This is a genomic window from Waddlia chondrophila WSU 86-1044 (genome assembly GCF_000092785.1).
Classification (GTDB): Bacteria; Chlamydiota; Chlamydiia; order Chlamydiales; family Waddliaceae; genus Waddlia; species Waddlia chondrophila.
Window position 1 is genome coordinate 1,727,434 of record NC_014225.1, and the last position, 115,343, is coordinate 1,842,776.

Genomic DNA, 115,343 nt, shown 5'->3' on the forward strand with positions numbered 1-115,343 from the left:
ATCAGACACTCTCTTTAAAATTTTTTCATTCTCATCAGACTCTCCTTCTAACTTAGAAACTGATTGAGAATATTCAGTTAACATGCATCTGATAAAAGCGGCTCCGACTCTGACATCATTTCCATACTCCTTCCAACCGACCTGCACACCTAAATTCAAAAATCCTCCGATCACCTCTAAAGCATTTTCTTGAATAACAAGACGATCCGGATCGATAGCTCCTTGCATTAATGAAATAAGCTCTCCAAAAATAGAATCATCTGCACTTCCATCGCTTGACATCGGAATTAGATAAATTCCTGATCCATTGATTAGATCTATTTGAGGAGACGTCATCGCAAACACCTATCAATAAATTTATTTTTACCAATCATATTCAATGTTTTTTAAGAAATTGTTAAGTTTTTGCCATTGCCAAAAAAAGCCAGCGGAGCCGGGTATTTTTTTCCCAGATCCTCTGGCAAGGGTTTTTAGAAAAGAGGTCTATCCTCTAGGATTTGGATTGCGCAGGAACGTGCCCACTTGTGCCCACACACGGGTAGGATTAATCAGGTCTTCCACTGAAGGCTTGCTCAAAATAAAAGAGACCAAGCTGTCCATGACACTTCTCCACTGCCCTTCATATTGACCATCATTTGCTGCCATTCCTTCAGTATACACACTGTTTAGCAAGAGAACCAGCTGCCTCTCCTCTTCTGTTCTAGGCTCCATTTTTCCTGCTAAAAGGTCTCTAAACTCTTTTTCGGAAATTTCTCCCGCTTCAAACTTGTACAGAGCTGCAAGAGCCACTGATAGCATCGCCGCTTTGACAACACGCGTCAAATGCTGAACATCCTGAGGGGAGAGCTGCCCTTTTTCCGCACTGTTGACCAAAAGCGCCATTAAAAAATAGTTGATTTCATTTGATTTCACTTTATCGATGACACTATTTGCAAATGCCAGCACGGCATCTTTAGAAGCTGCTTCTTGCCCTCCTTGCTGCTGATTCCCGATCGCCTCTGCATTAGAGTAGGCCACCAAGCCAACTGCAAAAAAATTGATTGCAAGCGTCACCTGCTCATGAAATGCAGGCTCCACAAGAGCCAGCACATTCTTTGCAGCATCCTGAACAGGATTTACCGTGACCATCTCTGTACTTGCCACATCTACAATATTCATATAATCGCCGATAAACGTCGATGAAATCACAAAACTTGCCGCCATAAACGGCACAGCATCAGACATCTCATCTTTATAATCCGACAAAAAATGAGATGTAGCGTCAATCAAATTGTTCCATAAATCCTTTGAATGGCCGATTTTCTCGTCTGTCCAGTTAATTTCAATATCCCGCGCAGCCGGAGGCAGTGTGCTAAGCCACTCCTGATAACCTGTTGCATTGCGAGCCTGGCTTTGCGTATCAATCGGTGTATTGCGCTCAATATACGCCAAATAAGCCGGCGACTGACGCTCAACTTTTTCGCGGTACTGTGGAGAATCGAGGTATTCCGCAATCCTCTTTTTCTGATCTTCCAAATATTCTGCATATCGATCCCATATATCGCTTCCAATTTTTGCAAATCCAGCCTCAACAGCTGATTGCACAGACTCGTTGCTGACAGACCAGGAAAACTCTCCATTTTCACCGATTTCAGGCCTTTCCAAAAAAGGAATCCCAATCGCATAATACATCATCACCGCTTCTTTCAGACTCTTCGAAATCGTCGAATCATTCATCAAGTCAATCAGATCTTTTTCCTCGGACAATTCCAAATGATCGAGCAGATGATGAAATTCTGTCTGCGAAATCCCCTGTTGGTTAACATTCATATCGCCTGTCATTTTCTACCTCTTCCTTTATTTTTAATCTCAAAATTATGATGATTCCGGCATGATTGCACTAAACTTTGGAGAGGGGTTATGATAAGGAAATGATGTTAACCCGTCCCCTAATTTATATTATATCAAATATTTTAATAAAAAACACCTTATAGACGCTGTCCTAAATAGCAGGGAGAATTTTGATGACTGGCACAAATCCAGCACATTTTGAAGGGAAAGAAGCAATTGGGCATGTCGCGGAAGCCCAAGCTAAAGGGCTGATTTCTTCTACGGAAATCCATGGAGCAGAAATCCCGGGGCATATTTCAGCAGGAGCGGATTCCGCCCGGGAAACAGCAATCGCTTTTTTTGCGATCTGGTTGATACTATTCCAAACACAGGTCGATTTTTATGTTTCAATGAAAATCCTTGCCATCTTTTCTTTGAGCTGGGCAATCTGGAAAGCCGGCCGAAGCGCTTGGCTGGCTTGGTCCAGGTTAGAGCGGATGCACAGGGTTGTCGAACAGGAACGATGGGAAATTCAACACCACCGCAAGCAGGAAAAAGAGGAGCTTACAGAACTTTATCGAGCGAAAGGATTTGAGGGAAAACTGTTAAAGGATGTGATCGAGGTGTTAATGGCAGATGATGAAAAGCTGCTGAAAGTCATGGTAGAAGAAGAGCTTTGCTTAAGCCTTGGCACCCACGAACACCCTCTCAAGCAAGCTCTTGGCGCTTTTATCGGAGCTGCGGCCGCTTCATTGGTTTGTTTAACAGGATTTTGGATCCTTCCACAGCTAGGCGTAGGGATCGGAAGCGCAGCTTCTCTTACGGTCTCCGCCGCCCTTTCCGCTTATTACGAAGGCAATCGCATGATTCCGGCAGTTTGCTGGAATCTTGGCCTAGGTGTTGCCGCTTGCGGCACAGCCTATTTCCTTTTTGATTATGTAACTTAAAAGACTGATTATGAGCACTTCCACAGAACCGTCGATTCAACCACTGATCTTTGAACAATTTTTTGAATTGGGACAGGAAGAAACCCTAAGCCCTTTCATTACTCCCAACTCCAGGGATTGGAGCGCGCATTTAACTCTGAAGAGCGCCATTCTTGCCGCTTTTCTGCTTCTAATCTCGTTTATCCTCTCTTTTTTCCCCGCTTGGGTTCCTTTTTCCCACTTAACTTTAATCGGCGTTTACTTCCTTGCCGGAATTCCCTCTCTCATCGAAGCGTTGGAAGATCTAGCCAATTTTGAAGTGAATATCGATATCTTGATGACGTTGGCGGCCTTTTCTTCCATCTTTATCGGAAGCGGCATGGAAGGGGGATTGCTGCTCGTGTTGTTTGCTCTTTCAGGATCGATGGAAGACGCCGTTCGTTCCAAAGCCACCAGCGCCATCAACAGCCTTCATAAACTTTCTCCAACGACAGCTTTTGTTGTGCAAGAAGATGGAACAGCGGTAGAAAAGTCGATCAAAGAGATCGCGGTTGGCTGTTTGATCCGCGTAAAAGCAGGGCAAATTGTCCCTCTAGACGGTCTTGTAAAAAAGGGACGCTCATCAGTCAATCTTGTACACCTGACAGGAGAAAGCATCCCTGTGCCTAAATCCATCGGGGACGAGGTGCCGGCAGGCGCTCAAAATATCGATGGCGCCATTTCGATGGAGGTGACTCGCACCAGCAACGATTCAACGCTTGCGCGGATCATCGAACTCGTCACGCAGGCGCAAGACGCCAAACCCAAGCTGCAAAGATGGTTCGACGCGCAAAGCCGTCGTTACGCGATCAGCATCATCTTACTAGCCTTTATTTTCGCAGCCTCCTTTCCCTTTCTTTTACAGATCCCCTTCCTTGGGACTGAAGGCTCTCTCTATCGAGCACTTGCATTTCTTATCGCGGCATCCCCATGCGCTTTGATCATCGCGCTTCCTATTGCCTATCTAAGTGCAATCAGCATCTGCGCACGGAATGGAATTTTGATGAAAGGGGGCGTCGCACTGGATGCTCTGGCCTCTTGCAAAGCAATCGCGTTCGATAAAACCGGGACGCTGACGACAGGCGAGTTGACATGTGAACCGATCGAAAGCATTGCTCCAAGCAGCCAGGAAAAAAGGCAGCGGGCGCTTGAGATTGCCGCAGCTCTTGAGCAAAACGCGATCCACCCCATTGCCAGATCGATTGTCTCCTATGCTGAAGAGCAAAAAATTCGTCCCGCAGAGCTTGCAGAGTTTCAATCGATTCCGGGATTCGGGCTGAAGGGAAAAGTGGAAGAAGGGGAAGTTTTTCTCGGACGGCCCGAATATCTCATCGACAAGCTGCCGGCAGACAAAAGCGGCCCTCTGAAAACGAGAATGGAAGATGTGCAGTCAAAAGGGGAAATGCTCGCTGTCTTAAGCTGCGGCAGCGACCTTTTTCTTTTCCGTTTTCATGATACGGTTCGACCGGAATTGAAAAAAACACTAGATATGCTAAAAAGCCGATGGAATCTCCTCATCGTTATGTTGACAGGCGACCACGAGAATAGCGCCCGCCGCGTGGCGGAAGAACTGGGAATCGACCAGTGGCGTGCGCACTTAAGGCCTGAAGACAAACTTAGCGCAGTTTCGGAAATTTCTCAATCCAAAGGGCTTGCTATGGTTGGCGATGGCATCAACGACGCCCCTGCCCTAGCCAGGTCAACTGTCGGCGTCTGCATGGGGCAGGTGGGAACGACAGCTGCAATGGACGCTTCCGATATCGTCTTGCTTCACGACAATATAGAGATGCTAAGCTGGCTCTACGGCAAAGCAAAAAAAACGCAGGCGATCGTCAAACAAAATTTCCTTCTGGCAACAGGAGCCATCATTTTCGCAAGTCTTCCGGCACTGTTTGGCATCGTCCCTCTTTGGATGGCTGTTATCCTGCATGAAGGAGGAACAATTTTAGTCGGACTTAACGCCTTGAGATTATTAAGGAAATAGCTATACTGAAGCGAACAGTTGAGGAATATGATGACACATCCTGGAAAACAAGCCGCAATCAATGAACAGCTTTCGCTTGCCATTCAAAATGAAACAGAGAAATTCAGAGAATACTATCTCTGGCTGGAAAAAGCGATGCCTCCAGCGTTTTTCGAAGATGTCAGTCATGAAAACATTCTCCTGATTGTCCACAACCTGATCGGCTTCAATCTTCAAGACTATTTTACCACGATCCACCTTAGAGGAGCTGCAATCGTGATCTGCTTAGACAGCGCAGACGCAGATCTAAGAATCCTAAAAAATTATGCGATGCACGGGATCAAAAACTACCAAGCTTATGTATCGACCGCTCCTCCTCCATTTCCGGGCGTCAAAGCGCATTTACGCATTGCGCAAACTTTTTTTACACAGGCAATTGAGTGCATCGAAGAATCTTTCCCGGAAAAATCTAAAGAGGAGTTAAGGGCGTTAGTCAAGCAGCGCAATCCAAACGTGACAGATTCCGAGTTTGAAAAGATCATCAATTCAATCAACATCCGCTTTCTACGCTCACTGACCATCGATAGACTGATCCTTGCCCTTGATATGTTCTTCAGGGCAAAAACGCGCGACAACTGCCAATACGAAGTCAGATACAACGAAAACTGGGAAGAAAAAGGAATCGCTTCCATGCAGGTCGTGCTAGCTTGGCGCAACACACCTAAACACAATTTCTTATACCGAATGGCGCGCATCATCCACCGATACAACCTCGTCATGAAAAAAGTAAATGCCGCCTATATCGATCCGTACAGCAAACGCAGCATCCTCGTGATGGCGCTAGGCCTGCACGGCAGCAACGGCAAAGCCGTCTGGGATGTTGCCGACATTCCAGATTTCTTAAGGGAGCTTGCGACCACTAAATACTTTGCCAGCTTCGATCCTATCGACTCCCTTCTCATCAAAACTGGCATTATCGTGGGGAAATTAGGCAACTTTCTACGCTCTGCCGTGAATTTCGCTCATCAGGCGCTAGTCCATATCGATCCAAACCTTTACACACTGGAGCATATAGAGCTCGACCTCTGCCGCCATCCTGAACTGACATCCCAAATCTGCCGGGCGTTCGAATTAAAATTCGACCCCGACTATTGCGATTATCAGAAGTATCTCGAAGTTCGGGATCAATGCCTTGTCGACATCGAAAACCTCGATACAGGGCACCCGGGAAATGACGAAAGAAGAAAAAACGTTTTGAAGCAAGCGTTGAACCTCATCCACTATTCGCTGAAAACCAACTATTATCGCTTGAACTACACAGCGGCCTCCTTTCGGCTCGATCCAAAATATCTCGACGACATCCCCTTCAACCGGAAAGAGAAATTCCCCGAACTTCCTTACGGTATTTTCTACATGAAAGGGATGCACTTTTTCGGTTTTCACATCCGTTTCAAGGACCTATCGCGCGGAGGTTTGCGCACAGTCTACACAAAGCAGCCGGAACATCTGTTTTCTGAAAGAAACACCGTCTTTTCCGAATGCTACAACCTTGCCTATACGCAGCAAAAAAAGAATAAGGACATCCCTGAAGGAGGCTCCAAAGCAATCATTTTTTTGCAGCCTTTCGAAAGAATGGAATCAGAAGCGGCAATCCTCAAAAACGAATTGGAAGAATCCGGTATCGACCCCAAAGAAATAGAGAATAAGCTGCAAAGCTTCCGCGATGAGCAGTCAACAGAATTTCTGTACCAGGCACAACGAGCATTTATCGAAAGCTTGATCACAATCGTCAACTGCGATCCGAGCGGCGAGATCCGAGCAAAAAATATCGTTGATTACTGGAAAAGACCCGAGTATATCTATTTAGGGCCCGATGAAAACATGCACGATTCCATGATCCAATGGATCTCATCTTTCAGCCAGAAGTACGACTATAAGCCAGGCAGCGCTTTCATCTCCGGAAAGCCTCAAGTAGGGATCAACCATAAAGAATATGGAGTCACCTCCCTCGGAGTCAATGTTTACATGCATAAATTGCTTCTGCACCTGGGAATTGATCCGGAAAAAGACCCTTTCACCATAAAGATTTCAGGAGGTCCTGACGGAGATGTCGCCGGCAATCAAATCCGCAACCTGCATAAGCACTACCCCAACACAGCAAAACTCGTAGCATTGACCGACGTCTCCGGCACGATTTCCGATCCCGAAGGGCTTGATTTGTCAATACTGGTCGAACTTTTCCATCAATGCAAACCCATTAAGTACTATCCTCCTGAAAAACTCCACGAAGGAGGATTCCTCGTTGACAAAGAGGCCAAAAAGCAGCAGACAGCTTTCGTTCAGCAAACACTTTGCTGGAAAATGAAAAACGGCAGTCTGATCGAAGAATGGCTTTCCGGAAGCGAGATGAACCACCTTTTCCGGAACAACGTGCATCAAACGAAAAGCGACATTTTTATTCCTGCAGGAGGTAGGCCGCGCACACTGAATCACCAAAACGTCAAAGATTTTTTGGACGCAGAAGGAAATCCCACTTCAAAAGGAATTGTAGAAGGCGCAAACCTCTACCTCACTTCCGAAGCGCGGAGGTTCCTGGAGGAAAAAGGCGTTCTCATCATCAAAGACAGCTCTGCAAACAAAACCGGCGTGATCTGCTCGTCTTTCGAAGTGCTGTGCGGACTCGTTCTACCAGATCATCTCTTCCTCAAATGGAAAAGCACGCTAATTGAGGAAATTTTAGAAAGACTGAAGCTCTGCGCTTCCAACGAAGCGGACCTTCTGCTCAATACTTTAAAAACCAACAGAGCATTTCTTACAGAGATTTCCGATAAAATCTCTGCCCGCATCAATCAATACACCTATGAGCTGCTTGACTTTCTGGAAGAGGTTCCTCTTTCCAATCATCCTTCCGACCCTTTGATCAAATATTTTCTTGATTATGCCCTTCCCTCTCTGGTCAGTGAATTTCAGGAGGAATTGCTGGAAGAGGTGCCCGATCACCATAAAAAAGCGATCATTTCCAGCCACATTGCTGCTCAATTGGTCTATAAAAAAGGACTTGACTGGCGCCCTTCTATTGTCGACATTTTACCCGTCATTCTGGAAAAACAAATCTAGCAAATAGCTTTGTTGAGTGCTAATTCCTTCTTGACCTCTTTTAAACCCCTTGTTATAATGAAAAAAGGAAAAGGTAAAAAAGTTTAAAAATGAGAGCGTCAGCCCACAAAAAAAGCAACAAAGAGCAAAGAGAGAAGCGGGTCTTGCTAGGTTTGGTGGACCACTATATCCGGACAGGAATTCCGGTCGGATCAAATACGCTTAAGGACACAGGGTTCAGCGATATCAGCTCAGCAACAATCCGCAACTATTTCTCTAACTTGGAAAAAGAGGGGTATTTGAACCAGCTGCACTCTTCTGGCGGAAGAGTTCCGACAGCTGCTGCTTATCGGCTATACTCTCATGAGTTTTACGACTCGACAGTTGTCAGCCATGAAGACGAAGCCATTCTCCATACGTTAAGTCAAAGCGAATCCAAAGAAATTGCGCTTTATTTACAACACAGTGCCGAGAATTTAAGCCAACTGGCAAATCTGGCAGTATTTCTTTCTGCTCCCCGTTTCGACCACGATTTTATCGTTAATTTTAAATTAGTCCCCATCGACTATCACCGTTTTCTTTGCGTGCTGATCAGCGACTTCGGCGTTATTCAAACAGAACTGATGCATACTGAGCGAAACTTAAGTACATTCTCCATCAAAAGAATCGAGCGTTACTTTCACTGGAGGCTAACCGGCAATGATAAACCGGAGGAGATTGAACCGGAAGAAGAGGAGATTGCCAAGAAATTCTACAATGAGCTGCTGGTGCGTTATATTGTCGGATACTCAAATTTTATTGATGAAGAGATCTACCGCACAGGATTTTCCAAGCTTCTCGCCTACCAGGATTTTCATGACACTAAAACCCTTGCCAACAGTCTCGCCCTTTTCGAAAATGCCCACAGCATGCGCCTTCTTTTACGAGAGTGCATTGCGAAAGAAAACCTCACCTACTGGATTGGAGAGGACTTGAAACCTTTTGCGACCGCCAAGACAAATTGCAGCGTACTGGCAGTCCCTTACAAAATTAATCAAAAGACAGTGGGAGCTGTTGGGGTTTTGGGACCTTTGAGAATGCCTTACAAAAAACTGTTCGGACTGCTTCGTGCATTTTCGGACAACATCAGCGAAGCGCTTACAAGAAACATCTATAAGTTCAAAATTCAATACCGGCAGCCGGAGCCTGAAGCCTCCTACTTGCAAAAAGAAGAGCACAGTTTACTGGGGCAGTCCCGCTTGATGCTGCTGGAAAATAAATCGAAGAATGAGGCCACATGATAAAAGACGACACAACAACGCCTGATGAAGAAAAAGACGTGGAGATCACTGTCGAAGAGGCTTCTGAGGAAGTTGACTACAAAAGCAAATATCTGCACCTGCTCGCCGATTCGGAAAACGCGCGCAAAAGGCTGCAGAAAGACAGAGATGAAATCGTACAGTATTCCCTAAGAAGTCTTTTACAAGATTTCCTAAGTCCGATCGACCATATGGAAAACGCCCTGAATTATACCGGCCAAGCTTCCGAAGAGGTGCAGAATTGGGCCAAGGGATTTCAGATGATCTTAGCGCAGTTCAAAGATGTTCTTGCAAGCAACAATGTGAAATCGTTTGAATCTGTTGGAAAACCGTTCGATCCGCATATTCACGATGCCGTTGAGATGAAAGAGTCCGCAGAGCATCCTCCTGGAACCGTCTTGGAAGAGACGATGAAGGGATATTTAATCGGAGACAAGACCTTGAGGCCTGCCCGCGTCGTGGTATCGAAGGTGCCCGTAGAAGAGTTAAAAGAGAAAGAAGATAAAGAGGTGAAATCATGACAGAAAAGAAGAAGAGCCAAAAAATCATTGGTATCGATTTAGGAACCACCAATTCCTGCGTTGCAGTGATGGAAGGCGGATCTCCCAAAGTGATCGCGTCTGCAGAGGGGTCTCGCACAACCCCTTCTGTTGTCGCATTCAAAGGGGATGAGCGTTTAGTCGGAATTCCTGCTAAACGGCAGGCGGTCACCAATCCGCAAAATACCATTTCTTCAGCCAAGCGTTTTATCGGGCGCAAGTATGAAGAGGTCTCATCGGAAATTCAGACAGTTCCTTACACAGTCACAAGCAATGACAATGGCGATGCCGTTTTTGAAGTGCACGATAAGGTTTTCACTCCCGAAGAGATTTCTGCTCAGATCTTGATTAAGATGAAAGAAACAGCGGAAGCTTATCTTGGCGAGGAGATCACCCAAGCGGTCATTACCGTTCCTGCTTATTTCAACGATTCCCAAAGGCAATCGACAAAAGACGCCGGAAGGATTGCAGGGCTGGATGTCAAACGGATCATTCCGGAGCCTACTGCTGCTGCGCTTGCTTACGGCATGGACAAAGAGCACTCTGATGCAAAGATTGCGGTTTTCGACCTAGGAGGCGGTACTTTCGACATTTCGATTTTGGAGATCGGCGACGGTGTTTTCGAAGTATTGGCGACGAATGGGGACATGCACCTGGGAGGAGATGACTTCGACAATGCCATCTTGAACTGGATGCTTGAAGAGTTTAAAAAAGAAAACGGCCTCGACCTGTCCAGCGACAAAATGGCCCTTCAGCGCTTAAGGGACGCTGCAGAAAAAGCAAAAATTGAGCTTTCCGGAACTCAAACAACAGAAATCAACCAGCCGTTCATCACGATGGACGCATCTGGTCCCAAGCACTTGGCGTTGACGCTGACGCGTTCTAAATTGGAATCGTTGGTTGAAGACCTTGTTCAGCGCACAAAAGGGCCTTGCTTAAAAGCGCTAGAGGATGCAGGGGTTAACCAGAACGAGATCAGCGAAGTGATCCTCGTTGGAGGGATGAGCCGCATGCCCGCCGTCCAACAAATGGTGAAGTCCATTTTCGGAAAAGAGGGTCATAAAGGGGTCAATCCGGACGAAGTTGTCGCTGTTGGAGCAGCCATCCAAGGCGGCGTTCTCACAGGCGTTGTCAAGGATGTTCTTCTCCTTGACGTTATCCCTCTGACATTGGGAATTGAGACCCTTGGAGGAGTGATGACTCCCCTTGTCGAAAGAAACACCACCATTCCCACCCAGAAAAAACAGATCTTTTCCACTGCAGCCGACAACCAGCCGGCAGTGACCATCCGTGTGCTTCAAGGTGAGAGGAAGATGGCAAATGACAACAAAGAGATCGGACGGTTTGACCTGACCGATATTCCGCCTGCGCCTCGTGGAACTCCGCAGATCGAAGTCTCATTTGAAATCGATGCGGACGGTATCTTACACGTTTCAGCAAAAGATATGGCAAGCGGCAAAGAGCAGAAAATTCGGATCGAAGCTTCTTCCGGGCTTAAGGAAGAGGATATTGAAAGAATGGTCAAAGACGCCGAACTTCACAAGGAGGAAGACGCGAAGCGTCGCCAGCAAGTGGAAACTCGGAACGAAGCCGATTCTCTGGCGTTTAGAGCGCAGAAAGCTCTTGACGAGTACAAGGACAAGCTTCCTGAAGAGGTAAGAAACGATGTGCAGAGTCATATCGATGCCTTGAAAAAAGCGCTTGAGGGAGATGATCTTGCGAAGATCAAGAGTGCAAAAGAGGCATTGGAGTCTCATATGCAAAAGATCGGCGAAGTGATGGCCCAAGCTCAGCAAGCTGCTGGGGGAGCTGGCCACACCCCTAACAGTCAAGAAAATCCGCAAGCTAATGCATCTTCTGATGAGAATATCGAAGAGGCGGAAGTGGAAATTATCGACGACGAGAATAAGTAATCGTTTTCAGGGGAGCTATTCGGCTCCCCTTTTTTGTTCGTTGGTTCACATAAACAATTGATATTATAATACTTCAGAAATTTATTTCAAATATTAGTTATCCATAATATGATGCGTAAACATTTGTTAATTATAAGAGATTGTTTACATGAGCGTCACAACAGAAGCTAAGCCAAGCACAGCCACTATCGGACAATACCTATTAGACCGCCTGCATGCTTTAGGAGTTGAGCATATCTTTGGTGTTCCAGGGGATTATATTCTGCAATTTGACAAATTGATTGAAAATCACCAGATCAACTTTATCAATGCAACCAGAGAAAATACCGCCGGATACATGGCTGATGCCTACGCAAGGCTGCGTGGTTTAGGCGTTGCATGCATCACCTACGGCGTCGGCATCAACATCACAAATGCCGTTGCTCAAGGATATGTGGAAAATTCCCCATTTGTCGTCATTTCCGGAACGGCGAGTACAGAAGAGTTTGCTTCATGCCGCTATCTCCACCATATGTTTGGCAGTCATAAAGGCCAGCTGCGCGATACAACTCAGATGGACATTTTCCAAAAAATGACCGTTGCACAAGAGCTTTTGGACAATCCTTTGACAGCCCAAACGCAGATTGATAGAGCGCTGGATCTGTGCCTGACATACAAAAAACCCGTGTATTTTGAAATTCCTCGAAACCAGGTTGAGCAAACGATCGCACTTGCTCCTGCCGCTTCTGTAACCCGTTTGGATGAAGACCATGAAGCTCTTGCAGAGGTATTAGAAGAGGTGTCTGAGTTTCTTAAAAGAAGCGAACGCCCTGTCATCTGGGTCGGTCATGAAATTCAACGGCATCAATTAAGCGGTCCCATCTTGCAGTTTGCTGAAAAATACAGGATCCCCATTGTTTCCTCGATTTTGGGAAAGACAACAATCAGCGAGTACCACCCTCTTTACATGGGGATCTACCAAGGGGTTATGAGCATTGAGGAAGTCAAAGAGTATGTAGAAAGCGCGGATGCCATTTTTGTTCTGGGAGTCGCCCTTAACGAAATAGAAACCGGCATGCAGACAGCAAACTTAAACGCAAAGCAGAAAGTCTTAGCTTCGTCAGAAAGGATTAAAGTCAACCACCACCACTATCCCCGCGTCTCCATGCATGCACTTGTCAACGGACTAGCTTCTCTTGATCTCAACCTCAGATTCCGCTCCGACTACCCCGCTTATATCGACCGCCGCCTTCCTCCTTTTAAAGCTGTCAATGATAAAAAAACATCCGTACAGCGTCTTTTTGAATGCCTTCAAGGATTTCTGAGAGCAGAGCATCTAATCGTCTGTGACTTTGGCGACTCATTGTTTGGATGCTCCGATCTCATTTTGGAACAAGATAATTTCCTCTCTAACCCCTATTTTGCCACACTTGGGTTTGGAATCCCTGCAGCTATAGGAGCAGCGCAGGCGGTCCCGCAAAAAAGAGTTGTTGGTGTCGTTGGCGACGGGGCATTTCAAATGACCTGCACCGAACTCTCTACAGCAGTGCGCTACGGGTTGGATCCTATCATCATCTTATTGAACAACCACGGGTACGCAACAGAACGCCCCATACTCGAAGGAACATACAACGATATTCTGAATTGGAGCTATTCGAAGATCCCTCAGATTTTGGGAGGAGGAAAAGGGCATTATGCAAGGACTGAAGAGGAGATGGAACATGCTTTTCAACAGGCGTTTCAGGAAAGAGGAACTTTTCATCTCATTGAAGTCGAGCTCGAACAAGATGATCTATCTCCGGCTCTACACAGATTTTCGCAAGCAATCAAAAAAAGTTCTTCTTAATTTAAACGCAAAGGCCGCTCCGAGAAAATTGGAGCGGCCCTTTAGCGATGATTAAACAACCTCCTCCAACGCGTGTTGGAAATCTGAATATTGGAACAGCTGCTTTCGAATCGGATGTTCTGCGAGAATAAAATCTCTTGCAAACTGTGCCATATAATCAACTCCCACATTTTGCGCCCGTTCAGCAATGACTCCTTTCTCAGCTTCCGTGTAATGGATCTCGCCATTGACCACTTTTGCTTGTGTCAACAACTGTATGAACTGAGGATTTTCCTCCAACTCACCTTTGTCAAAATGATTTGCACCCTGCACAGCGACTGTTTCATTTGTCACATCGTAGACGGCAATCTTACGCTTTCTTTCAGCGGCATCTTCAGCACTTGTCTGCTCATAATCATCTTGTAGGCGGCGTCTAAAATAGACGCTATCATTCTGATCAATCAGCATCATCTGAAGCTTTTTCCTGCCCTTTTTGTCTTCATCCTGAATCACCAGAACGTTGAACACCGGCTTTTGCTCCTGATCAAACGGTTTTTGCTGAGACTGCCTCCAACTTGGCGTATATTGAGCATAATAGTTATTGCTGGCAGTCAAGCCGGGTGAGAAAAAGCGGGCTCCTCTTTTTGCCCTCTTCGGCAAATGAATCCCCATCACATCGCTTACCTTGTAGGAGCAATTGGATACATACTTGACATTTCGGCCTGCGAATGCCCGGTAAGCAACGAAGACCAAACCTGCAACAAGGAGGGCACTGCCCACACTAACAATAATCGGCCAAGCAACTCCAAAAACAGCAGCAGCAGTTGCAGCTAATGCGGTTCCTGCAACAACCAATCCCGCTCTAAACAGAATTTTTGCCACAAGATTTTTAGGCTCAAGCTTAGACAAGCTGTTTGCCAAACGGCTGAAGAAAATTGACTTGCGATAAGGTTTTTCCCAACCAGGCTCAAACAATTTGATGCGCTCAGACCATCTGGAAGGAGTTCTAAGTGTCAACTGGTTCCATCGTTGCTCCTCTGCTTGGACTTCCACTTGCTGCTCAGCCTGTACCTGTACTTCCACTTGCGTGCCTGTATCAACCTTAGAAGATTTTACCCGATCAGGGAGTGTGACCCGTTCATTAGCATCAAGAGCTTTCCATTTCCTGCTGTAACGACCCAGGCGATTTTTCAAAATGCGCCGCTGCGATCGGGAAAAACCTCCCATTTTACTTGCGCGGGCCTTCGTACGCTTCAAATGATCGTCTAAAGCCTCTTCCGGACTCTTGTCTGTAGCCATCTCGGCGTAAAGGGCCCAAGGGTCGATGCTGTCATCTGTCACAAGTAAAGATTCAAACTTACTAAACAGCCTCAACGCTTTATCTACATCCGGATCCACATCGCGAATCGTGTCTTTCTGCCCCTCGCCTCTATCGCCGGTCTTCACGCCAAGCATACGATGGATTGCAGGTGAACGCAGCTCGTTATCCATTTGCTGCAGGAGCGCCTGATAGTTTTCTTTAGCTTCCTGCTTTGCAAGGCTGCCAACCCATTGATTTAAGAGATCGCCAATATTAGCCTCTTTTCCATCAAATAAAGAGCGGTAATCTTCCGGCGTCATCATCACTTCCATGCCTTGGTCAAGATGCCACTGACGCATACGCCCAGCTCCCTGCCCAGCTTTGTTTTTGTCCGTGCTGCAGCTTCCATCCTTATTATTATTGACCAGAAGCAGAGCAGAAGCTGTTTCATCTTGGACGGTATCGGATCCGAAGCAGCGAGGCTGATCGAAAATCGTTATCATCTTCGCCGGATCCATCTTTGCCACTTTTGGATCTGACAAAGTCCCGGTCGAGACTTCCATCACAACAAATTTTTCTTGATCGACATCAAAGTACTGGATCGCTTCAATTGGGGAACCGGTTTCTTTAATCTTGTTTTGCAACCGCTCAGCAACAAATGTATTGGACAATCCACGCAACAAACCTCCTGCATCGATGATGCATTTGATATGGTCTTTGTTAAGCACTGTCTCAATTGCAGAATCTAACACCTCTTTAGGATTCGATCCTCTAGCCCGGTGTATCTTACTGGGGTGATTCACCTTCTTCAAGAATAAGTGCAAGACTTGCCCTTGCGTTCCTTTCATCGGAACCCAAGCCGTATCGGGGCCGAGAGTCGCCGGATCTTGCGGCGTTGCAGACAACGACAATGAGGATCCAAACATACTGCGCAAATTCTGCGGTGTACTGACAAGCGTTTTTTCATAAAGCCTTAACTGTGGAACGATAATATTACGCACATAGTAGAAAATCGCATCTTGGTTGCGCTGAAATACAGGGAAAAGCTTGCGCATATCCTCTTCTTTCAATTGCTGCAGCGAATACCCATTACCTGCAATGATTCTAAAAGCTTCATTCGCCCTCGTGCTGGAAAGCGAGCCTGTCGTCTGAGCTTCCATCCGTTGTTCAGACTGCATCTTCTTGATCATCTTCACGACCTGCTCTTCTTTCAACCCCTTATGGAGATAAGTAAGATAGGTTTTGACCATCGTCTCATGCGGATTTTTAAACTGGGACGGACTCGTTTCGTTCTCCTTGGGAGTATTTGAACTTGCATAAGCGATCGCATATTCCTTTCCTTTGTCAAAGTGCAGAATGGACAGTCCATAACTCTCATCAACATATCCTTGCATACTGCTTTTCAAGATCAAAGACAACATTCCCTTAATTAAAGCAATCCGCTTCGCACTGGGATGCTTCCTGATCCAACGCGGAACCTCATCCGTTCTCCCACAAACAAAATTCAAAAACTCATCTCTATTATTCTCAAGAGAAAATTTTTCGGCGAAACTTTCTGCCAGCCGATCAGCAATTCGACGATACTGTTCATCAGTGATCTTTGCTTGTTTGTTCTCTGCAACCTGTGCAATTTTGCTGATCTCTAAATCTGTGACCATCAACCGCATCATCTCCTCAAGAATATCTACTTGATACGTCTCCAAAGTGGTCGATTCACCGATCGTATAGATCAATTTATTGGTGAAAGGATTTAAGTTAACGTGCGATTCATCAATTGTTGCCCATCCATAGACAGAGATTGCTCTCAAAATTCTAATAAAATAGGTGATCTCTTCACGCGCCTCCGCTTTATCTGCCTCGCTAAAATTACCTGACTTGTCCTGCTGCTTATAATCATACAAGGACATCAGGAAATGCAGCTCCAATGCTTGCAAGGTTTCAGCGCTGAAATTAATCGGCCTTCCTTCCTCAAAATTTACCTGCAGCTCTTCGTAAAGCGTTCTGAGGGTCTGCACCGTAAACTCGGAAGATCGTTGGAAATGGAAACGGTCTGCTTTGCCTCCAAAGCTGTTTTTCATCTGTGCTAAGATATCCTCAGCATTGATCTGCTCGATCGTTCGCGGATGGACATTCAACACTAGATGCTCTCCAGCCATCTCATGATCGCGGGTCGGCACATAATTTTTAGACTTGCCAAATCCAGTAGGAGCTTCCATCAAAATCTCAGGATCGGTCATTTCACCTGTCTTATCAAGGGTAAGGATCTGCTGCTCCCGGTAGAGATAGCCGTTTGCATACTCAAACCAAAGCCTTCCCATATCTTTTCTTGAAAGCAAGGTGTTTTCGCCTTTGAGATAATGCCTTTCCAACCTCATCGCTTCCAAAATATTGGTGTAGTAAATTTTGCGCTTCGCTTCAGACTTTGCTGAAAGCCCTTTCTGCACCTTCCCAATCACAAACCGAATCTGATTGAGGCGGGTTGACTTAATCAGGTAATCAGCAACTGCTTTCATTAACATCTTTGCTTCAGCATCATCAAGACCGGTCTTTTCCTGAAAAATTTTCCAGTCACCCTCAAGCGTGAGCGCCCTTAAATCATCCCAGGTTAGGTCTCCTTTCTGCCCTGCTCTATTGAGCAGAACCTTCAACTTCGCCTGTTCATTAGAATCGACTGCACGGTTAAGCTGCCAAAGCAACACTTGCTTCTGATGAGTCAAGGAAACGTTCAACATCTGTTCTTTTTCAGCTAACTCTTCGAGTAGATCTTTAAGATCTTTATCTGCCTTGAGTTCAGCATGCTCTCTTGGCTTGCGAACTTCCTTGCGATACTCGTCCAAAGCAGCTTTTTCTGCACCAAGCTTAGACTTCACAAGAGGATCATCCTCGTTATCCACATTCCAATCCGGACTTCCTTCTTCGTCCGACAGGGCGACATTAAAGTATTTACCAACTAAACCTTTGAAATAATCATTGAATACCCGATCAATTTCTTGTAACTCACTTCTGTCTACATCCAGAGCTTGTCTTGATCTGGATGTCTGGCCATTCGAGAAGATATCACGCACTTTGTAATCGTGTTTGTACAGAAACTTTTTTCCCTGCCAATATAGCTTCCAAGCTGCCGATAAGGCATTGAAAATAGGTTTGACGACATGTTCAATCACTTTCCACAGATTGCCAGGCAGAATCGAAGCGACCGTTGCCTTAAATTTCGCTTCCATCTGTTCAATAAAATTTTCTGCTTCTCCAAGCTGTTTAGTAGCCTCAATGGATTCTTTTTCAGCTTGAATACGAGCTGCTTCTGAAATTTTTAACGCTTTTCCAGCGTCTTGCAATTTAGGCGAAAGTTCCCGACACCGCGTGATCCTACTCTCAATATCGCCAATTTTTTCTTCCGTTGAGCGAACGGTTTCTTCATCTCTTTTTTTATCATCTACAGCCCACCAACCTGTATACGCATCGTTGTCCAAACGTTTTTGCGCAGCTTTTTGGGCCTTTTCTGCCAGCTGCTTGCATTTATGCAAAACTCTGATACGCTCTTTGAAAGGGAAGGCCTCCCGCCTATTTTCCGATGTACAAGCAATAAGCCATCTGAATGCTTTTCCTATCCGCTCGAATAATCCACCAGAGCGAGAAGCTTCGTAGTAAAATTCCGCGTTTTCAACCAGATCTCTTTCCTCTAGTTCGAGCTGATCGTACTCTTCCTGTTTCTGATCACAATCATTATCGGCTTGCCAAGATGCCTGTGTTTTCAGGGCTGCATTTTCCCGAGCATTTTTTAGTTTTTCTTGTCCTTCGACTCTCCACTCACGGATGATGCCGTTTAATTTTTCCAATGTTGGATAACGGCCAGGTTTCGCAAGCACCATCTGGATTAAGCGATGCTCGCCCGTATTTAAATGAGTGGCAAGATCAACTGCTTTTTGCAACTTGGCTTTCTGCTCGTCTGTTCCTGAGCGGGCCGTGTAATAAAGAATAAGAAAGTTCTCTTTCCAATAAGCCTCATTTTTGCTTAAGACATTCAAACAGTCCCCGATCTGCCCTGAAAAGGGGATTTCCAAAGAGATTCCATCTTCCCCCAATGTTTGTAAAAATAATTTTTGGATATCCTCTTCGCTAGGAATCGGTTTGATTTGATCAGCGTTTTGAAGTTGCTGCAGATTTGGCAGCGATGGCAATGTCACCTTTCTTGAGCCTAACTTCCCTTCCTGTTTGGAAAGGTCGTGGTAACGATCACCGATTCTTTTCTCCAAAATTCCCATTGAAAGAGTGGGAAGCATTCTCGTTTTAAACCAGGATTGAGCTTTGTCAATCATTTGGTTGAAGAAATTTCCAGACAAATCCTCCGAGCTTTGGACTTTATTCATTAAATCAAACTTCTCTCTCAGCTTTTTGTGAAGAATTTCAACAAATTTGCGCTCCTCTTCATCCGACAACTGAAACATAGCTGCATCGCTGCTGCTTTCCCTATATTTGTCATAAGCGGCGATATACAGCATTTCATCATTGAAAAGCTCCCAGATATTGTCCGGAATTTCTTCTACAGGCGCTTCTTCCTCAGCCGCTTTAATCTTTGGATATTTAAGGTTATTGACCTCCTTGACCAACAACATCTTGACAACAAGAGCATTGGATTCAGGATGGTTATACTTGCTCAGAATTGCCATGGCAGCATCTAATAACTTGACTTCTTCTTTTGTCAGAGCTCCGAGAGGATTCAGTTTCTCTATAAGCTTCTTGATTTTCGAAAAGTCCTTTTTCTTAGCAAGCATCATCACTTGAAGCAGCTGCAGCTCTATCGAAGAAGATGCGATATCAAAAGAGGTGATGCCATCAGACTGGACTTTGTCCACATCGAATTCATACCACTCCAATGGATCATCGCTTAAACTAAGCTGTCCATCATCCGATTTCGGAACAAGGATTTTCCTTTCACCTGATCCGTTGATCAAAGTGACGAAAGGAACTTTAGAATCCAAACTCTGAACAAGGATCGGAAGTGTTAAGGAAAAACCGGGGAAATTTTGGCAATGAACAGGAAAGAGATCAAATATCTCAATGGACAATTTAGCCCGTTCGATTTCGTTATCCTTATTTCCAACAATGTTTTCACTAAGTTGCCTTAGTTGTTCCTGTTTTCTGGCGAATTCCATTCCTTTAGAAGCTAGCTCTTCCATTTTGAAGTCAAAAGATAACCCCAGACGTTTGAATTCAGCTGTCGTCTTTCTTCCATCAGGGCTCTCCCAACATTCAATATATCGAAGATCTTGCTCAAGCAGAGCCAGGGGGGTGAAAAATTCAGAAAAATCGGACAAACTTCTCTTAACAGCCCCGTCTTTTGAACGGGTGATTTTTTCAACCTCTCCTTTGCCATCAAAGTCAATTGTATAGGCTTTTTTGCCATCTTTAAAAACAAGCAATTTGCCGCTGTCGCTAACCCAGCAAATGACATCTTCATTGAAAATTGTAGGCATTTTCTCAATGAGGTTCTGAGGAGTTGGAACATAACGGTAATTTTTTCCATCAATCAAACGTGTCATTTCAACTGTGGTTCCATTATCGTAAGAAGAAACCGTCACTTGCTCCTTCTTATTAGGGAACAGTGTATATGTCCAGTCGTTGCGCTTTTTACACATGTCGCTACTGAAAGAGTGCGGATACACACGCCTAATCATTTCATTATCAGTGATCCAGTTAGGGGTTGTCACAATAGGCTTCCCCTCGATCGTCACAAGGCCTGTATAGATGTTGATTTCATATTTGTCGCAACTAAAATTTCCTTCTCCATGATTTTTCCAGATCGCATGCTCATCTAGATCAGCTTCAGAATCCGCGATCTTAATAGCATAAGTGAGATTTTCGTAAGAGAGATCTTCTTTTAATAAATGTTGATATTTCAGCAACGCAGCCCTTTCCGTCGCTTCATCCTGTCGAGAGACAAAAACCGACTCCGACTGTAAATTTCGACTCACACGCAAACTTAAGAGATCCCTAATGATTGCCTCTTGATCGACAACTTTGTCGTCAGCATGAAAGAGCACTAAAGTGCGGTACGCCTTCAATTGCGCAGCCCTATCCTTAGAAAAACTTGGAATGAGCTCGTTAAGAATAACATCTCTAAAATCGGAAAAACCTCTACCATCGCCATTGATTTCACAGGCTGCATGCTTAAACTGCTCTCCCAATCTAATCATCGCTAAGCACGTATCAATATCATGAAGTTCTTTATAGTGGGTGACAGCAGCACGAATGAATGCATTAATTTTATGCGTCAGTTCTGGATTATCGCGAAGCTGAGTATGAATTCTGTCCGGCCGGAAAAGCAAGACACGCACATACTCTTGAATGGCAGGATTTTTGATCAGATCCATGTTCTTCCCTAAAAATCCGATGATACGGCTGACAGTATCATAAGGGTCGATAGCCAGCATTCGTAATTCTCTTGACAAACCGATATCCAGCCCAAAAAACTCCGCTCTGGAGACCATTGCCTCATTCTGCGTCATCTTCCGCTCACGTTCTTCTTCAATCAGAGTGGCTAAGCTGCGTTCATCCATCCAATTATTCGACTGAAAAGCTGGAGATCTTCGCAGATTTCTTTTGAAATCCTGAGGACAATCCCTCAAAATTTCTGAATCAACCCCTCTTGGGTTGTTTCCATCAAGACCGGTAAAGGCCACTTTAGCAGTGATGGAGGTTCGTTTATTTTGTGCATCTAAAGGCAATGGACTCCAGTTAGCAATGAATTGGAATTTGATCCCTTTGTCCTTTAAATCAAAGCCGACAGAGTCTTCTAAGATGAGATATCTGTTTCTCAACATCGCCTGAATCACAGCATCCATTTCTTTTGGAATCAACCGACGGCCTTCCTGATCAAACAGCAAACAAGCCAACTGGTCGACAACAGAATCAGTTGGGAAGTGCCCAGGATGTACAGGTTCTACAGGTTTGCGAAGAAATCCTAGACGACGTTCGATCTCTGAAAGTGCTTGGTTTAAAGGATACAGCGCATCTTCCATATTCTCTTCAGCATGATGCAACCGTTCAGCAACAGCATAGGGATCATTAAAGTTAGACTTTAATTCATCGAAAAGGTTGTGTTCTTCCTGACTTATTTCCCCTGCAAAAACGTATCCTTGTCTAAGAACCTGAAGATTTCTTAATCTTCCAAGCTTAGTTCGAAAATTTCGTGAAGCAATCGCATCGAGATTTCTGTCGTGCCTTTCCTTCGTCCTTTCGATTTCTCCTTTTTTATCTCTTTTCTGCCGTTCAAAATTTGCTTTATCAGTTTGGTAACGTGTTAAATCTCTTTCATATCGTTCTATATTATTTTCATGCTCTTCATCATATCTTTCGTTTTTGTCTTTAATAATCTGGAGAACACCTTCTCTAACGCCATTAACTTCAAGCATTTTCTCAAGATACAGCTGGTCCTGGGTCTTACCTTTCGATTCGTTGCTCAGCTTCATTTGAAAGGGCTGGACATAATGTTCTGCATGTTCAGAAAAAGAAAAAAGCGCTTGAGTATCGCTGATCAGATCGCTCTTCTCCATGGAACGGGTGAGTTCTTCAATGTTCCATTTTTTATCGAAATAACGCATGAAAGGGTGTATCTGTTTTCTTAATCCATGATGTTTAACAACAAAGTGAATAGAACGCATTTCCATAAGGAAAGGCAAGTAGCTAAATGCTCCTTCTTCAACTCCATACTTGGGGCTTTTGGAAGCAAGCTTAAGCTGCAGCGCCTGCAGCATCAACATCATCAGTGTCGTCTCTGGAGAATGTCCTTGAAAGGACTCGCGGAAGCGAGGTTTGCATCTTGTTTCAAGAGTTGCAAACGACTGAATCAAAATGGAGAACTCCTCCATGATTTGAAAGCATTCCTCCGCCTGCTGTTCCGTCAATGTTCCCCAGAAACCGTGATCCCCTCGTTCCGGTGCAGGCAGCATAGCAATGGCGTTTCCTAAGGAATGATCAAACTGATCGAAAACTGCCCGTCTTTCCGCTTCACTGGCAGGTTGGGAGAAAATCGAAGTTCCTGACCTGTACGAAAGCATCGGATCCTTTTTGAGTTTGCGATACTGATCTTGAAGCAACTTTAAATTCTTTCTTAAAGAATCAATTTGCTTTTGTTTGTCCCCGACATCTTCTGAAAAGTTTAGAGTACCATTAAGCTCAGCCAAACCTCTTATCATGTTTTCAGCAGGGGTTTCCTTTGCCTGTTCCTGTGATTGCGGTAAATTCAAGTCATCATCAAAACCTATCATGTGCATTTTTGGAGGAAGATGAATTGGGCCGAGATCCTCCTCATCTTTAAATTTCGGCTCGATTCTCTCCCACAAGAGAGCTCTTGCCAACACCTCCTGGTCTTCCAAAGAACTCACTTCTTCCATCTGTACGGGACGTGATAAAATACCTTTTAATTGTTGAATAGAGGCAAAAAAGGCCTCTAATTGTTCTTCAGTAATCGCTTTTTTTTCTTTCAATTTCCCGGCAGAACGCACGAGATTCGTGAGCAGATCCTTCAAAAAAATCTTCTCTTCTTCGGAGACATTATTCCATGCGCTGTCGTCTTCAATTTTTTTAACATAAGCGAAAAACAGCTGCGTCTGAAGAAGAAATTTGATTTTTTTATAGCGTTTGACAGCTTCTGTGCAGTCTTTGTCAAAGCCGAAAAATGGATCCAAAGACATGTAGTAGAGAAGAGCGGAAATCGATTGAAAGGAAGGATCTTTATCTTGACTATCAAAATATCTATACACTTTTCTATAGAAAGCATTTTCCGTATCACTTGCCTTCAGCCGCTTACCATCAACATATTTGGGAAGAGACTGGAAAATCATCTTCCTGCTGTTTTCAGATTCAATGACGGAATTTTTGATTAACGCCTCAAAAAACTCCAGGTCACCTAGCCGCTCTTTATTTTTAGCTTCAAAGGAAATGAATTGCTGAGTCTTGAACGTTTCCGTTCTTTTTCCTGTTAAAGGATCAAGAGAAACTTGCCTGACAAGATCTTGCCGCTCCCGATCATCCTGAGATTCAAGATTCATTGCTGATTCAAGCCCCGTAAGATAAGGGGAATGGATTCCATTGACTTCGATAATAGAAAAGCCGTGATCTTTATCTACTCTGACGACTTGAGAATATTTTCCTTCTCCATTCATGACAGGGAAATAGACAACCTTATCAGCTTCCAGCCGATCTTTCAATTGGGCGGCAAAATCGGAAATCTGCTCTTCCAAGTTCCCTTCATCTGAGGTCCTGATTCGGTTTAACTCTTCAGCAATTTCTCTGGAACTTTGAAGCCCGATATGAAGGCGATCAAGCTCTTTTTTATCAATTCCCCATTCGTTGAGCAAGTCATCATTATCTGATAACAATTTGAGAAAATCCGACATAAAAATTAGAGGATCCTGGCCAATAGGAGCGATGTCGCGTTCTTTCAACACGCCTCCAAACGGACCTCCGCCTCCAAAGCGAAGCAGCCCACTCAATCCCAAATCGGCAAGTTTTTTTTCAGCCACTTCATCCCCTAAAGGATGTCCTTTTTTCAACCATGAATGTTCTTCAATAGAATGCTCTAGATGCTCCTGTTCCTCCAGCATTTTCTTCTGAAGCACATTAGCGACAGGATTGGTGCCGGAAGCTTTAAAACCAAGAATAGAACGGATGTCGAAGCTGGGAGTTTCAGGGGTTAAACTAGACATGATAATATAGACCTCTAATATTCAAAATTAAAACAAGAGTATAACTGAAAAAGTTAAAGCTTGTATTAAGAGAGTTGTTAAGAAATCGTAAAGAACGCAGAAGGAATCATTGAGAAACTGGTTCTTCCAGAATTCTTAGCGTTTTTTTCGTCGCATCCAACTCTGCCATGGCATTAAGAGGCAAAGTCGCCTGATCATTCACATGGCCTGAAGGAAACCCCATCAATACCGGATATCTCACATGGGCAAAATAATCTCTAAAAACATGCTCTAAAGAGAGGGATTTATCCGGACGTTTGCCGCTGCAACCTCGCCAGCTGCAGAGAATGACGCCTGCCGGTTGTTCAAGCAAGCCGGCCAATTTTAACTGGCTCAGCATGCGATCAATTCGATAAGGCTGCTCTTCAACCTCTTCCAAAACAAGAATTTTCCCCGAAGTGTCAAGCTCCCAAGGGGTACCAACCAACGAAGAGACAAGCGACAGAGTGCCTCCAACTAGGCGCCCTCTAGCAATTCCTGGGCTTAACGTCATCACATTTTGGTCTTTTGCAGGGTAATTATTGGGCATGGAGATTAGGTAGCCTCCCGGAGAAAGGCGATCGGAAGTGATCAGCTTCCAAAGCTCAGCCTCGTTGTAAGGATGATCTGATTTCCAATCTTTCCCAAAAACGCTATTCAAGTTCGGACCAAGAAACGTGATGAGTCCGGTCTCTTTATTAATCGCTGCGTGGAGAGCTGTGATATCGCTCATGCCAATAAAAATTTTTGGATTATTCCTAATGACCCGAAAATCAATACGATCAAGAATTCGCGTGCATCCGAATCCCCCGCGCCAACACCAGATAGCCTTCACTTCCGGATCGATCCACGCTTCCATAAGAGCTTGCGCACGTTCTTCATCAGTGCCGGCTAGATACCCGTAACGAGTCATTAAATTGGGAGCAATTTTCACTTTATACCCCTTTTGCATCAACATCTTGATCCCGCGGGCAACAGTGTCCTGGTTTTCTTCAGGACAAGATGCGGGAGCAATGATCGCAATCGTGTCCCCCTGTTTCAGCTTGGGAGGAGCAACGGCTGACCAAATAGGAAAACAAAGCAAACAACAGATTAGTGTAGAGAAAAGTTTCATTGCCAAATTAAGATAACAAGGGCAGAATTGCAAAAGCAACTTAAAATTAGCCGGATCTGAAAAATAAAATAAGCGACTACAGCCAAACGCCAATGACCGCAAGCAAAGCCACTAAGACAAGCAAGATGCTCAATAAAAGAATCAACGGTATAGGAGCGCCGGCTTTTGTATTTTTTGAGACGATCGCCCCGACATGCACGTAGCGCTGAGCGCCCAAAATGAATGATAAAACACTGAACAACAACAGCGACATAGAAATGGCACGAATCACAGGATCGGGAATCACCCCTCCCAAAAACCGCTCGACTCCAAGCCCGGTCGCTAAAGCCGTCAATCCCGTCCGCACCCAAGCGGCATATGTTCTCTCATTGGCTAAAACGGTGTTGTGATCAGCTTCTAAAGACATAAATCCTTGAATTAAAAAAAAGTTATAAATTTTACTATAGACAAAAACTGAATTTTAATCACTATGAAATCATGATCGGTATATTTAGGGAGGGATAAACATGCAGACTCAAGCTTCAAAATATTGGCGGTCTTGTTGCACCGCTGCAACCGTTTCTCTCATCCTATTCTCAGGATGTGAAAAAAAAGATGAAGAAAAGCATTCAGTCAATGAAGATGAAATAAAAAAAATTTCAGAAACAATGGGTCACTATGTCATCGAAAATCTCAATGCGCAAAGCTTAACACTGGATACGGAAAGTTTTATTAAAGGGATCGAAGGAGCCAAAGCGGGTCAAGAACCTCCCTTGTCGAAGCAAAAATTTCTGGAGCTGCTAGCAAATTACCGAAAAAAAGCTTTCGAAATGAAAAGCTCGGAAAATCTCAAAATGGCTGAAGACTACCTGGGAGACAATAGCAACTCTCCAAATATCGTTGTTCTAGAAAAAGGAAAGCTGCACTATCAACGATTAAAGCCCGGCAATGGAGAAACTGTTTCGGAAACGAGCACTCCTCTTATCCAATACGAAGGCAGGCTTATCGACGGCCAAGTTTTCGACAGTACAGGAAAACGGGGAAAACCAGCCGAACTGCCTTTAAAATCAACGATTCCTGGATTCAGAAAAGGGATCGTAGGCATGAAAGAAGGAGAGAAACGGCGTTTATTTATCCATCCTGATTTAGGCTATGGGGAAAATAGCCGGCTGCCGCCAAACGCGCTGCTGATTTTTGATGTAGAAGTGATCAAAGCAGACGCAGCTAAAAAAGAAGCAAAGGCTCCACAAAAAGAAACCAGCATGAGCTGGCTCAAACGCTGGGCAGTGCCAAATTAGAATTTGGTATAAATTCAGCACTTCAATAAAATCGACCGTTCAACCCCATAGTTAAAGGTAGCTATCTATGACTCAATCCATCACACGTTCTATCATCCGCTCTTTTCTCTCCGCCCTCTTCAGCGTGCTGGGATTTCTTGCCGGCGTCTTTCTTATTATTGCACTTCTAGGAGCTATGCTCAAAGATAAAAAGGATGGGCTGGAAGCTAAATCCTATTACTCTCCGACAATCGTTGCCAATGCCGATAAGGAAAGAACCGCGGCTTCCGATAACGCTCCTGTGATTTTAAAACTTTCAATCTCCGGATTGATCGGAACCGAATCGCTGAACATGAATACTGTCAGCCAAATTTTGCAAGAGTCGCGCGAAGGATTGTTTAAAAACGATAGAGTCAAAGCCGTGTTGGTTCAGATCAGCAGTCCCGGGGGAACTGTTGTTGATTCCGATGGCATCTACCGAGCACTGAAGCAATACAAAAAAGATTACAATGTTCCCATCTATGGATTTGTCGATGGCCTTTGCGCTTCGGGAGGAATGTATATCGCCTCCGCCTGTGATAAGGTGTACGCTACCGACGTCAGCCTAATCGGCAGCGTCGGCGTTCTTTCTCCCGCGTTTTTCAATTTTACCGAACTCATGGAAAAAGTCGGCGTCGACGCCAAAGTGCTTTCTGCAGGAAAAGGAAAGGACGCCCTCAACCCGCTCCGCCCCTGGAAAGAAGGGGAAGCCGATTCTCTTAAAGCGATCATCGACAGTTATTACAATCAGTTTGTCGATATCGTTGTTGAAAACCGTCCGGACATCAAGCGCACGCATTTGATCAACGATTATGGAGCGCATGTTTATCTGGCTTCCAAAGCACAGGAACTCGGCTATATCGACGGATCGGGCTTCACTTACGAAGAAACAATGAAACTTCTCGCCAAAGAGATGGGGATTGAAGACGACTATTACCAAGTTGTCCGTATGGAAAGAAAATTCGATCTTTCAGACTATTTTAACAACGGGACCATGCTTTTCAACGGTAGAGTGAAACACCAAATCGATCTCTCCCCAAGCTTTGATCTCAATTTAATGAATCAATACCTCTATTTGTATATGCCCTAGGCTATGATGAAAAGACTGTTTATCATCGACGCGTCAGGCTACCTGTACCGCTCCTACCATGCCATACAGAATTTGACAAACGCTCAAGGAGAGTCGACAAATGCCCTTTACGGATTTATCCGCTCTCTCTTGAAATTGATCAAAGATTTCGAACCGAAGCACATGGTTGCCGTTTTTGACGGTCCTAAGGGCACAGAGAGAAGAAAAACCCTTTACCCAAACTACAAGGCCAACCGCAAGGCGATGCCGGAAGATTTGCGTTATCAAATCGAGTGGGCCCAGGAATTTTGCGATCTTCTAGGCATCCCGAAATTGGTTGTTCCTCAAGTTGAAGCAGATGATACGATGGGATCTGTTGCCAAATGGGCGGAGCAAAAAGGAACAGAAGTGTACCTGTGCACAAGCGATAAAGATCTCTGCCAGCTTGTCAGTGAGAAGATCTTTGTTCTTAATACCCACAAAAACAACCTAATTATGGGATCCAAAGAGGTGAAGGAATCGTTTGGTGTTTCCCCCTCTCAAATGATCGATTACCTGGCAATTGTGGGAGATGCTTCCGATAACGTTCCGGGAATCCCGGGGTTTGGAGCAAAAACTGCGGCCAAAGTGTTGGAAGAAATCGGCACTCTCGACCATCTTCTCTCCCATCCGGAAAAACTGAAAGGAAAAAAACAAGAAGCAGTCAGGACATCTGCTGGCACAGCAAAATTGAGTCAAAAGCTGGTGACCATCGACACTTCAATCGATTTTCCTAAAGAGGGCGAATTCTTTGAAATGGCTTTGCCAAAACTCAAAGAGCTGCAGCAATTTTATACCGATAAAAATTTTAATACCCTTTCTCGCGAGCTTAAGCATGAATCGGAAAATGAAGAGCAGCTAGACTATGCCCTAATCGATGACGAGAGTTCGTTGGATCAGCTGATTGAAGTGCTGCAGAAAGAAAAAGAGATCTGCTTCGACACAGAAACGACTCACTGGCATCCTTTAAAGGCAGAGCTAGTCGGCATTGGCTTTTGCATCAAGCAAGGCGCTGCCTGGTATATCCCGATGAACGGAAAGCTTGGGCTGGAAAAAGCGCTGAAAAAGCTCGCTCCTTTATTTGAAAACAGCAGGATCGGCTTTTACGCCCATCACTTAAAATATGATCTTCATATCCTGAAAAATTACGGAATCTCCCTTGCGAATATCTCCTTCGACACCATTTTAGCATCCTATATCCTAACTCCTCATCTCAGACAGCACTCCCTGGATGCCCTGACGTTAGAACACTTTGGCAAAACGAAAATTCCCACTAGCGATTTAATCGGTAAAGGGAAGAATCAAATCACAATGCTTGAAGTTCCGATTGAAAAAGTTTGCGCCTACTGCTGTGAAGATGTCGACTATACGTATCGATTGAAACAAATTTTTGCCTCTGAGTTGAAAAAACGGAAATTGGAACCTCTGCTCTTCGATTTGGAACTTCCCCTTCTCAAAGTACTTAGCAAAATGGAAAGAGAAGGAATTTTTCTGGATGCTCCTATTCTGAAAACATTGGAGAAAGCGGTTAACACTGATTTACAACGACTTGAAAACGAGATACATGCGATTGCCGACGAGCCGTTCAACCTCAAATCGCCGAAGCAACTAAGCGGGATTCTTTTTGAGAAGATGAAAATCCCTCCTCCGAAAAAAACGGCGACAGGGTACTCAACGTCTGCAGAAGTATTAGAAACACTGCAAAACGAATACGCTATCGCGAAGAAAATGCTTGAGTTTCGTTCATTGGAAAAATTGCGCTCCTCCTATATTGAAACGCTTCCTAAAGAGATTAATCCGAAAACCGGCCGGATCCACCCAACCTTCAACCAATCTGTTGCTGCAACTGGAAGGCTCTCTTGTCAAGATCCCAATTTACAACAGATCCCTATCCGCACTCCTCTTGGCAGAGAGGTACGCAAAGCGTTTCGTCCGGAAAAGCAGGGGTGGAGTTATCTGTCAGCCGACTATTCTCAGATCGAGCTTAGGCTTTTAGCGCATTTCAGTGAAGATCCTACGCTCATTTCAGCTTTTGAAAATAACGAAGACATCCACACCCACACCGCGGCAACAGTGTTGAATATCCCTCTTGAACAAGTGACAAAAGAACAAAGAAGGCAAGCAAAAGCCGTCAATTTCGGCATTCTTTATGGTCAGCAAGCATGGGGACTTTCGAAAGAGCTGGGGATCTCCCTCGAAGAAGCAAGCGCTTTTATCAAGACGTATTTTCAGCGTTATCAAAGAGTGAAAGACTTTGTCGAGTCCTGTAAAGAGAAAACACGAAAAACCGGCCGGGCAATGACGATCATCGGCCGCGAACGCCCTATTCCTGAGATCGATAGTAAAAATCCACAGATTCGAGGGGCAGCCGAGAGGCTTGCTGTGAACACTCCTCTCCAAGGAACAGCTGCGGATTTGATCAAGAAAGCCATGATTGTCATTGATGAAAAACTGATGAGAGGGCAACATTTGGGCTTTATGATATTGCAGATCCATGATGAGCTCATCTTTGAAATCCCCGATTTCGAGATCACAGCGATAGAACAATTAGTGATCAGCAGCATGGAGGGAGTTTATCAATTGCGGGTTCCTCTGACAGTAGACGTCTCTATTGGCAAAAATTGGAAAGAATGTTAAGATTGAAGAAAGTAGCCGTTACGGGCGGCATCTCGAGTGGTAAATCACTAATATGTCAGTACTTCAGCGAATTCGGCGCTTATGTGATCGATGCTGATAAGATCGTCCATCAATTACTCAATCCTGATACAGAAATAGGACAAAAAGTGGTCGCTCTTTTGGGTGAGCGCATATTAGACAAACAAACGATCAGCCGCTCCAGAGTTGCCAAGCTTGTATTTCTTAACCCAAGGTTATTAAAGTCTTTAGAGAACCTCCTGCATCCTCTAGTGTATGAAGAGATTAACCGCATCTACAAAAAAGTCGCACATGAGAAAAATCCTCCCCCTCTTTTTGTGGCGGAAGTTCCCTTGCTATTTGAAAGCGGCGGAGAAGCCTACTTTGATCAAACGATTGCAGTTGTCTCTATTCAGGAAAAATGTTGGGAAAGATATCGGGCTTCAACGGGAAACGAAAGGGAAGACTTTAATCGGAGGACAGCCTGCCAATTGCCGCAGCATGTAAAAGCGGAAAAAGCAGATATCGTCATCCATAACGAGGGATCGATAGAATCCCTGAAAAAGCAAACAAAAACAATCTATGAATCACTTAGGCAGTGTACTTAAAAAATGCCTATTAGAATAGGAGATTTCCGTTGAATGGAATCGGAAAAAAATAGCCCAAACGTGGCTTCAGCAGTACCAGAAGAAAAAAAACCTCTTCAAAAAAATGGCAATGAACAGGAACGAAAAGCGGCGCGCACGACAAAAATTTCCGATATTCAACGAATGAATATCGATCAGCTGAACCAATTGGGCAAACAGCTGGGCATCAAGCATACAGGCTCGCTGACTAAGTCTCAAATGGTGTTTGAGATTGTCAAATCGATCTCTGAAAATCCTAACGAGATCCTTTATGGAGAAGGGGTTTTGGAGATCTTGCCGGACGGATTCGGATTCCTCCGTTCGACGAACTATAATTATCTTCCTTCGGCAGAAGATATTTATGTCTCTCCGGCGCAGATTAGGCGCTTCGATCTCAAAAAAGGGGATACTGTCAAAGGAACGATCCGCCCTCCCAAAGAAAAAGAGAAATTTTTCGCTCTTTTAAGAGTCGATACAATCAACGACCAGACGCCTGACCAAGCTCGGGAACGGATCCACTTTGAAAATCTAACCCCGCTTTATCCCGATGAACGGCTTGTGATGGAAACTGCATCTGAAAAGCTGTCGACTCGCGTCCTCGACTTGGCTGCTCCAATCGGTAAAGGGCAGCGCGGCCTCATTGTCGCCCCTCCTCGTACGGGAAAGACGATTATTCTGCAGAACATTGCCAATGCGATTGCAACGAATAACAAAGAGATCACACTGATCGTTCTGCTGATTGACGAAAGACCGGAAGAAGTCACCGACATGCAGAGAATTGTCAAAGGGGAAGTGATCTCTTCAACTTTTGACGAACCTCCCGAGCGTCACGTCCAGGTTGCCGAAATGGCGATCGAAAAAGCGCGCCGTCTGGTCGAGCATGGCCGCGATGTCGTCATTCTTCTTGATTCGATCACTCGTCTGGCTCGTGCATACAACACGGTTCAGCCCCATTCAGGCAAAATTCTAACCGGTGGTATCGATGCAAACGCTCTGCATAAACCGAAGCGTTTCTTCGGTGCAGCACGAAACATTGAACAGGGCGGTTCTTTAACGATTATTGCAACAGCGTTAATTGAAACAGGATCACGGATGGACGAAGTGATCTTCGAAGAATTCAAAGGCACAGGCAATATGGAGCTTGTCCTTGACAGACGCCTTGCTGACCGCCGGCTCTACCCTGCGATCGACCTAATCAAAAGCGGTACACGCAAAGAAGAACTGCTCTACCATCCAAGCGAACTGGAAAAAATCTATCTACTGCGTCAAGCAGTGGCAGATTTGACTTCTGTCGATGCGATGAACTTGCTCCTTGGACGCTTAAAGAAAACCAAGCAAAATGTCGAATTTTTGTTATCAATGAAAGATTAAAAGAGGAATTCAAGAGTGCCGATCTTCCGCACGCTGTTTATTTTGGCTGCCTTAACCATAGGTTTCTGGACATTATGGGAACATCACTCAACGTTTCGTGAAATTGTGCAAACGTATGTGGAAAATGGCGAATTTTTAACACTTGAAGCACGTTATTCCGCCGATCAGATCATGCAAGCGCATGAAAAAGAGTTGATTCCCGATGCTCAATACTCTTATCAAGACCCTGCGCTTAAGTTCTATCCCTATCTATTGATGGAAGTGAAATATACACAGCAGGGAAGAACTCGCGAAGGGGTGATTTTGTGGAGCATGGTGGATGGAGAAATGGTTCTTGACACCGATAGCTGGGAAAAAACGCATGGGTTCGAAGATGCCATCAACGCAGGAGCTAACCGTTCCGATTTTGTCCTAATCAACACATTAGCCAAATATCGAGGTTCGCTCTCTTCAGCACGTCTTCAAAAAGAGCTGAATCTTGATGATCAGGCATTTAATCAGCTGATCGAAAATAGCCGCAAGAAATACTTGATTATCATCCGCGGCAATGAAGTGGCTCTGCACTTTCAAAATCCCAATTTTTTAGTTCCCCCGCAAACACGGATCAACCAATGGCTGGTGACAAAGCCCTATCACCATGCAATAAGAGTGGGAAAGCGCTACTCGCAAAAGCAGATTGAAAAAGTGGCTAAAGCTGCTTTTGGCTACGATTTTACCGTTCGCAGCGCAAAAGAGGTCTTCCTGCCAGTCTACAGCATTGAAGTGCTGAATCCCGACGGTTCAATACTGACAAGTTATTGGAATGCGTTGAACGGACATCGAATAGACAATAAGTATCTCTCCCTTTCACCATAAGGTGAGGATTAGACGCTTTTTAAAGTGTTTTTTAAGTGTTCAACACCTTCGCCTGTCAAAGCCGAAAGCTCAAAAAGAAAAGCTGCATCAATGCGATGCGTTTTGTGAAAATGTTCCAAATGCAGCTGCGCTTCTTCGGAATCGATCTTATTCAACACAACGTAATAAGGCCGATCCAAAAGGGCCGGATTGTATTTGCCGATTTCTTGCCGAAGAACTTGGAAATCCTCCGAAGGGTTTCTTCCATCAATTCCGGAAGCATCCAGCACAAAAATCAGAAACTTAGTGCGCTCAATATGACGCAAAAATTCAAATCCTAGTCCACGATCCAGATGAGCGTCTTTAATGATGCCCGGAATATCTGCAATAAACAAACGGGTGTAATCATTTTTTTCAATGTATCCAAGATTGGGAGCCAACGTTGTAAAAGGATAGGGAGCAATTTTCACTTTTACTTTTGCCAGACTGGAAATTAATGTCGACTTGCCTGCGTTCGGGAAACCAACTAAACCGACATCGGCAATCAGCTTCAACTCCAATTCAACTGCAATCTCTTCGCCAGGTTTGCCTGGTGTGCACTGATTAGGAGCTCGATTTGTTGAGGTTTTAAAAGTGGCATTGCCGCGTCCCCCACGCCCTCCTTTGCACGCTTCCCACCTTTGTTTAGGCTCGGTCAGATCGCAGAGAATTTCACCGGTTTTTGCGTCTTTGACTAGAGTTCCGCAAGGAACTTTTAAAATTAAATCTTTTCCACTTTTTCCTTGCATACGATTCGGGCCGCCTTGCTGCCCGTTCTCTGCTCGAAAGTGGAAGCGTTGACGAAACCATTCCAACGAAAGCAGCTGTTCATCCGCTTGGATGATCACAGAGCCTCCACGACCGCCGTTGCCTCCGGCAGGACCGCCTTTGGGGATGTATTTTTCCCGACGCCAGGCAACAACTCCGTTGCCCCCTTTTCCGGCAGCCAGTTCTATGGAAACGCGATCAGTAAACATAAATAAAAATGCCACGCAAAAAACAAAACAACATCGAAAAAATTTCAAATTGCTTTATTATACAGCGTGGCGATAAAGAAAATAAAAAAGTTGAAATTCAGTTACGCCTTAACGGAGACAACAGTCTTGTTCGTCTTACGGAAATCGACAACTCCGTCGCAAAGAGCAAACAAAGTATCATCGTTTCCTCTCTTGACATTCGTTCCCGGATGCCATTTGGTTCCGCGCTGGCGAACGATAATTGTTCCGGCCTTAATCACTTCCCCATGAGTTCTTTTTACGCCCAGACGTTTGGAAATGGAATCGCGTCCGTTGCGGGAAGATCCTTGTCCTTTCTTATGAGCCATTATTTATCCTCTTCTTTTTTCTTCTTAGGCACAGCTTTTTTGGGAGCAGCCTTCTTTTCTTCGACTTTTCCAGATGAAGCGATATCCGTGATTTTTACGCGGGTGTAGTGCTGCCTGTGCCCCCAATGCTTTTGGGTATGGCCGCGAGGCCTGTACTTCAAGCTGCTGACTTTCGGACCAGCGGAAGTTCCAACCACTTCTCCTTTAACGAGGTAACCTGCGACAACAGGTTCGCCGATTAAAGCTTCAGTTCCGTCGTTAACAAAAAGAACTTCGCTAAATTCCACAGCGGACCCCTGATCTACATGAAGCAATTCCACATCAATCACATCGTCTTTTGCAACGCGATACTGTTTTCCACCTGACTTAATGATGGCGTACATGATTTATCTCCAATAGCGCTATTTTTATTTTTTCAACTATAGAATATCTGAAGAGGTCAATGAAATCAATGGAAATCTGAAGAATTGACAGATTGGTTGAAGAGGAACATAATGAGAACTAATATCGAGGATAGATTCATGCAAATTGTTCTTTTACAAAACCGATTGACAGACGGTGAAGTGGCAGAACTTATCGACGAGTTTCCTCAGTTTCTTTTTTTAGCCGCATACGAGATCCCCTTCAACCAGCTAAGCAAAGAGGAGTGGGAAAGAGTAGAAATCATTTACGGCAACCGATTATCAAAAGAGAATTTGCAATTTGCCCATCAATTGCGATGGATCCATTCACCTGTTCCCAACTTAAACCCTCTGTGTCTAGACCAATTAGAGAAAAAAGGCAATGTCATTGTAACTGTCACCCGCGAAGAAAACGCTTATCAAATTGGCGAATATGTCATGTGCGGGATACTGGCATTTGCAAAAAATTTATTTCATTGGATGAAAGCGGGCGAATCCCCTTCTCTTCTGTGGAATAGCAAATGGCGTGAATCGATGTGGACGCTTAAAAATAAAATCTTCATCCAAATCGGCTTAGGAAAAGTTGGCACTGAAATTGCTCGCCGAGCCCGGCAACTGGAGATGAAAGTCTGGGGAGTGCAAGAAAAGCGGTCTTTTCATCCCTATTGCCACAAAGTTTTTGATATGGAGGAGCTGAACGCGATCCTTCCCGAGGGAGATGTCGTCTGTGCAGCGCTTCCAAGACCTCAGCAAAAGAGAACTTTATTTGGAAAACAGGAAATTAAGTTAATGAAGGAAGGTTCAATCTTTGTCATGATTGGATCTAAATCTTTAATTGACGAAGGATCCCTTGTAAACGAAAAAGACGCAAATAAATTTCGGGGAATTCTCATTGACGCATTCTATCAGGTGCCGATTCCTCCCACTTCCAAGCTATGGAAATTGCCAAATGCTGTGATCACGCCTGAAGTCGCGCCTCGTCCTAAGTCGGAAGGTAAAGAAGCATACAGTCTTTTCCGTTACAATCTCAGGCAATATACCCACGGAAATTTCTCCGATATGCGTAATGCCGTCGGCACGAAAAAAACTTTGATTACGTAAACACTCTAACCTGTGATTGCGTCCTAATCTGTGGCCAAGCGCTACAGATTAGGACGCAATCACAGGTCTAACCGATCATGTTAACACGAACATTTACTACTGGAACTGCAACTTTCAAAGCTCATTTCATCATCAGAAGAGGAGCAGCCAATTAACTTGGTATCAGAGATCCGATAGTGTTTTTCCGCAAAGCTTTGGTCTCTCGTGTAATAAACACAAGTTTCCGAAATAATGACACTTAAGAACGGTTCACCCTCTCTTTCCACAAGGTTAAATAACACCCCTTGAATGTTAAATTCATTTGAAAGCTCCAGTATTTCAGTTTCAGATTCAAGCGATCCACTACCTTCCTCTTCACAGATCGATTTCATTCCGCCAATAACAAAAAATTGAATGGAATGATCCAAACACCCTTGACCTTTAAGCTTATCTGTTAATTGCTCAAGACACAACCTGGGAGACTGTATGGATAAATGCGCCAGCCCTAGAAAGCACTCCCCTTCTTCCGTCCAGCCTCTTGCACAAATCCCAAGACACGGCCCAAGTCCAACAGTCGACAAATATTTTTCCTCTTTAACTGAAACCACTTCAAAATAATCCATTTCAACAACAAGAATGTCTTTAATATCGGGATAGCCAGAAATTAACTCGCGGCATTGGTAAAGATGACTATATTGTTTTCTTGCCAGATCATACCGAGCTTCTGCTAGATTGCGAGGCTGTTCATGTGTTTGCAAAATTTCCATAGGACCCTGGAAGCGCCCTAAAAGATCATCTGTATAACCAAGATCCCAAAAATCGAGATCTATTGAATCGCTATCCGAAAAAATCGCATGATCAAGTGGAAACATAAGAAGACTAACCTTATTAATTATAATATTAAACTATATTAAACATAATGAAAATTATTTGTAAATAAAAATCTATTTTCTGTAATTTTGAGAAAAGTACAAAATTTTTGAATAGATTTTCAGAAGAAGATATGTATAATCAGAGCTTTCATCGAATCAAATTGGAGGCGTTCTCATGAAAATTGAACACTTTTTTCAACTTTTCTCAGGGACGAGCCTCACATACGACGACCTCATCCTCCTTCCGCAATTTGTTGATTTTTCCATTGAAGAGATTAACCTCTCTACGCGATTGACTCGAGAGATCTTTCTGAATTCACCTATCGTCAGCTCTCCTATGGACACTGTGACAGAATCTGAGCTGGCGATCGCCATCGCTCTTCAAGGGGGGATTGGCATGATCCACTACAATATGACACCTGAAGAGCAAAGACAAGAAGCCCTTAAGGTGAAGAGATTTAAAAATGGATTTATTTCTGAACCGATCACACTCCCTCCTGAAGCTTCAATTAAAGAGGTGATCAAAATCAGGCAGGAACAAGGCTACTCGACAATTCCGATCACTGAAGACGGCTCCCCACGCAGCCGTCTTCTTGGAATGATTTCAAAATACGATTACTCATCTCTGACACCCGATTATCAAAAGAACCTGGTCAAAGAAAGAATGGTTCCCGTTAACCACCTGCCATGCGCAACATTTGAAGAACTTTGCGATAAAGACGGCCACTTCGACCTCCGCCATGCAAATGAAAAACTTTTAGAAGCACACAGCGCAGCCCTTCCGATCATCGACAAAGATGGAAAGCTGCTTTACCTAATCACCCGCTCCGATGTGGATAAACATCAAAATTTTCCTAATGCTGCCTTAGACGCTGCCAATAGCCTGCTTGTCGGCGCGGCTGTCGAAACATGGAAATCCAAAGCAGAAGCAAGAATTGAAATTCTTTCCAATGTCGTCGATGTGATTATCTTTGACACCTCTCAAGGGTACACCCAGTACGAGATCGACCTGATCAGGTGGACAAAGCATCATCACCCCCATCTGCAAGTCATCGGAGGAAATGTCGTCACAGAAGAGGCGTGCGAAGCGCTCATCAAAGCGGGGGCAGATGCTATCAGAGTAGGAATGGGATCCGGATCAATCTGTACAACACAAGAGGTGGGAGGAATTGGCAGGGGACAAGCAACTGCTGTCTATGCTTGCGCAAGCACCTGCCGCAAGCATGGAGTGCCGGTCATTGCCGACGGGGGAATTTCGAAAAGTTCAGATATCGTCAAAGCTCTGGCACTGGGCGCAGAAACAGTGATGCTTGGCTCTCTTTTAGCCTCGACGGATGAAGCACCTGGACGCAGCCAAATCAAGGACGGCATCCGTTTAAAGGAATACCGAGGCATGGGATCAAGCCAAGCAATGGAAAAGGGAAGTTCAGTACGCTATGGCACTCATCAAAGCAAAATCCGCATGCCTGAAGGAGTTGCTGGACTCGTTCCTTCGCGCGGATCCATCTCTGAATGGATCCCCTGTCTACTGCAAGGAGTAAAACAGGGATTTCATAAACTGGGATTCGCAGCAATCACCGATCTGGAGGGTAAAATCCAGATTGAAAAGCGATCGGAAGAGGCGAAGCGTGAAGGGCAGGTTCACCACCTCTATGAATATCACCTGGACTCTCAACCACAGCTTGAAAAAACCAAGGAAACATCTTTAAATCCTAAAAAATATTTTACAATAACGCATTCATAAGATGGCATGACCTTATCCGAAAAAAAATCTTTTGATAGAGAAGACAATGGTTTAAAGTGATTTTATACGATTGTCAACGACCTAGAGGACCAATCATGAGCTGCGACCTTCTTCCCATCCGAAGAGTTTTAATCAGCGTTACAGACAAATCGGGCTTGAAAAAGCTCATCAAAGGTTTGCAAGATCATACGAAGCAGTTGGAGATCATCGCTTCGGAAGGAACAGCTGCCGCTTTGAGCGAAAAAAATATTCCTTTTACACCACTAAGGGACTATACAGGTTTCCCAGAGTGTTTTGGCGGCAGGGTAAAAACACTGCATCCACGTATTGCCGGAGGAATCTTGTTTAGAAAAGGGCAAGATGAACAGGAAGCTGAGCAATTAGGGATCGGCCCGATCGATCTTGTCGTCTGCAATCTAGACGACTTTCAAAAAGCAAGCTTAAGAGCCAACCCCTCCACAGCGCAATTATTAGAGTCCATGGATATTGGCGGATCCACCTTAATTAGAAGCGCATGCAAAAACTATAGTAACGTAGCAGTCATTGTCGATCCGAAGGATTACCCTTCATTTGTCCATGAATTAAAAATCAACAGTGGAAGCGTTTCTTTAGAGACTCGAGAGAAATTGGCAGTTAAAGGGATCAATGCCTGTGCAGATTATGAGGCTCTTTTAGCCAAAGTCCTGACCAAGCGGATTGCAAAAAAGGATACGCAAAAACCCCGTTTGACGAGAGGAAAAAAACTTCCCTATGGAGAGAATTCCAGCCAGAAAACTTGGATCTACCAATTTGAGGAGCAGGAAGGACTTGCAAAAGCGGAAATTCTTTGCGGCAAGGAACTTTCCTACAACAATTACGAAGATGCTGCAGTCGCTTACTACGCAGTGCAAGAGCTTTTACGCTTAAAAGCTGCATGCGGTGTAGCAATCATCAAACATGGAAGCTTATGCGCCTATGCGACGGGAAACACATTGAACGAAGCTTTTGAAATGGCATGGGAAGGGGATTCAAAGTCCGCTTATGGGAGTGTCATCGCGATCACATCCCCGATTACTGATGAATTGCGCAATGGTATTAAGAACAAATTTGTCGAGGTATTGATCGCTCCCGATTTTTCCCCTTCTTTTGTTGAATGGGCATCGAAAAATAAAAAGCGCCTTCGCATGGTCAAAATCCCCAACCATTTGAAAAGCCCTTTTTCTTCTCAAAACTTCGACGGCAAAATACTCGCTCAAATGAGTAAAAAAATATTGATCCCGGAAAATTTTGATAGTTTTTTTACTAAAGGCGAAAACAATCAAGGCATTGTGACCAAAGCGACTCCTTCTAAAGAGCTATACCCTCTTTTTGCATTTGGGATTTCAGCTGTCAACTACGCCAAATCCAATGCCGTGGCGATTGTCAGAGAGGCCAAGCCTGGCTGTTATCAATTGATTGCGATGGGAGCCGGACAGCCCAACCGCGTCGACAGCCTGGAAAGGTTAGCTATTCCCAAGGCAATTGAAAACTTGCAGTATGAGCACGGCTTTAATCCTGAGTATGATCCAAAAGTGGATTTGGGAAAATGCGTGATCGCAAGCGATGGCTTTTTCCCTTTTGACGACAGTATCCGATTTGCAACATCAGCTGGAATCAAATATTGCATTCAGCCTGGCGGATCGAAACGGGATAAAGAGGTGATCGAAGCAGCAGATAAGGAAGGCATGTGCATGGTGATGACAGGGGCGCGATATTTTTCCCGCTGATCCTCTACTCGCCTTAAATATTAGGCTTTCCTTTTTCCCACCCTTGAGCAATCCACTCTTCCATATGTTTCATCACAGAATTGACAATTTCTAACATTTGCACCCAGGATTGCTCATCATCCTCAGCTTTATCGAGATCTTCCTTGTTAAATTTAGAACGATCCTCTGCCTCTTCATCAACTTCCAACGTTAATTCGTGAGGGCCTGATCCATCATCCGGCTCAACGGATACAGTCATTTCTCCATCATCCACTTCGCTAAATCTAACCGTTGAAGGTCCAACATCCTCTAAATCTGTCCTTAGATATTGATGACCGTCTTCATCAATTCCCCCTTCGCGAGTCACGCCTTCAGGGTCGGTAACAGTAATTCTGATCGATCCGTCATCTCCTCTATCGACGTGTCCCCGGCAACTGCCGACTTCAGCCTCCTGGTTATTGGCTGCGATCACAGCAGAAGCCATCACGCTTCCCCCTATAGCTACATCCGAACCTGTCATTCCCCCTCTATCTACCGTTGCTTGCAAAGTACGCTGCTCTCCGTCTTGAGGCGAAGGCCTGGGGATCTCGCGATCATCAGCAATCATATGTATTTCCTCTTCCTCACTTAACTCTTCCAGTTCCGGCAAAGCGTTCACTTTATCTTTTGCATCGGCGATTTTCGCCTCATCTTTCGCATCCTCTGAGCTTTCTATAAAACGGTGCGGATCAACTCCGCCAAGTCCGCCTTCGTTAGCGACCGTCATGCTCTACCTCCTTTTTTAAGTATTTCACCCATTTGTTCAGATCAGCGTGTTCCTTGCTTCCACTCATCAGCTTTTCTCCATGTGCTAAACACCGCTTAGCTTCTGAAAGATCCCCTTGTTCCAAATAGCATTCTGCTGCATGGATATAGGGTTCCGGTCTATTTGGTTTTAAGGAATTGGCAATCGAAAATGCGTCAAGAGCGATATCCAGCTGCTCTTTTTCCATTTTTTTAGCCATCCCATATCCAAACCACATGCCATACTCCTTTGCATTCAGTGAAACAAGGGTAAAAAACGCAACCGCCGCCTCTGTATATCTTTTCTTTTCGAACAGCCCTTTCGCGATCTCATACAAAACATTCATCTGTTCTTCCGATAGTCCAATCGCTTCAAACCAAGGTTTGCCTTCTCCATTCTCAAACTGATTGGCTTCAGTGAACTCCAAAATTTTTTCCAAAGGCAGATGCAGCGTCTTGATAATGGACTCCCTCTCAGGATGTTGTTTTTCCTTTAACTCCTTGAATAAGACTTCCCATCCTTCCGAAGAGCGGCTGCGGAAATCATCAAACATCCGTTTATATTCAACCTTCAACCTTGCCAATTTGATCTCAGGACTTTCCAAATCTCCATCTTTAGGAACGTAGGTTTCCTGAAAATTTTTTTCGGCAAGCCTTTCCGCACACTCATCCACTGTGAGTTTGACCAACTCCAATCCCTCAGCAACAGTAGACACACCTCCCCCAGACTCAATAATTTCTTTAGACTCTCTTTCCATGTTCTCGTTAACTTCAAGTTCAGCAGGCTCCAGCGGTTCTTCAATAGGCTCTTTTTCTACTTTCTCTTCTGTCATTAGTACTTCTTCTTTAAGAATCGGAACAGGCGCTTCAACCTCCTCCTCTTCAGAAAAAGGCTCTTCGACCGGTTCTGCCTCCTTTTCAAGAAAAACCTTTTTATTCCATTTACTGACAAGATCGCTCTTGATTGCTGAGGCTGACAGGGAAATGCCGTCAATAGAGCTGTGGGAAAGATAAGCAAAAGGATCATCGGAAAAATGGGAAATTTCGATAAGAATTTTAATCGTACGGGAAACATCATCGTAAAGGGAACTCAAGACATTGCGAAGGTTTTTCGCACGTTCTGCGATCTTTTCTGCTTCATCTTCTAGATTCCATCCTAATGACCCTGCGTACAGCAGGATGCGCACCTTTTCCAAATGCTTCGGCTCAATTCCTTCTAGAACCCCCTGTATCTGCTCGTAAAGATCGCCTTGATCGGTTAAGCCAACAACCACTGAAAGCCCTCTTTCCAATGCTTTGAGAAGCCAAACGTTGATTTCCCTATCTGAAACGTCTAAATGCCTTCTACTCATCCGATCACCCAAAATGACAAATGACGCCCCACGCTCTCTCAACATGGAAAAATGGACCTCTTGGGTAAAAGCCCCTGTTTTAGCAAAAGATAAATTCCAGGCACCGCAACTCACTTGAGGAAAAGAGGAAATTTCGGAGGTTAAGGAAAAAGGCAAAGCGAAAAGCCACTCTGTTTGTCCGGAGCGGCCTGCTGCCTCGGCAAGCTTCTTCAATCCTTTAATCGTTCGGTCAACATCATCATAGGTGTGACAAAAAATCAAACATTCCTCTTTTTGCACACTCTTTGTAAGAAAACGGGAAACATCGATCGTCGTTTCCTTCTTTTCAATAACTTCCTTCTCGTTTTTCTGGACAACCCCTTTCGGCTTCACTGTCAATATTTCCATTGGAAGCCTTTCCTCGGGCACTTTTCGCTTAAGAGAAAGGATACCGGGGCTGATACAGACACCGTCAATCCGGTCGATCATGCATTTTTCCAACAATTCCGGAGTAAACTTTGGAATGGAATATAAGATCTTGATCTGCTTGGCTAAAGCCGCTCCACAAACATCCTCCAACGCCAAGCGACATCTCGACAAAGCATCTCGAATTTCACTTAATTCCAATCGTTTAGGAAAACCCAACTGCGGCTGGCAAACAAAAGTGACGCTTTCACGCTGCTCATCGCTTAAATCGGATAAGTAACACTGAAGCCTTTCTCTTAAACACTCATGATCTTCGTACTCGCGCAGCTCCAGAATAACAGGAAGACCAGCCAAAATGGACATTTTGACTTTATCCCTGATAACCTCTGCATTGCTGCCGCCTGCCTGTTCGCCGACAAACACAAATTGTGCGTGTTTCTCTTTCAAAATCTGCCCCTCAACAGCTTTCTCAAAGTGCGAAGATCCGTTATAAGGCTGGGCGGAACTCCCAAAGGTGATCTCAGGAAAATTCCCTCTTTCCTCAATTGAAATCTGATCAAGATCCATCAAAGCTAAATAAGGGTCGATCTGTAATCGATTCCTCTCCTTATTTTTTAATCCTTCAACCTTCTTAATCACTTCTTTCAAATCATCATAAGGCTTACAAGAGATAAGGCAGATAAAACTTTTATCCATATAAAACTTAATGTTTAAAAAATTCCCATATATATAAATTATATATACGCATTACTTTAAACATCAAGAAATATTTTATCCGATTAATCAACGGTCTAAGAGCGTGTCGTCAAAAGACAAGGCAAACTGGCATCAGTTGGCGAGTCTGAAACCTGTGATTGTGCCCTAATCTCGTTTATCAAGCGATCAACTCAATAGAATAAAAAAAATAATTTTCAAACAAAATCCTACTTCAGTCCTTGCTCGAATATTCCTTGGCATCCTGCTCACGATACTACTGAAAACTGTTTCTATTTTGTTTCTTTCAGACCGCAGCTTTTTCTCTATTTTCGGCTTGTGTTGACGTTTTAGATCTTTCCTTCGTTTTGGAATCAATGAGATGTGCTTTTCTAAAAAAAGTTGTTCCTCAAAATGATCATTCGTGTAGGCCTTGCGCCTTTAGGTAGATCTAAATCCATGCTCATCAAAGGTTTGAGCAACCTCATCACATACACAAAAAATTGTAATTACTTGATTTATCATACTTTCTCCTTTTTAAAGAGAAAGCATGATAGAGAATGCGGCCAATCATCTACAGCTGAAGGTCATCTTTCGATAAATTTCTCCTCCATCTGTAGCGCTTGGACGCAATCACAGGTTGAATCAAAGGCACAGCGTCCAATACACTATCTGAATTAAAAGAGGGAGCAAAACATCATGCAAAATTTAACCCAATCCACTTCGATATTTCATGAAATGTCTGGATCAGACTCCATCCTAATTCTGGATTTCGGATCGCAATATACGCAGCTAATTGCCAGACGGATCAGAGAACTCGGTGTCTATACCGAAATCCTGCCTCCTGAAACCCCTTTTAGCGCTTTATTGTCCATGAAGCCTAAAGGGCTAATCCTCTCCGGCAGCCCAAGTTCCACACATGGACAGCCACTGATATGCGATCCAGAAATTGCAAACTCTCCTATCCCTGTGCTGGGAATTTGCTATGGAATGCAGCTTCTCAATAGGCTGCATAAAGGAACTGTCATCCCCTCTCGAAACGGAGAATACGGAAAACAACCTATTTCCCTCCATTCCTGCGAAGGGATCTTTAAGGGGTTGGATTCCCACCAAATGGCTTGGATGAGCCATGGAGACAGCATCAACCGCCTTGCCGATCCGCTCATTGCTACCGCTCAAAGCGAAAACGGCCACATCGCAGCGATGCAGCACACCTCCCTTCCACAATATGGAGTACAGTTCCACCCCGAAGTGACCCACACAGAAAACGGAAAGGAAATCTTGCACAATTTCATTCAGATTTGCCAATGCAAACAAACCTGGTCTTTGAAAAATCATATCGAATCGGCAAAAGAGGAGATTAGGAAGCAGGTAGGCAACGGTACAGTGATCAGCCTAGTTAGCGGAGGAGTCGATTCAACCGCAGCAACTTTTCTTTGTTTTGAAGCTCTTGGATCTGAAAAGGTGATCCCTTTGCATATCGATACCGGTCTAATGCGAGCGGGAGAATCAAAAGAAGTGTGCGCATTACTCCGCTCACACGGTATGCGGCATCTTGATTTTGTCGATGCCTCTGATGAGTTCCTGGACGCTCTTAAAGGAGTGGAGAATCCGGAAAAAAAACGGACGATCATCGGCAACCTCTTCATAGAAATTTTAGAAAGGGAAATCGCAAAAATTGAGAACAAAGGCACCTGCACATTTTTATGCCAAGGCACCCTTTATACCGATTTAATCGAAAGCGGACAAGGAGTGGGCAAACATGCGGATGTGATCAAGACCCACCACAATGTCAATCCACCAGTTGTCCAAAGAAAAAGAGAGCAAGGCTTAATCGTTGAGCCAAACAACAAAATCTTCAAGGATGAGGTGAGAATATTGTGTGAACAGATGGGAGTTCCTTCCTCACTGGCCTGGCGCCACCCTTTCCCCGGTCCCGGGCTGGCGATCCGCATTTTAGGCGAGGTGACCAAAAGTCAGCTTGAATGCTTGAGGGCAGCTGATGCCATCTATTTGGAAGAGATTGTCAAAGCGGGTCTTTACGATGAGATCTGGCAAGCATTTGCCTGCTTGTTACCTGTATCCACTGTCGGCGTGATGGGTGATAAACGCACTATCGGACAAGTGATTGCATTAAGAGCTGTCAGCAGCATTGATGGAATGACTGCGGATTTTTTCCCTCTTCCAATGGAACTTCTCAGCAAAATCAGTACGCGGATCATCAACGAAGTGCCAGAAGTTAATAGAGTGGTCTACGACATAACTTCCAAACCTCCTGGAACCATTGAGTGGGAGTGACAAAAAGACCGATAATCGCTATCATTAACTCCTAAAAAAAGGCATCCCCATTAAAGACAACAACTTCCAACATTTTATCGAAGCAGGCAAGCGTGCCAAAGAAGTGCGCGCTTATGGAAAATCTTTGATTGTCAAAGGAGCTTCTTACAAAGACGTCACCGCTAAAATCCGCCAAAAGATCAAAGAACTGGATGCCATTCCCGCTTTTCCTCCTCAGATAGCCCTTAACGAAACTGCAGCCCATTTCCTTCCATCTCCCGATGAAGAGATCATTTTTAAAGACGAACTGATCAAGCTCGATATTGGCGTCTGCTACAAAGGAGCGATCGGTGATTGCGCCGTTACCATCGACCTTGGAGGAAAACATCAAAAGCTTATCAATGCTGTTGAAGCAGCTCTACTTGCAGCAGAAAAGATCATTGAAGTCGGATTGCCAATTCAGGAAATTGGTCGAGTCATTGAAGAAACCATTCACTCCTTTGGATTAAAGCCGATTGAAAACTTGACGGGACACGGTCTGGGAAATTATTGCGTGCACAAGGCTCCAATGATCCCGAATTGTTTCCATCCAATGAGGGAAAAAATTGAGCCTGGAATGACCTTTGCCATCGAGCCATTTGCAACCGACGGATTCGGTGCAGTTTACGAGAAAGGACGGCCGGAAATTTTCTCTCTGACACAACACCGCTATCCATTGAACCCTCAAGCTAAAGCATTCATCCGACAGATCAAGGAAATGCAAGGCCTTCCTTTTGAGCTTGCAGATTTAAGAGGGGAAGGAAAAGAGAAGGTTGTCAACTATCTATTAAGGAAGCGGATATTAACCGGTTATCCGCCGTTAGTTGAGGAAGGAAACGGAATGGTCGCTCAGGCCGAAAATTCTGTTCTCGTAGATCTCGACGGCTCAGTCACGATCACTACCCGTTAGGTTAGATCTAGGGCGAGCTAAACATGCATCTTGCAGCCTCTTTTACCTTGAGAAAATCATTTTTAGACTCGCCAAGCCTCGTCTTCCAAATGATCGGATAATCCAAAACAAAAAAAAACCGAAGACATGTTCATCAGTGATCGTGTCTTCGGTGGTGTGGCCAGAGCCAGAATCGAACTGGCGACACAAGGATTTTCAGTCCTCTGCTCTACCGACTGAGCTATCTGGCCAAGTAAAGTGAATAAGATAGAGTAAAAGACAATTAACTGCAAGCAAGTTTAACAAATTTTGAATCAACCCATCGACAGCCACATACAACTGAAACAGTGCGGCAAGAGTAAAAAAAAGCTGCAAAAGCAGCTTTTACTCCGATTGCAGCAACTACCAAGCCTCATCTGAAAATTTAATTTTGAAACATGATCGGTATAGCTCTCTTAAGGGTTCAAAAGCAGCTCTGCTACCTTTTTTCCTGTATCGCTCAACTCATAAAGCTCTCCCTGAAGCACATGGCCCTCCTCTTTAGTCCTGACGGCAGAAATCAACCCTTTCTCTCTGAGCTTCTCAATATCCCCATAACCCATTTCAATAAACTCAAACGGCTTGTTATCCCTCAATATTTCAATCATCCCTTTAATGTTGAACAGAATTTGCGCCCCTTCTTCCGAAGCTTCTCTGATCATTTTTTTTTGGTTCGCAGACAAGTTCTGCAAAATATCTTCAAAATTTTTCATACGATCCTGTGAACCTATCCCAAGCTCAGCAAGAGCTTGGGATTTAAAAAACATCTCTTTAATAAGCTTTCGTTACTGTGATTTGATCACGGCCTTTAAACATTTTTCCGTCTTTGGTTTTTCCCTTCAATGTCAGCTCTTGAACCCCTTCTTTGAGATTTAAATCCGATATGGAAAATCCAGCAACTAAATCCTCTATTCCATCATTGTTCTGATCGAAAACCATAAATTTCTCAGCTCCATCCACATTGCCTATGGATAAAGAGCTTGGATCGATATGATTAACGTCAAAATCCTCAGACCCTAAGATTGCAATCTCAAGGACACCGCTTTCCAAGTCCTCCTTATCTGTCAAATCAAGGCTGTCTTTTTCGATATCTATCTCAACAGCCAAAGGCTCATCTGTTTTATTCCAGCCAGCTTTGTCGTCCCACTTATGCTCTTTTCCTTTTTCCAAATCAGAATCGCCTGCATCATACACCGCAGCAACACCAAGCGCTGCAACAGACATTAGTAAAATCAAACCTGCTTTAAATAAGTAACTAACCATCCTCTCCTCCTTCTTTTTATATCTCTAAAAAATTTTAAATTAATAAATTTTTGAATTAAAAAATCGAAGCGCGATAAAACAACTTCCCTCTGCCCTCAAACCTATTATGCATTTTTCAATTTTTTTTTACATATTTTTCATAAAATATTAATTTTTAATATTTTATGAAATTTAATCATCTGCAATTCCCTTATTGAAAAGCGGTTTATCCACTCTAATCATATCTCTCATGATCGAAACAGCTTCCTGCATTTGAAAATCTAAATTTTCAGGAAGCTCTTCATTTTTCTGGAGAGGATCCCAGTCAAGCTCCCCCTTTAAAAATTTTTGATAGACAGCATTTTGCGCTAACCTCTTGCGGCTATTTGCCTGAAAAAAATTAAGATGGGAACTCCAGGAAGTCTTTTTCTTTTGCAGCGAGGGCATGTAATAGCGTAAATACCAAGGTTTAAGTCCTGGATCGACATCAGCGAGCTGGTCTTGAAAAGAGCTGGGTATCGTATCGGAAGCGATCGGATATTCCAAATATTCTTCGCCAATCAACTCTTTGCTGTAATAGCTTGGAACAATAATATCAGCTTTGACCCCGGAAACTTGGGGAGTTTTCCCCGAAACAGTATAGTATTTTCCAACCGTCACCTTAAAATGGGAGGCGCTTGAACCGTCAGTGACGGTTTGACTTTGGATAGTTCCCTTGCCATAAGTTTGTTCATCTCCAACAACTAAGGCTACGCCATAATCCTGAAGAGCTTGAGCGACAATTTCCGCCGCCGACGCTGTCGCTTTGGATGTCAGAATAATCATGGGGCCGTCAAAGGAAACTTTCCCATCCATATCCCGATAAAAACGCTCTTCACCATTGGAGTATTTGGAAACGACGACAACGCCATTGGTAATGAATAAACCGGCAACTTTGACTGCCTGGTTTAGAAACCCTCCACTATTTTCTCTTAGGTCGATGATCAACCCTTCCAACTTCCCTTGTTTTTCCAAATCCTTGATCGCCCGGCGCATATCTTTTTCACTTGTCACTCCATGATCGCCCTGGTAAAAGGAGTCCATGCTGATTTTTCCAATAATCCCGTCTCCATACGGCTCATACTCAGCTTTGACGCGCCCCTCTTCAACTGTTATCAATTCCCTTGGCAAGTTCGCTTTGATCAATATATCCTTTCCATCAACAGTGCGTTTTAGTTCGATAGATACCGAAGATCCTTTCTGCTCTCTCAATTTGCCTACCAACTCTTCCAATGAGACATATTCAACATTGTTTCCATTAATGTTCACAATTCTGTCACCAACTTGAATCACTCCACTTTTCATCGCAGGCCCGTCCTTAATCATGCGAGTGATGACAATCCCCTCCGGCTTCTGTTGCAAAACGACACCGATCCCTTTAAAGCCTTTTTCCAATCGAATTTTCATATCCAATGCCTCGTTCTGATCGAGAAAAGAGGTATGTGAATCTAAGCTTCCGGCCAGCGCCTTCAAAACATGCATCGCAAAAAGATTTTCTTGTTCCAGGCTATTGAGTTTCTTTCCTTGGCTATCAACGTATAAATATTGATTTTCCCAATGCTCAGTAGTCTCCATAAAAGACTGTAGGATCCGTTCCCGATTTTTCATCACAGTTTTGTCTCCATAACGAAGCCGTTCAACGTTGATATAGTTAACCAATTGTTCTTTGATACGATTTTTCAATTCGCTGGAATTTTTAGGAAACGAGGATTTTTCTTCCTGAAAATTCAGCCGTGACTTATTACTGCTGCTTTGAAACAAAGCATCTCCATTTTTTAGAATTTCTTTCCGATATTCCCTTGTCCTATGAATCCCGTTTTGAATCAGCTGATCAATCTCTTCAAATTTATCTAGCTGCCCTTTTCTATACTGGCTGATGATGCGCTTCATCTGAATTGGAGAAACATTGACTGCTTTATCCACTTCCTCTTGAAGCAAATACACCCTATTCGGATCGAACTGATCGATGTAAAGCTGAAAGGCTTTGGTAAAGATCTCCCCTGATACCTGGTGATAGTCGACATGCTGGGATAAAATTTTCTCCATCACCTCATGTACGTCCTTTTTGGTCAACAGCTCTTCTTGCTCTGAAAAAACGCTGACCGGAATCAAAACTGCTACCAGAAAATATAAAAATCGCTTCATCATTCCATTCCTTACTTATGAATCCATCCCTATTATAATTATAATTATTTAAAACAAAAAATTCAAAAATACTGAATTTGAGTTGGTTCAGCATATTGTATAAATTGGTTGCCAAGAGTATTCTGTTTTTTATGAATCAGAGTTCGGAAAATACTTTTTCACTAGACATTTTTGAAGGGCCATTAGCTTTCCTGCTGCACTTAATCCAAAAAAGCGAAATCAACATTCACGATGTTCCGATTTACGAAATCACCAAACAATACCACGAAAGAATTCAGGAGTGGACTTCCTTATCGGTGGACAGTGGAGCAGAATTTATCGGCACAACTACCCAGCTATTGTTGATGAAAAGCAAAAAACTTCTTCCCAAGCATGACGCAATTGAGGAAGAAGAGGAAGACCTTGACCCGCACTTTGAGATTATTCATCAATTGTTGGAATATTGCTATTTTAAAGAAGCTGCAAAAGATCTGGCAACTCGAGAGGAAAAACAAAGCACTTATTTTCACCGAGGAGTCCACAACCTTCCAGAAGTAAAGAAGCGGCTTGGCATCGAGCATCTCTCCATGGAGGACCTTGAAGCTCTTTTTGAAATAGCGCTGCAAAAGAGCAATCCGCAAAACAAAAACATCGCAGAAGAGGAGTGGCGCGTTGCCGACAAAATCAGCGCTCTCCGCACTTTATTGAAAATTCAAGCAAAGGTTCCATTCCGTCAGCTTTTCTCGGAAAAGCAGTCTAAACCAGAGTTAATTGTCAATTTTTTGGCCCTCTTGGAATTGATGAAAACGGGTGAGTGCTTCGTTTCAAAAGAGGGGCTTTCCAATCAAATCTATATCTATAAAGGGTCGTATGACACACAAGATAACGGGAGTGCCTGAAGAAGTCGTAGAAGCAGAGACGCACGCATTTGCTAAGCGTATCATTGAAAGCTTGTTATTTTCTTCTAACGAACCCGTCCCTTTGCGCAAATTAAAAGAAATTTTACAGACGGTATACCCTTATTCCACAGAACAAGTGAAAGAATTGATATACGCTCTTAGAGAGGATTACGCAGAACAAAACAGAGCCTTTCAAGTGGAAGAAATTGCAAAAGGATACCTATTAAGAACCTGTGCAGACTATCACCCTTATATTCATAGGCTGTTAAAACACACTCGCCCGGATAAACTCTCTCAAGCAGCACTGGAAGTACTGGCAATCATTGCCTACCGTCAGCCGATCACTCGTCCTCAAATCGACGAGATCCGCGGAGTGGACTCTTCCGGAATCATTCATACACTCTTAGACAGGCTACTGATTGAGCAAAGCGGGAAATTGGAAGTTCCCGGCAGGCCAACCTTGTATTGTGTCACCTCCCATTTCCTTCAACATTTTGGCCTAAAAGACAGAGAAGAGTTCCTTAGAGCGTGTAGGCAATTTAAATGAGAACATCTTGCGCCATCTTTTTTCCATAGAGAATGCTTTCAGACTCAGCAACTGATACCAGTTTACTTCGTCTTCCAAGCAATTCTCCTAGAGAAAAATCTACCGCAATCTGCATCTCATTTAAATTGCCTACACGCTCTTATACTGTTTTTTTCCAGAATGAAGGGATCAAAATTGTAATTAAAGCAAAGAATTCAAGCCTGCCAGCAATCATTAAAAAGCAGGAAAGAATCATCCCGAAATTAGAAAGAAACGCACAAGATTGCATGGGTCCATATGCCCTGAAGGAGAATCCGGTGTTATTGATCGAGCACCCCACAAAGGTAAGCGCACTTTCGGGATCTAATCCATCCAAAATAAAAAGCAATGTTGCCATAACTGATATCGAAATAATTAATACAAAAAAAACCAATGATTTAATAGATACTTCTTGACTAATTTTTCGATGCTTTATCCGCATGATTTTAATCGTTTCCGGCCTAAAAATAGATTCTACTTTGAATTGAGTGATTTTGAATAAAATATAATTTCTAAGAATTTTTATCCCTCCGCATGTAGAACCTGACATCCCGCCGACATACATCAGAACCAACATCAGCACTTGAACTCGATAAGGCCAAAGATCAAAGTTAACAGTCGAAAAGCCTGTGGATGAATTGGCCGAGACAATTTGAAAAGTCGCAAATCTAGCAGCATCTTTAACACTATTGATATTGACAAATTCCCCTGTCAACAGTTGTTGATCTGTATTTAAAATCGAAAAAGTAGAAAATAAACATGACAATAAAATAACTAAAAAATAGATGATAATTTCCACATCGAAAATTTTATATATTTTCTTTCTTATGATATTGAACCAAATAGCAAAATTCAAGCTTCCAACGATCATAAACAGGATCACAACCCATTCTGTGATCGGATTTTTAAATGCTCCTATGCTTGCATTTTTTACACTGAATCCACCTGTTGATAACGTTGAAAAGGAAATTGTGATCGCATCAAACCAAGTAACATCTGGATTAGTCAACCTTAATAAAACAGTCTGCAACACTGTAAAAAACAAATAGACCTTCCATAAAATTGAAGCGGTTTCCCTCAACCTAGTCGCTAACGAAATTTCTGTCGGCCCGGGAATTTCTGAAGACATCAATTGCTTGCCTCCAATTCCCAAGGAGGGCAATACAGCAATGAATAACACAATAATCCCCACTCCACCTAGCCATTGAGTTAATGACCTCCAAAATAAAACGGCTTTGCTAACCGCTTCAATTCCTTCGGCTATAATTTGTCCCTCTTTATTTCTAACAGGTGGAACTGTTCCGAAAAATTCATAGACTACAGGTGTTTCGCCTTCTATGATGAGCTGAATTTTTTTCTCCTGCCCATGATTGTTATATTCCTTTCCAACCAACACACTCGCTCCCGTTGTTGTAAATCCTGAGACACTTTCAAAATAGGCTTGAATCGGATTTGAAAGAGTGTCGCTAAAGATAAACGGAAGAGAAGAAATGCCTGGAGTCAATATCCAAATAAGAGCAACGGTTAAGATACTCTCTCTCCTGTGTAAATGACCTTGCGATTCACGACCAAAAAAATACAGGACTGCGGAAAAGAGCAAACAACAAATATACGATAAAAAAAACGCTTTTACAGAATGAGGCTGGGGGTGTTCCTGAAAACCAATAAAATATTTGAAATAAATGGATAAAAAAAAGGGAATTAGCAGGATGAATGAAAAAAAGAAAAAATATTTCCCTAAAATTTAAAAATATTTTTAAAATTCATAAACCCGGACGCTTCATCAAGAGAACAGTTAGAAACAACGCGATGATCACGCAAACGACAACGCCTCCTGTCGAAAAAGCAAGGCCTAAAACCGAAAGGAAATGTCTCGAAAGAGCAACTCCAACAAAAGCAGAAAAGATTCCAATAGCAGCCGATAGGAGAAGCATGGATCTAAGATGATTTGTCAATAATTGCGCAATCAGCGACGGACCCGTCATCAACGCCAGGACCATCAAAACTCCAACAGCCCTAAACCCTCCAATCGCTGTTGCAGACACTTGAGTCATCAAAAGATAGTTTAAAAAAACCGGTGAGAACCCCAATGTTTTCGAGAGTCCGCTGTCAAATGTTGTGATTGCATATTCTTTATAAAAAAGACCAATCAATGCAATATTTAGAAAAAGCACCGCCAAAACAAGCTTCAAATCCTGCAAGCGCAAAGCGTCAGCATTGCCCATCACAATCTCAGTCCCGATATGTGCATTACGCGTAAGAAGTGTTACGAGAATGATCCCCAAAGCAAACAGACTGGTAAACACAATGCCAATACTGGCGTCTTCTTGAAGACCTGCCGACTTTGTCAAAAATTCAGTTAGAAATGTTGTGACAATTCCCATCAAAAGAGAAGCTGCCAAAAGCGCGCGAATGGAAAGATGGAGATGAGCATATCCGTCCGACCCCGGCAACATGTAAACGGAAAAAAAATAAACGACAACAATCCCCAATAAAATTGTGTGGGACAAAGCATTAGCCAGCATCGTCATTTTGCGAAGCACCAGATAGCAGCCCAATAAAGATGAGGAAACCGCAACGCCAGCTAAAACAAACACTTGGATTTCATCCGAAACCAGCTCTTGGATGCCAAGCTGACCAGTAAAAAAAAGCCGCATCCTCATTGCAAAAACTGCAATAAAACTTAAAAAGTTCTGTCCCATATAGGGATTGATTGCATGCATAACAGTTTAAGCCTCTTTAACAGTTGAAGGGGGAATCGGCTGTCTGTGAGGATCTATTTTCGGATCTTCTAAAAGTTTCGTCAATTCTTTTTCAAGCTCTGGCGTAAGGATATGTTCCATCTCCTCGGCACTGCGGTGAACCCGCTCAGAGCCAACTCCTAAATAGTCGGCCAAATACACCTCCCATAATCGATGCAAGCGGACAATGTGCGCAGCGCGGTGGATTCCGTCCGTCGTCAGCCTGTATCTATTTCCACGCTGCTCCACCCATCCTTGTTTGGAAAGCCTGTAGAAAACAAAACGTAAAGACAAATAAGAAACTGTTTGATAACATCTGATATCGTTCACGGAGTACCAGAGGCCTTTTCCCATTCTCCACATGGTTTTCATGACATTCTCAACCAAACAAAGGTAACGGAAATAAGCAATGCGCGCCAACCTAATGACAAGCCCCCGTTCAGGCGCAAAAAGAAGAGAGATTGCACAGATCACTGTTGCCACCAATACAATCATCGGCCCTGTTGGAATAGACAACCTGTCCTTAGGGAAGAGAGTCTGAAGATGGTTAGTCACTTCAACTGACAAGATGTTGCCCAACAATCCGCTGACGATGCCAAATAAACCGGAAATCAACAAAAGATAAATCAAGCGATGCGTATACTGGCGCGCAGCAACGGCTGGCGCAATCAGCATAGCAGACATCAATACGACACCAACAGAACGGATCCCAACAACAATAGCTATGGTCAAGAGAAAAAAGACAATCGCATCAAGCGCTTTTACATTCAGTCCAAGACTTTTGGCATAGTCCCTGTCGAAAGTCAGTACCTTAAGTTCTTTGTAGAGCAATAAAATTAATGAAATCACCAACACAGACAATATTCCATAGAGGGCAATATGGATATCAGTCATCGTTGCTGCCTGGCCGTAAAGATAATTAATGCTCTGCTTATAGAGAGAAGTGTGTGAAAATTGCACACGTGAAGCCAGTGTAATTCCGACGCCCACAAACGCCGACAAGATGAAACACATGGCGGAATCAGACTTGATTTTATGAGATCTTTCCAAATAGTGAATGCAATACAATGCTGCTAATGACGTAGCAAATGCTCCGACCATTCCCATCAATGGCACAAGAAACCATTGTTCATCGCCGTTAAGCGCTAAAGAACCGAGCAGAGCCCCAAAAATCACGCCGGGATAAGAGGCATGGGAAAGCGCTTCTCCTAACAAAGATTGCTTTTTCAAATAGGCGATCACACCGACCCAAGCAGCAGACAAGCACATCAACATGGACCCAATCGTTGGCGCTCTTAAAATCGGATCGGTGAAATACAAAAGAAAGCCTTGAATCAACGCTAAAGACCCTGCTGTTTAGATTTTGAAATTTTCAACGCCTCATCAAATAATGCGTAGCTCTTCCCGTAGCAAGCATTTAAATTTTCACGAGTAAACACCTCTTCTGTGCGCCCCGAAGCAACTAGGCGGATATTCAACATAATGACCCAATCGAAATAGTTGTCAACGCTATCCAGCTCATGATGCACGACACAAACCGTTTTTCCCTGATCCCTAAGTTTATGCAAAATGTCCATGATCACCTGCCTTGTCCCCAAATCAATGCCAACAAAAGGCTCATCCATCAAATAGATGTCTGCTTCCTGAATGAGCGCACGCGCCAAAAAAACTCTCTGCTGTTGGCCGCCGGACAACTGGCTGATTTGGCGATGGGCGAACAGTTCCATTCCAACCATTTCCAAATACTCGTGCACGGCAGCATAATCTGCCTGTCTAGGCCAGCGAAAAAGTCCAAGATGCCCATATCTTCCCATGAGAACCAGATCTCTAACAGTGATGGGAAAATCCCAATCGACGGTTTCTTTCTGCGGGACATACGCGATACGTTTTCTGGCTTTTTCCAAAGGCTGGTTGAAAAATTCCACTTTTCCACTGATCGGACGTATCAACCCAAGAGCTGTTTTAATCAGAGTCGTTTTTCCGGCGCCATTAGGCCCGATAATACCGGCGACAACCCCAGCTGGAACCTGCAAGGAAACATCCCAAAGAGCAGAGACATCTCCATAGTTGACTGACAGCTGATGCGTAGTAAGCGCGCCGGATTTATCCTTCATTATCTTCACCGTTCTTATTGAGGTATTTTGCAATCAAACGCACATTGTGGACCAACATTTTCAAATAAGTATCGCCGGAAGATCCGGGAGGCCCCATCGCATCTCCATAAAGAGGGCCGGGAGCAATTTCAAGATTTAATCCTTCTTCGTTTCCAGCGTCTTTTAATTTACGAATCGATGCCCTGCTAACGTTTGACTCTGGAAAAATGACGCGAATCTTATACTTTTTCATATGATCGAGGATCAACCGAATGTCAGCTGCGCTCAACTGGCTTTCCGGTGCTAGCCCTTCTGGAGCAGCAAACCTCTTTTGCCAACTGCCATCTTCAATTTCCCGATCTGCCGCTAAATAAGCGCGTGCAAAGTAGTTGAAAGCGTCGTGGCTTGTCACTAAATATCTTTTTTTCGAAGGAACTTCCTGCATCAAATGCTGCAACTCAAAGTGAGCGTCGATCAACTCGCGATAAAGCGCTTCTCCCCGGCTTTGATAGTCTTTAGCATGCTCTGGATCGTTTTCACTTAGAACTTCGACAATTTTAATAATCGTTTGAGCCCATAAGCTCGCATCCATCCAAATATGCGGATCGACCGTTCCATTATACGTCAAAATTAAAGAAGGATCATGCGCTAAAATCCAATCGCCGAGCCCGTATGCTTTAGGATGACTTTCCAGGGATTGCCGAAGGCTCGGTGAATGTTCCAGTCCAAGGCCATTGTAGAAAACAATATCTGCATACGCCAGTTTTTCATCATCCCCTTTGACAAGTTGATAGGAATGCGGATCCAACTCCCCCTTCACCAAAGTCAGCGTATCAACCCTGTCTCCACCCACTTGTTTCACAAGATCTTCGATCATCCCAATCGTACTCAAGATCTTAATCTTTCCATTCGGCTTCAACCAAATGCTCAATTCGCTAGGCTGAGTTGAGCATCCAAGGCATAAACAAAGCAATAATAAAATGATCTTCTTCATATAAATCTTAAGTCCTCAAAATTGTAAATACCCATTGAACAACCGCTTGTGAAATCGATTCGGATTGCATAGCGTCCTACGCTTGCAATTTTAACAGCTCTTACCTGCTCATCGACAAATTTTGCATTCGTCTTTCTTTCTCCAGTTGATCCATCTACACAATTTGCACAAGGGCACATTTTTTGCAGATCGCTCAACCGGTAATCAATCACCTTTCCATCAGTCCATTCAATGGAGAAATGATAATTGTCCTTTTGCCTAATCTCTTTAATTTGTAAAGCGGTCATGTTCCCATCTCCTTCCAACGCAATTCAAAACGTCCAATGCCCGGAGATTCCATCCCTTCCAGCTCCTCCTGAACGCGGCGGGAAACATCAAGAAATGCACGAGCTGCGCAAGCCTCTCCATCTCCATCAAAGATCGATTCCCCAAGATCGGACTTTCGGCAAAGGAGGGGATCGATGGGGACAGAGCCTAAAAACGGCAAGCCGCTTTCTCTTGCAAGCCTCTCTCCACCGCCTCTTCCAAAGGGATAAACCATCTGATCGTTCACCTGCATGCCGCTCATATTTTCGACGACCCCTAAAAGAGGAATATTTACCTGATCGAACAGATGGATCGATTTTTTCACATCCATCAACGCAATCTCCTGAGGCGTCGTGACCATGACAGCTCCCGTGATCTCTGCTTGCTGGCAGAGCGTCAACTGAATATCTCCTGTTCCTGGGGGAAAATCGATGATCAAATAATCCAGCTCGCCCCAGTCGACTTGATGAATAAATTGAGAGATCACCCCATTGGCAATAGGGGCGCGAATGACTGCCGCTTCGTTTTCCTGTCTGAAATAGGCCATCGACATTACACGAATTCCTCTGCTCAACGCTGGAGACAGCCTATCCCCCTTTTGACCCGGCATGCGATCTTCAGGCAGCATTTTCCTTATGGAAGGCCCATACACATCCGTATCCATCAATCCAATTCGGAGCCCTTTGTTCTTCAGCGCCAAAGCCAGATTAACCGCTACAGTGGATTTGCCAACGCCTCCCTTTCCCGAAGCAATAGCGATCGTTCGGGAAATTTTTCTTATGTTGCTTTTTTCCTCTTTTTTATCGTACATCGGCAATGGCATCATCGTCCTCCAACATCAACAAAGAACTGTCCAGTTTACACAGAAAAATGTTTATTCTGAAGAGATATACCGAAAAACAGAGAAAAAAAAGATTCTCAAAATGGATTTTATTTATTTTGTAAACGACTTCTTAGAATATTTTTTGCAAAAAAATCACAAAGATGTTTAAATCCTGCTTCTGTGTCTTTTGTAAATTGATAACATTTTCTGATGCAACTAACTATTAAACGTTGCTCAATTTTTTACCAAAGACATAGTAAAGGGAATATAAATTAGAACTTAGGCTACAACTCAATTTTTGGGTTCATCTTAGTCAAAGTGATAGAGCTTTTGAGTTCACTTTTTAGATAGTGTCGCCTATGAATAGAATGTTACATCTTAATTTAAAGAAAAAAATTTTCAACCCTCCCATAACATTCTCCTCATAGGCGATACTATCTCTTTAAGAATGAATAAACACGGTAATATTGAAGGAAGGTCAAAATGATACAAGATAAGCACCAAACAAATGGTCATGAGCTCGAAAACTTAATCGACTCTGCAATTAAAAAAGTAGGTGGAAAAAAAGAAAACGACATTTGTCGATACCTGCCGACAGGATCGGGAGGCTACATCCATCACTTCACCATGCGTAAAATGAAACATGAAAACCCAAAAAAACTTGTCACCATGATCAGGCAGCACATCCTCAATGAGGAAAAACCGACTGCTGTACCGCCAAAACCCAGAGCGGCAAGAGGTTCAAGGAAAAGACGTGATCAATTTTTGTTTACCAAAGAAGATATTGAACGGATGCTCAACATGGCTCGTCTAGCAGGAGACAAGGAGATGATCCGCAAACTTACCCCGCGTAAAGACCTCAAACAGATCAAGCGGGAATTAATCTCTTCTATTCGCCACAATCAAATTGATCACGAACTGTGGAACTGCTACGTGGAAACTGTCACGACAGCAGAGGCAATTTCAAGCAACAGCCAATAAACAACCCAATCATGCGGTTTGAAGGTGCAAACCTTCAAACCGCATCCCGATTCTTGGAATTGATTCGGTATATTTTCAGATGAATTTCTTCTTGATTTCTTCTATTTGTATCAGTAAAATTTCCCCTCCAATACTAAATACTGTTGCCATTTTGCCGCTTTGTTTGGAGGACGATTTTTTTTAGCGGTAAAAAACCGCTAAAAAAAATCGAATTTCAAAGCGTTCAAAATGGCAACAGTCGATTAATCGAATCGACTTAAGGTTTAGTCAATGGAGGATCCTTATAAAGAGCATAGCGAACCGCCCGAAATCAATCACACGTTCGCATTGCCTGGATCATGATAGAAACACGACAAAAATAACGAGGTTTAACTATGTCGAAAGAAACCCAAAAAGAATTTGGGAAGCTTCGGATGTTTTTTTGGCCCGTACATAGCTACGAGCTCAAAAAGCTTCTTCCGATGTTTCTCATGTTCTTCTGTATTTCCTTTAATTATACGATTTTAAGAGATACGAAAGATACACTGATCGTTACCTCTTCGGGAGCGGAAACCATTCCATTCCTGAAAGTATGGGGGGTCGTTCCCTCAGCGGTCGTATTTATGCTCATCTATGCAAAATTGAGCAACACATTAAGCAAGTCCGCGCTGTTCTACGTAACAATTACACCCTTTCTCGCGTTTTTTGGGCTTTTTGCGTTGGTCCTCTATCCAAATAAAGAGTTGCTCCATCCTACAGAATTGGCCGACTCTCTTCAAGCAGTCCTTCCACTTGGTTTCAGCGGTCTGATTGGCTGCCTTAGAAATTGGACCTACTCGGTTTTCTACATCCTGGCCGAACTATGGGGGAGCGCTGTTCTATCCTTGATGTTTTGGGGATTCGCAAACGACATTATGCGCGTCACCGAAGCAAAAAGATTTTACAACCTGCTCGGACTCGGCGCAAACGTCGCCCTACTTGCCTCGGGAACAGCCATTATCCACTTTTCCGACATCCGCAAACACTTGCCTGCCGATGTTGACGCATGGCAAATCTCCCTCAACTTCCTAATGGGAATGGTTGTGCTTGCCGGTATAGTGATTATCGGTATTTACTGGTGGATGCAGAAAAACGTCTTAACCGATCCTGCATTCTACGATCCATCAGATGTTAAGAAGAAAAAAGAGAAACCAAAGATGTCAATTACAGAAAGCTTCAAGTACTTGCTGAGCTCAAAATACATCTTATGCATTGCGATTCTCGTCATCGCTTACGGTATTTCCATCAACTTAGTTGAGGTAACCTGGAAAAACCAGCTTAAGCTTCAGTATCCGAACCCAAATGATTACAGTGCCTTCATGGGAGGATTCTCTCGCTGGACAGGGCTGGTAACCATCTGCATGATGTTTGTCGGCGGATACATTATTCGAACAAAAGGATGGGGTTTTGCAGCTGCAATCACTCCTGTTGTCCTATTATTGACAGGCATCGCATTTTTCACATTTGTCCTCTTCCGCGAGAACCTGTCTACCTACATCGCTGCGTTAGGTACAACGCCTCTATTTCTTGCTGTTGTGATCGGCATGATCCAAAACATCATGAGCAAATCGAGCAAATACTCCCTATTCGATCCGACAAAGGAAATGGCTTATATTCCTCTTGACCAGGAATCCAAAGTCAAGGGCAAAGCTGCGATCGACGTTGTCGGCGCCCGCCTTGGAAAATCAGGGGGGTCTTTGATCCAGCAGGGACTATTAGTCGCTTTTGGCACTATCTCTGCAATCACTCCATATGTTGCAATTGCAACAATTGCTGTAATTATCGGATGGTTGTTTGCCGTACGTTCCTTAAACAAACAATTTGTCGCTTTGACAAGCGATGCGCCTACTGAGGAACCAAAAACTCCGGAAAAAACTTCTACAGCAGCTGCTGCTGCAAGTTAATTTTTCCAAAGTTTAAGGCTACGTTCTCAAACCGGCTGCTTCTAAAGTAAAGAGGCAGCCGGTTTTTTTTGCCCCCTAAAAATCCACTAAAAAATATCAATATGGCGTCTTTCCGCTTTATTCGATTTTTGATATGATCTCCTTATTCAATTTTAGAAATTCAAAGGGAAATTCAATGGAAAAGCAAAAACGTTGGCAATTCTACTTGATAGCAGCAGTTATTTTACTGACGCTCATCAACATCCTACCCACAGTCTTCTACTACATGAAGCCACTAAAAGCTCCTGTAAACGCCAATTTGGCACGCACAGTCGCCTTTGATGCTGTCCAAAGGGTCAATAAACTGGAAGAAGACTCGAAAGCCTGGCTGAATTCTTTCAGCAAAAATCTGGGAATTAAACCCGTCTCCATCCAACTGCAAAACGACGATCCGGGTTTAATCGAAGTGACTTTCAAAAATTCTCATGAAGCCAAATTGTTCCAGCACTATCTGCCAAAAGCAGGTTCGCTGATTCCATTCGTTCCCGCACAATTGAGACTCTATGAACAAGGCGCAACTACCGACAACACCGTTTTGGTTGCCAGACAGATTAATGTCCACCTAGATCCCGCCAAGATTGATAACTATTTTCACTACTTTCCGAAAATGGAAAATGGAAAAATCTCCGAAACGTATAAAGAGCATGTCTACGACCGCGCTTCAAGGCTCGGAACAGCTTTTACAGGAGAGAGCCGCACAGGATTGCAGCTGAAAGCGATCACCAATCACTCAAGCAGCGATAACAACGGCGCGATCCTTGGCCTAGCTAACGCAATCGTTGACTACGCCCGCACATTTGGAGTGGAACATCCGGTCACCAAAAGATTCTACGCCAGCTTTACTCAGGTAAATCAAGCTGACAAGGATCAATTGATCCAGAAACTGCAGTCCCGCGTTAGCGCTGCGAAAACAGACCTGCAATCTGAAGTCAAGGCACTAACCAATCTGAAAGAGGTTCAAGAGAAGGAAAACAAGAGTCTGGAACCTTCACAAACACAACGCCTCAACCAGCTCAATAGTCAAATCGCAACTCTTGATCAAGCTTCCGAATTGATTAAACAACACGCTGCCGTGTTCAAATCCGGAAAAGCTCCAATGACAGTTGAAAGCATTGAAAAGCAGCTCCAAAATTCCTGGTCTTCAATCGATCCGAAAAAATCCTTGCAAAAGCTGAATTTCGACGGGCGAAATCCCTACTTTGAACAAATGGTGATTGACTGGAACAATGACACCATCTCTTTCAATCTTTATCAGGACGTTCAGGAAATTCGGCTCTCTCAAAAAAATACTGAAGCTGCAGCGATCAAAACTGACAAGATGAACCAGGCAGTGATCAACAATATCGCTGAAGCTGCCCGTCAATCGGATGAAACAGTTAATCCTGCAGGAAATGAATTTGCCGTCAAATTAACAGACCTAACCAATACTGAGAGCTTTCTCTCGTTTGATTTAGGCAAACTGTCCGGAAAGTTGAGCGAACAGATCACACAGCAGCTCATCTCCGACTGGCTGCCTGAGCATGCTGATCTCAGTCGAAAGGTATTTCCAGTCATCGGATACGACACATATCAAACCCTTACTCCTCAGGAGCAGAAACTAGGGATTGTCGTGTACGCACCGGCAGCAAACAAAGAAATGGCTTCTAAAGGATTTAAGAACACCTCGATTTATGTCATTGCCAGAGGATTGGATGCCATTATCCAAAAATACAGAGAAAACACAAGCGCACCAGGCGCCAAAGAACTCTCCTATGATTTGGAAAAGCTGCAATCTTTGTTGAAAAAAAGGGGGTTTATCGCTTATCCAGGGTCCTCTTTTGGAATCGACAAAGAATTCAGTCAAGATTTGATCTTCGAATTGGATGACTTCTATTCCAATCTTTTCAATGCAACAAGAGAAGACTTCTATGTCAAAGGCAGCAAAAAAACAGCCCTTCTGGACTTCACAAATGTAGAGCAAAGGATCATTGCGACCAATAAAATCGAAGATAGCATCCAGGAGGACCTCTTAAAATGGAGGGACGAGTACAATGCGGCTCAGGCTGATATCGACAGAACACACCGCTATGACGTTCCACCTCCGACAAAGAATGCGTTCTGGGAAAATTTCAAGCTTTCATTGAGAAAATATTTCCGTGGCGACGAACGTAAAATTCTGAAGTGGGGCCTCGATCTCTCAGGAGGTAAAACCGTGCGTATCGGGTTGCGCGACCAGAGCGGACGGATAGTCACCAATCCGGAAGATCTCAAGCAAGCGGTTAATGAGCTCTATACACGCATCAATAAAATGGGTGTTGCCGAGAGAACAATCCGCATTGAGAACAACAACATCATTCTCGACTTCCCCGGCTCCCAAGCGTTTTCCGCTTCCGAACTGGTCAAAGCATCGGCAATGTATTTTCACATCGTGAACGAGAAATTTTCTCAATTCAACTCTTCTCTGCGTGAAGAGGTCAATCAGTTTCTACAGAATGTCTGGAACGAAGCTGTCGTCACAAATAGAAAAGATGCGCAAAGTATCAATGAGATCGCTTGGGAACAAATGGGCGGCAATCTCCAAACAGGAGAAGTTGGCGAACCTCGCAGCGAAGTAGCCAGGACTCTTTATGAAAACGGATTGCGCATCGCCAATCCTCGTACAACGGTCAAAAGCGCGGCATTTGACGACACCCACTCTTCAATCGCAATGCTGAGAGGAGACGATTACTCAGAATGGAACGGACAGACCCATCCGCTGTTAGTTGTCTTTTCAAACTTTGCCCTTGAAGGTTCCAGCCTGGAAAATGTCAATGTCGGCTACGATCCGTCCGAAGGAAATATCTTGAGTTTCGGAGTCAAACGCTCTTACGATGCCAGCCATCCAAGAGCGGGATCAAGCCCTCGCGACGACTTTTACAGCTGGACATCGCAGTTTTCCGAAGATAAGATTGCTGGAACAGCAAAAGAAGCCTACTCACAAGGCCGAGGCTGGCGAATGGCTGTGATCCTGAACGACCATGTAATCACAAGCCCCAACTTGCGCGCAGCTCTTCGAGATGCTGCAACAATTAGCGGACGTTTTTCTCAAAGGGAGATCAACCAGCTAGCAGCTGATTTAAAGGCAGGATCTTTGAGCTTTACGCCAAAAATCCTCTCCGAACAAAACATCAGCGCAGAACTTGGTAAAGAAGAGCGCACAAGAGGAATTTTAGCTGCCTGCATCGGGCTTGTCCTTGTCGGAGCGACCATGATCGGCTACTACCGTTTTGCCGGTGTTGTCGCAACCTGTGCGGTCCTATTCAACTTGCTAATCATGTGGGGAGTCTTGCAAAATCTTGGTGCAGCTCTAACCTTGCCAGGGATTGCAGGTATCGTCCTTACAATCGGTATGGCCGTCGACGCCAACGTTCTCGTCTTTGAAAGGGTGCGGGAAGAGTTTGCGGTTTCAGGTCGAATCGCATCCGCTATCCAAGCCGGATACCGTAAAGCGTTCAGTGCAATCGTCGACTCAAACATTACAACCATCATCGCAGCCTTGATCTTAATCCAGTTCGACTCTGGACCGATCAAAGGTTTCGCTGTCACGTTGATCATCGGTCTTGTCTCCTCCATGTTCACAGCCTTGTTCATGACTCGTTATTTCTTTGCTGGCTGGGTGAAAAATCCGAAAAATAAGAAATTGAACATGGCAAATTTGTTCGGTGGCACCAATATCGATTTCCTCAGCTACACAAAGTCTGCGATGATCATTTCGGCTGCGATCATTCTGGTCGGCGGCTATCTTTTCTGGACCCAGAAAAACACGATGTTCGGCATGGACTTCACAGGCGGATATTCCCTCAATGTAGAAATGGAAGACACTCTAGGTGAAGAAGAAGGCATTTACAAGGAAAAAGCCAGCGCAGCCATGCTTGCAAACGGCGCGCACGCAAATAGCTTTCAAATCCGCCAGCTAAGCCGCCCCAACCAATTGAGAATTCAATTGAGCTTAGGGATGGAGGAAAAAGGAAGCCCGTTTTACGGAATGCCTGAAGCAACACAAGACGATGAAACCACCTACGATTATGAGAAAGATCCAAGAATCACGTGGGTTGTCAAAGCGTTGGAATCAGAAGGGCTCAACATCCAGCAATCCGATCTCGTCAATCTGGATAAGCAGTGGTCGATGATGAGCGGTCAATTTTCAGAAACGATGCGAAACAACGCATTTCTGGCATTGACGTTCGCACTGATCAGCATTCTCCTCTATATTACGGTCCGCTTCGAATTCAAATACGCAATTGGAGCGGTGATCGGCCTGGTTCATGATGTTTTAATCACAATGGGAATCTACGCTATCTTCCACGCAATAGGTTTCCCCGTGCAAATCGACCTTGTGGTCGTTGGAGCGATCATGACGATCATCGGATACTCGTTGAATGATACCATTATCATCTTCGATAGGATCCGCGAAGATCTGAAAATTTTGAGAAAGCTCTCATTTGCAGAAGTGATCAATCACGCATTGAACGTTACGTTGAGCCGCACAATCATGACATCAGGCACAACCCTTGTGGTTCTGTTGTCGTTAGTGCTCCTCGGCGGACATTCGATCTTTGATTTCTCGTTGGTGATGACTATTGGAGTGATCATCGGAACACTTTCTTCATTATTTATTGCCGGACCGGTTATGCTATTCTTCCATAATCGAGAAGAGAAGATTAAAAACAGTCAAACTTCTCTAAAGAAAGCTTGACAAGCTGCCGGTTAAAGTTAAAATAAGAAACACGCATAAAACCCTGGTTTGGTGAGATCTAAGACCAAACCAGGGATCGATTTTGGAGTTAATCATGATATCCTGGAATTTCGAACCTGATAATCCCATGTGGGTGTATCCGAAAATGGACAAAAGGTGGCAGGATGACATCATTAAAGAGTTCAAAATCCACCCCGTTACAGCTCAGCTCTTTGTTTCCAGAGATTTTACAACAGTTGACCAGATCCACCAGTATTTGTACGCAAAGCTCCCCGATCTCCACGATCCTTCTCTTCTCCAAGGGATGGACAAAGCGGTCGAACGCATCGTTAAAGCAATCGAAAACGAAGAGAACATTCTCATTTACGGCGACAACGATGTCGACGGAATGACCGGTACCGCCCTACTCACCGACTACTTAAGAAAAGTCGGGGCAAACGTTTATTTTTACATTTCTACACCGGGAACACTTCGCCAAAACTTGATCATCGAAGCGATCGAATTTGCGACAAAAAATCAATGCAAATTGTTGATCACGGTTGACTGCGGAGTTACTGCAGCTACCGAGATTGCCAAGGTGGTTGAGAAAGGGATTGATGTCATCATCACAGATCATCATGAACCGACCGATCAAATTCCTCACTGCATTGCGACATTGAACCCCAAACTGCTCAATAACTCCTATCCTAACAGAGACTTGACCGGAGTAGGCGTGACGTTCAAGTTGGTACACGCATTAACCAACTATTTAGTTAAACAAGGAAAAATCGATTCCAAAAAAATCGATCTCAAACGTTATTTGGATCTCGTTGCCCTTGGAACTGTTGCGGATATGGGACAGCTTCTGGGAGAAAACAGAATCTTGGTGCGCTATGGACTGGAACAACTAAAACGAACCAAAAGAATCGGTCTTGCCAAGCTGATTTCCGTGTGTGACATGGAGCCGAAACAAGTTTCAACATTTACTATCGCCTCAAAAATCGCCCCCCGTTTAAACAGCTTGGGAAGAATTGCAGATCCGGTCAAAGGGGTTGAACTTCTTCTAATTCGCAATGCAAAACAAGCAGAAACGATGGCTCAAGAACTTGATCTCAATAACCTTGAAAGGCAGAGAATTGAAAAAACAATGACGGCCGATGTCGATCAAATCATCTCCTTGCACCCCGACATCTTGCAAAAAAAAGCGGTCGTCATCCACTCAGACAAATGGCATCCTGGCGTCATCGCAATTCTTTGTACACGCATTTCTAAACACTACAACCGTCCAACTGTCATGATCGCAATAGAAAATGGAATCGGCAAAGGGTCGTTGCGCTCGATTCATGAGTTCCCCCTTCTCTCCGTACTCAGAGACTGTTCGGATCTCCTTGTTAATTATGGAGGCCATGACTATGCTGCCGGATTGACAATCAAAGAAGAAAATATTCCCGAGTTCAAGCGCCGCTTTATTGAAGCCGCCAATCGAAAGCTCTCTACCCACGATGTGGTGACAAAACTCAACCTAGATTCTGAAGTTCAATTTTCCGATCTCACTTTCGATCTGATGGAATCTGTGAAACTGCTGGAGCCTTTCGGCAACGAAAACCCGCAGCCATTAATGTATACGCGAGCCAAACAAGCATGGCCTCCAAAAATCGTCGGAAAAACCCATTTAAAACTCTACCTAGAACAAGGAGATAGAATGCTGGAAGGGATCGCCTATGGCAAGGCCCACTTAAGTCCGCTTCTCCGAAAAAAGAACATTATCTTGGAGGTGGCCTTCACTCCTCAAGTGAATAACTTCTTAGGACCAAGCATTCAGCTTTTAATCAGAGATTTCAGGATTATTGAAGAGAGTCAGCCCAATATACCAAATTAACTTCAAGAATCGGTTTTTGACGTCATCGTTAGCCTTTGATTTTGAGACCCACTTGCATCACTCAACCTATTCAGGTTGAGCTACTTCAGCGCCGGCTTCGCCTGGCTCAAATTCAAGGCAACTCTTTGTCAAAATTCCAATTTTTGAAGCTGGTTCGGTATAACGTTGAAAAGTCAAGATAAGGACAAATCTTAAAGTCAATCTGTCCCCATCTGATGATTGCACGACCTAGACTGCTCGTCTGCGGCCGCCTTTTTTACTGAGATGTTCTTCTTTATATTTATTCACATCTTCAACATGAATGACCCAAGCAGCTCCTCTACGGTGAGCTTTAAGCATCCCTACACGTGTCGCGTAATAAATTTTTTGTGCTGGAACCTTCAGCATTTCAGCAACCTGATTAACTGAATAGTAACCTCTACCATTATCAAAAAGCAGCTCGCCTTCATGCATTGACTTGGTACGAGAGTACTTGTTCTTGCGATACTCATCAAGATCTTTCACGTCGATCGTCCAACGCGTCGTTTCTTTTTTTGCTTTAAGTTTCTTAAGTTTAATGGCTACGTAAATGGCTTGCCGTGTAACGCCGTTGATCCGAGCAGCTTCTGTGATCGAAACAACTTTCGGCTCCTCGCACATTTCCTTAATATTGGACATTTTTATAAACCTCCGTGTCTATTTTCAATAAATCTTAATCAATCGCTAATTATTAAATAAGCGATCTATATTAACTTTGTGAAGGATCTATTTTAACAAAATAAAAATATAAATCAAGCATTTTTTGTGTAAAAAATACTTTTTTTCAATTTTTTTTTCTCACATTTAGACAAAGGTTATGGATGAAAACCTTCATTTCTTGTATGCTTATGCTTTATCTTATTGATTTTGAGATAGGTTCATCATGCGTAAATTTCTGTTTCTCGCTTTGACTCTCAACCTGGTATTCCACTCAATCGATGCCAAGCTTCCGGAAATCGACTCGCCAAAAGTGTTGGAAAAAGTGAACGAAATCATTAAAAGCCACGCTTCGCACACCAAACTAACTCCTGAAATCATGAAAAGAGTGATTTCAAACTACATCGACGAGCTTGACCTCAACAAAATCTACTTCATCGAATCAGACATCGACCCTTGGATCCATCCTTCCGAAACTCTTTTGGAAACAACACTGCAACAGTTCAACAACGGAGACTTTTCTCTGTTCTTTAAAATCCGCGACCAGATGCTCAAAGCCATTTCAAGAAGAAAACTGTTGGATATGCAGGTCACAGCTTCCGAGCTTCCGGAAGAGGTCGATCCCAAAGAATTCAAAGACATGGATTGGGTCAAATCTGAAGAAGAGCTTGTGATCCGTTTGGGAAGGATCAAAGCGCTACAGATCGAAACTTCACGCAAGCTCAACGAAGAATTAAGAGAGAAGTCGCTGCAACGGATAGAAAAGCATCAAGCAAAAAAAGAGGAAGAGATCGCCAATCCAGACCCCAAGCATAGTGAACAGTTTGTCCTCTCCTCTATTTTAAAAGCAACTGCGTCCGCCCTCGATACGCACACCGTCTACTTCACTCCGGGCGAGGCTACCCAGTTCATGATTAATGTGCAGCAACGCTTATTCGGAATCGGAGCACAGCTCAGAGACGATTTGAACGGCTTTACCATCGTAAAGATCATCGAAGGAGGGCCTGCTTCTGAAAGTAAACAACTTAAAGTCAAAGACCGCATTGTTGCTGTCGACGATGAGCCTGTTGTAGGAATGGACATCCTCAGCGCCGTAGAATTGATCCGCGGCAAGGAAGGCACTCCTGTAAAACTAACGGTCATCCGAGAAGAAGGCGACGACGAAAACAAAAAAAAGGAAGAGCTCAACATCACAATTATCCGGGGCGAAGTTGTGCTCAAAGAAACGCGATTTGAAACAGCTTACGAACCGTTTGGAGACGGTGTGATCGCGTATCTGAAGCTTTATTCCTTTTATCAAGATCCGGAGAGTTCATCGGCTTCCGATCTAGCAAAAGAGATTGAAAAACTTAAAGAAAATCATCGGGTCAAAGGGATCATCCTTGATCTTCGGGACAACTCCGGAGGGCTGCTCTCCCAAGCTGTTAGTGTTACAGGGTTATTCATTACTAAAGGTGTTGTCGTAGGGGTCAAAGACAACACAGGAAACGTCCAATATCTTAGAGACTTAGACGGTAAAATGATGTGGGATGGCCCTTTAGCTGTGCTTGTCAACAGAGCAAGCGCTTCGGCATCTGAAATCGTTGCGCAAACACTTCAAGACTATGGAAGAGCCATTATTATTGGCGATGACCATACCTATGGAAAAGGCTCCTTTCAAACATTTACTCTAAATGTCGGCCAAGAAAAGCCAGTCAATCCTGAAGGTGAATACAAGGTCACTAGAGGCATCTACTACACAGTCTCTGGAAAAACACCTCAATTAACAGGCGTCCTTTCAGATATCGTTCTTCCAGGACCTTTATCGGAAATTGAAATCGGAGAGCAATATGCGAAGTATCCTTTGGAAAACGATTCGATCAAACCGAATTTCGACGATGACTTATCAGATATTCCCTACTCACAAAGAAGCAGAATCCGTTTGCTATATAAGCATGATCTTCAGAAAAAGCTCGATACTTACACTGCTTATCTGCCCTTTCTCAAATCCAACTCTGCCTACCGTATCGAGAACAACAAAAACTACCAAGCCCTTCTGAAAGAGATCAAAAAAGAAAACCTTCTCGAAGATGAGTCAAAAGAGCAATTCGGCCAAAACGATTTACAGCTGACCGAAGCTTACAACATCATGAAAGACCTAATCATTTTGATGGATACATGCAAGGAAGACGCTATCTAGATCTAAGAGCGTGCAGGCGATTTTAGAGTGCTTCCTTGCCAAAATTCCCATTTTTGCAGTACCATTAATCTATTTTCTAAATCAAATGCAAATCATAAGGTACTATGTCCGTTCGAGTCCGTATTGCTCCTTCTCCAACAGGTGATCCTCATGTAGGTACAGCCTACATTGCCGTTTTCAACTCTATCTTCGCCCGTCATCATAACGGAACATTCATCCTTCGCATTGAAGATACGGACCGCACAAGAAGCAGGCCCGAGTATGAACAAAACATTTACGAAGCTCTAAGCTGGTCCGGTATTGAATGGGATGAAGGCCCAAATATTGGAGGCGCTTATGGCCCTTACCGGCAATCAGAAAGACTTCCCATCTATAAGGAATATGCTGATAAGCTTGTCGAGAAGGGACATGCTTACAAGTGTTTCTGTACAGCTGAAGAGCTAGCAGAAATGCGCCAAGTCCTGGCAAAAAAAGGGGGCCGTCAAGGTTACGACCGCCGTTGCCGCAATTTAAGTCCTGAAGAGATTAAAGAAAAAGAAGCCGCTGGAAAACCCTCTGTAATTAGGCTGAAAGTCCCTCTGAAAGGCGAATGTGTATTTACAGACCGGATCAAAGGACGGATTGCATTCCCCTGGGCAGACATTGATGACCAGGTGCTGATGAAGACAGATGGATTTCCAACGTATCATCTAGCAAATGTTGTCGACGATTATCTCATGAAAATCTCCCATGTGATCCGTGGCGATGAGTGGATCAGCTCCACTCCTAAACACATCCTCCTTTACAAATATTTTGAGTGGGAGGTTCCTGAATTTCTTCACATGCCGCTTCTTCTGGGAGTAGATGGAAAAAAACTCTCTAAGCGAAAAAACCCTACATCGATCTTTTTCTACAGAGACAGCGGATACTTACCCGAAGCTTTTAAGAATTTCCTCACCTTAATGGGATACAGCATGACGGGCGACCGGGAGATCTATCCTTTTGAAGAGATCGTTCAAGAGTTCGACGCTTCGCGCATCGGTGTTTCAGGAGCTGTATTCGATATCAAGAAACTGGACTGGCTGAATCAGCAATATATCATTAACTGCATCCCTCAAGAGAAGCTGTGGGACAGATTAAAAGAATGGCGATTCAACGATGCTTTTATGGAACGCTTAATTCCTCTTTGCTACTCCCGTATTAAAACATTCGGGGATTTCATGGAACTCTTTGATTTCCTATTCATCAACAACCTGGAATACAAAGAGCAAGATTTTACCCAGAAAGGGCTTTCCAAATTACAAGGAGCCTTTATCCTTCAAGGAATGATCTGGGTGTTGGAATCATCAAGCGGATGGTCTGCGCAGGAGATCCAGCAAGCATCTAAAGATGTTGCGGAACGGTTCGGCATCAACCACAAAAAAGGGGTCATGCCGATCCTTTTCACTTCGATCATGGGAAAAATCCAAGGCCCTCCACTCTTCGACTCTGCCGAAATTTTAGGTAAAGACGTCGTTCGTGCGAGATTTTTACGCTCTATAGAATTTTTAGGAGGAATCTCCAATAAGAAAGGGGCAGAGCTAAAAAAAGCCTGGGATAAAGAGAATGCGAAAGAGATCTTTTCCGAAGCGGGCTTCATTCAAAATTGAGGGTGTAAACAGTAGGAATTTCGGACTGACTTTGCCTGGAATCGATCACTAATAATTTTTTTTCCTGATCGTAATCCCAGGGAATGACTTTGCCGTTGCGCCTAATTTCCATCACGCTTTTTTCGGAGTACATCAACATAGGAGATGTCACAATAGAAGAGATATGCATCGATTCCTGTTCGATCGTTATCTCTTGAATGGGTCCGTTGGGAACATAGAAAGCATAGCATCCAATCAATGCCACTCCATTTCGCACTGGAGCGAAAGTGAGAATATCTGCTTCGTTTTGCTTCACAGCAACCGAAAATTCTTCATTTTTTTCAAAAACACCCAAATAGCCATTTGTATGGCTATAGACAGCAAATCGATCGCCAGAAATCCCTTCGATTAAAGAGGCTGAAACATCTTCTTGAAGCGGTTTTTTCTTTCGGGTGAAATTAAATAACGCCAACAGGCCCGACTCCCCTTTAAAAGAAAACGCACAGTATAGCGCATGCGTCGTTAGAGGATTTAAAAAAAAGGAGGAGCTGCACAAAGTCAGCGGATAATCTGCCTGAATCAACCTACCAGAAGGAAGCACGCACTTTTTTAAAAGTTCTATTTTTGTCTTTCCTGGAGGATCTCCGATCACATGAGCTGTCGAAGAAAGAGCATGTAAAATAGCCAATAAATGGCTGTAAGGAAAATCCGTTATCCAGCTACTAAAAAAATTTTGCATCCAACACGCGTTAACAAGCAGGCTGCGGATCATTTTTTTTACTCCTGCAAGCGTTTGCGCTGTTTCTAAGTCATCATCTGTTGCAGCAATTCCTGAGATTAGACTTTCATTATTCAAACACTCGCTATTTAAATGAGAAGCTTCAAAAAACAAGCCGGAAGACGCTTGTATTGCAGATTGAAGATGCGAATAGATCCGCGTCATCAGCCCTGGATTTCCGATGAAGCCGGCAGCATCTACCTGTCTTTTAACCTTAACAAAAGCGATCCCCTCCTCGCTCAATGATTTGTAGTAATCGTGATAGAACTGAAATGTTTTCCCCAAATCATACCCCAAATACCCTTTTTCATTTTCCTTTGTTGATAATTGGTATTTTCCTACCAAAGAATCGGAAATGCCTCCTCCGCATCCAAAAATGGAGTGGGCAACTCCGACGTGATGCACTCCAGCGCGCTGCAATTCCTGCACAAGCCCCGACAACCCCATTGGGAACCTTTCAGCATCTGCTTCAAAGCAAGACAAAACCTTCTTGCCTCCACGTCTCTCAACCCTCTGCCATCCTTCATCGATCAAAACATATCCCGGCTGAATCCCTTCTTGCCTCAAAGCCCAGACAGCTCCAAGAATCTTATCATGGGTTGGAATCCTCCCAAAGCTTGCACCAGACTCCCAGCCCAGCGTTTTCAACCAATGAGGGATAGGCGGTTTTTCTTCTCCAAACTTGCCCGCCCGCAAGGCCTTCTTTACCCCCATCCTTATCGCCAATCCAACAGTTTGATGAAGATCTGAGCCATGCACGCCAATGAGGACGGGAACCGGCTCAGCGCTTACGCCGCGCAAACAAAGCAAGCAGTCCTTTCCATCCCCTTCAAGCGAAGCTGCAACACCTGAGTGCGAAAGGCAACAAAGAACGTTATATCCACTCCTGCATTTTACAATGGTTAGAAAATTGGAAGTGATCTCGTGAAAACAAGTAAAATAATCAAGACATGCTCCTCTGCTTCCATTGCCAATGGAGACAATGGTTAAATTGTCAGCGCTCTCAAGTTTTAAAGGAATGCGCAAACTTCCGGAAAATAAAGGAGACGTCACAATGACCAGCTGCGAGCTGGCCAAATGACGGTCGAGATCAACAACCGTATCAGCTTGAAGAGTTTTCATCATTTCAATCTATCAAAGTTGAAATTTTATTTATATTGAAATTTAACAATTAAACTGTTACAATAGAGCGACATGGAATCGTTAATTCTCTTTGCAACTGAACATGCGGAAGCCGCTCACTGGTTTTTCGCTCTTCTAATCTTATTAGGAGGGCTAAATGTGCCGATCAGTGAAGATGTTGTCATGATCAGCGCCGGTGCTTTAGCAAGTACCCTTTCTCCTGAAATAGCGGCCTATCAATATTCCGCTCTATTCTTTGTCTGCTGGTTCGCTTCCTGGGAAACTTATTGGATAGGCAGGCTGCTTGGGCCCAGGCTGTACGATATCCGCTGGTTCAGCCGGATTTTGACTCCTAAAAAAATTGAGAAGCTGCATCACTACTACGAACGGTTTGGTATTTGGACATTTATCATTGGCCGCTTTATCCCGGGTGGTGTGCGTAATGGATTATTTATGACTGCCGGCCTTGGCAGGATGCCTTTTAAGAAATTCATCACCAGAGATTTGCCTGCTTGCTTTCTCTCCACCCTCTTTCTATTTGCTCTTGGTTATTTCTTTGGGCAGCATTCTCAGGAAGTGATCGCAACTTTTCATGCTTACCACCGCTCAATTCTGTTTTTTATCGCAGCAACCCTTTTCATTTATGCTATATTGCGTTACCTCCGGTCTAAGCAAATCATAATAGATGATTTTTATCGACATTTGCAGTAATATGGAGAGGTAGTTAAAACGTAATGCGCAAAAAAGCTGCTGATGTTGACAGTTCCTAATTTTATTTCTGCTCTACGCTTGCCTTTGGCATTGGTCTTCATTAAACAGGATCTTTTATATCGATCAATCGCCCTGATTTTAGCGATGATTACAGATGGTCTTGATGGATTTTTGGCTCGACGCTATAAGCAATCCAGTGCTTTTGGAACCGTTTTAGATCCCATTATGGATAGATTTTTCGTCTTTTTCCTAATCGGCATCTTTATGAATGAAGGGAGCTTAGGGATATGGGAAGTTAGCACAATGGTTTGCCGAGATTTTGCTGTTTTGCTGTTTGGCTTCTACCTAGTGTTTTCCGGAAAGTTAAGTTCTTACCGTTTTCGAGCAATCTGGTGTGGGAAAGTCACAACGTGTGTTCAATTTTTGGTCTTTTTTGGCTTGACTCTTGGACTTGCCATTCCTTCTATCGTTTACCTTTTATTTATTGTCTTAGGCTGCCTTGCCTTAGTGGAGCTATACCTTAGCAAAGAAAGCCATCCAGAAACTTCCTTTTAAGCGCTCAAAGAACCTATCCGTATATTGCTTTCGGCTCTATTTTTCGATCGCTTCGCAAGTAAAGGAGATATTTTCAAATGTTGTGTTTGGAATCCTTAAACGCACCCTAATTTAAAAATTCTTTTAAGCTACTTTTTCTTTTTCCAGAACCTCTTCTCCATCTTTAAAGACCACTCCGTTGATTACTTTTTCAATCATTTCACAACCTTTGAGTTTTCTCCATTTTTTCTCGGCTGTAGTAGCCAGCTTGAATACCATTGTCAAAGTGGCAGCCACTGAACCGCAGCCTTTGGTTTGCCTTGTCCGGTGTCTTATTGTTGCAAAAGTCGATTCAATCGGGTTAGTTGTCCTGACGTGCTGCCAATGGATCGCCGGAAAATTGTAGAAGGTAAACAGTTGCGCCTTATCCTTCTCAAGACAAGCACAGGCTTTGGGGTATTTGTCTCGGTATGTTTTTAAAAACACCTCAAACGCCGCCAGTCCATCTTCTTTGGTAGGGGCCATATAAATTTCATGAATGGCCTTTTTCGCATTCACTTGAATACTTTTGGGCATTTTATCCAGCACATTGGCCGTCTTATGCACCCAACACCGCTGCTGCTTTGTCTTCGGAAAAACTTCCTCTATTGCCGACCAAAATCCAAGCGCACCATCTCCTATCGCAAGCTCAGGAGCTGTACACAGCCCGCGCCGCTTCAAACTCTCCAATACCTCTGTCCAGGAAATTTTGCTCTCTCTATAACCATTGTGGATCGCCACAAGTTCCTTTTTACCATTAGGAAGAGCGCCAAGAATCACGAGAAAGCAAATTCGGTCATCTCCAAGACGAACATTGAAATAGATCCCATCTACCCAGATGTAAGCGTAGCGCTTTCCTTCAAGAGAGCGCTTGTTCCAGTCTTTGTATTCCTGCTCCCAAGATTGTTTTAAACGAGTGATGTTAGCTGCGGATAATCCTTTCGCATCCTTGCCCATGATCGCTTCAAGTGCATCCTGGAAATTGCTTGTAGAAATCCCCCTGAGGTAAAGAGCTGGAATCACCGCATCAAGAGATGGCACCCTCCTTAGATATTTCGGAAGAATTGCGCTTGAGTACCCTTCAGAGCTCTCTTCTCTGTTTCGAATTCTAGGTTGCTTCACTGATATCGGTCCGATTCCTGTTTGTACTTCTCTTTCAGGGAGGTAGCCGTTGCGGACAAATTGTTTTCTTCCCTCGAAATCCCTCCTGCCTTTCATCGATTCCAGGTATTCATTGACTTCATTTTCAATAGCCTGTTGAAGCAACAGGCGAGCTCCTTCCCTCAATGTTTGTTCCAGCAAGCTGTTCATTTCACTTGTTGCGTGAAATTTATCCAAAGAAATGACATCATTCTTCATGAGCGTATCTCCTATAATTTTTTTTGATTCTAAAATTTCATAGGGTACGCTCTTTTTATCTCAAACACAACTTTTGATCATATCTCTCTGAAGGTTCCGAAATGTTATTTACTCCTTACATTTCTTTCAGGACACGTCCGATAATAATGGTTATGTTAAAAAAACAATAAAATTATTTTTATTCCAGTGAATTTAACAATCTTACTATACTTCTACCTACAGCCCAAGATAGATTCACAGGTACCGCATTACCAATCTGCTTATATTGATTTATCATAGACCCCGAGAATTCCCAATCATCTGGAAATGTTTGGATTCTAGCATACTCTCTAACTGTTAGAGGCCTAGTCTCTTCAGGATGGCATCTTTCAGTCTGTTTTTGGGAAGGAGAACATGTTAAAGTCAAGCTTGGTTCATTCCAAGACAACCTTCTTGCCATTCCTGTTTTTCCACCACCCAAATAAAAACTATTCTGCATATATTCTTTTTGTAATTCTTCGGAAAGATCTTTCCAATATCCCCCTTGAGGAACATGGCTCAAGATTTCCTTTTTTCTTTGTGGATATAATTGTCCGTTTGACGTAGGAACATCTGAATCGTAGAGACTACCCTGTTTTAAAGCGTCCTTTAAAGTTAATACTTTTTTAAAAGGAGAAGGCCATTTGAATTTTGCTTTTTTTACCAAATCATTTCTGACTCCAACAATAAAAAGACGCTCTCTTTTTTGAGGAACTTGATAAAATATAGATTTAAGAACTTTCATATCTAAAATTGTATATCCAATATCTTCAATAACAGATTTTATAACACTAATCGTATTCCCGTTATCGTGATTTAGTAAGCCTCTAACATTTTCACCAAGAAAAACTTTTGGCTTTGTCTCTTTAATAACCCTTGCAAAATCAAAAAAAAGAGTGCCTCTTGCATCTTCAAATCCCTTTTTTTGACCCGCATATGAAAATGCCTGACAAGGAAACCCTCCCGATAAAAAATCTATCCCTTTGAACTGTCGGAAATCAATAGATTTGATATCTCCTTCGATAACATTCCAACTAGGTCTGTTTTTTCTTAAAGTCATACAAGATGATTTATCAATTTCATTTAATGCTTGTGCACAAAGACCGGCCTTTTCTAAACCAAGCGCTAATCCACCAGCTCCAGCAAATAACTCTACCGATAAAAAGTCTCTTTTGGGAACTGTTTTTGTTTCACTTTCCCATGAAGAATCTAACATTAATTTTATAGGCTCAAAACTCTTTAAATCCTTTAGATTATAGACACCATTATCGGAATTACCGACCGATACAATCACACCTTCTTTTTTCCATTTCTTTAAAGTTCTCTTTGAAACAGAAAGAATGTCTGCGAGTAACTCCTCTTTCACTAAAAAATCATCACAAAGAGAACTCATCAAACCCCTCATATTTTTTAAAAGAAAGCATATAAAGACTTTTCAAAATATCATGATCAACAGCTTTAAGCTCTTCCATCACTGTATTGTTTAAACTTCTTTCTTTCACTTCACAAACCACATCATCTAACACAGAAGGCAAAACAGAACATAGATTTTTGAAAGATTGGGGATCATTTGTCACAAGCCCATAAAATTTATCAATCGACATTCTTCTTATTCTTGGATCAGAAAGTATGCTTCCATCATTGGAAATCTTCCATACTATATCTTGACTTTCCTTAGCAATAACTTCAACCAAGTAACAGACCGAATCTGGACACGACAAAATTTTATTTTGCATTCTGATATAGGTGCTTTTTGCCGAAGATGAATTCATGGTGTTGTGTTTGTTTTTCATCTCTACAAACACCTTCTTTTCTTCATTAATTACATCAAACCCTTTTTCGGGAACCTTCCATCCTTGGTGTAGATATTTAAATATATTTTGATGAAAATATCCGATTTGATTCGTATTACTTTTGTCTAGTTGACGGAAAACTTCATCTTCCACCACAGACTCAATTGATCTTTGATATATTTTTGAATCAAATGTTAATTTGATTGGATCTACAAGACTCTTATTAAAAGATTTAAGATCTATATCAAACCTGTAATTTAAAACAGTTTTCTTTACGTGATCATAGAGGTCTGAATCTCTAATAAATCCCAGCCCATACTGCATAGTTGTCTCACCACTAAATATCAATCAGATATGTTTTAGTATAGATGTGTCTCTAAACTTTATCAACAACCTAAAATAACAGAGAGATATGATCAAAAGTTGTGTTTGAGATAAAGAGAGCGTACCCTATGAAATTTTAGAATCAAAAAGATTTATAGGAGATACGCTCATGAAGAATGATGTCATTTCTTTGGATAAATTTCACGCAACAAGTGAAATGAACAGCTTGCTGGAACAAACATTGAGGGAAGGAGCTCGCCTGTTGCTTCAACAGGCTATTGAAAATGAAGTCAATGAATACCTGGAATCGATGAAAGGCAGGAGGGATTTCGAGGGAAGAAAACAATTTGTCCGCAACGGCTACCTCCCTGAAAGAGAAGTACAAACAGGAATCGGACCGATATCAGTGAAGCAACCTAGAATTCGAAACAGAGAAGAGAGCTCTGAAGGGTACTCAAGCGCAATTCTTCCGAAATATCTAAGGAGGGTGCCATCTCTTGATGCGGTGATTCCAGCTCTTTACCTCAGGGGGATTTCTACAAGCAATTTCCAGGATGCACTTGAAGCGATCATGGGCAAGGATGCGAAAGGATTATCCGCAGCTAACATCACTCGTTTAAAACAATCTTGGGAGCAGGAATACAAAGACTGGAACAAGCGCTCTCTTGAAGGAAAGCGCTACGCTTACATCTGGGTAGATGGGATCTATTTCAATGTTCGTCTTGGAGATGACCGAATTTGCTTTCTCGTGATTCTTGGCGCTCTTCCTAATGGTAAAAAGGAACTTGTGGCGATCCACAATGGTTATAGAGAGAGCAAAATTTCCTGGACAGAGGTATTGGAGAGTTTGAAGCGGCGCGGGCTGTGTACAGCTCCTGAGCTTGCGATAGGAGATGGTGCGCTTGGATTTTGGTCGGCAATAGAGGAAGTTTTTCCGAAGACAAAGCAGCAGCGGTGTTGGGTGCATAAAACGGCTGACCTGCTCCCCTGAAATCGGTCCATATAAAATTAGAGGTTTGTGTAAACTATTAACCACAAAAAGGAACACAAGCCATGAAAAAAAGATTTTCGGAAGAACAAATAATAAATGTTCTCAATGAAGTAAAAGCAGGTCTTAAAGTCGAAGAAGCCTGTCGCAAATACGGAATTTCAAATGCTACTTACTACAACTGGAAAGCTAAATTTGACGGTATGGTTGCTTCAGATGCAAAAAAGCTTCGCTCTCTTGAAGCAGAAAACAACAAGCTAAAGCGATTGGTTGCTGAGCAAGCTCTCGACATCGTAGCTTTGAAGGATGTTGTTTCGCGAAAGTGGTAACCCCGCGAGCCAAGAAGGCATGCGTGCAAATTCTTGTAAAACAACACAAGAGAAGTGAGCGGCGCGCATGTCAGCTTGTTGGGGTTCATCGATCGGTTGTACGATACAGCTCAAGAAAACAAGATGAAACCGCTCTTATAACCAAGATAAAACAAATCGCTTACGAGAAACGGCGGTTTGGATATCGTCGCATACATATGATACTCAAACGCGAAGGCGTGAAAGTCAATCATAAAAAGGTGTACCGTATTTACCGTGCCTGTGGATTAAAGGTCCTGAAGAGAGGGGGAAGAAAACGCGCTATTGGCTCAAGAAGAGCTCAAGATAAACCTTTCGCTCGCAATCAACAGTGGGCTCTTGATTTTGTCCATGATGCTCTAGCTAATGGCAGGAGAATCAGGCTCCTGACTGTGATTGATACCTACACCAGAGAATGCCTTCGGATATTTGTGGACACATCTATAAATGGGAGGAAGGTAACAGAGATATTAAGCGAAATTATGGTTGCAAATGGAAAGCCAAAGGTAGTCCTTAGTGATAACGGAACAGAGTTTACCTCGAATACCGTGCTAAAATGGTCGTCTGATCAGGGAATAGATTGGCAATACATAGAGCCAGGGAAACCATATCAAAATGGTAACATAGAGAGTTTTAACGGCAAGCTTCGAGATGAATGTTTGAATGAAAATTGGTTTTTAAATTTATCAGATGCAAGGAGAATTGTCGGAAAGTGGGCTAATGAATACAATTTATATCGTCCACATAGTGCACTTGGAGGACTGACGCCTCACGAGCTGGCTAGCCAGCTCAGTGAGTGTTTGAACTCTAGTGAAAAAATGCTACAGTTAACAGGAACCTCTAGTTGAAACTGGACCTAATTATGGGGCAAGGTCATATAATTGAGATCACCATAATACGAAACTGTTTTTCCTATCCAAGCACCAATAGAAACTCCGATAATAGGCACAAAGACAGTTGCGTGATGGTCAATGTGGCAAACAGTTACTGCTATATTAGCCGCAAGAGAGATGACTGGAGGTAGCTTGACCCCTGTTAGCTGCTCTAACAAGCCGTGAGCACAGGAAGAGGATAAGTGCCCTTGATTGCATAAAGTTCTATCTTGAATATAGCTATAAACTCCAATACAAACACCGGCAAAGAAAAAAGGAACGAATAATTCCAAATTCACATAAGCCGAAAAAATACCAAGAGCTATAGCGCTGATTTTTTCTATAACATTTATTAAAAAATCAAATTTTGTTTTTTCTTGATGATAGCAGCCTTCCACTTTTGTATGAGGATGCGAATGTGAAACACTAGGGGTAAAACTCATTAAAATTTTCCTTTTTATTTGCAATCTTTGCATGCAAAGATCGGACTCAGATCGATTTTATCACCGTTTTCTGCTTTCAGATTTAAGACAAAAACAGCTTGAACAATAAAAAACGCAACAAATAAGATTTTCAGATACGATTTCATGCGATAACTCCTTGAAATTTTTTAGAAACACCGCCATCATAATGCAAATGCAAATTCATTTGCAATAACAACTTATACAAAGGAGACTTAAATGAAACGGATGACGAAGCAAAGAATGGCTATTTTACAGTGTCTTTCAAAGGCAGGAAGACCTTTATGCGTTAAGGAGATTTTGACTTACGCAACTCGTGAAATCCCTCAAATCAATCTATCCACTGTGTATAGAACCATAAAAATCCTTATTAAAGAGGAAAAGATTGATTTGATAGAACTTCCTGGTGAGAAATCTTGTTATGAGATACGTCAAAAAAATCATCACCACTATTTTTTATGTAATAGCTGCGATAAAACCTATTTTATCAACAATTGCCCTAAAGGGCTTTTAGAAATCGTTCCAAGAGGCTTCCATTTACTAGGCCATTCAATTACGTTAAATGGACTTTGCAAAGAGTGTCACTCTAGTTCTTTATAAGGAAATTTTTTGAAATAAATTTTCCTTACAGAGCACTAGGCGACTACCGGCTCTTCTTTAACAAGATCTGAAGCTTTCTCAGGCTCCCCTTGATGCGTCAGTTCCTGAAACTGGCGTCCTAAAGATCTTACGGCACCAATCCAAAAAGCGATCATTGCCATCAAAATGGCTGCTACATAAGGAGCGCTAGTGCTAAGGCTGCCAAACACCATTAACATCCCCTGATGAACAAGCGAGCCTCCAGACTTTCCAAAACGGGATCCGACACCATCAATTGCTGCCTTTCCTTTAAGCTTTACTTCATGGTCTAGCGGAATAAATGACATCTCTTTCGTCGCATCAAACACCGAATATTTAGCAGCTTTGCTCAAACAGTTTTGCAAAGCACCAAACATCACCACAAGCATTGCAGGAGACATGCCCAATGCCGCCAGCCACGCACCGCCTAAATTGTCTCCGAACAATAAAAAGCCAAAGAAGCCAAGGCTCGTGACTAACATAATCGCAGGTGTGATCAATGCGGTGGAGGTCCATCCAAACTTACCAATAATCCTGGGCAAGAAAAGCGCCGTTACGGTCGAAACCATCCCAAATGCGGTGGTCAAATTATTCATAAAACGATAATAGTCAGACGGAGAGGAATAAACTTCTCGAAGTTGATTCTTCCAAACGACTTCAACCATATTAATGACCAAGTTGTAGCCAACAACCATCATCGCAATGCAGACAAGATATCTAGAATTTGAAAGGAAAGAAAAACTCTCTCTGACCGACATCTTTTTCTTTTTCTTAAGCTCGAATCGAGTGAAATGGAGATCGTCGAACTGCGGATCGTCCAAGACTCTTTTATTCATCCAACGAAAGATCAACATAGTGATGATTCCAGTGCAAATAATGACAAAGATAGAGATCATCAATGTCTGTTCAAATGCGTTTGAACCGAAAGGAAGGCTCTCATTATAAACTCCGCCTACTGAAAGCGAGTTTGCAGCCTGTCCTGCAAAAGCGGCAGCGATATTCGAGCCAATAGCCAATACTGCATAAAACCGTTTCGCTTCATGAACTTTGGTAACTTCATTTGCAAATCCCCAAAAAAGCACTGTCAATACAATGCTATTCCACAGTTCAGCTAACACATAAAATAGGGAAAACGTCCAATAGCGGAACATTGAGACCAACCCGGCAAACCCTCGGGGCAAAGCTGCCTGTATAGCGTCTGCTGTTGCGTGCGGATGGAAAAAATCGCTATTGGGATAAATCACGAACGCAAAAAGCGCGTAAAAAGCTAAAAATCCCGAAATCATTAAGTAGAATACGCGTTCCTGACTATAGCGGTTATTCAACTTAGCAAATAGGAGAGTCAACACCACAGCCATCGGGAGAACCGCCCACACTTTAATGAAAGGGAGCACTTCTGCATTAGAAGCTGTCACAACCACAGAATCTTTAATGCAACGCAGGATGCTGGCATTGAAGCAAATGAGAAACATCATGCAAAGCATAGGAAAAATTTTGCGCGTTTCATGAGAACGGATAGGCCAAAGAAATGAGCGTACCGCCCCAAATTCTTGGGTTAATGTCTTGGATTCCAAATGAGTTACAACCTTAATTAAGTATTAGAGAAAACTATTTGTATTTCCCTCTACGTTAAAAGAAAATATAATAGCATAAACTTCTTTTCATTTCTAGTAAGAAATTCAATTAAGAAATCGGTTAAATTGCCTGTTGTTCAGCTAAAACAGCGTCGCCAGACACAAGCCTGTCCCCTGCATTTTCTTCAAGCCTGGATACGGTCTGTATGCTTTTATCGGATGTCAATGCGTTAAACTCTATCCCGAGAAACTTGACTGCTACCGACCAACATGAAATGATGACCAGCAAAACAGCAGCGACATAAGGGGCGGAAGCAGAAAACGTCACAAAATAAAGCAGCAAGCTTTGGTGGATCATCGATCCGCCCGATTTGCCTAACCGGTTGCACACGCCGTCAATCGCCGCTTTTCCTTTTACTTTATATTCATCACTCAAAGGAACAAATGCCATCTCCTTCGTTGCATCAAATACAGTGTATTTCGCTCCTCGGCATAAGATATTTTGCACAGAACCGGCTAAAACAACTAATGCCAGCGGACTCATGCCAAACAAAGCCCAAGCGACCCCTTCCAAATTGTCTTTGAAGAAAAACAATCCAAAAAAGAGAATGCTTGTGACCAGCAATGTCAAAGGCGTCAACATCGCAGTGGTTGTCCAACCGAATTTTCTGAGGGAATTTCCGGAAACAAAAAGCGCTGCAATTGTAGCAACAATGCCGATGATCGTTGAAACCTGGTTGATATAGAGATTATAATCATTTGGAGAGGGATAAAGCTCTCTTAATTGACTTTTCCAAACAACCTCGACCAAGTTAATCACGATATTGTAAGAAACGACAATAACAGTAATGTAGATCAAATACTTTGAGTTCAGCAAGAACCTGAAATTCTCACGCAAAGACATTTTCTTTTTCTTTTTCAGCTCAAATTTTGCTGATGAATCTGCTTCTTCGTTGAGAACTTTCTTATTCAAATAACGAAAAACGATAAGTGTTAACACACCCGAAATCAGGACTAATGAAATCAGGGAAAACATCGACTGTTCCCATGCATTTGTCCCCAAAGGAAGATGGGGATTAAATGCTTTTTTGGAAAGCAAGACGGAAACCTGGCCGGCAACGATGCCCGACAAGTTCGCTCCAAATCCAAAAAGTCCGTAGAATCTCTTGGCTTCATGGAGTTTTGTCACCTGATTGGCAAATCCCCAAAAAAGAACAAATAAGATGATATTTCCCCAAAGCTCGGACATCACGTAAAAAATTGTAAACGTCCAGTTGCGGAACATGGCAATTAATCCCATACAACCCTGAGGAAGAATCAACTGTAAACGGTCCGCAAAGGCGTTCGGGTGCAAAATTTCCCTATTTGGATACAAAATGAACGCAAAAAGGAAAAAATAGATTAAGAAAATCGACATCATGACATAAAACACCCGCTCCCGCGTCAATCGATTGGTGAGACGGGTGAAAAGAAGGGTCATGAGGACAGCTCCCGGAAACATCACCCAGACCTTAATAAACGGAATCACTTCCGCCCCTGACGATTTAGCAGTGACCACGAGGGTATCTTTCATTGTCCTGAGAACATTGTAATTGAATGCAATGAGAAAAAACATAAGAAGCATCGGAATGAGCTTCTGCATTTCATGCCGATAAATCGGCCAGATTAGGCGTCTAAACGCTCCAAACTCCTGACAGCCTGACGAATCTTCAGACATAAATTCCTTGCTTTTGCAAAATTCCACGTTCGGGAAGCTACGATCATAATGTATTGTTGAATTACTTTCAAGCTGGAAAAATTAAAGGCCAAAAGCTTTAGCAGGTGTTTTAAAAGAGTATCCTCTAGGGAATGTTTTTTAAAACTTCGAGACCAGGAAGAGTGCCGAATTCTAAATATTCCAAAGAAGCACCTCCTCCAGTAGAAAGGTGAGTAAATTGATGGGCCAAATTCAGCGAACGAATGGCGGCTACAGAGTCTCCTCCCCCTACAATTTTGGTTCCCTTCACTTTCGCAATCGCTTCGGCAATTGCCTTAGTCCCTTTCGCGAACTCTTGGTGTTCAAAAATTCCCATGGGACCATTCCAAAAAATTGTTTTTCCATTGGCTAATTCGGAGGAATAAATCTCGATTGTTCGAGGACCGATATCCACACCTTTGTACCCTTTGGGAATACCGGACTGATTATCAACGATTTTGGGAAATTGGTCTTGATCAATATCAGTGACAATCACATGGTCGACAGGAAAAAGAATTCTGACGCCAGCCTTTTCATAGGTTTCCATAATTGCTTTCGCTGTATCCAGACAATCCGTTTCAAAAAGAGAATCTCCAATGTTCACGTGCTTAGCTTTAAGAAACGTAAACGCCATTGCTCCTCCGATCAAGAGGGAGTCGACCTTGCTCGCCAATGCTTTGATGACGCCAATCTTTGAAGAGATCTTCGCCCCTCCGATCACTGCAAAAAAAGGACGCTTAGGCTTGCTAATCTCATTTCCTAAAAACTCGATCTCTTTTTCCAGTAAAAATCCGGGCGCCGCCCGACCTTTGAAGAAAGGAACAATGAAATAAGTGGAAGCGTGCTTGCGATGGGCTGTTCCAAAAGCATCGTTCACATAAATCTCGCCTAATTTAGCAAGGGCATTGACAAATTCGGGATGTTCTGTGGGATTTTCTTCTCCAGGGTGAAACCGCAAGTTCTCAAGCAAAAGCGACTCCCCTGGCCGAAGCTTGTTAATCAATGCTTCCACTTGATTCCCAATACAGTCCGGAGCCATGATGACCGGTTTCCCCAACATCTCAGCGAGGCGCCTTGCACAAACGGAAAGAGACATGGAAAGATCCTGCCTGCCTTTAGGACGTCCAAGATGGCTCATTAAAATGGGGTTGCCGCCCTGTTCAAGAATATAACGAATTGTCGGCAAAGACGCTACAATGCGCGTATCATCGGTAATTCTGCCCTTCTTATCGAGAGGAACATTAAAATCAACTCGGACGAGAATTTTTTTTCCCTTTAACGGAAGCTCTTTTAAAGCGATGGTCATAAATCTATCCGTCTATTCACTGATGAAAAATGAGTCAATTCCTGTCTTTTGTCAATGGATTTTTTTCCTAGATAGAAACTCTTGGTGTATCCGGGAATCTTCTGTCAATTCAGGATGGAAAGTTGCTCCCAAATGGCGTCCCTGCCTGACAAGCACAGGCTCTTCCCCACAAGAAGCAAGCACATCAACCTCGTTGCCTATCGACTGAATTCTGGGCGCGCGAATGAACACTCCCTGAAAAGCGGAAAACAGATCTGAATCCAGCGGCTGGCTGAAGGAATAAACCTGCGGACCGTAGCCATTGCGCTTGATCTCGACATCCAAAATATCCAATTCGTTCGCCATCAGAATCAACCCAGCGCATGTGCCGAAAATTGGAGAGCCTTCGGCAAAACGTTTTAACGCGGGAATCATCTCCATCCTTTTCAGATGAATGCGCATGGTCGTAGACTCTCCTCCAGGGATGACCAAGCCAGAACATCCATTCAGATCGGAAGGCCGCTTGACAAAACGGACGGCCTCACCTAATTTCTCAAGCATCTCCGCATGCTTTTCAAAAGCGCCCTGAAGAGCCAAGATTCCGATCATGAACTCACCAGCCTCGATTTGCCATCAACTCATCATGACGCAGTTTGCGTATATCCACCCCTTTCATTCCACTCAATAAACCGGAGGACACTTCTAATAACATTTTCGGATCATCGTAATAAGTGGCAGCCGCGACAATCGCTTGTGCACGGTTTTTGGGATCTTCAGATTTAAAAATTCCCGAACCGACAAAAACAGTTTCCGCTCCCAACTGCATCATCAACGCAGCATCGGCAGGCGTCGCAATTCCCCCCGCAGAAAAATTCGGCACAGGCAATTTTCCCGTTTCCGCAACCATTTTAACCAAGTGATAGGGAGCTCCCATCTCTTTCGCCTCAGTCATTAATTCGGCAGTATCTTTTGCTGCGAGCGCACGCATCTGCTGATTGATCGTCCGCATATGCCTCACGGCCTCGACCACGTTGCCTGTTCCAGGCTCTCCTTTAGTACGGATCATGGCAGCGCCTTCTCCAATCCTTCTCAAGGCTTCTCCAAGATTACAAGCGCCGCAAACGAAAGGAACTTTAAACCCATGCTTATCAATGTGGTAGTTTTCATCCGCAGGCGTCAGCACTTCGCTCTCGTCAATAAAATCAACCTCAAGAGCCTCTAGAATCTGCGCTTCAACAAAATGCCCAATACGACACTTTGCCATCACGGGAATAGACACAGCTTCCCGAATCTGTTTGATGAAAAGAGGGTTTGTCATTCGGGCAACGCCTCCCTCTTGCCTGATATCGGAAGGGATCTTCTCCAAAGCCATCACAGCGACAGCTCCAGCCTCTTCAGCAATTTTCGCTTGCTCAGCATTGGTGACGTCCATAATTACGCCTCCTTTGAGCATTTCGGCCAACCCCACTTTGACCTCGAAAGAGTTTTGTATTTTTTCCTCTGCCATCTGTTTTCTCCTGTTTACAACCGCTAATTATAAGTCTTGAAAGGGATTTGACGCTTGAGAAAATAAATTCCCCTGTTTCCGCCTTTTCAACTCAGAACGTATAGAAAAAAGAAGATCCTGGTCAAAATCCTGATGCGCCGCCCACCTGAGATACTGCACCGGAATTTCCTTAAACGGGCGTCCCTTGTGCTTTCCCAACGGCATTTCTTTCAACATGATCGGCTTGGCAAGAATTTTATTTAATTGTTTTAGGCTTGAATACCCCTTCAAAAGCTGCTTAAAAACTTCGATATTCACCATCACATCGCTCATCGCTCTGTGTGCGATCTCTGACTCGATATTAAAATGCTTTCTCAAGTGTTCCAAGGAATTGATCGGACTTTCCCCATACAAACGGGCCATGCGCAAGGTGTCAATGAAAGGATTATCCCTAAGGTTTTTTGAAATTCCTGCTCGGTCGCAACTATGAGAGATCGCTTCAATATCGAACTGGATGCCATGACCCACAATAATGTGTGAGCCGACAAAATCTAAAACTTTGGGAAGCACCTCCTTAACCTTAGGTTTTCCGGCCACCATTTTTTGAGTGATGTGATGAATGGCAATGGAAGTTTCAGGGATATCGCGCTCCGGGTCGATCAACGTTTCGAACGCGTCAAGCTTTTCCTCAAGGGTGAAAGCAACGCAAGCCACCTCAATCACGCGATCCTCTTTAGGATCCAAACCCGTCGTTTCACAATCCAGGCAGACAAATTGTTGTTTTTCCAAGCAGCTCATAAGGTTTCCTCAATCAGTTTCATCAATGTGTTCCTGCCTCGATTTTTGGGAACCGAGTAAAGAAGATACGAGAATTTTTCAAAGCCAAACGCTTCCAAAATTTTTTTGGTATTTTGATGTTTTTCGCTTTGATTCAGCTTGTCAGATTTTGTCAATACCAGAATCGTCGGTACTTGTTCATTCAACAGCCACTGAACAAGAGCTAAGTCTTCTTCATTTGGCGTACGTCTGATATCAAACAAAAAGAGGACAAGCTTCAATTCTTTACGATTCTCAAGATAAGATTGAACCATCGGTCCCCACTGCTTTTTGACATGCAAGGGGACATCGGCAAAACCATAGCCTGGAAAATCAACAAATGCGCAAAAATTTTCAATGGAAAAAAAATTCAAAGCCGCAGTCTTACCGGGCTTTGAGGAGGCCTTCACTAATCCTTTGCGTTGAAACAAATGGTTCAACAGACTGGATTTTCCCACATTCGATCGGCCAAGAACAGCGATCTCGGGAAGAGGGTTTCCCTGATCGTCTAACAACCGGGGATAGTCGCTTCCGGAAACTGAAGTTTTGACAAATACCGCTTCTCTATAATTCATTGCAAGATCCGCACTTCCCTTTTCGATTGATCAACATGGCAGATCTCTACACGAATCGTTTTTGGCGGAAGATGCCCTTCAATCCTTTCCGACCACTCTAGACAGCAGATTCCTTCTCCGTTCAAATACTCATCGAGTCCCATCCGGATAAATTCCTGAACATCTTTCAAGCGATAGAGATCAAAATGATAGATCGGAAGCTGTCCCTCGTAAATATTCAAATAAACAAAAGTGGGGCTGTTGACCTCATCAGGATCAATTCCTCCTGCTCCTCTTGCCAACCCCTTGATAAAAGTGGTCTTACCAGCGCCTAAATCTCCGAAAAAGCAGACGACAGACCGGTTCGGCAACTGTTTTCCCAGCTGAAAACCGAGCTCTTCAGTTTCTTCCGGAGACCGGCAAATGACAACTTCTGAATTTAGGCTAACCATGATTCTACAACCGGCAAAAACTCCGGCACTTCCGCCATCGCCTCTACAAAGCCGGTAATTTTATCTTCAACAAGCTGCTGTTGAATAAATTCGAGAAAACTCTCTTCAATCGAGAACTTGTTTTGGTTTTGAACCTCGACAAGCGTCAATTTTTTCAAATAATTTTTTCTAAAATCTTTAATGACGGCTTCTTTGCTATTAAACAACTTGCCGCTGAGGACTGAGGAATAGACAGTTTTTGTAATCGGATCTTTTCTCTGTTCCTTGTTCATGTAATTCTTGATCACTTCGGGATCTTCCGAAACAAAGAACCTTTTGACTCTCAACCCGCCTGAACGCTCCGTATTTTCCGGACACTTGGAAACCCAATCATAGATCGCATCCTGAGGATTGGGATGCGTATTATCGCCAAAAACTTTCCCTGTAAAAGGGCAAATATAAATTTTAGCCGTTTGTTCATTGACACTTGTTTCCCCGAAAGTGATTTTAATCTCGGTTTGATGCCAGATCTTCTCCTCTTCTTCAAGACGGCGAATCGCAGCCTCGGCACTCTGATAGATCATCTTTTCCTTAGGAAAGAGCACCGGTTGAAGGTTAAATTTATTTTCTATATAAAAGAGATAGGTATTGACTAGGGGAGCCGGACGATTCTCTTCCAGGAATTTATCTAACAGCGACTTTGCCTCTTCGGAAATGATCACTTTTGTCATCTGTGCCTCTGAAAATAGTAAGACTTAAAACAGGTTTTGATAAAAAATCATACTTTGCGATGTGATTAATAATCAAGAGGTTTTTTAATTATGAAAACGCTCAACAAGGAAAGAAACTCACAATTGAAAATCAAGGAAATACCGATTCCCGGATATGAAAAGGTGATCGAGGCGAAAAACGCCGAATCAGGACTGCATTGCTTCATTGCCATCCATGACACGACACTCGGCCCTTCTCTTGGCGGAGCCCGCATCTATCCCTATAGCAAGTGGGAAGACGCCCTCGAAGATGTTCTCAGATTATCGAAGGGAATGACTTACAAATCGGCAGTTGTTGAAAACGGTTTTGGCGGCGGCAAAAGCGTCATTATCGCCGACCCTAAAAAGAACAAGACAGACGCCCTGCTTGAGTCGTTTGGACAAGTCATCGACACTTTAAAAGGAAAATACATTGTCGCTGAAGACGTTGGTTCAAGCGTCGAGGATATGATTGTGATTAGACGGCAGACACCTTACGTTGCCGCCCTTCCAACGGAAAAAAGCAGCGGAGATCCAAGCCGGTTCACAGCTTGGGGCGTGCTTCGAGGAATGCAGGCTGTAGCAATGAAACTATGGAAGTCCCCGTCGCTTAAGAATAAAAGCATTGCCATCCAAGGCTTAGGGCATGTGGGCAGCGGACTGGCTAATCTTCTGTTTTGGGAAGGGGCCAAGCTCTTTTTTTCCGATATCGATGAGGAACGCCTCAAAACATTTACAAGAAAGTTCGGTGCCGGCATCATTGCTTCCGGGGATTTTTACACCTTTCCTTGCGACATTCTCTCTCCTTGCGCTCTTGGAGGAACATTAAATGAGGAAACGATCCCCAACCTGAAATGCCAGGCGGTTGCCGGCTCTGCAAACAATCAGCTTTTTGAAAAAAAAGACGGCAGAAGAATTAAAGACCGGGGGATCTTATATGCTCCGGATTTTGTGATCAATGCCGGCGGCATCATTAATGCTGCAGCGGAATTTGACGAAGGGGGATACGATCCTAACCGCTCACGCGAGCGGGTCGATAAAATTTACGACACCCTGATCGAAATTTTTGTGCGTTCAGAAGTTGAGGATCTCCCTCCCAGCCAGTGCGCCATCGATCTTGCCAAACACAAATTGATGCGCAAAATCGGCAAACGTGAACAGCCTATTGAATTTCAAAGATAAACCTGTTATTCTCTTTTGGCATGCACAAAACATTGATTCAAATTTTTTATTCTGCGTTTATCTCTGCTTTCCCGCAATTGAAAGAGAAAAGCGTGGAAATCGACATCGCCCAAAGCAAGCAAGAAAAATTCGGCCACTACCAATGCAATACCGCCATGCGGCTGACCAAACAGCTGCATATGCCTCCCCGTGAAATTGCTCAACGGATCGTTGAGTCGGTCGACAAAGGAGACGCAATCGAGAAACTAGAGATCGCCGGCCCTGGATTTATCAATATTTTTCTTTCTCCCGCCTACATAGAAAAAAAAGTGCAGACGATGGCGGCATCCCCCAGACTAGACATCGCGCTCCCCGAAAAGACAGAAAAGGTGATTGTCGAGTTTTCATCTCCAAATACTGCAAAAGAGCTGCACGTCGGTCATCTCAGATCGACAATCATCGGAGACTGTCTGGCAAGAGTTTTTGAATTCCTCGGCCACGATGTTCTTCGACTGAACCATGTGGGCGATTGGGGGACCGCTTTCGGGATGTTGATTGCCTACCTTAAGTTAAGCCACCCCGAAATTCTAACGGGAGAAGAAGAAACCGACCTCCCTCATCTTGTTTCCTGGTATAAGGCTTCAAAAAAACAATTTGACGAAGACCCTGGATTCAAAAAAATTTCACAGCTTGAAGTGGTTTCTTTACAGGGAGGCGAGTCTGATTCATTGAAAGCGTGGGAGATCATCTGCGAAATTTCCAGACGCTCCTACCAGGAGATTTACAACCTGCTTGACGTCGCAATCGAAGAACGGGGCGAATCTTATTACAATCCCGTTCTCCCCGAGTTAATTGAAGAGCTTGACCAAAAAGAATTGATCGAGATTTCAGAGGGTGCCAAGTGCATTTTCATCCCTGAATTCTGCAACCGGGAAGGAAGTCCGATGCCCTTAATGGTTCAGAAATCGGACGGCGGTTTTGGCTACGACACAACCGATATGGCAGCGATGAAGCAACGTGTGCAGGAGGAAAAGGCCGACAGGATCATCATTGTCACTGACGCTGGCCAAGCCTTGCACTTTAAACTTGTCTATGCAGCATCTGTCAAAGCGGGCTACTTGGATCCGGATAAAGTAAGATTCGACCATGTGACATTTGGGCTTGTCCTTGGAGCTGACGGCAAGAAGTTCCGCACCCGCTCAGGCGAGGTTGAAAGACTGATAGACCTGATCTACACAGCAATTGACAAAGCGCGGGAAATCATGGCGGAACGAAATCCCGACATGCCGCAAGAGCAGCGGGAAAAAATCGCCCGTGCACTTGGGATCGGCGCAATCAAATACGCCGACCTCTCCTGCCACCGCACCGGCGATTACACATTCAGTTACGACCGCATGCTGCGCTTCGAAGGGAACACTGCTGCGTTTCTCATGTATGCGTATGTCAGAATCGCAGGGATTAAGCGCAAAATCGGAGCGGATATCGACGCTTTGCAAGCAGCCATTTCTCTCAAACACCCCTCCGAAATGGCTCTCGGCCTGCATTTAGCACAATTCAACGAAGCGCTTCAGCAAGTCGCCGAGGATCTGCTCCCGAACCGCTTAAGCGACTACCTCTATACATTGGCCGAGAAATTCAACGCCTTTTACAGAGACTGCCAAGTAGAGGGCGCCCCTGAGCAAAACTCCCGTCTTCTTCTTTGCGAAGCCACCGCTCGTATACTGAAGCAAGGCTTGCATTTATTAGGCGTAGAAACTGTAGAGAAAATGTAACTTTATAAATTTTTCTTCAGAAGAAGAGCGTTGCTCACTACAGACAACGAACTCAACGACATCGCAAGAGCTGCCACCATCGGATTCAGAAGCCCCATAGCTGCCAACGGAATCCCTATGCAATTATAGAAAAACGCAAAAAACAAATTCTGTTTAATTTTTTTAAACGTCTCCTTTGACAAATGAATCATTTCAGGCACTAAACGCAAGTCTTCCCTCATTAAGCTAACTCCTGCAGCCTCAATCGCGATGTCGCTTCCTGTTCCCATTGCAATCCCGACATCAGCTGCCGCAAGCGCCGGAGCGTCATTGATGCCGTCGCCCACCATTCCGACGATATGGCCCTGTTTTTTCAACTCGTTGATTTTCAAAGCCTTCTGATCGGGAAGAATATCGCCGTAAAATTCCCAAATGCCCGCTTCTTTCGCAATCGCTTCCGCAGTCTTTTGGTGATCTCCTGTGATCATCACGGGGGCGACACCCAATGCTGAAATTTTTTCGATCGCTTCTGCTGCATGCTCTCTTAAAACATCTTGAAAAGCGAGGCAGCCCAAAGCTTGCTTCCCTCTCCAAACGACTGCAATCGTATTGCCGTTGCTTTCGCATTTAACCTCGACTCCTGAATCCGCGGCAAAAGATAGTGATCCTAGGGTATACTTAACCCCTTCGATCTCCCCTTGCAGCCCCTTTCCCGGAATCGCTTCGAAACGCTTAACTTCGCATTTTTTCACTCCTTTCTCTTTTGCAAAAGCTCTTACAGCTTCTCCTAAAGGGTGTTCAGAGGCTTCTTCCAATGCATTGGCAATTTCAAGAAGCCTCTTCGGATCTTCGCTGATCACATCAATAACCCGCGGCTGTCCCTTCGTTAACGTCCCCGTTTTATCAAAAGCGATCCGCTTCATCTTCTGTGCAACTTCTAACGCCTCTGCATCTCGAAACAAAATCCCTTTTTTTGCTCCCTCTCCACTGGCGACCATAATGACAGTTGGCGTCGCCAACCCCAAAGCGCAAGGACATGCAATCACCAAGACAGCCACAGCATGAATAACAGCTTCATGAATTGCACCGCTCCAAAACATCCATCCGGCAAATGTCGCCAGGCTAATTGCCAGAACGGCAGGGACAAACACCTCGGAAACCTGGTCTGCCAGCCGCTGGATGGGAGCGCGCGAGTTTTGGGCATGCTCAACAAGCTGCACAATGCCAGCCAAAACTGTCTCAGAACCTACTTTAGTTGCACACACTTTTAACGTTCCATTACCGTTTTGCGTCGCAGCGTACACAAGATCATGCTCTTTTTTTTCTACAGGCATGCTTTCGCCGGTCAGCATGGACTCATTCACGGAAGAACTACCCTCAATCACCTCGCCGTCAACAGGAACGTTTTCCCCTGGACGCACTTGAAAAATATCTTCGGGCACAATCTCTTTGACCGATATTTCGATCCATTCCCCATCTCTTTTAACCCGAGCAGTCTTCGGCTGAAGATCCAGAAGCTTCTCAATAGCTTCCGACGCGCGCCCTTTGCTCACAGCTTCTAGCCACTGCCCCATTAACACAAGAGTGATGATCATAGCGCTGCTTTCAAAATAGAGATGTTGATCTGCACCAGTTAATAGGACAACCAAACTGAAACTATAGGCTGCAGTTGTTCCCAAAGCGATCAGAACATCCATATTTGCACTGCCGACTTTCAAAGAATAATAAGAACTGCGGTAAAACCGGCTTCCTAACCCAAATTGCACGATTGTGGCCAATAAACATTGGATCCAACCAGGAAGATGGAACATGAACATCTGCAAAAAAAGAGGAAAAGAAAAGAGGGCCGAAAGAACGAATCGTTTAAACGCCGCCTTCGGCTCAGAAAAATGGTGATGATGACCTTCTCCGGAAAGAGAAGCTTGATATCCCGCTCGGCTTACAGCTTCCAATATCCGAGCTGTTTCCACCTCCTCATCCAGGACAACAGAGGCTGTCGAATTTGCAAAATTGACTCTAGCTTCTTTAACTCCTTCAACAGAGCTTAGCGCTTTTTCTATTCCACTTGCACAAGAAACACAAGACATCCCCTGAATATTCAATTTCAGAGTATTTTTATGATGATTTTTCATAAACTGATCACTTCCAAAATCCTTTCCAAGTCATCCAGACTATAATAATCAATGAGAATTTTTCCTCTTTTTCCACTTGAAGCAATCGTTACCTTGGTTCCCAGCCTCTGCTGAAGCTTTTCCTCGAGATCGCTCAAGTAAACAGTATTCTCATTCAACGTTCTCATTTTCTTTTTGACCGGCTTGACATTCAGCTTGGCTGCAGCCTCTTCTGTTTCCCTGACAGAAAGTCCATCCTCGACAACCATGCGATGCAGATACAATTGCTCTTCGAAACCGCTGACCGAAAGGATTGCCTTAGCATGTCCCATCGAGATCTCTCCGAACTGTAAGCTTTCTTGAATTTTATGAGGAAGAGAGAGCAGTCGCAAATAATTTGTGACAGTCGAACGCTTCTTCCCCACTTTATCCGCTAACTCGTCTTGTTGCAGCCCAAACTCAACAATTAACCGCCTGAGAGCCTGCGCAATATCCAACGGGTTGAGATCGACTCTTTGGATATTTTCAATCAAAGCAGCCTCAGCAGAGACATTGCCCGGCTTTTGACTGACTAATACATGAATGGTTGTCAATCCTGCGATTTCCGCTGCACGGAAGCGTCTTTCTCCAGCAATCAGCTCATACCCCCCATTTTCCATCTTCCTGACTACCGGCGGCTGCAAAACGCCAACAGATTGAATCGACTGTGCAAGTTCCTCCAACTCTTCCCTGTTAAACTGTTTTCGCGGCTGATAGGGATTCTCGCGAATCTGACTCAGCTCAACTTCCACAACTTCTTGCGACACTGTTTTACCCTTTACAATTATTTGGAACTGCTTATCATTGATATCATTCACATTTTTCGCAAATATAAAGAATCAAAGCTAATGAACAAAACAAAAACATCTTCAAATCAAACAAAAGAGCCTATTGACTGGGTTGATCAAATACAACAGCATCCCGCTTTTGAATGGATGATGCAAAATCTCAAGTACATCCCTTATTTGTTCATCGCCCTGCTAATTATGATAATCGCAGGATACCAACTCATTTCCGGCAGCGCAGCGAAGACTGAAGCAAACTACCAACTCGCCGAAGGATACTGGGCAAAGATCCAAAGGAGCATTGGTCAAGAGGCGATCGACGCCAAGCAAGAAGACGCTCTTCTTCAGTTGTGCAAAATCGTCGACAAACATCCTGAATTGAGGGCAAAATATGACGGTATGATTGCGCAATTGCTCATTGCTAAAGGACTCTCAGAAGAAGCATCTGTCTACACTGAAAGAGTAGAAAAACGCACTGCCAGTACGCAAAATCCTGTATTCAAAGAGTTTTCTAACATTTCTCTTCTGATTGCCCAAGGTAATCATCAAGAGGCGCTGCAGCGTTCGCTTTCCCTTAAAGAGACACTGCTTAAAAAAGAGGAGCCGCCGCTTCTGCTCCCCTACACATTGATCCGCATTGCGATGCTTTATCAAGGGATGGGAGAAAAAAATTTGGAAGCGCTTGCTTGGGATGAATGGCAGCAATACGCTCAAGAAAAATCTTTGCAAAAGCCTGACACTCAAACGCTTAAAACGATTTCCGCTCTCTTTTCTGAAGGAGATTTTTCTTTAGATCAATATATTGCGGAACGTTCTTTGGAGAAAAATTGAATAATCTTTGCTTGATAACAATATAAATCTATTGTTAAAAGGCTGTTTGGCGATATTATCATCGCTGCATTGGTTGTTTTAGTTGTAAAATGGCCATAAAAACCTCTCGAAATCGTGGAACGATGGAGCACAAAAGGAGGTGACGCGAGGATTTGCATGCTCGAAACCACACATTCAGAGAGTTGGAAATTTGAATTAGAAATAAAGCTCTACCTGCTAGCAAGCCGATAGAGATTGGAAACATTGAGAAGAACAAGGGTCAGATAACTTTTGGTTGCCTTTGGCCTATTGTTCGGTAAATTTCCCGAGTTCTCCGGATTTCTGAACATTAGCCGGTAGAAACGGGAAAGTAGAGGCCGAATAGTTAAAGCCTCTCGACCAGAATACAACTTGGAGGAGTTTGTTTTCGATAGAGAGAATCAAAAGCTGACAGATGTTCTTCAGCAAACTACCCTATGGGGTAAGTGGAGAATACACTGTGAGTCCGAAACCTTGCTCACTAGCTGTTGATGAGATGAAAGAAGAGGGGTTATTGGAAGAAGTTGAAATCAACTTTGAGCCTCAACTCAAGATCTTAGTCAACAAGCGTTGGAAAGCAGATTCTGATTCAATCACGGATTCAGCACCCGTGAGTATTAGAGGAAGAATGACAATTTCCTTTTAGAATGATGAGGAAATTCCAACACTCTAGGCGGCAATCCAAAGATTGCCGCCTTTTTTATCCTATTAAAATAGTATGGATGTGCTATATAATATAACAATTGATTGATAAATTAACCGTAATTCCGAAATCTGCAAAATACAAGATAAATCCCCTCTGTACATGAAAACCTGCTTTCTGTTAATCATGGGAATTACGGAATAGAAACGGAGCTAAAAGAGGAAAATGAGCAAATCTCTCATTATCGTAGAGTCTCCCGCAAAAATGAAAACACTGAAAAAGTTTTTGGGCGATGCCTACATACTGGAATCTTCGGTTGGGCATATCCGCGATCTCCCTGAGAAAGAGTTCGGTATTGACATTGAAAACGAATTTGAGCCGAAGTATGTCACCATGCCGGAAAAAGAAAAGGTGATCAACAGCTTGAAAAAAGCTGCCAAAAACGTCGACACCGTCTACCTCTCTCCCGACCCGGATAGGGAAGGAGAAGCGATAGCCTGGCACATCATGAACATCCTTCCTAAGGGAACCGTCTATAAACGCATCTCTTTTAACTCCATTACTAAGGACGCCGTATTAAAAGCTTTACAGTTTCCCCGCGATATTGATATGGCTTTGGTCGACGCTCAACAAGCACGCAGACTTTTGGATAGGATCGTCGGCTATAAAATTTCTCCCATCCTTAACCGGCGCATTCAAAGAGGAAGGGACGGAGGTGTATCGGCGGGACGCGTTCAGTCCGTTGCATTAAAATTGGTCGTTGACCGCGAGGCCGAGATTGAAGCGTTTATTCCTGTTGAATATTGGAATTTGGCAGCCATCTTAAAGGCTGCGAGGGATTCCCGCTCCTTTAAGGCCAATCTCTATTCTGTTGACGGCCAACGAGTGGAAAAAGAAGCCGTAGAAGGAAAAAACTTCTTTTTGATTCCAAACAAAGAAACCGCAGACCAGGTGATTGAACGGATGCAGTCAGGGCCGTTCACAGTCCAAACTGTCGTCAAAAAAGAGAAAAAACGCAATCCTGTTCCCCCCTTCATCACCTCTACTCTACAACAAGAAGCCAGCCGGCACCACGGATACTCTTCAGCCAAAACCATGAACATCGCTCAGTCGCTCTATGAAGGGATAGATCTCGGTAACGAAGGTGCAGAAGGTTTAATCACCTACATGCGTACCGACTCGGTCAGAGTTGCACCGGAAGCATTGGATGAGGTCAGAAAGCACATTAAAGAAGTCTACGGTAAAGATTTTCTGCCGGAATCGGCAAAAATGTACACGACAAAAAAAGCAGCCCAGGATGCGCACGAAGCCATTCGTCCAACAAACCTCGCACACACTCCGGAGCATGTCAAATCCTATTTGACCCGAGAACAATACATGCTTTACAAGTTGATCTGGCAAAGATTTGTCGCATCGCAAATGAATCCAGCCATCTATGATACCGTATCGGCAGATATTTCTGCCGGATCCGAAATTATCATTAGGGCAACAGGTTCCGTCATTAAATTCCAAGGATTTCTGGCAGTCTATGAAGAGATGGAAGATGATGTGGAAACAGCAGAAGACGGCAAAATTCTCCCTCCATTGGAGGAGGGCATGGAATTGACCTTATTGGAATTGACCTCAGACCAGGCATTTACCCGTCCACCTCCCAGATTTACTGAGGCGTCTTTAGTAAAAGAGCTGGAAAAATCAGGAATCGGCAGACCCTCCACCTACGCTTCCATTATGAATAAGATCCAGGGTAGAGAATATACAATCAAAGAGAACAGCAGACTCAAACCTACCGAATTGGGACGAGTGATTGCGCAGATGCTCGAGACAAATTTTCCTGAGATCATGAATATCGGCTTCACCGCGCAAATGGAAGACGATTTAGAATTGATCGCTTCCAATGAGAAAGATTGGAAAAAATTGATTAAAGATTTCTGGGAAAGTTTTTATCCAACGCTTGAGGAAGCGGAAAAAAACGCGTTTGTGCCAAAGATCCTTACCGATATTGACTGTCCGGAGTGCGGCTCCAAGCTCCAGAAAGTGTGGTTCAAATCGAAGTACTTTTACGGCTGTTCCAGCTATCCTGACTGCTCCTATTCAGCGCCTGCGGAAGAAATTCTTTTTAACAAGGAAGATTATGCCGAAGGCTTCAATTGGGAGCAGAAATGCCCGCTTTGCCAATCTGAAATGAAAGTACGGCATGGGCGATTCGGGGCATTTTTAGGCTGCACGAAATACCCTGAATGCCGTGGAATCATCAATATCCCCAAAAAAGGGGAAGAGATCATTAATCCGGAAGACCTTCCGCCCTGCCCTGCCACTGACTGTACAGGCCAGATTGTCGCAAGGAAATCGCGCTTTGGAAAAACATTTTTCTCCTGTTCAAGCTTTCCTGATTGCGACGTCATCGTCAACGATCTTACGCAACTTCAATCCAAGTATGTCGATCATCCAAGAACGCCTTACGTGAAAAAAACGAAAAAAGGAAAACGGGGCCGGCCAACCAAAGCGGATAAAGAAAAAGGGAAAAAGACGCAGGCTAAGAAAAAACGCAACGTCGCTCCAAGCGCTTTATCTCCAGAGCTTGCGGAAATTGTCGGCTCTCATGAGGCAACCCGCGGAGACGCTTTGAAAAGTGTTTGGGCTTATATCAAGTCCAACAAACTGCAAGATCCTGAAAATAAACGGGTAATCAAACCTGATGAGAAGTTGGGCAAAGTATTTGGAAACATGGAGCCTGTCGACATGTTTAAAATTGCCGGAATTCTCAGCCAGCATATTGGCAAGAAAGATTAGAAAATATTTAGGGAAGGCGAGGCAAACTGGTATCAGTTAGCGATTCTGAAAGAAGCTCTAACGGGGAAAGGGGTGTGATAAGATGGCAATATTAAACTAATCTTCGAGCCCAAAACCTAACCGGTTGGTGTGCAAAATCTGCCAGTTGCCGTTTTCGTTGACATAGATCATTTTGTATTTTCTTTTTACCGGATTTTTTCCTGGAACAATGATCGTTGCAACTCCTTCTTCTACAGCTTTTTCTTCTATTGGAAATCGGATCGTTTTCTCATCAACATGAATCTTTGCTTGATTGTTGTTGGAAAAAATTTTCTTAAATTCGGAGCGAATCCCTTTCCGACCGTTTACAAGCTCCTCTGTATATGGATTTTTATAGACAGCCCGTTCCGACCATTGATCTACAATCGTATCGAGATCCCGTGCATTGACGGCGTCAATATACATTTTGCTTTTCCCTTCAATCACTTCCACTTCTTTCTGCATTTTAGGAGCCACTGACTCTTCTTTGCGATCGCAAGAAGAAGCAAATAAAAGCGCACCTAGAACAGCACAAATCGATAAATATTTAGCAAACATAGAAAAACCTCCGAAAATCGCCGAATATGCCGATCTGAATTCATCTCAGTCTACCTCTTTTAAACCAAAAGAGATATTTAAAGAAAAGATAAATTCTGCCAGCCGGATCCTAGGGATTTATAGAGAGCGATCAGTTGAATTTCCGTCTCAACATAGGAAGTCGCCCATTCCCTTTCTGCCTGGATCGCCCTTCGTTTCCTTTCCAACAACCTCAAAGTATCAGACAACCCCATTTCATAAAGTCTTTCTCCATGAGCAAACAACTGATCAGCGCGCATCCACCCTTTTTCTCTATTCTGCGTGCTCTCTCGAGATTTTAGAAAGCTGGCAATCGTACTTTCCGATTCTTCCAAAGCCCTTAAAACAGCCTGCTCATAAGCCATCAATGATTCCATACGAATAAACTGAAACCTTTTCACATTAGCTTTTAGACTTCCCCCGTGAAAAAAGGGAGTGATCAAATTCCCTCCATATCCCCAACTTTCCCCATTACCCCTTGTGTTCCCCAAGTGAAGATTTTGGAAACCATAGTTTCCTGTTAACGTGAATTTAGGGAAAAGATCCGCAACAGCCACTCCGACATCTGCAGTCGCTTTAGCGATCTGTCGTTCAGCAAAACGGATGTCTGGCCTCCTTCTAAGAAGGTCTGAAGGAAAGCCCACAGGGATCACGCTTATCATCTGCGGGAGTTCCGCAGCAGAAGAAAGCTCTTTCACCAAAGCTTCCGGAGGTTTTCCTAACAGAATGGAAAGATGATAAATAAGAGAAAGAATTTCCCCTTCCAACATTGGAACTTCGGCAGCCAATTGTTCATAGTCTTTTTCGCTATCCAATAAGAAAAACTCTGAATCAAGCCCCTGATCCAAACGTTTCTGATACTCTTCAACGATCTCTTTCAGAACATCCCTCTCCTTCCGCACCAATTCTAAGCACTTTTGCCTTTCGCGAAGTTTAAGATAAGTTCGGGAAAATTCTGCTGTAAGAGAAACGATCAGATCGTGATAAGACGCTCTTTCCATTTGGATAGATGCTGTCGCCGATTCCACTTCCCTTTGTCTTCTGCCAAATAGATCAATTTCCCAAAAAGCATCGAAGTCGGAAATAAATGTCTGCTGTTTAATATTTAAGGGAATGCCTACCGATCCACTCGAAAAATCTCCCGGCTGAAGAATGCCTCCGGCAGGTTTTGCACTGTTGTAAGCAATTCGTCCATCGATAAACGGCAACAGCTTTGCAGCAGAAATGTCGCGCAATGCAAATGCCTCGCAGATTTTTATAGAAGCACGTTTGAGATCGTAATTGTCATGGAGAAGCTGTTCCAAATATGTATTCAAAAGACAGTCATCAAAAAGCTCTCCCACTTCTAGTAGGCTGCCACAGGAAAGAGTGGAGAGAGAATCACTCTGCCAGTTTTCGGAAATTTCAACCTCGGGAACCGAGTGGCGTGGGCCCACTCTGCATCCGGCAGCTGCAAGAAGGATAAAGATGACGTACCTAATTCGCATTTTTTAACCAATTTTCCTTTTGAAAAACCATGAAGCTGTACCAAGGGTTCCAAGGGCAATTAACAGCATGGGCCAGGTATTATGAAAGACAGTTCCCGCCGAAATATCTTTCAGACAAATCCCTCTGACAATAATCAGAAAATACTTCAAAGGATTGAGCATCGCAAGGATTTGCAACCCTTGAGTCATATTTTCCACAGGTGTTGCAAATCCTGAGGTGATCACCAAAGGCGAAACGCAGAGGAAAACGCCCAAAGCGCTTTGTTGCTGTGTCTGTGACAGAGAAGAAATAAAAAGGCCGATTCCGACAATGGCAAATACAAAAATGGCCATGCTTGGATAGAACATCAGCAGACTTCCTCTAATAGGCAAATCTAGGAAAAGAAATCCCGCCAACAGCATAACACTTCCTTCAACCACTCCGATCATAAGAGCTGGTATCGCTTTTCCCAAAAGAATCATTCTATGATCCAGAGGAGAAACCAGCAGCTGTTCAAACGTTCCCATTTCCTTTTCTCGAGAAATGGAAAGAGCTGTCACGCTTAGACTTGTCAACATGGACAAAGTCCCTATCAACCCTGTGATCGTAAACCATGTGTAATTAAGATTCGCGTTATACCAATTTCGGGGCTTAAGTTCGCTCAAGGGTAAAGGCATCCCTTTTCTTTTAGCAAGAAAAGCATTATATGCTTGGGCAATATTGGAAATATAGCCCCCTGCGATCTGTGAAGCGTTCGATTTCCTGCCGTCAGCAATCAATAAAATTTCTCCCGTTTCATCCGATAAAATTTTCCGCGAAAAATTCGCATCGATTTGTATAGCTGCCAGTACCTTCTCTGCATCAACAGCCTCTTTCAATTCCTGATCGCTGTCAAAATAAATGATCTGCGTAAATTCCGGAGAACCTGACAGCCGATAGATAAACTCCCGGGAATACTGGCCTTCATCGCGATTCAAAATTCCCAATGAAATATTATGGACATCCAGTGTCGCAGCAAAAGTAAACACAAAAAACTGAATGATTGGCGGGGTAATTAAAGCCATGCGGCTTCTTTTATCCTGCCAGACCGCGATCAATTCCTTGATGATCAAAGCGTGTAATTTTCTCAACACAATCTAATCCAGCCTCTTGCGATTCTTTTTTCTCATGAGGAAGAAGATGAATAGAGTAAACACATTCATGATCAGAATATTCGGCAAAAGAATGCTCCAAATATCGCCGACAAGAAACTGTGTTTTCAAACTGTCCACAAAATATTTTGCAGGAACAAAATGAGTCAAAACTCTCAAATAGAGGGGCATGCTCGCAATATCAAAAATAAATCCTGATAAGATGAATGCGGGCAAGTAAGTGCTTACAATAGCGATTTGAGAAGCAGCGAATTGATCGCGCACAGAAATTGAGATAAAAAGCCCCATTCCAAGAGCGAAAAGAAGATAGCTGACAGAAGTTAAAACTAGACCGAAATAAGAGCCTCTAAATGGAATGCCGTATAGGTAATGAGCGACAAAAAAGCACAAGGCCATCGATGCAATGCCCAACATAAAGTAGGTCGCCAATTTGCTCAATACAATCTCTGACATGCTGACTGGCGTTGACATTAACGCTTCCATCGTTCCCCGCTCCCACTCTCTGGCAATCACTAGAGAGGTCAGAAAAGCTCCCGTCACTGTAATGATAATGACAATAGATCCCGGAATAAGAAAGTAATTACTTCGAAGTTCCTCGTTATACCATATTCTGGGAACAACGTTGATCAATGCTTTGCGTCCAATCCCATTTTCCAAAGCTTGGTTCTGCTGCCACGTGAGCCACACTCCCCTAACATAATTTTGTACAAACTGCGCTGTATTCGGCTCGCTTCCTTCGGCAATCACTTGGATAGGGGCAGTTTGATTTCGATTATTGATGTATTGGGAGAAATAAGAAGGGATCACGACAACACCATCGAATCTTCCAGAAGTTAGCAGTTTTTCTGCTTCTTTCCGATCTTTGACAACGTTTGTTTTTAAATACCGTGTAGTCATCAAGGAACGGACAAATCCTCTAGCCAATGGGCCCGAGTCTTCTGAAACAACGCCCAGTCTAATGTTGTCCATGTCCAAAGAAACTCCGAATCCGTATAAAAAAAGGAGAATAAGAGGAAAAACGACGGCAGTCATCAAGCTGCTTGGATCTTTATAGATCTGGGAAATTTCTTTTTTCACCAGCGCTTTAACTCTTCTCAAGTTCATTCAACGCTCCTCGCGTTCTGAGCAAAAATACAGAAAAGCATCAATTAAGCCAGGCTTTTCGGAGATCTCTTTGGGCACACGTTTTTTCAATCCTTCAGGAGTATCCACAATGCGAAGGGAACCTTTGTAGATCAAACCAATTCGGTCGCAAAACTCCGCCTCGTCCATCAAATGTGTAGAAACCAGAATAGAGACTCCTGCATCGGCAAGCAGATTGATTTGATGCCAAAACTCTCTTCGTGTTAGAGGATCGACACCAGAAGTTGGCTCATCAAGGAATAAGATTTGAGGCTTATGCATCAAAGCGCATGAAAAGGCCAACCTCTGTTTATAGCCAAGCGGCAAATCCACAGTTAAGACATCCAGGTATTCTTCCAGATTAAAAACAGCAATCATCTCTTCCCGCGTTTTTTTTCTGTTTTTAACAGGATAAATCCCTGAAAAGAAGCGTAAATTTTGAGCAACAGTCATGTTATTGTAGAGAGAGAATTTCTGCGCCATGTAGCCGATAAGCCCTCTAGCCTCATCAGGTGTTTGTCTTAGCGATTTACCTCCAACCAGAGCTTCTCCATCTGTCGCAGGAAGAATTCCGCACAACATTTTAAACGTCGTGGATTTTCCTGCTCCGTTGGGTCCTAAGAGGCCAAAAATCTCCCCTTTCTTTACAGAGAAAGAGATGCAATTCACTGCTTTAAAATCACCGAAGCTGCGAGACAGATCCACAGCCTGAATCATCAGGTCCGTTTCCATTTCAGCTTGAGGGCTTTTAGTCAACTTAAGTGCCGGTCTTTTAGGGATTCCTCCAAGGATGGAGATGAAAGCATCTTCATAATAAGGATCTCTTGGAAGAAGTTTCGCTTTTTCATTCAATCCATATCTTTCTGGATTTTGATCGGGATTTGCGGCATTGAACGTCACGCGAATTTTGCTTCCTTCGATAATTGTATCGACGATTCCGTTTTTACCAATCAAACTATCCAGAACAGTCCGTTTAACATCTCCAACACCTTCAAAATAAAACGTTTTTCCTTTCATTGTCTCTTTCAACGAACTGGGTGTTCCCCTATAAAGTACTTGGCCTTCATTAAGAAGAAAGGTGTAGTGGCATTTTTCCGCTTCTTCCAGATAGGAAGTGCTGGCAATAATCGTCATTCCCTGGTTATTGAGCTCAGCGATCATTTCCCATAAATCATTTTGAGATTTAGGGTCTACCCCTGTCGTTGGTTCGTCCAGAAGAAGCAGCGCCGGTTTTCTTAGAAGGATAGAGATCAGTCCAAGTTTTTGCTTCATTCCGCCGGAGAGATTGCCTGCAAGGCGCTCTGTAAAAGAAGCCAATCCGGAAAATTCCATCAACTTAGCGAAAACAGGATCATTTTCGTTGATCTCTTGCAGATCCTTATATAGGGATAGATTTTGCGAAACAGTAAGATCTTCGTATAGCCCGAACTTTTGAGGAAGGTAGCCCAAACTTTCCTGGATTTTTTCCGGTTCTTTTTCCGTATCGAAATCCCATACCAGGCACTGTCCGGAATCGATCTGCATCAATCCTGCAAGGATTCTTAGAAGCGTTGTTTTGCCGGCACCATCGGGGCCGACGATTCCGGAAATCTTTCCTTTAGGAAAGTCAGCGCAGAGGTTATTCAGAGCGATCCTTTTTCCCTTATCGAAAGTTTTGGTAAGGTTTTGAATCACGACAGCGGACATCGAACTTAGCTTTTTAATTTCACAGTCACTGGCATCCCTTGGCGCAATCCTTTGTCCGGATTCTTGATGATGACACGCAGTTGATAAACCAGATTTGTTCTAAGATCAGGCGTTTCGACATTTTTGGGAGTAAATTCCGCGATAGGAGAAATAAAGCCGATACGGCCTTCGTAAACAGGATTTTCTGGAGTATCGGTATAGACTTCAGCAGCCATACCCGGATAAATTCTTCCCAAATCCGGTTCTGAAATATAAGTTCTTGCCCAGATTGGAGTATTAACCGCAACAGAATAAACCGGCTCTCCTATGGACAAAACCGTTCCTGGCTCTCGGATACGCGTATAGACAACCCCGTCAGAAGGGCAGACAAGCCTTGTATCTTGCAAACGTATTCGGGAGTTTTCCATGGAAGCAGCAGCTTCTAAAAGATTTGCGGTCAGAATTTTTTGATTGTAATAGGCGTTTTGGTAATCTTCTTGTGAAACAGTTTTTTCTTGGACAAGAGGACTCCTACGTTTAAGCTGTGTTTCAGCATAAGCAAGGCTCTCTCTGATTGAAGTAAATTTCGCTTCGCTTTCCAGAAAACTTTGTTTGTAAGGGGCATCATCAAGTTCAGCTAAGAGATCGCCTTCATGGACCACGTCTCCTTCTTCGTAGAGCATTGTTTTCAGTTTTCCCGAGACGCGAAATCCCAGATCAACTTGCCTGATATCGATATTACCATAGAGCGTGAGGGAGTTTTCCTCGTGATTTTTTTCCCATAGTGCGTAACCGATTACAGCAGCCAGTGCCAAAATTGCGATGATGATCGTTAAAGGGAGCCATTGAGTCTTTTTCATAAGAGATGAGAAGGCAAATTCAATTTTCGTTCTTAAAAGCGTGCAGGCAATCTGCATCTTATTTAGCTCTAATCCTTATAAATCAAAAGGCATATTTAAAGAAAATCTAAATTCGATCAAGAATACGTCATCAATGAACTTTATCCGCCTATAGTCGTAGAACACAGAAAACTAAAACACGTGATAAACGAGATTAGGTCTCAATCATAAGCAAAAAAAAAGCCCCTCAGAATCTCTTCTGAAGGGCGAAAGAAAAATTGGCAGCGACCTACTCTCCCACACTCTTGTGTGCAGTACCATCGGCGATGAAGGGCTTAACTACTGAGTTCGGAATGGGTTCAGGTGTACCCCCTTCTCTATAACCACCAATAAATAATCCGTATCAAGTGCTTAATCACTAAAATAAATCGATGCTTGAGTCACTCTTCCAAAAAAAAACAAAAGTTAAGTCAATGGACTAATTAGTACTGGTTAGCTAAATACATTACTGCACTTACACACCCAGCCTATCAACCACGTCGTCTACATGGCGTCTCATTGGGATACCTTATCTTGAGGGAGGCTTGGCGTTTAGATGCTTTCAACGCTTATCCTTTCCGAACTTAGCTACCCTGCTATGCCCTTGGCAGAACAACAGGAACACCATCGGTTCGTCCATTCCGGTCCTCTCGTACTAGGAACAGCTCCTCTCAAGTATCCTACGCCCACAACAGATAGGGACCAAACTGTCTCACGACGTTTTGAACCCAGCTCGCGTACCGCTTTAATTGGCGAACAGCCAAACCCTTGGGACCTTCTCCAGCCCCAGGATGCGATGAGCCGACATCGAGGTGCCAAACCGCCACGTCGATATGAACTCTTGGTGGCGATAAGCCTGTTATCCCCGGAGTACCTTTTATCCGTTGAGCGACGGCGATTCCACTTTCCACCGCCGGATCACTAAGCCCAACTTTCGTTTCTGTTCGACTTGTAGGTCTCACAGTTAACCAACCTTATACCTTTACGCTCCACTCGCGATTGCCAACCGCGATGAGGTTAGCTTTGGACTCCTCCGTTACCTTTTAGGAGGATACCGCCCCAGTAAAACTGCCCGTCTGACAATGTCCGTCTCCCAGATTCATGGGATCACGTTAGACTCCCGGCCTAACGAGACCGGTATTTCAAGGACGACTCCAGCTGCCCTGACGAGCAACTTTCAAAGTCTCCCGGCTATCCTACACACGTTAAGTCAGAAGCCAATATCAGAGTACAGTAAAGGTTCACGGGGTCTTTCCGTCTTGTTGCGGGTAAACAGCATCTTCACTGCTACTACAATTTCACCGAGTCCCTCGTTGAGACAGCGCCCAGATCGTTACACCATTCGTGCAGGTCGGAACTTACCCGACAAGGAATTTCGCTACCTTAGGACCGTTATAGTTACGGCCGCCATTCACCAGGGCTTAACTTCAATGCTTCGCAAAAGCTAACATCTCCGTTTGACCTTTTGGCATTGGGCAGGCGTCACACCATATACTTCCCCTTAACGGGTTTGCATAGTGCTGTGTTTTTGCTAAACAGTCGCCTGGGCCTCTTCTCTGCGACCGGGTCATGCTCTAAAAGCTAGTTTCGTCACATCCCCCGGCTCCTCTTCTCCCGAAGTTACAAGGATAATTTGCCGAGTTCCTTAACGAGGGTTATCTCGCGCGCCTTAGAATACTCATCCCATCCACCTGTGTCGGTTTTGGTACGGTCACCATCAACAGTTAGAGCTTATTTCTTGGAAGCTTTATCCACATCTTCGGTTCCTCCTAAGATTCCCCTTGGTCACCGCCTGAAATTACGCTGGTGGATTTGCCTGCCAGCCTCTCTCACAGTGCCACGGACTTTTCCAATTGTCCGCATGCTTCTATCACTTCGTCAGCCCATTACTATAGTCTTAGGTGGTGCAGGAATATTTAACCTGCTTGCCATCGCCTACGCCTCTCAGCCTCAGCTTAGGGACCGACTAACCCAGGGAAGACGAGCTTTACCCTGGAAACCTTGGATTTTCGGCGAGGGGGATTTTCACCCCCTTTATCGTTACTCATGCCATGCATTCTCACTAGTTAGCGCTCCAGCGCTCCTTACGGTACACCTTCGGCGCACTAACTACGCTCTCCTACCACTCATACTTCTCAGTATGAATCCGTACCTTCGGCTCTGTGTTTTAGTCCCGTCTATTATCGGCGCAAAGCCTCTCGATTGGTGAGCTGTTACGCACTCTTTAAATGGTGGCTGCCTCTAAGCCAACATACCAACTGTCTAAGAAACTTCACTTCCTTACTCACTTAACACAGAATTTGGGGCCTTAGATGACGGTCTGGGCTGTTCCCCTCTCGACTACGAAGCTTATCCCCCGCAGTCTATCTCCCGAGACAATATGCGGTATTCGGAGTTTGGTTCCCGTCGGTAGGCCGGTAGGCCCCCTATTGGATCCAGTGCTCTACCCCCGCACATCTTAAGTCTCAAGGCTAACCCTAAAGTTATTTCGGAGAGAACAAGATATCTCCAAGTTTGATTGGCCTTTCACCCCTATCCACAGTTCATCCAAACACTTTGCAACGTATACTGGTTCGGTCCTCCACAAGGTGTTACCCTTGCTTCAACCTGACCATGGATAGATCACTTGGTTTCGTGTCTAATTCATGTGACTAAAACTCGCGCTATTCACACTCGCTTTCGCTTCGGCTTCAGAACGTTCGTCCCTTAACCTCGCCACATAAATTAACTCGCTGGCTCATCATGCAAAAGGCACGCCGTCAGCCATTAGCACTTAGTGCTCATAGGCCTCCGACCGCTTGTAAGCTGCTGGTTTCAGGTTCTATTTCACTCCCCTCACAGGGGTTCTTTTCGCCTTTCCCTCACGGTACTGGTTCACTATCGGTCATCAACGAGTATTTAGCCTTGGAGAGTGGTCTCCCCAGATTCAGACCGGGTTTCACGTGTCCGGCCCTACTCAGGTGCCAATCCTGTCGGATCTTGCTTTCGTCTACGGGACTATCACCCTGTGTCATCCAACTTTCCAGATGTGTTCGACTAACAATCTCCAATCCTTTGACTGGTCCTACAACCCCAAAAACTACGTCTTTGGTTTGGGCTCTTCCCATTTCGCTCGCCGCTACTCAGGGAATCTCTTTGATTTCTTTTCCTCTACCTACTTAGATGTCTCAGTTCGGCAGGTCTCGCCTCTATACCCTATTTATTCAGGTAAAGATAATGGGGTGTTAATCCCATTGGGTTGCCCCATTCGGAATCCCCCGGGTCTTCGCTTCTTTCCAGCTCACCGAGGATTATCGCAGGTACGCGCGTCCTTCATCGCCTGTTGATGCCAAGGCATCCACCAGCAGCTCTTAGTAACTTAACATAAAATTTAACCGTTTTTCTTAAGGATTTGTTTCCTCAAGCGTCGATTTAGTTCAGTGATTACTGATTACTACTTTACTTGATACTTATCATTCAAACTTTCAAGATAACAAAACACTGCCTTGACAGTGTAAAGGAAGCAATATAGACCGCTTGTCTCAACCTCTTGCGAAGATCTCTCTTCGCGAATGTCTTTAAAGGAGGTGATCCAGCCGCACCTTCCGGTACGGCTACCTTGTTACGACTTCATCCCAGTCATCAGCCTCACCTTCGGCACCTCTTCCCTTGCGGTTAAGTCAGCGACTTCGGGTGAAACCAACTCCCATGATGTGACGGGCGGTGTGTACAAGACCCGGGAACGTATTCACGGCGTTATTGCTGACACGCCATTACTAGCAATTCCAACTTCATGGAGCCGAGTTGCAGACTCCAATCCGAACTGGGACAGGCTTTGTAGGATTTGCTTGACCTCGCGGTTTCGCTGCCTTCTGTACCTGCCATTGTAGCACGTGTGTAGCCCTGGACATAAGGGCCATGCGGACTTGACGTCATCCTCACCTTCCTCCTGGTTAACCCAGGCAGTCTCGTTAGAGTTCCCATCCTAAATGCTGGCAACTAACGATAAGGGTTGCGCTCGTTGCGGGACTTAACCCAACACCTCACGGCACGAGCTGACGACAGCCATGCAGCACCTGTATATATGTCCCGAAGGAATACTCTATCTCTAGAGCCGTCATATATATGTCAAGCCCAGGTAAGGTTCTTCGCGTTGCATCGAATTAAACCACATGCTCCACTGCTTGTGCGGGTCCCCGTCAATTCTTTTGAGTTTTACCCTTGCGGGCGTACTCCCCAGGCGGCATACTTAACGCGTTAGCTACGGCACAGCCAGGGTTGAGTCCGGCTACACCAAGTATGCATCGTTTACGGCTAGGACTACCAGGGTATCTAATCCTGTTCGCTCCCCTAGCTTTCGGGCATCAGCGTCAGGTCAAAGCTAGAAAACCGCCTTCGCCACTGGTGTTCTTCCACATATCTACGCATTTCACCGCTACATGTGGAATTCCGTTTTCTCCGCCTTGCCTCTAGAAATATAGTTTCAAACGCAGTTCCGGGGTTGAGCCCCGGGATTTCACGGCTGACTTATATTCCAGCCTACGCCCCCTTTACGCCCAATAAATCCGATTAATGCTCGCACCCTCCGTATTACCGCAGCTGCTGGCACGGAGTTAGCCGGTGCTTCTTTACAAGGTACGCTCAAATCCAGATGATATTAGCATCCTTCTCTTGTTCCCATGCGAAAGAACTTTACGACCCAAGGGCCTTCTTCATTCACACGGCGTCGCTTCGTCAGGCTTTCGCCCATTGCGAAAGATTCTCGACTGCAGCCTCCCGTAGGAGTCTGGGCAGTGTCTCAGTCCCAGTGTTGGCGGTCAATCTCTCAACTCGCCTAGACGTCTTAGCCTTGGTGAGCCTTTACCTCACCAACTAGCTGATATCCCATGGGCCCCTCTTTAACCGTAAGGTCGGTCGCCCAATCCCCCACTTTAATGCTAAAAAGATCCTCTCTAGCACCATATCCGGTATTAGCGGTCGTTTCCAACCGTTATCCCAGAGTTAAAGGTAGATTACCCATGTATTACTAACCCTTCCGCCACTAAGTGCACTCAAGAGCACACTTCGTTCGACTTGCATGCCTCATCCACGCCGTCAGCATTCAATCTGAACCAGGATCAAATTCTCAAAGAAAAAATAACTCTTCGAAAACTCGATAATTAAATTTGATAAAAGGACGAAACTTAAAACGTTAAACGCTTCAAGCTTCACAAGCTTTTTTTTGGCCTATATTACTTCATCTACTCTGTCAAAACAACTATCGAAGGTCTCTGCCTTCGTCATCTTCAACTTTTAACTCTTTCGCTCTGTTGAAGATGGCACCATTATGTGAAATCCTCATATATTTTCACAACCCTTTTTTTCTCCCTTTTGAAAAAAAATCAATTTCGCTAGGGTTTATACCTATGTTTAAACCTAAAGCGCGTCCATTTCCTCCAGGGACCTTTGTCCCAACCCCTCTAAGAGTTGTCTCGATTATTCACCTCTGTATTGCCTTCTCGGCTTTACTTTTCGATTTGGGATATCCATTCATGGGAAAACTGTTTGAAGATAAACGACTCAACAGCATTTACGAATCAGTGATCGCAGAATCCGCCCTATACCAACAACTTTCTTTTGAAAAACAAACTGAAATCCAGGCAGCGCATCAAGCGTTATTGAATCGTATGCATCAGCCGTTTTCCACGAAATTCGATCACGCAATGCGCATTCTTTTGATTGAGCTGCCTCCGTTCCAAAAGGCATGGATTTTTTTCTCGATCATCATACCGATCTTAATCCTCATGAAGATTGACGGGGCTCATCGAGCTGCCTGGATCCTCCCGATTATTACGCTTGTTTTCATCGCCAATCAATTTACCTTTCCAACTGTTCCTGAAAAATGGAAAGAAAATGCTTTATTTCCAACTGAGCAAATGCTTTTGGATCAATATTTAGGCGAACCACTAGCTAACAGTATTTCCGATCAAAGAGAGCAGCTTCTTAAGGGGTGGCACCTCTACCTAATCAAAGAATGGAGCAAAGAGGAGCCTTCGCAAACGGAAAGCGATTTCAAACGGCAGCTTTCCAAAGGTCTTTTTGCATTTAATCTTGCCCGCATCGATGCGATTCAGCAGGATTCTCTCTTCCCCTCCTATTTAAGGAATAAAGAACCTTTTCTTTTGGTGATGTTTCTTCTTTGGAATCTCTTTTTCGCCTGGTTTGCCAATCGAAGGAAGTGGTTTATCCTCTAATTGGTGATACGCTCTAGATCCCTCTAAATAAATAGAAGCAAACTCCCATAATGACTGCGGGATAGATCGCTGCACTGAAAAGAGAAACAGCTGAAATACCGTTATCAAAATATTTTCCTAAAATTGCCTGTCCAGAAGGGTTCGGGGCATTAGCGATCACAGTCAATCCCCCGCCAGTTACCGCTCCGGCAACAACAGCATACTTCATTCCATCGGTAAATGATGGAATCAACGTAGCGAGAAACGTGATTTCTGCATTATCGTTAAATGACGTGAGAAATGCGGAGACCAACAGCAACATGCCTTCCGAAGCATTGCTCAAAACCGGAGCGATCCACCACCCCTGAAGGTTCCCATGCACAACAAGCCCTGCCAGGAAAAAACCCACCAATATGGCCGGTTTAAGATCAAGCCGCCGTTGATAAGAAGATGTAGCTTGAGAAAAGCCTAAAAACAGCAAAAAAGTACCGATGAAAATGGAAGGATAATGATTATGGACCACTGTCCACGCCAAGAAAAATAAATGCACAAGGCTGATCCAAAAAGGGATTTTCATCTCGTCTTTTTTCTCTTTCTCTTCCCAAACGTGGCGGAGTTTGCTATTTTCCTCCAGTCTCTTGAACTCATGCCTGAACACTAAATAGTAAGTTAAATTACAAATCAAAATTCCCATAA

At 43.9% G+C, this 115,343-nt stretch carries 83 protein-coding genes, 1 tRNA gene, 3 rRNA genes and 1 pseudogene (2 of these 88 only partly in view); 37 read left to right on the forward strand and 51 right to left on the reverse strand.

Annotation, left to right across the window (positions count from 1 at the left end):
- Together WCW_RS07865 and WCW_RS07870 are read right to left on the reverse strand one after the other, a co-directional pair.
- Positions 1-336, reverse strand: partial view of a hypothetical protein gene (locus WCW_RS07865; protein ID WP_013182682.1) — the 5' end (the start) only. Its footprint begins 708 nt before the window's first position; only the first 336 of its 1,044 coding nucleotides appear in the window; its start codon is at positions 334-336; the stop codon falls past the left edge of the window.
- Between the two features lie 147 nt (positions 337-483).
- Positions 484-1,821 (reverse strand): hypothetical protein, encoded by a 1,338-nt coding sequence (locus WCW_RS07870; RefSeq protein WP_013182683.1) that lies wholly within the window; start codon positions 1,819-1,821, stop codon positions 484-486.
- A gap of 182 nt (positions 1,822-2,003) precedes the next feature.
- On the opposite strand from WCW_RS07870, the gene WCW_RS07875 reads away from it, so the two are divergent.
- The 7 genes from WCW_RS07875 (at position 2,004) to WCW_RS07905 (ending at position 13,408) form a co-directional block, all read left to right on the forward strand.
- Positions 2,004-2,756 (forward strand): VIT1/CCC1 transporter family protein, encoded by a 753-nt coding sequence (locus WCW_RS07875; RefSeq protein WP_013182684.1) that lies wholly within the window; start codon positions 2,004-2,006, stop codon positions 2,754-2,756.
- Between the two features lie 10 nt (positions 2,757-2,766).
- Positions 2,767-4,758: a heavy metal translocating P-type ATPase gene (locus WCW_RS07880; protein WP_013182685.1), complete on the forward strand. Its 1,992-nt coding sequence runs from the start codon at positions 2,767-2,769 to the stop codon at positions 4,756-4,758.
- Between the two features lie 27 nt (positions 4,759-4,785).
- Positions 4,786-7,854: an NAD-glutamate dehydrogenase domain-containing protein gene (locus tag WCW_RS07885; protein ID WP_227738807.1), complete on the forward strand. Its 3,069-nt coding sequence runs from the start codon at positions 4,786-4,788 to the stop codon at positions 7,852-7,854.
- A gap of 89 nt (positions 7,855-7,943) precedes the next feature.
- Entirely contained in the window at positions 7,944-9,113 is a 1,170-nt protein-coding gene (gene hrcA, locus WCW_RS07890; RefSeq protein WP_013182687.1) for a heat-inducible transcriptional repressor HrcA, read from the forward strand.
- Complete coding sequence (locus WCW_RS07895; protein ID WP_013182688.1) at positions 9,110-9,652, forward strand: nucleotide exchange factor GrpE; 543 nt, start codon at positions 9,110-9,112, stop codon at positions 9,650-9,652. The genes hrcA and WCW_RS07895 overlap by 4 nt, the downstream gene beginning before the upstream one ends.
- Positions 9,649-11,583 carry a molecular chaperone DnaK gene (gene dnaK, locus WCW_RS07900; protein WP_013182689.1) on the forward strand — a complete coding sequence of 645 codons (1,935 nt, stop codon included), beginning with the start codon at positions 9,649-9,651 and terminating at the stop codon, positions 11,581-11,583. Before WCW_RS07895 ends, dnaK begins: the two co-directional genes overlap by 4 nt.
- 148 nt (positions 11,584-11,731) lie before the next feature.
- On the forward strand, positions 11,732-13,408 hold the full coding sequence (locus tag WCW_RS07905) for an alpha-keto acid decarboxylase family protein (RefSeq protein WP_013182690.1): 1,677 nt from the start codon (positions 11,732-11,734) through the stop codon (positions 13,406-13,408).
- A gap of 51 nt (positions 13,409-13,459) precedes the next feature.
- Here the strand turns inward: WCW_RS07905 and WCW_RS07910 are convergent, their stop codons facing one another.
- The 3 genes from WCW_RS07910 to WCW_RS07920 form a co-directional block, all read right to left on the reverse strand.
- Positions 13,460-24,394, reverse strand: coding sequence for a coiled-coil domain-containing protein (locus WCW_RS07910; RefSeq protein ID WP_013182691.1), 10,935 nt, complete (start codon positions 24,392-24,394; stop codon positions 13,460-13,462).
- Positions 24,395-24,500: 106 nt separating this feature from the next.
- Positions 24,501-25,526 (reverse strand): S66 peptidase family protein, encoded by a 1,026-nt coding sequence (locus tag WCW_RS07915; protein WP_013182692.1) that lies wholly within the window; start codon positions 25,524-25,526, stop codon positions 24,501-24,503.
- Positions 25,527-25,602: 76 nt separating this feature from the next.
- Entirely contained in the window at positions 25,603-25,932 is a 330-nt protein-coding gene (locus WCW_RS07920; RefSeq protein ID WP_013182693.1) for a YidH family protein, read from the reverse strand.
- A 100-nt stretch (positions 25,933-26,032) separates the two neighbouring features.
- Between WCW_RS07920 and WCW_RS07925 the strand changes: the two genes are divergently transcribed.
- The 6 genes from WCW_RS07925 to WCW_RS07950 all read left to right on the forward strand — a co-directional run bounded on the left by WCW_RS07925 (position 26,033) and on the right by WCW_RS07950 (position 33,415).
- Positions 26,033-26,803, forward strand: coding sequence for an FKBP-type peptidyl-prolyl cis-trans isomerase (locus WCW_RS07925; protein WP_013182694.1), 771 nt, complete (start codon positions 26,033-26,035; stop codon positions 26,801-26,803).
- A 67-nt stretch (positions 26,804-26,870) separates the two neighbouring features.
- A complete protein-coding gene (locus tag WCW_RS07930; RefSeq protein WP_013182695.1) occupies positions 26,871-27,911 on the forward strand; it encodes a S49 family peptidase in 1,041 nt (346 codons plus the stop codon).
- Positions 27,912-27,914: 3 nt separating this feature from the next.
- Positions 27,915-30,566: a DNA polymerase I gene (gene polA, locus WCW_RS07935; RefSeq protein ID WP_013182696.1), complete on the forward strand. Its 2,652-nt coding sequence runs from the start codon at positions 27,915-27,917 to the stop codon at positions 30,564-30,566.
- Complete coding sequence (gene coaE, locus WCW_RS07940) at positions 30,560-31,171, forward strand: dephospho-CoA kinase (protein WP_013182697.1); 612 nt, start codon at positions 30,560-30,562, stop codon at positions 31,169-31,171. Before polA ends, coaE begins: the two co-directional genes overlap by 7 nt.
- A gap of 162 nt (positions 31,172-31,333) precedes the next feature.
- Positions 31,334-32,560: a transcription termination factor Rho gene (gene rho / locus WCW_RS07945; RefSeq protein ID WP_211259911.1), complete on the forward strand. Its 1,227-nt coding sequence runs from the start codon at positions 31,334-31,336 to the stop codon at positions 32,558-32,560.
- A gap of 15 nt (positions 32,561-32,575) precedes the next feature.
- Positions 32,576-33,415, forward strand: a complete 840-nt coding sequence (locus WCW_RS07950) for a hypothetical protein (RefSeq protein ID WP_013182699.1) — start codon at positions 32,576-32,578, stop codon at positions 33,413-33,415.
- A gap of 8 nt (positions 33,416-33,423) precedes the next feature.
- Here the strand turns inward: WCW_RS07950 and obgE are convergent, their stop codons facing one another.
- From obgE to rplU, 3 genes are all read right to left on the reverse strand, one after another.
- Positions 33,424-34,410, reverse strand: coding sequence for a GTPase ObgE (gene obgE, locus WCW_RS07955; protein WP_013182700.1), 987 nt, complete (start codon positions 34,408-34,410; stop codon positions 33,424-33,426).
- 101 nt (positions 34,411-34,511) lie between these two features.
- Positions 34,512-34,757: a 50S ribosomal protein L27 gene (gene rpmA, locus WCW_RS07960; protein ID WP_013182701.1), complete on the reverse strand. Its 246-nt coding sequence runs from the start codon at positions 34,755-34,757 to the stop codon at positions 34,512-34,514.
- Positions 34,757-35,140 carry a 50S ribosomal protein L21 gene (gene rplU / locus WCW_RS07965; protein ID WP_013182702.1) on the reverse strand — a complete coding sequence of 128 codons (384 nt, stop codon included), beginning with the start codon at positions 35,138-35,140 and terminating at the stop codon, positions 34,757-34,759. The genes rpmA and rplU overlap by 1 nt, the downstream gene beginning before the upstream one ends.
- 138 nt (positions 35,141-35,278) lie before the next feature.
- Between rplU and WCW_RS07970 the strand changes: the two genes are divergently transcribed.
- On the forward strand, positions 35,279-36,259 hold the full coding sequence (locus WCW_RS07970) for a D-2-hydroxyacid dehydrogenase (protein ID WP_041941591.1): 981 nt from the start codon (positions 35,279-35,281) through the stop codon (positions 36,257-36,259).
- 80 nt (positions 36,260-36,339) lie between these two features.
- Here the strand turns inward: WCW_RS07970 and xopAK are convergent, their stop codons facing one another.
- A complete protein-coding gene (gene xopAK / locus WCW_RS07975; protein ID WP_013182704.1) occupies positions 36,340-37,110 on the reverse strand; it encodes a XopAK family type III secretion system effector in 771 nt (256 codons plus the stop codon).
- A 175-nt stretch (positions 37,111-37,285) separates the two neighbouring features.
- Between xopAK and guaB the strand changes: the two genes are divergently transcribed.
- Positions 37,286-38,854, forward strand: coding sequence for an IMP dehydrogenase (gene guaB, locus WCW_RS07980; protein WP_013182705.1), 1,569 nt, complete (start codon positions 37,286-37,288; stop codon positions 38,852-38,854).
- A gap of 95 nt (positions 38,855-38,949) precedes the next feature.
- Positions 38,950-40,599: a bifunctional phosphoribosylaminoimidazolecarboxamide formyltransferase/IMP cyclohydrolase gene (gene purH / locus WCW_RS07985; protein WP_013182706.1), complete on the forward strand. Its 1,650-nt coding sequence runs from the start codon at positions 38,950-38,952 to the stop codon at positions 40,597-40,599.
- Positions 40,600-40,612: 13 nt separating this feature from the next.
- On the opposite strand, the gene WCW_RS07990 is transcribed toward purH, so the two are convergent.
- Positions 40,613-41,344, reverse strand: coding sequence for a hypothetical protein (locus WCW_RS07990; RefSeq protein ID WP_013182707.1), 732 nt, complete (start codon positions 41,342-41,344; stop codon positions 40,613-40,615).
- Positions 41,331-43,814 carry a triose-phosphate isomerase gene (locus WCW_RS07995; RefSeq protein ID WP_013182708.1) on the reverse strand — a complete coding sequence of 828 codons (2,484 nt, stop codon included), beginning with the start codon at positions 43,812-43,814 and terminating at the stop codon, positions 41,331-41,333. The genes WCW_RS07990 and WCW_RS07995 overlap by 14 nt, the downstream gene beginning before the upstream one ends.
- A gap of 696 nt (positions 43,815-44,510) precedes the next feature.
- Between WCW_RS07995 and guaA the strand changes: the two genes are divergently transcribed.
- Together guaA and map are read left to right on the forward strand one after the other, a co-directional pair.
- A complete protein-coding gene (gene guaA, locus WCW_RS08000; protein ID WP_013182709.1) occupies positions 44,511-46,109 on the forward strand; it encodes a glutamine-hydrolyzing GMP synthase in 1,599 nt (532 codons plus the stop codon).
- 49 nt (positions 46,110-46,158) lie between these two features.
- Entirely contained in the window at positions 46,159-47,037 is an 879-nt protein-coding gene (gene map, locus WCW_RS08005) for a type II methionyl aminopeptidase (protein ID WP_079891176.1), read from the forward strand.
- 157 nt (positions 47,038-47,194) lie between these two features.
- Here map and WCW_RS08010 read toward each other — a convergent pair.
- The 4 genes from WCW_RS08010 to tsp (WCW_RS08025) form a co-directional block, all read right to left on the reverse strand.
- A tRNA-Phe gene (locus WCW_RS08010) sits at positions 47,195-47,267 on the reverse strand.
- Positions 47,268-47,471: 204 nt separating this feature from the next.
- Positions 47,472-47,768: a hypothetical protein gene (locus tag WCW_RS08015; protein ID WP_013182713.1), complete on the reverse strand. Its 297-nt coding sequence runs from the start codon at positions 47,766-47,768 to the stop codon at positions 47,472-47,474.
- 58 nt (positions 47,769-47,826) lie between these two features.
- Positions 47,827-48,318 carry a hypothetical protein gene (locus WCW_RS08020; protein WP_013182714.1) on the reverse strand — a complete coding sequence of 164 codons (492 nt, stop codon included), beginning with the start codon at positions 48,316-48,318 and terminating at the stop codon, positions 47,827-47,829.
- A gap of 171 nt (positions 48,319-48,489) precedes the next feature.
- Positions 48,490-50,481, reverse strand: a complete 1,992-nt coding sequence (gene tsp, locus WCW_RS08025) for a tail-specific protease Tsp (RefSeq protein ID WP_041941594.1) — start codon at positions 50,479-50,481, stop codon at positions 48,490-48,492.
- Between the two features lie 131 nt (positions 50,482-50,612).
- On the opposite strand from tsp (WCW_RS08025), the gene WCW_RS08030 reads away from it, so the two are divergent.
- Complete coding sequence (locus WCW_RS08030) at positions 50,613-51,359, forward strand: segregation and condensation protein A (RefSeq protein WP_013182716.1); 747 nt, start codon at positions 50,613-50,615, stop codon at positions 51,357-51,359.
- Complete coding sequence (gene scpB, locus WCW_RS08035; protein ID WP_013182717.1) at positions 51,331-51,906, forward strand: SMC-Scp complex subunit ScpB; 576 nt, start codon at positions 51,331-51,333, stop codon at positions 51,904-51,906. The genes WCW_RS08030 and scpB overlap by 29 nt, the downstream gene beginning before the upstream one ends.
- A gap of 139 nt (positions 51,907-52,045) precedes the next feature.
- Here scpB and WCW_RS10440 read toward each other — a convergent pair whose 3' ends face one another.
- The 7 genes from WCW_RS10440 to WCW_RS08070 all read right to left on the reverse strand — a co-directional run bounded on the left by WCW_RS10440 (position 52,046) and on the right by WCW_RS08070 (position 58,884).
- Complete coding sequence (locus tag WCW_RS10440; RefSeq protein WP_143876373.1) at positions 52,046-53,428, reverse strand: TrkH family potassium uptake protein; 1,383 nt, start codon at positions 53,426-53,428, stop codon at positions 52,046-52,048.
- A 259-nt stretch (positions 53,429-53,687) separates the two neighbouring features.
- A complete protein-coding gene (locus WCW_RS08045; RefSeq protein ID WP_013182719.1) occupies positions 53,688-54,647 on the reverse strand; it encodes a metal ABC transporter permease in 960 nt (319 codons plus the stop codon).
- Positions 54,648-54,653: 6 nt separating this feature from the next.
- Positions 54,654-56,003, reverse strand: a complete 1,350-nt coding sequence (locus WCW_RS08050; RefSeq protein ID WP_227738808.1) for a metal ABC transporter permease — start codon at positions 56,001-56,003, stop codon at positions 54,654-54,656.
- A gap of 2 nt (positions 56,004-56,005) precedes the next feature.
- Positions 56,006-56,779, reverse strand: coding sequence for a metal ABC transporter ATP-binding protein (locus WCW_RS08055; RefSeq protein ID WP_013182721.1), 774 nt, complete (start codon positions 56,777-56,779; stop codon positions 56,006-56,008).
- A complete protein-coding gene (locus tag WCW_RS08060; RefSeq protein WP_013182722.1) occupies positions 56,769-57,752 on the reverse strand; it encodes a metal ABC transporter solute-binding protein, Zn/Mn family in 984 nt (327 codons plus the stop codon). Before WCW_RS08060 ends, WCW_RS08055 begins: the two co-directional genes overlap by 11 nt.
- A complete protein-coding gene (locus tag WCW_RS08065; RefSeq protein ID WP_013182723.1) occupies positions 57,749-58,039 on the reverse strand; it encodes a DUF971 domain-containing protein in 291 nt (96 codons plus the stop codon). The genes WCW_RS08060 and WCW_RS08065 overlap by 4 nt, the downstream gene beginning before the upstream one ends.
- Entirely contained in the window at positions 58,036-58,884 is an 849-nt protein-coding gene (locus tag WCW_RS08070; RefSeq protein WP_275450104.1) for an Mrp/NBP35 family ATP-binding protein, read from the reverse strand. The genes WCW_RS08065 and WCW_RS08070 overlap by 4 nt, the downstream gene beginning before the upstream one ends.
- Before the next feature lie 480 nt (positions 58,885-59,364).
- On the opposite strand from WCW_RS08070, the gene WCW_RS08075 reads away from it, so the two are divergent.
- From WCW_RS08075 to recJ, 4 genes are all read left to right on the forward strand, one after another.
- The gene (locus WCW_RS08075) at positions 59,365-59,862 is read left to right on the forward strand and encodes a hypothetical protein (protein ID WP_013182725.1); all 498 of its coding nucleotides are present in this window, start codon (positions 59,365-59,367) and stop codon (positions 59,860-59,862) included.
- Between the two features lie 374 nt (positions 59,863-60,236).
- Positions 60,237-61,784, forward strand: coding sequence for an NTP/NDP exchange transporter (locus tag WCW_RS08080; RefSeq protein ID WP_041941596.1), 1,548 nt, complete (start codon positions 60,237-60,239; stop codon positions 61,782-61,784).
- A gap of 175 nt (positions 61,785-61,959) precedes the next feature.
- On the forward strand, positions 61,960-66,537 hold the full coding sequence (secD, locus tag WCW_RS08085; protein ID WP_013182729.1) for a protein translocase subunit SecD: 4,578 nt from the start codon (positions 61,960-61,962) through the stop codon (positions 66,535-66,537).
- Between the two features lie 94 nt (positions 66,538-66,631).
- Positions 66,632-68,395 carry a single-stranded-DNA-specific exonuclease RecJ gene (gene recJ, locus WCW_RS08090; protein WP_013182730.1) on the forward strand — a complete coding sequence of 588 codons (1,764 nt, stop codon included), beginning with the start codon at positions 66,632-66,634 and terminating at the stop codon, positions 68,393-68,395.
- Between the two features lie 66 nt (positions 68,396-68,461).
- Here the strand turns inward: recJ and WCW_RS10300 are convergent, their stop codons facing one another.
- Both WCW_RS10300 and WCW_RS08095 read right to left on the reverse strand, forming a co-directional pair.
- Positions 68,462-68,620, reverse strand: a complete 159-nt coding sequence (locus WCW_RS10300; RefSeq protein WP_013182731.1) for a hypothetical protein — start codon at positions 68,618-68,620, stop codon at positions 68,462-68,464.
- 3 nt (positions 68,621-68,623) lie between these two features.
- Positions 68,624-69,052, reverse strand: a complete 429-nt coding sequence (locus WCW_RS08095) for a helix-turn-helix domain-containing protein (RefSeq protein ID WP_013182732.1) — start codon at positions 69,050-69,052, stop codon at positions 68,624-68,626.
- A gap of 244 nt (positions 69,053-69,296) precedes the next feature.
- On the opposite strand from WCW_RS08095, the gene tsp (WCW_RS08100) reads away from it, so the two are divergent.
- Both tsp (WCW_RS08100) and gltX read left to right on the forward strand, forming a co-directional pair.
- Positions 69,297-71,249 carry a tail-specific protease Tsp gene (gene tsp / locus WCW_RS08100; protein ID WP_013182733.1) on the forward strand — a complete coding sequence of 651 codons (1,953 nt, stop codon included), beginning with the start codon at positions 69,297-69,299 and terminating at the stop codon, positions 71,247-71,249.
- A gap of 104 nt (positions 71,250-71,353) precedes the next feature.
- Positions 71,354-72,877 (forward strand): glutamate--tRNA ligase, encoded by a 1,524-nt coding sequence (gene gltX / locus WCW_RS08105; RefSeq protein ID WP_013182734.1) that lies wholly within the window; start codon positions 71,354-71,356, stop codon positions 72,875-72,877.
- On the opposite strand, the gene WCW_RS08110 is transcribed toward gltX, so the two are convergent.
- Complete coding sequence (locus WCW_RS08110; protein ID WP_013182735.1) at positions 72,864-74,759, reverse strand: Sip1-related alpha-galactosidase; 1,896 nt, start codon at positions 74,757-74,759, stop codon at positions 72,864-72,866. The two genes, gltX and WCW_RS08110, sit on opposite strands and share 14 nt — an antisense overlap.
- A gap of 69 nt (positions 74,760-74,828) precedes the next feature.
- On the opposite strand from WCW_RS08110, the gene WCW_RS08115 reads away from it, so the two are divergent.
- Both WCW_RS08115 and WCW_RS08120 read left to right on the forward strand, forming a co-directional pair.
- Positions 74,829-75,467, forward strand: coding sequence for a DedA family protein (locus WCW_RS08115; protein WP_013182736.1), 639 nt, complete (start codon positions 74,829-74,831; stop codon positions 75,465-75,467).
- A 42-nt stretch (positions 75,468-75,509) separates the two neighbouring features.
- Positions 75,510-76,022, forward strand: a complete 513-nt coding sequence (locus tag WCW_RS08120; RefSeq protein ID WP_013182737.1) for a CDP-alcohol phosphatidyltransferase family protein — start codon at positions 75,510-75,512, stop codon at positions 76,020-76,022.
- Positions 76,023-76,145: 123 nt separating this feature from the next.
- On the opposite strand, the gene WCW_RS08125 is transcribed toward WCW_RS08120, so the two are convergent.
- From WCW_RS08125 to WCW_RS08135, 3 genes are all read right to left on the reverse strand, one after another.
- Positions 76,146-77,399 (reverse strand): IS256 family transposase, encoded by a 1,254-nt coding sequence (locus WCW_RS08125; RefSeq protein WP_013182738.1) that lies wholly within the window; start codon positions 77,397-77,399, stop codon positions 76,146-76,148.
- A 178-nt stretch (positions 77,400-77,577) separates the two neighbouring features.
- The gene (locus tag WCW_RS08130; protein ID WP_013182739.1) at positions 77,578-78,810 is read right to left on the reverse strand and encodes a DNA cytosine methyltransferase; all 1,233 of its coding nucleotides are present in this window, start codon (positions 78,808-78,810) and stop codon (positions 77,578-77,580) included.
- Positions 78,794-79,534: an Eco47II family restriction endonuclease gene (locus tag WCW_RS08135; protein ID WP_013182740.1), complete on the reverse strand. Its 741-nt coding sequence runs from the start codon at positions 79,532-79,534 to the stop codon at positions 78,794-78,796. The genes WCW_RS08130 and WCW_RS08135 overlap by 17 nt, the downstream gene beginning before the upstream one ends.
- Before the next feature lie 169 nt (positions 79,535-79,703).
- Between WCW_RS08135 and WCW_RS08140 the strand changes: the two are divergent.
- Positions 79,704-80,519 (forward strand): annotated as a pseudogene (locus WCW_RS08140) (IS256 family transposase); the annotation flags it as partial.
- Positions 80,520-80,587: 68 nt separating this feature from the next.
- A protein-coding gene (locus WCW_RS08150) for an IS3 family transposase (protein WP_143876344.1) occupies positions 80,588-81,717 on the forward strand; the annotation gives its coding sequence in 2 pieces (ribosomal slippage) (positions 80,588-80,846 and positions 80,846-81,717; 1,131 coding nt in all).
- 8 nt (positions 81,718-81,725) lie between these two features.
- On the opposite strand, the gene WCW_RS08155 is transcribed toward WCW_RS08150, so the two are convergent.
- Positions 81,726-82,184 carry a hypothetical protein gene (locus WCW_RS08155; protein WP_013182743.1) on the reverse strand — a complete coding sequence of 153 codons (459 nt, stop codon included), beginning with the start codon at positions 82,182-82,184 and terminating at the stop codon, positions 81,726-81,728.
- A 14-nt stretch (positions 82,185-82,198) separates the two neighbouring features.
- Positions 82,199-82,330, reverse strand: a complete 132-nt coding sequence (locus tag WCW_RS10480; protein ID WP_013182744.1) for a hypothetical protein — start codon at positions 82,328-82,330, stop codon at positions 82,199-82,201.
- 91 nt (positions 82,331-82,421) lie between these two features.
- On the opposite strand from WCW_RS10480, the gene WCW_RS08160 reads away from it, so the two are divergent.
- Positions 82,422-82,802, forward strand: a complete 381-nt coding sequence (locus tag WCW_RS08160) for a Fur family transcriptional regulator (RefSeq protein ID WP_013182745.1) — start codon at positions 82,422-82,424, stop codon at positions 82,800-82,802.
- A 35-nt stretch (positions 82,803-82,837) separates the two neighbouring features.
- Here the strand turns inward: WCW_RS08160 and WCW_RS08165 are convergent, their stop codons facing one another.
- From WCW_RS08165 to WCW_RS08205, 9 genes are all read right to left on the reverse strand, one after another.
- Positions 82,838-84,394 (reverse strand): Npt1/Npt2 family nucleotide transporter, encoded by a 1,557-nt coding sequence (locus tag WCW_RS08165; RefSeq protein ID WP_041941597.1) that lies wholly within the window; start codon positions 84,392-84,394, stop codon positions 82,838-82,840.
- 121 nt (positions 84,395-84,515) lie between these two features.
- Positions 84,516-86,111, reverse strand: coding sequence for an Npt1/Npt2 family nucleotide transporter (locus WCW_RS08170; RefSeq protein ID WP_013182747.1), 1,596 nt, complete (start codon positions 86,109-86,111; stop codon positions 84,516-84,518).
- Positions 86,112-86,235: 124 nt separating this feature from the next.
- The gene (locus WCW_RS08175; RefSeq protein ID WP_013182748.1) at positions 86,236-87,435 is read right to left on the reverse strand and encodes a phosphoglycerate kinase; all 1,200 of its coding nucleotides are present in this window, start codon (positions 87,433-87,435) and stop codon (positions 86,236-86,238) included.
- Positions 87,436-87,486: 51 nt separating this feature from the next.
- Positions 87,487-88,023 (reverse strand): pyridoxal 5'-phosphate synthase glutaminase subunit PdxT, encoded by a 537-nt coding sequence (gene pdxT, locus WCW_RS08180; RefSeq protein ID WP_013182749.1) that lies wholly within the window; start codon positions 88,021-88,023, stop codon positions 87,487-87,489.
- A 4-nt stretch (positions 88,024-88,027) separates the two neighbouring features.
- A complete protein-coding gene (pdxS, locus tag WCW_RS08185; RefSeq protein WP_013182750.1) occupies positions 88,028-88,921 on the reverse strand; it encodes a pyridoxal 5'-phosphate synthase lyase subunit PdxS in 894 nt (297 codons plus the stop codon).
- Positions 88,922-88,948: 27 nt separating this feature from the next.
- Positions 88,949-89,698, reverse strand: a complete 750-nt coding sequence (locus WCW_RS08190) for a putative quorum-sensing-regulated virulence factor (RefSeq protein ID WP_013182751.1) — start codon at positions 89,696-89,698, stop codon at positions 88,949-88,951.
- Positions 89,695-90,291: a ribosome biogenesis GTP-binding protein YihA/YsxC gene (yihA, locus tag WCW_RS08195; RefSeq protein WP_013182752.1), complete on the reverse strand. Its 597-nt coding sequence runs from the start codon at positions 90,289-90,291 to the stop codon at positions 89,695-89,697. Before yihA ends, WCW_RS08190 begins: the two co-directional genes overlap by 4 nt.
- A complete protein-coding gene (gene tsaE / locus WCW_RS08200; protein ID WP_013182753.1) occupies positions 90,288-90,722 on the reverse strand; it encodes a tRNA (adenosine(37)-N6)-threonylcarbamoyltransferase complex ATPase subunit type 1 TsaE in 435 nt (144 codons plus the stop codon). Before tsaE ends, yihA begins: the two co-directional genes overlap by 4 nt.
- Positions 90,710-91,432 (reverse strand): DUF2709 domain-containing protein, encoded by a 723-nt coding sequence (locus WCW_RS08205; protein WP_013182754.1) that lies wholly within the window; start codon positions 91,430-91,432, stop codon positions 90,710-90,712. The genes tsaE and WCW_RS08205 overlap by 13 nt, the downstream gene beginning before the upstream one ends.
- Before the next feature lie 90 nt (positions 91,433-91,522).
- Between WCW_RS08205 and WCW_RS08210 the strand changes: the two genes are divergently transcribed.
- A complete protein-coding gene (locus WCW_RS08210; protein ID WP_013182755.1) occupies positions 91,523-92,632 on the forward strand; it encodes a Glu/Leu/Phe/Val family dehydrogenase in 1,110 nt (369 codons plus the stop codon).
- 20 nt (positions 92,633-92,652) lie between these two features.
- The gene (gene argS / locus WCW_RS08215) at positions 92,653-94,383 is read left to right on the forward strand and encodes an arginine--tRNA ligase (protein WP_013182756.1); all 1,731 of its coding nucleotides are present in this window, start codon (positions 92,653-92,655) and stop codon (positions 94,381-94,383) included.
- A gap of 2 nt (positions 94,384-94,385) precedes the next feature.
- Here the strand turns inward: argS and WCW_RS08220 are convergent, their stop codons facing one another.
- Positions 94,386-96,494 (reverse strand): heavy metal translocating P-type ATPase, encoded by a 2,109-nt coding sequence (locus WCW_RS08220; RefSeq protein ID WP_013182757.1) that lies wholly within the window; start codon positions 96,492-96,494, stop codon positions 94,386-94,388.
- Positions 96,491-97,279 carry a ParB/RepB/Spo0J family partition protein gene (locus WCW_RS08225; RefSeq protein WP_013182759.1) on the reverse strand — a complete coding sequence of 263 codons (789 nt, stop codon included), beginning with the start codon at positions 97,277-97,279 and terminating at the stop codon, positions 96,491-96,493. Before WCW_RS08225 ends, WCW_RS08220 begins: the two co-directional genes overlap by 4 nt.
- An 81-nt stretch (positions 97,280-97,360) precedes the next feature.
- On the opposite strand from WCW_RS08225, the gene WCW_RS08230 reads away from it, so the two are divergent.
- The 3 genes from WCW_RS08230 (at position 97,361) to topA (ending at position 101,579) form a co-directional block, all read left to right on the forward strand.
- Positions 97,361-98,128: a hypothetical protein gene (locus WCW_RS08230; RefSeq protein ID WP_041941599.1), complete on the forward strand. Its 768-nt coding sequence runs from the start codon at positions 97,361-97,363 to the stop codon at positions 98,126-98,128.
- 478 nt (positions 98,129-98,606) lie between these two features.
- Positions 98,607-98,792 (forward strand): hypothetical protein, encoded by a 186-nt coding sequence (locus WCW_RS08235; RefSeq protein ID WP_041941600.1) that lies wholly within the window; start codon positions 98,607-98,609, stop codon positions 98,790-98,792.
- A 222-nt stretch (positions 98,793-99,014) separates the two neighbouring features.
- Complete coding sequence (topA, locus tag WCW_RS08240; RefSeq protein WP_013182761.1) at positions 99,015-101,579, forward strand: type I DNA topoisomerase; 2,565 nt, start codon at positions 99,015-99,017, stop codon at positions 101,577-101,579.
- A 96-nt stretch (positions 101,580-101,675) separates the two neighbouring features.
- On the opposite strand, the gene WCW_RS08245 is transcribed toward topA, so the two are convergent.
- From WCW_RS08245 to WCW_RS08285, 9 genes are all read right to left on the reverse strand, one after another.
- On the reverse strand, positions 101,676-102,155 hold the full coding sequence (locus WCW_RS08245) for a YybH family protein (RefSeq protein ID WP_013182762.1): 480 nt from the start codon (positions 102,153-102,155) through the stop codon (positions 101,676-101,678).
- A 77-nt stretch (positions 102,156-102,232) separates the two neighbouring features.
- A complete protein-coding gene (locus tag WCW_RS08250; protein ID WP_013182763.1) occupies positions 102,233-103,660 on the reverse strand; it encodes an efflux transporter outer membrane subunit in 1,428 nt (475 codons plus the stop codon).
- A 3-nt stretch (positions 103,661-103,663) separates the two neighbouring features.
- On the reverse strand, positions 103,664-104,773 hold the full coding sequence (locus WCW_RS08255; protein WP_013182764.1) for an ABC transporter permease: 1,110 nt from the start codon (positions 104,771-104,773) through the stop codon (positions 103,664-103,666).
- Positions 104,774-104,776: 3 nt separating this feature from the next.
- On the reverse strand, positions 104,777-105,895 hold the full coding sequence (locus WCW_RS08260; protein WP_013182765.1) for an ABC transporter permease: 1,119 nt from the start codon (positions 105,893-105,895) through the stop codon (positions 104,777-104,779).
- Positions 105,896-107,599: an ATP-binding cassette domain-containing protein gene (locus tag WCW_RS08265; protein WP_013182766.1), complete on the reverse strand. Its 1,704-nt coding sequence runs from the start codon at positions 107,597-107,599 to the stop codon at positions 105,896-105,898.
- Positions 107,600-107,604: 5 nt separating this feature from the next.
- Positions 107,605-108,495: an efflux RND transporter periplasmic adaptor subunit gene (locus WCW_RS08270; RefSeq protein ID WP_013182767.1), complete on the reverse strand. Its 891-nt coding sequence runs from the start codon at positions 108,493-108,495 to the stop codon at positions 107,605-107,607.
- A 198-nt stretch (positions 108,496-108,693) separates the two neighbouring features.
- A 5S ribosomal RNA gene (gene rrf, locus WCW_RS08275) occupies positions 108,694-108,808 on the reverse strand.
- 70 nt (positions 108,809-108,878) lie between these two features.
- Positions 108,879-111,820, reverse strand: a 23S ribosomal RNA gene (locus WCW_RS08280).
- A gap of 195 nt (positions 111,821-112,015) precedes the next feature.
- Positions 112,016-113,568: ribosomal RNA gene (locus WCW_RS08285) — 16S ribosomal RNA — on the reverse strand.
- Together the 16S, 23S and 5S rRNA genes form the textbook arrangement of a ribosomal RNA operon.
- 272 nt (positions 113,569-113,840) lie before the next feature.
- On the opposite strand from WCW_RS08285, the gene WCW_RS08290 reads away from it, so the two are divergent.
- Positions 113,841-114,668 (forward strand): hypothetical protein, encoded by an 828-nt coding sequence (locus WCW_RS08290; RefSeq protein WP_013182768.1) that lies wholly within the window; start codon positions 113,841-113,843, stop codon positions 114,666-114,668.
- 13 nt (positions 114,669-114,681) lie between these two features.
- Here the strand turns inward: WCW_RS08290 and WCW_RS08295 are convergent, their stop codons facing one another.
- Positions 114,682-115,343, reverse strand: partial view of a putative Na+/H+ antiporter gene (locus WCW_RS08295; protein WP_013182769.1) — the end only. The gene runs 856 nt beyond the window's last position; only the last 662 of its 1,518 coding nucleotides appear in the window; the start codon falls outside the window, past its right edge — the gene reads right to left on this strand; it ends in the stop codon at positions 114,682-114,684.

What these genes read in the sequence shown, in the direction of transcription:
- secD (WP_013182729.1), top strand. Translation starts at nt 61,960, where the DNA reads ATGGAAAAGCAAAAACGTTGGCAATTCTACTTGATAGCAGCAGTTATT.
- guaB (WP_013182705.1), top strand. Translation starts at nt 37,286, where the DNA reads ATGAAAATTGAACACTTTTTTCAACTTTTCTCAGGGACGAGCCTCACA.
- WCW_RS08015 (WP_013182713.1), bottom strand. Translation starts at nt 47,768, where the DNA reads ATGAAAAATTTTGAAGATATTTTGCAGAACTTGTCTGCGAACCAAAAA.
- WCW_RS07995 (WP_013182708.1), bottom strand. Translation starts at nt 43,814, where the DNA reads ATGGATAAAAGTTTTATCTGCCTTATCTCTTGTAAGCCTTATGATGAT.
- WCW_RS08020 (WP_013182714.1), bottom strand. Translation starts at nt 48,318, where the DNA reads ATGGTTAGTTACTTATTTAAAGCAGGTTTGATTTTACTAATGTCTGTT.
- WCW_RS07880 (WP_013182685.1), top strand. Translation starts at nt 2,767, where the DNA reads ATGAGCACTTCCACAGAACCGTCGATTCAACCACTGATCTTTGAACAA.
- WCW_RS08245 (WP_013182762.1), bottom strand. Translation starts at nt 102,155, where the DNA reads ATGTTTGCTAAATATTTATCGATTTGTGCTGTTCTAGGTGCGCTTTTA.
- recJ (WP_013182730.1), top strand. Translation starts at nt 66,632, where the DNA reads ATGATATCCTGGAATTTCGAACCTGATAATCCCATGTGGGTGTATCCG.
- pdxS (WP_013182750.1), bottom strand. Translation starts at nt 88,921, where the DNA reads ATGGCAGAGGAAAAAATACAAAACTCTTTCGAGGTCAAAGTGGGGTTG.
- WCW_RS08110 (WP_013182735.1), bottom strand. Translation starts at nt 74,759, where the DNA reads ATGATGAAAACTCTTCAAGCTGATACGGTTGTTGATCTCGACCGTCAT.
- WCW_RS08175 (WP_013182748.1), bottom strand. Translation starts at nt 87,435, where the DNA reads ATGACCATCGCTTTAAAAGAGCTTCCGTTAAAGGGAAAAAAAATTCTC.
- guaA (WP_013182709.1), top strand. Translation starts at nt 44,511, where the DNA reads ATGCAAAATTTAACCCAATCCACTTCGATATTTCATGAAATGTCTGGA.
- WCW_RS08210 (WP_013182755.1), top strand. Translation starts at nt 91,523, where the DNA reads ATGAAAACGCTCAACAAGGAAAGAAACTCACAATTGAAAATCAAGGAA.
- WCW_RS08125 (WP_013182738.1), bottom strand. Translation starts at nt 77,399, where the DNA reads ATGAAGAATGATGTCATTTCTTTGGATAAATTTCACGCAACAAGTGAA.
- xopAK (WP_013182704.1), bottom strand. Translation starts at nt 37,110, where the DNA reads ATGTTTCCACTTGATCATGCGATTTTTTCGGATAGCGATTCAATAGAT.
- WCW_RS10480 (WP_013182744.1), bottom strand. Translation starts at nt 82,330, where the DNA reads ATGAAATCGTATCTGAAAATCTTATTTGTTGCGTTTTTTATTGTTCAA.
- WCW_RS08115 (WP_013182736.1), top strand. Translation starts at nt 74,829, where the DNA reads ATGGAATCGTTAATTCTCTTTGCAACTGAACATGCGGAAGCCGCTCAC.
- WCW_RS08045 (WP_013182719.1), bottom strand. Translation starts at nt 54,647, where the DNA reads ATGCATGCAATCAATCCCTATATGGGACAGAACTTTTTAAGTTTTATT.
- WCW_RS08155 (WP_013182743.1), bottom strand. Translation starts at nt 82,184, where the DNA reads ATGAGTTTTACCCCTAGTGTTTCACATTCGCATCCTCATACAAAAGTG.
- yihA (WP_013182752.1), bottom strand. Translation starts at nt 90,291, where the DNA reads ATGAATTATAGAGAAGCGGTATTTGTCAAAACTTCAGTTTCCGGAAGC.
- WCW_RS08170 (WP_013182747.1), bottom strand. Translation starts at nt 86,111, where the DNA reads ATGTCTGAAGATTCGTCAGGCTGTCAGGAGTTTGGAGCGTTTAGACGC.
- WCW_RS08120 (WP_013182737.1), top strand. Translation starts at nt 75,510, where the DNA reads ATGTTGACAGTTCCTAATTTTATTTCTGCTCTACGCTTGCCTTTGGCA.
- argS (WP_013182756.1), top strand. Translation starts at nt 92,653, where the DNA reads ATGCACAAAACATTGATTCAAATTTTTTATTCTGCGTTTATCTCTGCT.
- rpmA (WP_013182701.1), bottom strand. Translation starts at nt 34,757, where the DNA reads ATGGCTCATAAGAAAGGACAAGGATCTTCCCGCAACGGACGCGATTCC.
- WCW_RS08270 (WP_013182767.1), bottom strand. Translation starts at nt 108,495, where the DNA reads ATGCAGATTGCCTGCACGCTTTTAAGAACGAAAATTGAATTTGCCTTC.
- WCW_RS07910 (WP_013182691.1), bottom strand. Translation starts at nt 24,394, where the DNA reads ATGTCTAGTTTAACCCCTGAAACTCCCAGCTTCGACATCCGTTCTATT.
- WCW_RS08130 (WP_013182739.1), bottom strand. Translation starts at nt 78,810, where the DNA reads ATGAGTTCTCTTTGTGATGATTTTTTAGTGAAAGAGGAGTTACTCGCA.
- polA (WP_013182696.1), top strand. Translation starts at nt 27,915, where the DNA reads ATGATGAAAAGACTGTTTATCATCGACGCGTCAGGCTACCTGTACCGC.
- tsp (WP_013182733.1), top strand. Translation starts at nt 69,297, where the DNA reads ATGCGTAAATTTCTGTTTCTCGCTTTGACTCTCAACCTGGTATTCCAC.
- WCW_RS08095 (WP_013182732.1), bottom strand. Translation starts at nt 69,052, where the DNA reads ATGTCCAATATTAAGGAAATGTGCGAGGAGCCGAAAGTTGTTTCGATC.
- tsaE (WP_013182753.1), bottom strand. Translation starts at nt 90,722, where the DNA reads ATGGTTAGCCTAAATTCAGAAGTTGTCATTTGCCGGTCTCCGGAAGAA.
- WCW_RS07905 (WP_013182690.1), top strand. Translation starts at nt 11,732, where the DNA reads ATGAGCGTCACAACAGAAGCTAAGCCAAGCACAGCCACTATCGGACAA.
- WCW_RS08075 (WP_013182725.1), top strand. Translation starts at nt 59,365, where the DNA reads ATGATACAAGATAAGCACCAAACAAATGGTCATGAGCTCGAAAACTTA.
- WCW_RS07875 (WP_013182684.1), top strand. Translation starts at nt 2,004, where the DNA reads ATGACTGGCACAAATCCAGCACATTTTGAAGGGAAAGAAGCAATTGGG.
- purH (WP_013182706.1), top strand. Translation starts at nt 38,950, where the DNA reads ATGAGCTGCGACCTTCTTCCCATCCGAAGAGTTTTAATCAGCGTTACA.
- WCW_RS07885 (WP_227738807.1), top strand. Translation starts at nt 4,786, where the DNA reads ATGATGACACATCCTGGAAAACAAGCCGCAATCAATGAACAGCTTTCG.
- obgE (WP_013182700.1), bottom strand. Translation starts at nt 34,410, where the DNA reads ATGTTTACTGATCGCGTTTCCATAGAACTGGCTGCCGGAAAAGGGGGC.
- WCW_RS08160 (WP_013182745.1), top strand. Translation starts at nt 82,422, where the DNA reads ATGAAACGGATGACGAAGCAAAGAATGGCTATTTTACAGTGTCTTTCA.
- WCW_RS07970 (WP_041941591.1), top strand. Translation starts at nt 35,279, where the DNA reads ATGCAAATTGTTCTTTTACAAAACCGATTGACAGACGGTGAAGTGGCA.
- WCW_RS08220 (WP_013182757.1), bottom strand. Translation starts at nt 96,494, where the DNA reads ATGAAAAATCATCATAAAAATACTCTGAAATTGAATATTCAGGGGATG.
- WCW_RS08070 (WP_275450104.1), bottom strand. Translation starts at nt 58,884, where the DNA reads ATGATGCCATTGCCGATGTACGATAAAAAAGAGGAAAAAAGCAACATA.
- gltX (WP_013182734.1), top strand. Translation starts at nt 71,354, where the DNA reads ATGTCCGTTCGAGTCCGTATTGCTCCTTCTCCAACAGGTGATCCTCAT.
- WCW_RS08080 (WP_041941596.1), top strand. Translation starts at nt 60,237, where the DNA reads ATGTCGAAAGAAACCCAAAAAGAATTTGGGAAGCTTCGGATGTTTTTT.
- WCW_RS07990 (WP_013182707.1), bottom strand. Translation starts at nt 41,344, where the DNA reads ATGACGGTCGCTAACGAAGGCGGACTTGGCGGAGTTGATCCGCACCGT.
- coaE (WP_013182697.1), top strand. Translation starts at nt 30,560, where the DNA reads ATGTTAAGATTGAAGAAAGTAGCCGTTACGGGCGGCATCTCGAGTGGT.
- WCW_RS07895 (WP_013182688.1), top strand. Translation starts at nt 9,110, where the DNA reads ATGATAAAAGACGACACAACAACGCCTGATGAAGAAAAAGACGTGGAG.
- WCW_RS08065 (WP_013182723.1), bottom strand. Translation starts at nt 58,039, where the DNA reads ATGACCGCTTTACAAATTAAAGAGATTAGGCAAAAGGACAATTATCAT.
- WCW_RS07925 (WP_013182694.1), top strand. Translation starts at nt 26,033, where the DNA reads ATGCAGACTCAAGCTTCAAAATATTGGCGGTCTTGTTGCACCGCTGCA.
- WCW_RS08055 (WP_013182721.1), bottom strand. Translation starts at nt 56,779, where the DNA reads ATGAAGGATAAATCCGGCGCGCTTACTACGCATCAGCTGTCAGTCAAC.
- WCW_RS07930 (WP_013182695.1), top strand. Translation starts at nt 26,871, where the DNA reads ATGACTCAATCCATCACACGTTCTATCATCCGCTCTTTTCTCTCCGCC.
- tsp (WP_041941594.1), bottom strand. Translation starts at nt 50,481, where the DNA reads ATGAAGCGATTTTTATATTTTCTGGTAGCAGTTTTGATTCCGGTCAGC.
- WCW_RS08190 (WP_013182751.1), bottom strand. Translation starts at nt 89,698, where the DNA reads ATGAGCTGCTTGGAAAAACAACAATTTGTCTGCCTGGATTGTGAAACG.
- WCW_RS08260 (WP_013182765.1), bottom strand. Translation starts at nt 105,895, where the DNA reads ATGAACTTGAGAAGAGTTAAAGCGCTGGTGAAAAAAGAAATTTCCCAG.
- WCW_RS08230 (WP_041941599.1), top strand. Translation starts at nt 97,361, where the DNA reads ATGAACAAAACAAAAACATCTTCAAATCAAACAAAAGAGCCTATTGAC.
- WCW_RS08290 (WP_013182768.1), top strand. Translation starts at nt 113,841, where the DNA reads ATGTTTAAACCTAAAGCGCGTCCATTTCCTCCAGGGACCTTTGTCCCA.
- WCW_RS08265 (WP_013182766.1), bottom strand. Translation starts at nt 107,599, where the DNA reads ATGTCCGCTGTCGTGATTCAAAACCTTACCAAAACTTTCGATAAGGGA.
- rho (WP_211259911.1), top strand. Translation starts at nt 31,334, where the DNA reads ATGAATATCGATCAGCTGAACCAATTGGGCAAACAGCTGGGCATCAAG.
- scpB (WP_013182717.1), top strand. Translation starts at nt 51,331, where the DNA reads ATGACACACAAGATAACGGGAGTGCCTGAAGAAGTCGTAGAAGCAGAG.
- rplU (WP_013182702.1), bottom strand. Translation starts at nt 35,140, where the DNA reads ATGTACGCCATCATTAAGTCAGGTGGAAAACAGTATCGCGTTGCAAAA.
- WCW_RS08030 (WP_013182716.1), top strand. Translation starts at nt 50,613, where the DNA reads ATGAATCAGAGTTCGGAAAATACTTTTTCACTAGACATTTTTGAAGGG.
- WCW_RS07920 (WP_013182693.1), bottom strand. Translation starts at nt 25,932, where the DNA reads ATGTCTTTAGAAGCTGATCACAACACCGTTTTAGCCAATGAGAGAACA.
- pdxT (WP_013182749.1), bottom strand. Translation starts at nt 88,023, where the DNA reads ATGATCGGAATCTTGGCTCTTCAGGGCGCTTTTGAAAAGCATGCGGAG.
- WCW_RS08060 (WP_013182722.1), bottom strand. Translation starts at nt 57,752, where the DNA reads ATGAAGAAGATCATTTTATTATTGCTTTGTTTATGCCTTGGATGCTCA.
- topA (WP_013182761.1), top strand. Translation starts at nt 99,015, where the DNA reads ATGAGCAAATCTCTCATTATCGTAGAGTCTCCCGCAAAAATGAAAACA.
- WCW_RS08135 (WP_013182740.1), bottom strand. Translation starts at nt 79,534, where the DNA reads ATGCAGTATGGGCTGGGATTTATTAGAGATTCAGACCTCTATGATCAC.
- WCW_RS08250 (WP_013182763.1), bottom strand. Translation starts at nt 103,660, where the DNA reads ATGCGAATTAGGTACGTCATCTTTATCCTTCTTGCAGCTGCCGGATGC.
- WCW_RS08205 (WP_013182754.1), bottom strand. Translation starts at nt 91,432, where the DNA reads ATGACAAAAGTGATCATTTCCGAAGAGGCAAAGTCGCTGTTAGATAAA.
- hrcA (WP_013182687.1), top strand. Translation starts at nt 7,944, where the DNA reads ATGAGAGCGTCAGCCCACAAAAAAAGCAACAAAGAGCAAAGAGAGAAG.
- WCW_RS07915 (WP_013182692.1), bottom strand. Translation starts at nt 25,526, where the DNA reads ATGAAACTTTTCTCTACACTAATCTGTTGTTTGCTTTGTTTTCCTATT.
- WCW_RS07870 (WP_013182683.1), bottom strand. Translation starts at nt 1,821, where the DNA reads ATGACAGGCGATATGAATGTTAACCAACAGGGGATTTCGCAGACAGAA.
- dnaK (WP_013182689.1), top strand. Translation starts at nt 9,649, where the DNA reads ATGACAGAAAAGAAGAAGAGCCAAAAAATCATTGGTATCGATTTAGGA.